The sequence below is a fragment of the Sulfitobacter sp. R18_1 genome, from assembly GCF_017743915.1.
GTDB lineage: Bacteria > Pseudomonadota > Alphaproteobacteria > Rhodobacterales > Rhodobacteraceae > Sulfitobacter > Sulfitobacter faviae.
Map to the genome: position 1 here is coordinate 1 of NZ_JAGHRG010000009.1, position 112,194 is coordinate 112,194.

Below are 112,194 nucleotides of genomic sequence, written 5' to 3' on the forward strand. Positions count from 1 at the left end.
GGCGTCGCTTCCGCTTTGGCGGCAGGCGGGGGCGGGGGTGCCTCCCGGCTCGCGCCGCCAAGGCTGGGCGCGTTGTCTGACCCGCCACGGCGGCTTGCAAAACCGGCGGCAGGGGCACTGCGCAAGGGCGGTGCGGAGAAATCAACCTTGCGCGACGGTTCGGGCTGCGGCGCGGCCTGCGTGCTTGCCGCCGCCGCAAGGGGGGCTGCGGATGCCGCAACGCTGCCCGTGGGGGCGGGCGGCGCGTCCGCCTCTTCCGGTTCCTCGCTTGGCGCGGCGGTCTCCAGCGCGGGCAGGTCTTCCGCCAGCGGCGGTGGGGTTTCCTCTGGAGTGGGGGGCAGTTCGGCCTCTGCCGGGTCATCCGTCGCCTCCGTTTCCGCCGCAGCGTCAAAGGCGGGCAGGTCTTCGTCCAAGGGCGGTGGCGTGTCTTTGGGGGTCGGCTCCAACGTGGGGGAGGCTTCCGAAGCGCCTTCGGTCGACCCCAAATCCGGCAGGTCTTCCTCTACCGGCGGCGGGGTCTCTTCCGGCGTTGGGGTAAGCTCAGGCTCAGCCACGGGGGTCGTCTCATCCGTGTCCACGACCGGCCCTTCGGGCGCGTTCATCACGCCGGAAATCACGATGGGAGCCGTCTCAGGCTCCACGGTTTCGCCGTGTTCCAGCAGGTCCGACGCGGCTTTCGTCATGCCGAAATGCGGCGCGCCATCGAAACTCTGACCGGCCGGGGCGGCGGCGAAGCTGACCGGGTGGAAACGATGCTCCACCGCGAAGGCCTCGGCTTCCTCCAAGGTCTCGCGGGCCACGGCGGCGACATGGCTCTGCCCGCCATCGGCATGCACATCGAACACCAGATCGGAAACCGGATAGGGCGTGGCCCCCTCCAGCGCCTCTGCCGCTGCGGCACGGCGGGCGGCGGGGTCCATATCCGGCGTGTCGAGGGCGAGGTATTTGATCTGCGCGTCGGGGATCAACAGCAGGCTGCGCAGCCCGCCGGGCTCCAACGCCGTGGCGGTTTTGCGCAAGACCGCCAGTTCCGCCGCCAGATCGGCACTGTCGAGCGCCACTTCACCAACAAGCTGCCATCCGCCCGATGTGCGGTGGAGCAAACGAATGCCGTCGAACGACAGGGAGAGGGTAAAATTCGGCTTCATCGCGGTCGACTTTAGCATGGGGTCGGGCGCACTTACAGACGCGCCGCAGTCATCGCGAAGGATAGAGCAGGAGTTCGCCCAAGGGAAGGGTGCGCACCGCGCAGGTGCTTGTCAGAACCGGCCCGCGATGGGCAAATGGCGGCGCATTGATGCACGGAAAGGAACGAACATGCGACTGATGAATTGGGTGGCGATGGCGTGGATGGCGGGGGCCGGATTGGTCTCGGCCCAGCAGGGACCGGAAGAGGGGATTATCGTCACCGGCCAAGGCAGCATCGCCGCCGCGCCTGACATGGCAACGATCACTCTGGGCGTGACCGAAGAGGCCGAAACCGCCAAGGCCGCGATGGACGGGGTGAATGCCGCCGTGAGCGCGATTCTGACCCAGCTCGATGCGCAGGGCGTCGCGGCGAAGGACCGTCAGACCAGCCGTTTCTACCTGCGCCCGGTGCATGACCGCCGCGCGAATGAAAGCGGCCAGCCGCCGCGCATCACCGGCTATCAGGCGGGCAACTCGGTGACGGTCAAGGTGCGGGATCTGGACCGTTTGGGCGCGATGATGGATGCGGTGATTGACGAGGGCGCGAATGATTTCAACGGCTTGGACTTTGGTCTTCAAGACCCGAAAGATGCGCTGGCTGAAGCACGCAAAGCCGCCGTTGCGGATGCCACCGAACGCGCGCGGCAGTTGGCCGAGGCGGCAGGGGTGAAGCTGGGCACGTTGATCCGCATGACCGAAAACTCCCACGCGCAGCCCAAAATGTTCGAATCCGCTCGCATGGGGATGGCGATGGACAGCGCCGTGGCCGAAGGCGAGGTCGAGGTGCAGGCGCAGGTCTCCATGACCTTTGCGATTGCGCCGGGGCAGTAAGCTGCCCCAGATGGAAAAACCCCCGCCGAGGTGATCGGCGGGGGAAGGTGGTTTAGCTGATCGCCTTGGCCAGTGCCTGATCCAGATCAGCGATCAGATCGTCAGCGTCCTCCGTCCCGATGGAGATGCGCACGACGCCCGGACCGGCCCCCGCCGCTTCTTGCTGCTCTTGCGTCAGCTGGCGGTGGGTGGTCGATGCTGAGTGAATGATCAGCGAGCGCGTATCGCCCAGGTTCGCCACATGGCTAAAGATCTCAAGGCTGTTGACCAGTTTCACACAGGCGTCATAGCCGCCCTTGACCGCAAAGGTGAACAGCCCGCCCGCGCCCTTGGGGCAGACCTTTTGCATCCGCTCGTGATAGGGCGAGGATTTCAGTCCCGCGTAGGTCACATACTCAACCCGGTCGTCCTGTTCGAGCCATTCGGCCACCTTCACCGCGTTCTGCACATGCCGCTCCATGCGCAGCGACAAGGTCTCGATCCCCATGAGCGTGTAATGCGCCGCCTGCGGGTTCATCGTCATGCCCAGATCGCGCAGCCCGATGGCGATGCCGTGGAAGGTAAAGGCCATGGGGCCGAAGGTCTTATGGAACTTCATGCCGTGATAGGCTTCCTCAGGCTGGCTGAGGGAGGGGAATTTGTCATTGGCAGACCAGTCGAACTTGCCCGAATCCACCACGCAGCCGCCCATGACGGTGCCGTTGCCGGTGAGGTATTTGGTGGTGGAATGCACCACCAGCGTCGCGCCATGCTCAATCGGGCGGCAGAGGTAGGGCGTGGCGCTGGTGTTGTCGATGATCAGCGGAATGCCCGCCGCATCGGCCACATCCGCAATGGCGCGCACATCCATGATATAGCCGCCGGGGTTTGCAATAGCCTCACCAAAGACCGCGCGGGTGTCGTCGTCAATGGCATCGGCCACGGCCTGCGGATCGTCGAAGTCGACGAATTTGCAGGACCAGCCGAAGCGTTTGATCGTATGGCTGAACTGGGTGACCGTGCCGCCGTAGAGGCGGGTAGAGGCGACGATATTCTTGCCCGGCCCCATCAGCGGGAACAGCGCCATGATCTGCGCCGCGTGGCCCGATGAGCAGCAGACCGCGCCGACACCGCCTTCAAGCGTGGCGATCCGCTCTTGCAGGACCGCGTTGGTGGGGTTGGTCAGGCGCGAATAGATATAGCCGACTTCCTCAAGGTTGAACAAAGCCGCCGCGTGATCGGCATCGCGAAAGACATAGGCCGTGGTCTGATAGATCGGCGTCTGCCGCGCGCCGGTGGCCGGGTCGGGGTTGGCGCCTGCGTGGATTTGCAGCGTGTCGAAATGTGGGGTGGGGCTGTCGGCCATTGGTCTGTCCTCTCAGAAAATGGTTCCCGCGCAGCCTAGGCGCAAAGACCCGTCCAGACAACGGGGCAGGCGGGGCTCAGCGCATCCAGAAACCGTTTGATTTGATCCGGTTGCGGATCGCCTGTTCGCGGCGGGGCAGGTTGTCGTGATCGAAAAGCGCGCGCACCTTGGCCCCGCGGCCCTGATAGACCATCCGCTTGATCGCATCGCGCTGCTTGAGCAGCTTTTTCATCCGGTGGGGGGCGGTGATGGCCTCTAGCACCTCGATCGCCTCATCGCTCTCCCGCGCGTAGAGCAGGGGTAGAAAGCGATAGTGGCAGGAGACCGTGCCATCCAGCAGGCCAGCGGGCAGGGTGCCCCGCCCGCCGCCAAGGGCGTGGATCACCAGCGGCAGCACGATTTGGTCGAGCCAAGGGTCAAAGCTCTGCGCGCAAAGCTCGACCGGAGGATCGTCGCGCACCGCAAGTGCGTAGCGCAGAAAGAGATCGCCGAATTCCCGCGGACAGCGGTAGTAGAAGAACCCGGCGTTAAAATAGAGATAACGCCGCCAATATTCATCCGGTTGGCTCAGGTCGAGGCTGCTGGCGAAGTCGAGGCCGAACTTGTCGTAAAGCGACTTCCACAACGCGCTATAGCCCGGCCCGTATAGCTGCGGCTTGGGCCATGTGCCCTCGCGTTTGAGAGAGGCCGAGGGGCGGTTGAAATCAAACGGCACCGCCGACAGATCGCCGGTGATCAGCGTATCGGTGTCAAAGAAAACAAAGGGTTCGCCCGCGGGCAGGGCGCTGAGCATCTCGATCTTATTACCATTGGGGTAGGCGCTGCCGAAATGCTGATTGTCAAAGGGGACGAACTCCGCCCCAAGCTCGCTCAGCGCCTCGCGCAGGGCGCTGTCGGTGATGCGCGGATCACGATCCCAAAGCGGGCCGGGCTGCGGTTCGGCGATAAGCAAACGACCTTGGAACTCTGGGCAGGAATGGCGCAGGGAGGCGGCGAAGAGCAGCGCCTCATAGGCCAGCCGCCCCTCTTGGCCCACGATGACGACGTTGAAAATTTGCGGGATACGCGAATTGCGTGTCATACTTAACTGCGGCCTTTGGTTTTCGGCCAGTATAGGGGCAGGGCTCTGTCGGCAAAAGCCAGCAATTTGAGCGGCCTGCGAAAGGGGTTCGAATGTTCGATTTTGTCTTTGCCGTGATCGCGATCAGCCTTGGCGGCCCCTCTACGCCTTCGGACGGGGTAGGCCGACCGGATGCGCCGATGACGGTGCAGGCTCCGGCACGCCCTGCGGCCCCCGCCAGCCCGGCAGCGCCCCCGGCGCCGGCTGCCCCGCCGCCTGCATTCTACATGGATGCCGTGCCCCCCGGCTTGGTCGCCGAAGACCAGACGCCCACGGGCCGTTTCACTACCGCCGCAGAAGTGCGTCCGATCCTGAACGCCACCCGCGGCAATTGGATCGCCGTGCGGGAGTATGATGGGCGAGACTTGCTCTATGTGACCCACCTGTGGAGCTGGCGCTGCGGGCTGGCCGCCATGGCAATCGCGGTGAACGACGCGCCGATGCGGAATCTGCCGATGCCGCCCTGTCACGATTCATCGCCGACGCCGAATGCGATTCTGGAGGGTGATCCGCAGCCTTACCTGACGTTTGATCTCGGGTCGGTTGAAAGGATTCGGGTTCAACTGGTTTACGACGATCTGGGAATGGCGCTTGAGGAGTTTTTGCGGAGCGATTTGTTGCTTCCTTGATAGCCATCGGGCGCGGCATCGATCGGTCGCCACGAGCGCGCCTTAACTGCGCATACGAACTATTGCGAGGGGGGAGAAAGTGGTGGGCGACCCTGGAATCGAACCAGGCGTGCGTCTCCGCGAGGGAGTTACAGTCCCCTGCCACACCTTGCGGCCTGTCGCCCACTTTGTCCCGGTGCATTGCACCTGACGTGGGGGCGTGATTACAAGCGAGCCAAAGAAGCGTCAAGGCGAATTCCTGAGAAATCTTGGGGAAATCGCACGAAAGGATAAAGAGATGAAGAAACCCAAATGGGTCGTGCAAAAAGAGCAGGACAAGAAGGCCGAAGCGGCGCAGACGGTCTGGCTGTTCGGCCTGCATGCGGTGCGCGATGCGCTGATGAACCCGCGGCGTGAAAAATTGCAGTTGATGGTCACGCCGAACGCGCAGGCGAAGCTGGAAGAGGCCATCGCCGAGGCTGGAATCACGCCGCAGGTCGTGGACCCGCGCAAGTTCCGCCCGCCGCTCGATCCGAACTCGGTCCACCAAGGCGCTGTTCTGGAGGTGAAGCCGCTGAACTGGGGCCGATTGGAGGATGTGGCCATCGGTGATTCTGCGCCGCGGCTCTTGCTGCTTGACCGGGTGACCGATCCGCATAACGTCGGCGCGATTCTACGTTCTGCCGAAGTGCTTGGCGCCTCAGCGGTCATCGGCACCAAACATCATTCCGCGCCCGAGACCGGCGCGCTGGCCAAAACCGCCAGCGGCGCGCTGGAGCGGCAGCCCTATCTGAGGGTCCGCAACCTTGCCGATGCGATCCGCGCCCTGCAGGAGATGGGCTATCTGGTGCTGGGGCTCGATGGCGAGGCCACACAGACCATCGAGGGCGCCGTAGAGGGCCGCCGTGACCGCCCTGTGGCGCTGGTTCTGGGGGCCGAGGGGCCGGGGCTGCGTGAGAAGACCCGCGAGACCGTAGACGCACTGGTGCGGATCGATGCGGCGGGCGGTTTCGGCTCGCTCAACGTCTCTAACGCGGCGGCCATTGCGCTTTATGCCAGCCGTGTTGGCGGCTGAGAATCGGCAAGAACTGGCTCAAATTCGAACAGGGGGCGGGGCGGCGGGGCCCGGCCCCTTTGAAAACGGCTAAGGCTTCATAAATTTAAAGGTGACCGCAGGCCCGGAACGCCTGCCGGCCACCTACTGTCCCTCGTTCCGTACCTTACGCCCCGTGTTCGTCATGGGGCGTTTTTTTATCTAAGGGCTAGATACACAAAAGCCGCCCCGAAGGGCGGCTTTGCGTTTCCTGCGGGGTGGTAGGATCAACCTGGAGCGGGCGAGGCGATTCGAACGCCCGACCCTAACCTTGGCAAGGTTATGCTCTACCCCTGAGCTACGCCCGCATCCGGTTGGTGAGGAGGGAATACCCATTCCCACAGGGGGCTGCAAGGGAGAAATGAAGCGATCTAAGCGTCGCGCGGCAATTTTTTTCGCGGTGGTTTTGGGGGCGGAAAACACAAAGGGCCGCATCCGAAGATGCGACCCTGTGAAGTCCAGATGGAGCGGGCGAGGCGATTCGAACGCCCGACCCTAACCTTGGCAAGGTTATGCTCTACCCCTGAGCTACGCCCGCTTACCGTCTGGTGAGGGCGAGATACCTATTGGGGCGGGGGGCTTCAAGAGGGAAATGTGGTTTTTGGTGGAAAAATTTGCGCAAGGCGGGGGCTCTGCCCCCGGACCCCCGAGGGTATTTGAGAAAGGATGAAGTTGGAGGGGGAGGGGGCGGCTGTCAGAGGAGTGGGGGCAAAAGAAAAGGCCCCGCGGGGGAGCGGGGCCTTTGTGGTTTGGGTCAGCTTAGTGGCTGTGCTGCTTGTCCCAGTCTTCCTGTTTCGGAAGCTGCTCGAAGGTGTGTTCGGGCGGCGGGCTGGGCAGGGTCCATTCCAGCGTATCCGCGAATTCGTTCCACGGGTTGTTTGCTGTGGAGCGTGCGCCGCGGGTCAGCGTGTAGGCCATCACCCCGAAGAAGAAGAGGAAGGAGGCAAAGCTGAGGAAGGCGCCGATCGAGGACCACTGGTTCCAGTAGGCGAATGCCTCAGGGTAGTCGATGTAGCGGCGCGGCATGCCCTGACGGCCCAGGAAGTGCTGCGGGAAGAAGGTCAGGTTTGCACCGATGAACATCGCCCAGAAGTGCAGCTTGCCGGCCCATTCGGGGTACATGCGGCCCGTCATCTTGGGCAGGTAGAAGTAGATGCCCGCGAAGATGGCGAAGACGGCGCCGAGCGACATCACGTAGTGGAAGTGCGCCACGACGTAGTAGGTGTCATGGTAGGCACGGTCCACGGCGGCCTGGCTCAGCACGATGCCGGTGACGCCACCGACGGTGAAGAGGAACAGGAAGCCGAAGGCCCAGAGCATCGGTGTTTTGAACTCGATCGAGCCGCCCCACATGGTGGCGATCCAGCTGAAGACCTTTACCCCCGTTGGCACCGCGATGACCATGGTGGCCAGCATGAAGTAGGCCTGCTGGTTCAGGGTCATGCCCACGGTGTACATGTGGTGCGCCCAGACGACGAAGCCCAATGCGCCGATCGCGATGATCGCCCAGACCATCGGCAAGTAGCCGAAGACCGGTTTGCGCGAGAAGGTCGCGATGACGTGGGAGATGATGCCGAAGCCCGGCAGGATGATGATGTACACTTCCGGGTGGCCGAAGAACCACAGGATGTGTTGGTAGAGGATCGGGTCACCACCGCCTGCGGGATCGAAGAAGGCGAAGCCGAAGTTGCGGTCCATCAAGAGCATGGTGATCGCGCCCGCCAAAACCGGCAGGGACAGGAGGATCAGCCAGCTTGTGACGAAGATCGACCACGCGAAGAGCGGCACTTTGAACAGGGTCATGCCGGGGGCACGCATGTTCAGGAAGGTGGTGATCATGTTGATCGCGCCGAGGATCGAGGAAGCGCCGGAGACGTGCACCGCGAAGATCGCGAAGTCCATCGACATGCCCGCTTCGCGCACCGAAAGCGGCGGGTAGAGCACCCAGCCCACGCCGGAGCCAAGCTGGCCGTTGCCACCGGGTGTCAGCAGCGAGCAGACCGCAAGGGTGGTGCCTGCGACATAGAGCCAGAAGCTGAGGTTGTTCATCCGCGGGAAGGCCATGTCCGGCGCGCCGATTTGCAGCGGCATGAAGTAGTTGCCGAAACCGCCGAAGAGCGCGGGAATCACGACGAAGAACATCATCAGGATGCCGTGGCCGGTGATCAGCACGTTCCACAGGTGGCCGTTTGGCGTACAGGCGGCAGAGCTATCCGCGATGAAACGCGCGCCTTCCATACACATGTATTGAACGCCTGGATCCATGAGCTCGAGGCGCATGTAGACGGTGAATGCCACCGAAATAAGACCGACCAAGGCCGAGACGATAAGGTACAGAATACCGATATCTTTGTGGTTGGTGGACATGAACCACCGGGTAAAGAACCCCCGGTCGTCGTGATGATCTTGGCCGTGAATGGCTGCGTCTGCCATGCGGTGCCTCCTGCAAATGAATTGGACACATGGCGCCATAGGCGGCACATGCGGTGTCGCGCCCGTTTTAGAGCGACCGTCTCGCGGGGGCAATGGGCGCGATGGTCGCAGGGTGGGTATTTTTTGCGCTGTGGCTGTCGCCGTAAAATCCGGCCTTTGGGCCGCTTGGCGCGTGCTTTGCCGCTGTTAGGGGGTGATGTCGCAACTGCCTGTGGGGTCGCTGGGAAAGACCTCATCAAAGGTGGCGCGCAGGGCGAGATCGACATCGTCCATCGTGACGGGCAGGCCCAGATCGACCAGTGAGGTCACGCCGTGGTTCGTGATGCCGCAGGGGACGATGCCGCCAAAATGGCTGAGGTCCGGCTCCACATTGATGCTGATGCCGTGGAAGCTGACCCATTTGCGCAGCCTGATTCCAATCGCGGCGATCTTGTCTTCGGCGGGGCTGCCATCGGGCTGTGTGGGTTTCTCGGGCCGCTGCACCCAAACGCCGACGCGACCGGGGCGGATCTCTCCGCGCAGGTTGAATTGATCCAAGGTGGCGATGACCCAGTTCTCAAGCTGGCGCACGAAACAGCGCACGTCGCGCCCCCGGGCGGCGACGTTGAGCATGACATAGGCGACGCGCTGGCCCGGCCCGTGGTAGGTATACTGCCCGCCGCGCCGGGTGGGGTAGACGGGAAAGCGGTCGGGCTCTGTCAGGTCTTCGGCCTGCGCCGAGGTTCCGGCGGTATAGAGCGGGGGATGTTCGACCAGCCAGATGCATTCCTCGGCCTCGCCGGCGGCGATGGCGGTGGCACGCGCCTCCATCCACGCCTCGGCGCTGCGGTAATCGGTCAAGCCGTCGGTGATGATCCATTCAACCATGGGGATGCCTTAGCAAGACCCGCGCCGCACCGCCAGAGGCGCAGTGTCATGCGGCGGCGTCGCGTTCCTCCAAGACCTTGCGCAGAAGTTGGGCATAGTTTTCTGCCCCCTGCGCCCCGGTGATGAGGTATTTGCCCTCGAAGATCATCGACGGCACGCCGGAGATGCCGCGCGAAGTCCAGAATTGCTGCGCTTCGCGCGTCTGTTCGGCAAAGCTGCCGCTGCGGAGCACCTTCAGCGCCTCATCCCGGTCCAACCCGACGGAGGCCGCCACATCGGCAAGCACATCGGTATCGTTCACATTGCGCCCTTGGGTGAAGTGCGCGTCGAAAAGGGCCATCTTCAGCCGGTGTTGCAGCCCTTGGACCTGCGCCCATGTCAGCAGTTGATGCGCGGCAAAGGTGTTTTGCATCCGCGTGTCGTCGGAAAAGTTAAAGGTAAAGCCGAGGTCTTGCCCCATCTGGGTCAGCCGTTTGCGATTCTCGCCCGATTGGGCGGGGGTGGAGCCGTATTTCTCGGCCAGATGTTCGGCCATGTTCTGACCTTCGGCTGGCATCTGCGGGTTCAACTCAAAGGGGTGCCAGCGCACGTAGGCGCCGACGCCAACCGCGCCGAGTGCTTGCTCAAGTTGTTTGTAGCCCACGATACACCAAGGGCACATCACATCCGATACGATGTCGATCTGTACGGTGGGGGTATCTGTGGGGGTGGCGGTATCTGCGGGCATGGCGTGTTCCTTCTTGCTTGCGTCACAGATGGCCCGCCGAACGCGCGCTTTCAACGGCTGAGCCGTCAGATTGCAGGGCGGTAAGGGGATTGTGATCGGGGGTGCGGCTGCGGAAAATCGGGGGCTGAACCCGCTTTCTGAAACGCATTGAAAAAATTTGCAGATTGCCTCTTCACAAGCCCTTGGTCTTTGGCTAAACCCCGCCCACCAACCATGGCGTGCGGTCGTGGCGGAATGGTAGACGCGCAGCGTTGAGGTCGCTGTGGGGTAACACCCGTGAGAGTTCGAGTCTCTCCGACCGCACCACCATGCTTTGCAATGCAAAGCGATGGTCGGACCCCCTGAAAGAAAAAACGTTTTTGCCCTCGTCTCGGGCCGTGGTCAGCCTACACTCTTGCTGCGCGGTATTTTGCCGATCCCGCGCGTGACACCTGCGCGGGGCGGGGCAGACCGTTCTCATCGCGCGATTCCCCCGGCAGAGTGTTTGCAGCCAAGGCGGCAATGCCGTTTAACAGTTGCTAAGAATAAGGTCCGTTTGGGCGGGCAAAGGAGAACCGGCGCGAAAACCGGGGTGACGAACGCAAGGAGGGTAGCGCGTGGCGCAACAAGGGCAGACTCAAGGGGCGGCGCTTTGTCTCGCTCTTGGACTACTTCTTGGCGGGGGGGCTGCGGCACAGGCCGCGGAACTGGCCATCACTGGCATCGCGGCGGATTCGGACCTCTATGCCACCCTGCGCGATGGGTCCTTGTTGGCCGAGCAAACCGATGAGGATGCCGAGCCTGCCACGCCGCAGGAATTGGTTGCCGCGGCGCAGGCCGATTATGGGCGGCTTTTGGCGCTTCTCTACGACAACGGGTATTTCGGGCCGACGCTCAAGATCACCTTGGATGGCGTCGATGCCGCCGCGATTCCCCCTGTGCAACCGCCGCGCCGCATCGACCGGGCCGTGATCACGGTAGACCCGGGGCCGAAGTTCCGCTTTGGCGCGACCCGCATCGCGCCCGTAGCCCCGGGCACCGAGTTGCCGGACGGATTTGCCGCGGGGGAGACCGCGAGCCTTGGCGTGCTGAAGGAAACTGTTTCGGCTGGCGTCAGTGGTTGGCGCGATGTGGGCCACGCGAAAGCGGCATTGGCGGATCAAGACCTTGTGGCCAAACACCGTGAGCGCCAGATCGACGCTGCCCTGCGGCTGGCTCCGGGGCCAAAGCTGCGTTTTGGCGCGCTGACTGTGACCGGCAACGAAGACGTACGCACTGCGCGGCTGATCGAAATCGCAGGGCTGCCACAGGGGGAGGTTTTCTCGCCCGAAGAGTTGGAACTGGCCACTGAACGGCTGCGCCGCACGGGTGCCTTTGACGCCGTGGCGCTCATCGAAGCGGATCGCATTGGCCCTAACGACACGCTGCCCATCACCGCGCAGGTGACCGAAGCGCCCAAGCGGCGCTTTGGCTTTGGCGCGGAACTGTCCTCGCTCGAAGGGCTGACGCTGAGCACTTTCTGGCTGCACCGCAATCTGCTGGGCGGTGCCGAACGTCTGCGCCTCTCGGCTGAGATCGAAGGCATCGGCGGCAATTCGGGCGGCGAAGACTATACGCTCTCCGCCCGGTTCGAACGTCCGGCGACCTTTAACGAAGACACCGATTTCTACGCGCTGGCCACGTTGGAGCAGCTTGACGAGGTGAACTATTTCTCGCGCCAGCTGGATTTGGAAGCGGGGATCGAGCGGATCGCCAATCAAAACCGCACCTATTCCGCGGGCCTCGGCCTGCGTGTGGCTGAGACCGAGGATGCCTTCGGCACCAACCAATACACCCTGCTGACCCTGCCGTTGGGGGCAGAGTTCGACTACCGCGACAATGAGTTGGACGCGACCGATGGCTATTACATCGACGCCAGCCTCACGCCCTTTGTCGCCCTGTCGGGGTCTGAAAGCGGGCTGCGCAGCTATCTTGATACGCGCTACTATCGCAGCTTCGGGACGGAGCGCCCAGTGACGCTGGCCTTCCGGGGGCAGCTTGGATCGGTTGCAGGGCCGGACCTGTCGGAAGCGCCGGCGGATTACCTCTTTTACTCCGGCGGGGGCGGCAGCGTGCGCGGGCAACCCTATCAAACGCTTGGCGTCGAGCTGCCGAGCGGCGACACCGTGGGCGGGCGCAGTTTTGTCGGGCTCTCGGCAGAGGCGCGCGTGGCCCTGACCGAAAAGATCGGCGTCGTGGGCTTTGCCGATGCGGGCTATATCGGGTCGGAAGAATTCTACGATGGATCAGGCACTTGGCACTCGGGCGCAGGTCTGGGTCTGCGCTATGCCACGGGCATCGGGCCGATCCGGCTGGACGTGGCCGTGCCCACATCGGGGCCGGAAGTGGATGAAGATTTCCAAGTCTATATCGGGATTGGACAGGCGTTTTAATGCGACAGTTTTTGCAGATCCTCACCGCCAGCCTTGTCTATCTGGCCTGCCTCACACCGGCTGCCGCACAGGATGACGACAAGGGCTTTCTCACCCGAACCATTCAAGACGCGCTGAGCGGCGCGGGCCGCACCGTCAGCATCGACGGATTCGCAGGGGCGCTGAGTTCAGCGGCCTCCTTTGACCGGATGACGATTGCGGATGACGATGGCATTTGGCTGACGCTTGACGATGTGGTGCTGGATTGGAACCGTTCGGCCCTGCTGCGCGGACGTCTGGAGGTCGAGCAACTCACCGCCGGGCGGCTTGATGTCGAGCGTCTACCGGTCAGCAATGAAGTCGATCTGCCCGATGCCGAGGCCAAACCCTTTGCCTTGCCCGATCTGCCCGTTTCCATTGAAATCGCTGACTTTTCCGTGGATGAGATCAATCTGGGCGAGCCCATTTTGGGCGAGGCTGCGCAGCTTTCGGTCCGCGCCAATGCGCGGCTGACCGATACGGTTGGTATTGTTGATTTTCAGGCCCGCCGCACCGATGGCAAAAAGGGTGAGTTCGACATTCAGGCAGATTTCGACCGCACGGAAAACGTGCTGGATCTGCTGCTGAACCTGACCGAAGACCCCGAAGGCATCGCCTCGAAACTGCTGAACCTGCCGGGGCAGCCTTCGGTGCAGATGACCGTCGAAGGCGCAGGGCCGCTGGATAATTTCGCAACCGACGTGACCATCGCCACCGATGGGCAAGAGCGTTTGGCCGGGCAGGTGACCCTTGGCACGCAGGCCCCGCGCCGCGCCAGCGATACACCGGACCGCCGCATTCAAGCCGATATCGGCGGCGACATCACTGCGCTGCTCGCCCCGCGCTACCGCGACTTCTTCGGCGAGGACGTGCGGCTGGCGTTGGATGCGCTGCTGGAAAGCAATGGCGCGGTTGAGGTCAGCAGCTTTGCCCTCGCCGCGAATTCCGTCGATCTGCAGGGGCAGGTCGCATTGAACCAAGAGAAATGGCCGACGCTGATCGACATCTCAGGCCGGATCGCAAACCCCGATGGCACCTCGACCCTTCTGCCGATCTCGGGTGAGGGCACGCGGGTCGAGGCTGTGACCCTGCGGGTGGATTACGATGCTGCCGATGGCGACCGTTTCGACAGTGCCTTCGACATCACCGGGCTGGACACGGGCGCGCTGCAAATCGCGCAGACCCAACTGGCGCTCGACGGTATTCTCGAAGGCAACCTTGGCAGTCTGGGGCAATTCCTTGGCGATGTAACCTTTGCCACCGAGGGGCTGACGCTGACCGATCCGGCAAGTGCCGCGGCCATCGGCGATGCGATCACCGGCAGCGCCGAGATCCGCTTTGTCGAAGGTGAACCGATTGAGATCAACGACCTGACCTTATCGGGCGAAGACTATGGCCTGACCGGCGAAGCCGCGATTGACGGGGTGGATACCGGGCTGCTCACCCAGTTGAAGATGACGCTCGAAGCCCAGGATATCAGTCGCTTTTCCGCGCTGGCGGGCCGCGATATCGCGGGTGCCACGGCGCTGGCGCTGAACGGCACGGTCACGCCTTTGGGCGGCATGTTCGATCTGGCGATTGCCGGGGGAACCGATGACCTTGAGATCGGGATCGAACAGGCCGATGCGGTTCTCGCGGGGCGGACCAGCCTCAGCATGGTGGCGAAACGCAACGAGACGGGGACTTTCCTGCGCGATCTTGAGTTAAAGAACGATGCGCTGGACCTGACCGGCGATGTCGAGCTGCGCAGCGAAGACAGCCGCGCGGCCTTGGACTTCACGCTCGCCGATGTCGGGCTGGTCCTGCCGCAATACGAAGGCCCCATCGCGGTCAAGGCGACAGCGGTGCAAGAGCCGCGCGGCTGGGTTGTCGACGCGGTCACCGATGGCCCCTATGACGCGGCGCTGACCGTCTCGGGCTTGGCCACGGGCGAGGACGCGCAAATCGACTTCACCGCCGATATCCCCCGGATCGAAGATTTCCTGCCCGAGGCGGATATCACCGGCCCGGTCACCGCCAAAGGCGCATTGCGCCAGACGCCGCAGGGGTGGGAGATCGACACCGAAGCCAGCGGCCCGTTGGAGGCGCAGGCCTCGGTCGAAGGGTTGGTCACACCGCGGGTCAATGTGGCCTTTGACCTGACTCTGCCCGATATCCAACCCCTCGTCCCGCAGATCAACGGCGGGGTCGCGGCCAGCGGCACGGTAGAGCAGACCGAACAGGGGTTTGTCGTCGATACCATCGCCAATGGCCCCTACGACAGCCGCGTCGCGGTCGAAGGCTTGGCGACGGGGCCTGACATGGCGCTGCGCTTTGACCTGAGTTTGCCGGATGTCAGCCCGCTGGCCCCCGGGGTGAACGGGCCGCTGGCGGCCCAAGGCACGGTGCGGCAGCAGGAGAGCGGCATTGCCGTGGATGTCGCCGCGCGTGGCCCCTATGGCAGCAGCGCCGTTGTCGAAGGGCTGGCCACCGGCCCGAATATGGCGCTGAGCTTTGACCTCTCAGTGCCCGACGTCAGCCCCCTCGCACCCGGTGTGAACGGCCCGCTTTCGGCCACGGGCGACATCCGTCAGACCGATGCCGGGATCGCCGTGGATGTCAGCGCCGATGGCCCCTATGGCAGCAGCGCCATGGTCGAAGGGCTGGTGACCGGAGAGGTCTCTCTTCGGTTCGACGTCTCGGTGCCCAATGTGAACCCGCTGGTGCCCAGTGTTTCGGGCTCTTTCGCGGCCAACGGCGTGGCGCGTCAGACCGAAAACGGCGTGGTCCTCGATGCCAGCGCCAGCGGCCCCTATGGGGCGCGGGCGACGGTCGAAGGCTTGGTCACCGGCCCCAATGCGGCGGTTGGTTTCCAGTTGAACATGCCTGACATCGGCGCCTTGGTGGAGCAGGTGAACGGCCCGCTCAGCGTCGCAGGCTCGGCCCGGCGCGAGGGGGAGGCATGGCGCATCGACACCAATGCCAATGGCCCCGCGGGCACGCAGGCGACCGTGGCAGGGCTGGTGAACCCCGATGGGACGCTGAACCTCGATATCGCAGGCAATGCGCCGCTTGGCCTGTCGCGCCCCTTCCTTGCCCCGCGCAATTTGCAGGGGCAGGCGCGCTTTGATTTGCAGATTAACGGCCCGGCGGCACTGTCGTCGGTCAGCGGTCAGATCACCACCAGCGGCGCGACCTTCACCGCGCCGAACCTGCGGGTGGCGCTGCGGGGGATCGACGCGGATGTTCAGCTTGGGGGCAATCGGGCGCAGCTCAATGTGACCGGTCAGGCCGTCGATGGCGGAGAGCTGCGCGTGGCGGGGGCGATCACCCTGACACCGGCCTTGCCTGCGGATATCAACGTGACCCTGCGCAACCTCGTCTATGCAGACCCGAGCCTTTACAGCACTACGCTGAACGGCGATCTGCGGCTTGCCGGTCCCTTGAGCGGGGGGGCGCAGATCACCGGGGTGATCAACGCGGGCGAGACAAATATTCAGGTGCCCGCAACCGGTCTGACCTCGATCGGCGACATCCCGCAGATCACCCATGTCAACGCGCCCGCCGATGTGCTGGCGACCCGCCGCAAGGCCGGGTTGGAGGGGACCGAGGCCGGGGATGATCCGGCGGCGGAGGCGTCCGGCCCGGGGTTCGGGCTGGACCTGCAACTCAACGCGCCGAACCGGATTTACGTCCGGGGCCGCGGGCTGGATGCGGAACTGGGCGGCGCGCTGAACCTCAGCGGCACCACCAACCGCATCATCTCGGCCGGGCGGTTCGAGTTGATCCGCGGGCGGCTTGATATCTTGGGCAAACGCTTCTTGCTCGACGAAGGGTCGATCCAGTTTCAGGGCGATTTCATCCCCTATATCCGGTTCGTCACCTCGACCGATACCGAAGCGGGGGAGGTGCGTGTCATCGTGAGCGGCCCGGCGAATGAGCCCGAAGTCACTTTCGAATCCACCCCCGCCGCACCGCAGGACGAGGTGTTGTCGCAACTCCTCTTTGGGCGCAATATCTCGGAAATCTCGGCCTTTCAGGCGCTGCAATTGGCCAGTGCGGTAGCGACCCTCGCAGGGCGCGGCGGGGACGGGGTGATCGGCAACCTGCGTGAGGGCTTTGGCCTCGACGATCTGGACGTGACCACCACGGAGGATGGCGAGACGGCGCTGCGGCTGGGGAAATATCTGACCGACAACATCTATACCGATGTGACGGCGGCCTCGGATGGCACGGGGGAGGTGTCGCTCAACCTCGATATCACCGAAAGCCTGACGGCCAAGGGCACACTTGGCTCGGACGGCGACAGCAGCATCGGCATCTTCTTCGAGCGGGACTATTGATTGAAAGGGGCGCCTTACGGGGCGCCCTTTTTCTTAGCTGTCGTCGCGGGGGGTGAAGTGGCCGTAACGGCCTTGGTCGAACATCAAGCCCGCCGCGCCATCCTCGCGCAAAGCGACCTGTTGCACATGGCCCAAGATCAGCGAATGATCGCCCGCCGGATGCACGGCATAGGTTGCGCAGTGAAACCGGGCGAGGCAGCCTGCGAAAGTGGGCACACCGGCGGCGTCCTCCGCCCAATCGAAACCAGAGAAATCATGGCCTTGGCTTGCGAAACGCTGGGCCAAACCCTCTTGATCCGCGCCCAAAACGTGAATGCAAAAGGATGCCGCCGAGGTAAAACTGTCGTGCCGTTTGGAAGAGATCGCAGGCGACCACAGCACCAAAGGCGGGTCGAGCGAGACCGAGGCGAAGGAATTCGCAGTCATCCCCAAGGGGCCTTGGGCGGTTTTCACGGTCACCACGGTCACGCCGGTGCCGAAACGCCCGAAGGCACGGCGCAGCGCCGGGGCATCGCCACTGTCGGGCGAGAAGGGGATCAGATCATCACTCATAGCGACAAGCGGTGCCATGTGGCGGCTGATTTGTCCAGCGGTGCCGGGGCGTTGCGCAGCGGCCCCCTTGCGCGGATTTTCGCGTCCGCGGTTGGGCCGAGGAACCGCCGCCAAGGTCCGGCGTTGGGCCAGCGATGAGAGGCATCATCGGCCCCAATTGGTGTCGATGCTGGCTGTCTGAAAGGGGCGGCGCAGGAGGTCTGCACCGTCTGTCCAAGGCACCCGAATGCCGTTCACAGCAGAAAAGGCGCGTCTCGTCGCGCCGGAAAGTGACAAAGATGATGTATGCAAGCAAACTCACCCTCGGCGCGGCCCTTCTGAGCGCCACCGCCTTCGGCTCCACCGCGATGGCCGATGACAATGAGACCGTCGACCACGTCGAGATCGGCTCCCTGTCCTGCGATGTGGGCGAGGGCACTGGCTTTGTTTTCGGCTCCACCCGTGAGCTGACCTGCACCTTCAATCCCATTCAAGAAGGTCTGGAAGATGAGACCTATGTGGGCGAGATCAACCGCTGGGGCGTCGATATCGGCAAGACCGAGAATGGCCAGATGTCATGGCTGGTGCTGGCGCCGACCGAGCAAGAATATTCCGAAGGCGGGCTGAACGGCAGCTACAAGGGCGTTTCCGCCGAGGCGACCGTTGGTGTCGGCGCGGGGGCCAACCTGATGACGGGTGGTTCCGAGAACACATTGGCACTTCAGCCGCTGAGCGTGAACACCCAGACCGGCGTAAACTTTGCCGTGGGCGTGGGTGAGATCAACCTTCAGCGCGTCGAAGGCTAACCCCGCGCAAAAACGTTTGAAATGATGATCTGGGCCGTCCCTTTGGGGCGGCCCATTTCTATGTGAGAGGCGTCAGAGCTTGGTCAGCCGGTCCCCACGCCTAACGGTGCCGTCCTGCACGATTTTGCACAGAACGCCGCGCAGCCGATGCGGGCGGTTTTCCTTTCGGTTGATCCACCGCAGGCTGTCTTGGCCATAGCGATCGCGCCATTTGATGCAGCCGGTGTTGAACTTATCGCTCACCTCCAGCACCGCAGACCCGGCTTGAAGGCGCGTGCCGACGGGCAGGTTCTCATGGCCAAGGTCCATGTCCACGATCATCGTATCGCCGGGGTGGGGCGTGTTCGCACGGTCGCGCCAGCAGAGGTCCATCACGCGTTTGGGCAGGATGGAGACCTGTATCCGCGGATCGGGGCTGCCGTCGGGCAGGGTCAGCCAAGGTTTCTCGGTCCAACGTTCGCCAAGGATGCCTTGGGCCACGGTCAGCTCTAGTTCATCACGGAAATCCCGCTGCCCGTAATCGGGGCGAAAGCAAAGCTCTTCGATCACGGCGCCATCCTTGGGCGCGGCGAGGATATCCGGCAGGGCGGCGTCACATTCCGCGGCGGAGGCGGGGGGCGGCACTTGGGGGGCGGTTTGGTCCATGTCTCTCTTTCTCATGCAACGCGGCGCGGGGGCAGGTAGCCGCCCGCGCCGCGCAGGGTGTCAGCGGTTCATGCGGTTGCCGATCAGATCGTCCACCACGCCGGGGTCCGCCAGCGTCGAGGTGTCGCCTAAAGCACCGTAATCATCCTCGGCGATCTTGCGCAGGATGCGGCGCATGATCTTGCCCGAACGTGTTTTCGGCAGGCCCGGTGCCCATTGGATCAGATCGGGCGAGGCGATGGGGCCGATCTCTTGCCGAACCCAATCGCGCAACTCGGCCCGCAACTCTTCGGAAGGCGCCTCACCGCTCATCAAGGTGACATAGCAATAGATGCCTTGGCCTTTGACGTCATGCGGGTAGCCGACCACGGCGGCTTCGGCCACTTTGTCATGCGCGACAAGGGCGCTTTCCACTTCGGCAGTGCCCATGCGGTGGCCCGAGACGTTGATCACATCGTCGACGCGGCCTGTGATCCAGTAGTCGCCATCGGCATCGCGTTTGCAGCCATCCCCGGTGAAGTAATAGCCCGGGTAATCGGCGAAATAGGTCTTTTCGAACCTTTCGTGATCGCCCCAGACGGTGCGCATCTGCCCCGGCCAGCTGTCTGCGATGCAAAGCACGCCCTCGGCGGGGTTGCCGTCGATCTCTTGACCCGATGTCGGGTCCAGCACCACCGGTTTGATGCCGAAGAAGGGTTTCATCGCGGCCCCCGGTTTCATGTCATGCGCGCCGGGCAGGGGGGTCATCAGATGGCCGCCGGTCTCGGTCTGCCACCACGTGTCGACAATGGGGCAGCGGTTCTGGCCGACGACCTCGTGATACCAGTTCCACGCCTCGGGGTTGATCGGCTCGCCCACGGTGCCAAGAATGCGCAGTGAGGACAGATCGCTTTTGGTCACATAGTCATTGCCTTGCCCCATCAGCGCGCGGATTGCGGTGGGGGCGGTGTAGAACTGCGTGACTTTATGCTTTTCGCAGACCTGCCAGAACCGGCCGGCATCGGGGTAGGTGGGCACGCCTTCGAACATCAGCGTGGTGGCGCCATTGGCCAGCGGGCCATAGACGATATAGCTATGCCCGGTGACCCAGCCCACATCCGCCGTGCACCAGTAGATGTCGCCGTCGTGGTAATCGAACGTCACCTCATGGGTCAGCGCCGCATAGGTGATATAGCCGCCGGTGGTATGAACCACGCCCTTGGGCTGACCGGTGGAGCCTGAGGTGTAGAGGATGAAGAGCGGGTCTTCGGCGCCCATCGCCTCCGCTTCGCAGGTGTCGTCGGCATCTTTGATCAGTGCGTTGTAATCGCGGTCGCGGGCATCATCCCATGCCACATCACCGCCCGTGCGGCGCACCACGAGGCATTGAACGCTGGCATCGCATTGCGCCAACGCCTTGTCGGCATTGGCCTTAAGCGGTGTGGCCTTGCCGCCGCGCGGCGCTTCATCCGCGGTGATCACCACCTTCGCCTCGCAGCCGTTCACTCGGGCGGCGAGGGCATCGGGGGAGAAGCCCGCGAAAACAATTGAGTGAATCGCCCCGATCCGCGCGCAGGCCAGCATGGCATAGGCGGCTTCGGGGATCATCGGCATATAGATGATCACGCGGTCGCCTTTGCCCACGCCGAGATCACGCAGCACATTGGCCATGCGGCAGGTGGCGCTGTGGAGCTCGCGATAGCTGATGTGTTTGGCCTCATCCTCGGGGCTGTCGGGCTCCCAGATGATCGCGGTCTGATCGCCGCGCGTCTCAAGATGGCGGTCGATGCAATTGGCGCTGACGTTCAATTCGCCATCCGCGAACCAATTGATGCTGACCGACCCGAGGTCGAAGTTCACATCGCGCACTTGAGTAAAGGGTTTGATCCAGTCGATCCGCTGCGCCTGTTCGCGCCAGAACCCATCGGTGTCGGTGACCGAGGCTTGGTACATCTTGTCATAGGCCTGCGCGTCCACATGGGCCCGGGCGGCCATGTCGGCGGATGGCGGATAGGTCTTGGCGGTGGCGTCGGACATGGTGGTTCCTCCCTTGATGTTCGCATCACCACGGGGCGCGGGTCTAACCCGGTGGCCGTGGCGTCCTCCTCAGCCGGATCATAGCGGCCCGTGAAAAGAAGGGAATAAGCAACTGGATTACAAGGGCTTGCCTGTAAAGGTTTTTCCCGATCGGGGCGATTTCTGTAAATTTTCCGCTCTTCCCCGGTGATTGGCACGGTTTTTCAAAGCCTTGCCAGTCAAACTTTGCGCAACTGTCTTGCAGCTGTCGTATTTGCGCGGCATGACGGGGTTGGCAGGCCAGCCCCCGCGGGGTAGCCTGTGCGCCAATCCGCCCATCCAAGGGCGGCAACTATGGGAGAGAGCCATCATGAAAAATCTGCTGAGCGGTGCCGCCGCCTGTGCGCTGAGTGTCGCTTTTGTAAGCGAAGCTGCCGCGACCGAATGGAACGCCTCGGTCTGGGGCAAGCGCCGCGCCTTCACCGAACATGTGGAAAAGATTGCCGAACTGGTTTCTGAGAAGACCGACGGCGAATTCACCATCAATGTCAGCTACGGCGGCCTGTCCAAGAACCGCGAAAACCTCGATGGTATCTCCATCGGCGCTTTCGAGATGGCCCAGTTCTGCGCCGGCTACCACGCCGATAAGAACCGCGCGATCACCGTGCTGGAACTGCCGTTTCTGGGGGTGAGCAACCTTGAAGAGGAAGTCGCGGTTTCCAAGGCGGTCTATGATCACCCCGCCGTCGCCAAAGAGATGGCGCAGTGGAACGCGAAAATGCTGATGACCTCGCCCATGCCGCAGTACAACCTTGTCGGCACCGGCGATCCGCGCACCACGCTGGAAGATTTCGACGGCATGCGTGTTCGCGCCACCGGCGGTCTGGGCAAAGCCTTTGAAGCTGTCGGCGCCGTGCCCACATCCGTGACCGCGACCGAAGCCTATAACGCGATGGAATCGGGTGTCGTCGACACCGTGGCCTTCGCCCAGCACGCGCATCTGTCCTTTGGCACCATCAACAAGGCCGACTGGTGGACCGCGAACCTCAACCCCGGCACCGTGAACTGCCCTGTCGTGGTGAACATCGACGCCTATGAGATGCTGAGCGACGAAGAGCGTGAAGCGCTCGACAGCTCGGTCGATGAGGCGCTGGATCACTACCTCGCCAACTATGCGGAACTGCTGGAGAAATGGGATTCCGTTCTCGAAGAAAAAGGCGTGGAGAAGATTGAGTATTCTCCCGAAGTCATCGCCGAGTTCAAAGAGAAAGCCGCCGATCCCGCGCGCGAAGCATGGATCGAAAACATGGAAGCGCAGGGCATCCCGGGTCAGGAACTTTATGACCTCGTGATGGAGACGCTAGAAAAAGAGCGCGCCTCGAACTAAGCCCAGCCGGGCATGACTGTGAGGGCCGTGCGGATTGACCGCGCGGCCCTTTCGACTTCCAAAACGCAACAAACAGACTTTCTGAAAAGGAGAGCCGATGGCCGGATCATCCGCCGTGCTGGAGGACAGCAGCCTCCTCAGCCGCCTCGACCGGGGCCTGCTGAAGCTGGAAACCTTCTTTGCCCTGATCTCGGGGCTTGCCGTTTTCTCACTGATGATACTGGCCGTCTGGTCCGTGGGGGGGCGCAAGTTCTTTTCCACGCCGCTGGCGGGCTATGTCGACTGGATCGAAGCGGCGATGCCTTTCATCGCCATCATGGGCATCGCCTATACCCAACGCATGGGCGGCCATGTGCGCATGGACATCCTGATCGGCCAGCTCAAGGGCCGCGCGCTTTGGGCGGCGGAACTGCTGTCGGTCGTGCTGATCCTTTTGCTGATGCTGGCGCTGACATGGGGCGCTTGGGCGCATTTCGACCGCAGCTTTGACATGAACGCCCCGATGTGGAGCCGCGACAGTTCGATCGACATCGGCCTGCCGATCTGGCCCAGCAAACTGGTGGTGCCGTTGGCTTTCGTCGTGATCTCTCTGCGGCTGTGCCTGCAAATTTGGGGCTATGGCCGGGCCTTGGTGCTGGGGCTGGAACGCCCCGTGGCCGTGCCGCTGGTGCAATCGGCGGCGGAACAAGCAATGGCCGAGGCCGAACAACTGGATGGACGTGACTGATGGATCCTATTGAAATCGGCCTTTGGGTCTCGGGCGGTATGCTCGTCATGGTGGTGCTTGGCATGCGGGTGGCCTTTGCCGCGGCCATGGCTGGGCTTGTCGGCCTGATCTGGATTTTCTGGGCCAAGAAGGGCATGGAGTGGGACCAGCTTGGTTGGGCGCTGACCGTCGCGATCAAGACCGCGGGCCAAGTGCCTCACTCTAAGGTATCGAGCCAGACCCTCTCGCTCATCCCGACCTTCATCCTGATCGGCTTTCTCGCCTATTACGCGGGTCTGACCAAAGCGATCTTTGAGGCGGCGAAACGCTGGTTCGCTTGGGTGCCGGGCGGTTTGGCGGTCTCGACCGTTTTCGCCACGGCGGGCTTCGCGGCAGTGTCAGGCGCGTCGGTCGCGACGGCGGCGGTCTTTGCCCGTATCGCCATCCCCGAAATGCTCAAGATCGGCTATAACAAGCAATTCGCAGCCGGTGTCGTGGCGGCAGGGGGCACGCTGGCCTCATTGATCCCGCCCTCGGCGATCCTTGTGATCTATGCCATCATCGTGGAGCAGGACGTGGGCAAGCTGCTGCTGGCGGGCTTCGTGCCCGGTGCCTTCTCTGCGGTGGTCTATGCCGTGCTGATCATCGGCATCGCGATGATCTGGAAAAGCGTCGGCCCGCCGGTGCGCGGCTTTACATGGGGCGAGCGTTTTGCCTCGCTCCCCGCTGCGATGCCGATTGTCGCCGTGGTCGTGATCATCATCTTCTTTGTCTACAACCCCTTCGGCGACGCTTGGGGCACCCCGACCGAGGGCGGGGCCGTGGGCGCCTTTATCGTCTTCTGCATGGCTGTCTTCCGCGGCATGCGGCTGGCCGAGTTGAAGGACGCGCTGCTGGAGACCGCGAAGCTGACGGTGATGATCTTTACCATCATCTGGGGCGTGCTGATCTATGTGCGCTTCCTTGGCTTCGCCGATCTGCCGGGCGCTTTTGCCGATTGGATTTCCTCGCTCGAAACCTCGCCGATGCTGATCCTGATCTGCATCCTCTTGGCCTACGCCGTGCTGGGCATGTTCATGGACGCCATCGGGATGCTGCTGCTGACGCTGCCGGTGGTCTATCCGGCGGTCATGGCGCTCAACGGGGGCGAGATGGTCTCGGCCGCCGACAGTGCCTTTGGCATGTCGGGCCCGATGTGCGCGATCTGGTTCGGCATTCTGGTGGTGAAGATGGCAGAGTTCTGTCTGATCACCCCGCCCATCGGCCTGAACTGCTTTGTCGTCGCGGGCGTGCGCCCAGACCTCAGCGTGCAGGACGTGTTCCGCGGCGTGATGCCCTTCTTCATCGCCGACGCGGTCACCATCGGCCTTTTGGTCGCTTTCCCGCAGATCGTGCTCTGGCTGCCGTCCCTCGCGGGATAAGCGGCCCTAGCCACCGGGCTTTTCCGCGGCGGGCTCATCCGCCGCGGTTGCCGCCACATCGGGGGCGGATTTATCCAGAAAATGCCCGATCATGTTGAGCGCGGTCACGTTCTCGCAGATCACCTTGAAAACGACGAGGAAGGGCACCGCCACAAGCGCCCCCGCAATCCCCCAGAGCCAGCCCCAGAAAACCACGGTGAGGAACACCGCGACGGTGTTCAATTCCAACCGCCGCCCCACGAGGTAGGGGGTGATGAATTGCCCCTCGATCCCGGTGAGGATCTGATAGCCAAGGGGGGCGAGGATGGCATAGCCGACACTGTCGAAGGTCGCGATGGCATAGGCCCCCACCAGCACCGCGCCGATCACCCCGCCGATATAGGGCAGGAAGTTCAGCAAGAACGCCGCCAAGCCCCAGACGTAAGGCACGGGCAGCCCAAGCGCGAAGAGGTAAAGCCCCACCGAAATGCCCAGGCCTGCGTTGATGATGGTGATGGTCAGCAGGTAGCGCGAGACGCGGCGCTCCACGTCATAGACTGCTTTCAGCGCGCGTTTCTTGCCGGTGAAGGTCTGAAAGGACTGCACGAGCTTGAGGTAGAACAGATCGCCCGAGGCGAGCAGGAACAGCGCCAGGACCAAGGCGACCGCCACGGTGCCCCCGATCCGCGCGCCGGTGTTCATGGCGTTGTCCAGCAAACCGGGCTGTTTGACCACCACCTCTTCGGGCTTCCCGCTGCCATTCTCGGTGCCGATCTGTTCAACCTGTTCGGTGGCCGAGCGGACATCCTCAACCGTCTGCGCCCAGCCCTGCAGCTTGCGCCGTATCTCGTTGCCCATGGTGGGGATTTCGTCAGACCAAGTCGCCACGGTGCCCGCAGACAGGCCAGCCAGCACAAAGATGATCAGTCCGACACAGCCAATCAGCAGCACGGCACCCAATGGGGCGGAAATGCCGAATTTCTCGAAAGAGCGGATCAGCGGGCTGAGCGTCAGCGCAAGGAGAAAGCCCAGCAGGATCGGCAGCAGCAAGTCCTTGGCGAAATAGGCCGTCACGAAGAGGGCGATCAGAACCAGCACCTCCAGCAGTCGTCTGATCGCGGCGATATCGTTCAATGTCTTCCCCCCAGATGCCCTGCGCATACGTCAGGAGGCTAACGCCGAACGGGGGGAAAAGTTCATTCGGCGCTAGGGGGCCACCGCTTGCAGCCGCAAAGCCTGCCCGCCAAGGGCGCGAAAGGCGCGTTGGCGGCAGGTCAGGACGATGATCTGCATATCCCCCGCCTGCCGGTGCAGCGCGTCGAACATCCGCTCGATCCGGTCGTCATCGGTAAAGACCAGCGCGTCGTCCAAGATCACCGGTGCGATACGCCCCGCCCGGGCGAGCATCCGCGCAAAGGCCAGCCGCACCAGCAGAGCCACCTGTTCCTGCGTGCCGCCCGAAAGCACCTCGATCGGCTCTTCCCGGCCCTCACGGATCAACGCATGGGGTAGGAGCGATTCCTCGCCCCATGTCAGTTCCGCATCGGGCCAAAGCAGTTGCAGCAGCGGTTTCAGTTCCTTGACGATGGGGGTGAAATAGCGCTCTCGCGCTTCGTTCCTTGCATCCTGCAAGGCCTCTTGCAGCCGGGTCAGCACCGCAACCTCATGGGCGATCCGGGCAAGGGCTGCTTCGGCGGCTTGCAATTGGTCTTCGGTCTCGGCCAGCCTTTCCTCCACCGCATCGCCCGAGGCGCGGGTGATGCGTTCGCTCAGCCGGGCCAGCAGGGGGTGCAGGCGGGCGACCTCTTCTCGGGCCTGCGTCTCGACCGATTCCGCGCGGGTGAGCGCGGCCTGAAGGCTGGCCGCATCCGGCGCGTCCTTGGCCTTCTCTGCATGGGCGAGGCGGGCGGCCTCCAGCGCGGCAGCGGTGGTGACGGTTTGGGCGGCGAGGTCTTTTTCGGTGACGTCGCCCAGCTTGGCCTGCTGCGCCTCGGCGCGCTGCAACCGGTCGGTGAGCGAGGCAAGCTGCGCTTCTTTGCCCGCGGCATCGGCCTTGGCATCGGCCAGCGCCTCGGCGGCAGTCTCACGCGCGATGCGGCAGCGTTCATGTGCGGCCTGCGCGGTTTGCAGCGCGTCTTCGGCCTGCGCAAGATCGGGTGCGCCCGAGACCTCTTCTGGCGCAGGAATGGCGGCGAGCGCTTGGTGCAGCGCGTCGATCCCATCGGGGGCGAGACTGGCCAGCACGGCTTTCGCCTCTCCCTGCCGCGCGGCGGCCTCGGCACGCGCAGCCCCGGCGGCGCGGGCCTGCGCCAGATCAGCCGCGCCGATCTCGTCAAGGGCGGTTTGCAACCGGGCCGCGGCGGCGTCGACCGAGCCGTCTTCACTGCCGCCCGCGCCCGGCTCGATCTCCAGATCGCCGATCCCGTCGATCCGCAGGGTGGTGCGGCGCGGCAGGGGCAGGGGGGCGCCATCGGCCAATGGGCCGTCATCGCCGTGGATGGTGCCCGATTGGCCGGGGGCGTAGCGGACCGTCACCTGCGGGGCCGCGGCGTCGCGGGCGGCGCGGCTGGCAGAGAGTTCGGCGGAAAGCCTTTCCAACCGTTGCAGCGCCGCGGCGTCCGGGCCGGATTTGGCGGCGGCAGCGGCGGTCTCCATCCGGCGGCGGGCGTCTTCGGCCTCTTTGATACGCGCTTCGAGCGCTTGGCGTCGGTCAGCACCATCGCGGGCCGCACGGGCGCGGAGGGCGTGGCGGTGGTCATCCTCGGCGGTCTTGAGCGCCGTTCGGGCATCGGCGGCGGCGGCCTCTGCGGCCTCCAATGTGGCGCGGCGGTCTGACAGGGCGGCGCGGGCCGCTTCCGCCGCTTCGCGTGCTGCGGCCTCGGCGCGGCCGGCGGCCTTTTGCTCGGCCTCTCCGGCGCGGTAGTTGTTGAGACGGGATGTGGCATTATCGGCGTTGAGACGGGCCAGTTCCACGGCCCGGCTCAACGCTTCCATCTCTTCCGCATGGCGGGTCGCGGCGGCATGGGCGGCGCGGGCGGCCTCCAGTTTTTCGCGCCGTTCGGCGACCACCTCGGGCGCTTCAAGCTCGGCCAAGGCGCGCCGCGCGCGCTGGCGTTCGGCCAAAGCGTCTTGCAACGCGCGTGCGGTCGCGGCCAGTTGATCGCGCGTGGCCGTCAGCGCCTCGACCTGATCCTGCGCCTCTTTCCACGGCCCACCGGTGCGTGGCCGTCCGGTGCTGGTGGCGTATTGGGCAAGCTCTTCGCGGCATTGCGCCAACGCCTTGTCCATGCGCCGCCCGCCGGTCATCGCCTCTACCTCGGCCCCGACCGAGGTCATCAGATCGCGCCGCGCCTCCAGCGCCAGTTTCTCTTCCTTGGTCGAGCCGCCGGTCAGCGCGGTCATCCCCTGCCGCACCCAGATCAGCCCCGAGGGGCCGCCCGCATCGCCGCCCAACAGCTGCCCGATCCATGCTTCGGCCTCATCCGCCTGCGCGATCAGCTTGCCTTCGCGGTGCACGGTGGCGAGGGGCTTTTGAAACCAGCGTTTGTGCAGGGCAAAACGGCCCGCCTCGGTCTCGACCTCGATGGTCACCTCGGGCGCGCCGCCCGCATGGGGGCGCAGGGCCGAGACCTCTTTGTCGCGCGAACCGAAGGGTTTGAAGAACAGCGCCTGTATCGCATCGAAGAGGGTGGATTTGCCGTGCTCGTTCGGCTCGCTCAACACGTTGATCCCATCGCCGATCCCGGTGACCTGTGCGGGGTCGGTGAAACGGCGGACGTTATTGAGGGTGATGGCGCGGATTTTCATGTTTTTGCCCCCTGCACATAGGCGTGAAGCCGGGCCAGCGCATCGGCGGCCACGTCACGGTCGGATTGGGGAAGGGTCTCGGACTGCGCCTCGCTCACCAAGGTTTCCGCCGCCATGCGGAGCGCGCCGCCGCGGTCGATCTCATCAAGGTCCGCGGCCTCATACTGCGTGCCCAATCCGTCCGTCAGCAATTCGAAATGGGCAAAATCGGGGGCGCAGGCTTGGGCCGCGTGGGCAAGAGCCGCGCGGTCGGGAAGGCTCGCCCAGCCCCCCGCCTTGACGCGCAGGAGGTGGTCCCTGCGGCGTGTCTCGGGCAAGAGCGCCTGCAAGGCCGCCGCGACATCTTGCCGGGGGTGCAGCGTAACCTCGGCCTCAGACCACAGGAAACTGCCGGTCTCGACCTCTTCGATCTTGGGGCGCGCGCCGGGGCCTGCGATTTCGACCGCAAGGCAGACGCCACGGCGCCCGTGTTTGAACCGGTCCTGCTCGGGCGTGCCGCAGTAGTGCACCCGGTCAGAGACGGCCATCCGCCCGTGCCAGTCGCCAAGGGCGAGGTAGTCGAGCCGCGCGCGCTGGTCCCGGTCCGGCGCGATGGCCTCTCCGCTGTCGGTGAAATCGGTGACCCCGCCATGGGCAAGGCCGATGCGCATATGGCCTTCGGGGCTGTGCATGCGGTCCAGCGGGGCGCTTGGGTCACTGGCGCCCGCGCGAAAGGCGACGGGGCAGGGCAGGAGGCTGACCCCCTCGGACATTTCGATCGGGGCGGCTTCGGTGAGGGCGCGCAGATTGGGCGGCGCATCCCGGGCGATGACCTCCCATAGGGGTTCGGCATCGCGCAGGTTGTCGTGATTGCCGGGCAGGAGCCACCATGTCACCTCCGCCGCCTCGCCCATGGCGGTGCGCGCCTGCCGCAGCACGCTGGCCGAGGGCGTGGCAGTGTCGAATGTATCGCCCGCCAAGAGCACATGCGCCGCGCCGTGATCCCGCGCGGCCTGGGCCAGTTTGGCAATGGCGCCATGCCGCGCTTCCATCAGACGCCCCCGGATATTGCCGTCGGGCGCTTGCGGAATATTCGCGAATTTGCGCCCGATATGCAGGTCGGACGCGTGGATGAAGCGGAATGTCATGCGGGAGTCCTGAATGGCTTTGGCGAAGGGCGGGGGTGAAATAGGCAAAGGGCAATGGTCGATCGGCTGCGCGGCCAACCGGGGCGGCCCATCGCTGCCACCCCATTCATCGCAAACTCAGCGCGGAGTGCAAGGCCATGCAAAATATGCGTGAATTTCTGGCACTCGGCAGATTGCGCGCTAACTATGCCCGAAACGCGTTTAAAACGCAGCGGCGCCATTGCCCAAACCCGACAGTTCCGAGATAGGATACCATGTAGACCCGCATTCGAAATCCGCCCCCGCGTGGCGGGCACCGCTTGTCAGCTGCGGGCGTCCTCGCGCCCCTCGGCCTGTCGATCAGCACTTTCCATTGGATAGAAGACCCCCAAGATGAACCACGACTTTGAAAGAATCCTCCAAGCAGCGCCGTCGCCTTTCGTATTGTTGGACAGTGAGCTTCGGGTGGTCTGGGCCAATGACGCCTATCTGCAGGTCACGGACCGCCAGTTGGAACGGCTTATCGGGAAAGTCCTGTTCGAAGAGTTTCCCTCCGACCCCGAAAGCGAGTCGGGGCGGATGTTGCGGGCGTCTTTCGAGCGGGTGTTTCGCGACGGCACCACCGATCACCTACCGGTCATTCCCTATCCGATCGACACCGCCGATGGCAAAACCGAGGACCGGTATTGGAGTGCGACCCATACGCCGATCCTGGGCCCGGAAGGGGAGGTGGAATTCCTTTTGCAACACACGCAGGATGTGACCGAAGCCTATATCGCAGAAACCCCCGGCGAAGAGCGAGCGGGCTCTGCCCATGCCGCCGTGATGCGCCGTGCACATGAGGTGACGCAGCAGAACCTAGAGCTTGATACCGGCATAAGCCTTTTCAAGATGATCTTCGAACAGGCGCCGAACTTCATGGTCACCCTCATGGGGCCGAACCACGTTTTCCGCACGGTCAACGCCGCCTATATGCAACTGGTTGGCCAACGGGACCTCATCGGCAAACCCGTCCGCGAGGCGCTGCCCGAGATCGCGGGCCAAGGTTTCTTCGAGATGCTCGACGAAGTTTACCGGACCGGAGAGGCCGTCAGCCAACATGGAGCCGAGGCATGGGTGCGGCGCAGCGCCGAGGGTCCGGCGGAACGTGTCGTGGTGGATTTCGTGTTCCAACCGCTCGACAACGTCCATGGCGAGACCATCGGCATCATGATCCAAGGCAATGACGTGACCGCCCATAAGCTTGCCGAAACCCGGCTGCGCGAGGCCGAGGAACGGTTCCGCACCATGGCCCATACCATGCCGGTTCATGTCTGGACCGCCACCGCCGATGGGCGGCTTGATTGGATCAGCGATCAGGTCTACGCCTTTTCGGGCGCGGAACCGGGCAGTCTGGTGGGCGACGCTTGGCCGACGATCATTCACCCCGATGACCGCGCAGAGGCGATTGCGGCTTGGGCCCATGCGGCTGAGACCGGAACGGTCTACGCGACCGAATTTCGCATAAGGCGCGCCGACGGGGCCTATTGTTGGCATCTGGTGCGCGCCGCGCCGATCCGGGACGACCAAGGCGCTTTGATGCGGTGGGTTGGCACGAATTCCGACATTCACGAACAAAAAGAACTGTCGCGCCAGTTGGCCGATCTGAACACGACGTTGGAAGAGCGTGTCGAGAAACGCAACCGCGAGCTGGAAGAACTGCATGACCGATTGGCGCAGAGCCAGCGGGTCGAGGCGGTGGGCAATCTTGCCGGGGGCATCGCCCATGACTTCAACAATCTGTTGCAGGTGATGACCGGCAGCCTGACCATGGCCGCGCGCGAGATCGCCGCGGATTCGCCTGCGCGGGTGCGGATTGATGCGGCGATGCGCGCGGTGGAACGCGGTGCCTCGCTCTCTTCGCAATTGCTCGCCTTCAGCCGCCGCCAGCCGTTGCAGCCCCGCTCGATCGACCTGCGCGATCTGCTGCGGGATATCGACGACATCATGCGCAGCGCCTTGGGCGAGGGGATGGAGGTCGAGATCGACACGCCCGAGGCTCTCTGGCCCGCCTATGCCGATGCCGCCAGCACCCAGAACGCGGTGCTGAACCTCGTGATCAATTCGCGCGACGCGATGGAGGGGCGCGGCAAGCTGAGGATTGCTGTCGAAAACCGGCACGTCGGCCCCGAAGAGCTTTTTGGTGAGCCTGACATGGTGGCGGGCGATTATGTTGAGGTCAAAATCATCGACCACGGGCCGGGCATCCCGGCCGAGACGCTGGCCAAGGTCTTCGACCCCTTCTTTACCACCAAACCCGTGGGCAAGGGCACGGGACTGGGCCTGTCCACCGTCTATGGCTTCGCGCGGCAATCGGGCGGGCGGGTGACCATCGCCAGTCGCCCCGGCGCGGGCACGACGGTGACGTTGCTGCTGCCGCGGGCCGAGACGGCGGCGGAGCCTTTGCAGTGGCATGACCCCTCCGAGATCGCAGGCGGGAGTGAGTCCGTGCTGCTGGTCGAAGACGACGCCGAGGTGCGCGACGCCACCGCCGCCTTGCTGACAGACTTGGGCTATAGCGTGCGCACCGCAGAAGACCCCACCGCGGCGCTCAAATCAGCACGGCAAGCGCCGGACTTCGACCTTGTGATATCGGATGTCGTCATGCCCGGCGAGTTCAGCAGCCGCGAGATGGCCGAAACCCTTCAGGCCGAGCGGCCCGATCTGCCGATCCTATTCATCTCGGGCTATTCGCGCGATGCGATCGTGCGCGATGGCCGAGTCGACGCCGGGGTGCAGTTCCTTGCCAAACCCTTCACCAAAGACGCTTTGGCGATCAAGGTGCGCGATGCGCTGTCTTCGGCCCCGGTCACCTCGACCAAGACCGAGACTCCGGCGCAGGAGCTGCCCGACCGGCCCCGTCATGTGCTGCTCTGCGAAGACGACGCGCTGATCCGGCTCGATCTGGCGGATATCCTCAGCGGGCTTGGCACCGAAGTCACGGAAACCGCCTCGGGACAGGAAACCTTGGACAGGCTGCAAGCTGGCGCGTACGACGCGCTGCTGATCGACGTGGGCCTGCCAGATATCTCAGGCGAAGAGGTGGCGACCCGGGTCCGGGCAACGCATCCCGATATGCCGATCATCTTTGCCACCGGCCAAGCGGAAGTCCCCGCCGCCGAAGCGCTGGGCCGTTGTGCCGTGGTGCAGAAACCTTTCGGTGACCGCGACCTTGAACGGGTTTTCACGCGTTTGGGCATTCTGGCACAGACGGAAACGGCGACGGCGGTGTGACGCGGCCAGCCGCGCCTCGCGACATTCTGCGCGGGGGCGGCTGCGGCATAAGAACAGCTTGCGCCACCGTTGCGAAGCCGTGCAGAAGGCCGTAACCCAAAGACGGAGCCCGCCACTTGCGCGACCAAAAACTCACTCACGCCGAGGTTTGTCGCGACGCGCGCTTGAGCGTGGCGCCGATGGTCGATCGGTAGGACATTCTTTTTATCGTTTTGATTTAGTAACGTGCAGACCGTTTCCGAGGTTTTTAGCGCTTTAGTAGCAGAGTTGGGCGCTCAACGGTTTGAGCTTAGTTTCCAAAATTGATCGCCGCACCGGATGGGGCTCGATGCCGTCGAGGGCAATGGCTGGGGGAGGCTCGTCTGAGGCTTAGAGCAGGAACTCGGCCGGGAAATCGCGATGCGCGCAACATTTTTCTGCGCCGGCGCGGCCTGTGCGGTTTTGCTCACCTACGCATCGGTGATACTCTGGTTGGAATAGTTGAGTGGAACCTTTCTGCCGTTCGCTGCAGGCGCTCAGTTTTCTCTGCGGATGTGAGAACTTGGGGATAGAGGGCAGAAATCCGTCATTCTCTGCGCGCTGCGTTAACGCCGGCTGACAGGACTGAGCGGACTTTCATTACTTCTGCAGCGAAACGTTGGATCAAACTCTTTCTACCAGTCGATTGACGCATGATCGTGTCGACGATATCTGCCGTCTTATGGAAAACACTAAGACCATCGCAATGATCTGGTGGCTGACCTCCTGACAGGGTGGCCGGATGACTAAACCTATTCCGAGGCCGCCGCACGGGCGGCCTTTTGTTTTCCAAGCTTCCCGACGCGCTGCCTCTCAATTCATGAGAACACGCAAAATGAACAGACCAACCATCCTGACAGGCGATCGGACGACGGGACCGCTTCACATTGGGCACTATGCAGGCTCACTTTCAAACCGGCTGCGCTATCAGGACAGCCATGAACAATTCCTTCTGCTGGCGGATTCCCAGGCCCTGACAGACAACGCGCATGATCCAGAGAAAGTGCGTCGTAACGTGATCGAGGTCGCGCTTGACTATCTGGCCGTTGGCATTGACCCCGGGCGCACCGCCATCTGCCTGCAATCGCAAATTCCAGCGCTGGCCGAACTGTCGATGCTTTACCTGAACTTTGTCACGGTCGCGCGGCTCGAACGCAACCCGACGATCAAGGATGAAATCCGCGCGCGTGGGTTCGGGCGCGATATTCCCGCAGGGTTTCTCTGTTATCCAGCGGCGCAGGCTGCGGATATTACCGCTTTCAAGGCAACTGTCGTTCCGGTCGGCGAAGACCAGGCCCCGCTCATCGAGCAGACGAACGAAATTGTGCGGCGCATCAATGCAGTCGCAGGTTGCCTCGTGCTGCCCGAAGCTCGGGCGATCATCCCCAAAGCGGGTCGGTTGCCCGGTATCGACGGCAAGGCCAAAATGTCGAAATCCAGTGGAAACGCCATTGCGCTGTCCGCATCGCCAGAAAAGATCCGAAGCGCTGTTCGGGCAATGTTCACCGATCCGAACCACCTGCGTGTCGAAGACCCGGGCTGCATCGAAGGCAATGTCGTCTTTGCCTATCTCGACGCCTTCGATCAGGACCAGCACGAGCTTGCCGAACTCAAGACACAGTATCAGCGTGGAGGACTTGGCGATGGCACGATCAAGGCGCGTCTGGAAGCTATTCTCCAAGACCTCATTGCCCCAATTCGTGAGCGCAGGGCACAACTCTCCGAGGACCGGGGATACGTTCTTGAGGTAATCAAAGAGGGCACGGAACGGGCGCTTGAGCGAACCGAGGCGACAAAACGCGAGGTGGTGAATGCCTTAGGTTTATTCCAACTGTAGGTGAGCCGCGTTGAACGATCGGGATCAAGGTCTGTTTCGTCTCTTTAGCGGTCTGACCATGTGTTCCGACCTTAACGGGAAGTCGATCAAATCAAGATCCCAGAAATGCCGCGCGTCGTTCCTGGAGCGCGCTGCAAAGGTAGTCGACGAAGAGCCGGACCCGGCGCACCCGGCGCAGATCGCTGTGCAAGAGAACCCAGGTCGAACGCCGCTGGTCGAGTTCGGTGCCGGGGACGCGCTGTAGCTCGGGGAAGACCGCCGTGACCCAGGTTGCAAGGAAGGTCATCCCCGCGCTGGCGCGGACCAAGTGCAGATGCATTTCCGGGTCGGGCACAGAGTGGCGGACGCGCGCCTCCGGGAAGGCGGATTCTGCGATCATGGTGGAAAGCTCGGGCACGTCCCCGTAACCGATCCAGCTCAGACCGCGCCCTTTGCTGCCTGCCGCAGGTAGCACCCGGTCGATGTAGTCCCGCGACGCCACCACGCCGATCGACAGTGGAAAGAGCTTGCGCCCCACCGCGTCGTCCTCGATCGCCGCGGCGTGGCGGATCGAGACGTCAGTCTCATTCCGAGCGATCGAGTCGAGCGTATAGGCAAGCCGCAGCTCGATTTCGATCTCAGGATAGAGCGCGGTAAATTCGGCCATCACCGGCGCCAGCAGGTGATGCGCTGTCATCGGATCGGCCGACAGCCGGATGCGCCCCGCAGCCTCGCGGTCGAGCCCCTGCACCGCGTTGAACCCCTTGAGCAATGCCGCCTCGGCTTCGAGCGCCTGCGGCAGCAGCCGCCGCCCGGCTGCCGTCAGAGACAGCCCTTCCGCGTCAAGAAAACCGGGCTCGATTAGGACGGCGCGGGAGACCACTTCGGGGCGATGGCCGAGGTAAGCCGTGGCCAGCATCGCGCCCCAAGAATGGCCGATCAGCAGAACGGGGCCGCCGCCCTGCGCGGTGATCAGCGCATCGACATCGGCAAGGTGATCCGCCATGCCCAGCCGCGCTTCTGTCACCCGCTCCGACAGGCCCGCGCCGCGCTGGTCGTAGAAAAGGACCCGGTAGGTGTCGCTTAGCGCGTCCAGCGCCAGCAGAGACCGATGGTCGCCGCCCGGACCGCCATGTAGCACAACGGCGAGCGGTGCGCCTTCCGCTTCGGCGAAGCGGCCATGCAGCAGGACGCCATCGCCAGAAAGCCGGGGCAGCGCGGGGTCGTCTACAACCGTGGCGGGAACTTGTGGCGGCACCCGCGTGATCCACATCAGCGATGTGAAGCCGATGGCAAAGAGACCAATGACGATGACGATCAGAGAAATCATGGGGCGCAGAATAAGGGTTGTCCTTAGATAATGTCTTCGGACATTCTGCAGCCGCCGGTTCGGCAACGGCATGACCGGGCGCATCAGGATCTTGACCCCAAAGGACAGACGCATGTCGGATCAGACCATGGCCGCCGGGTTCGCCTCGGCCTTTCTCGACTATGCCGTGGCCGAGGGTGCGCCGCGCGCGGGCCTGCTTGCGACCGCAGAACTCTCCGAAGACGCGCTCGGCGATCAGGACACGCGCATTCCCGTTTCCGCCTATCAGGCCCTCATTGCCGCGGGGATCGAGGCCGTGGGTGACACCTCGCTGCTTCTGCGCCACGTGCTGGAAACCCGGCTGGAAACCATGTCCATCGTCGGGCAGATCATGCATGCCTCCTCTTCCTTTCCGCACAGCCTCGGTCAGCTCAATCGTTACGCGCGGCTCATGGCGGATGTTCCGATCCCCGGCAGGCAGGACCGCTTCGGAATCGCGCGCGAAGGCGGCGCGGTCTGGCTGATCGATCACCGCCCCTGCGATGGAAGCTGGATGGCGACGGAGGCGAGCTTTGCGCGGTTCATCTCCGAATTCCGCCGCTCTGCCCCCGAACACCCCTTCGAGCAGGCGCTGGAGGTGACATACGCGCCGCCGCCCCATGCCAACCGCTACCCCGATCTGTTCCGAGTGCCGGTGACCTTCCGCGCCGCGCGCAATGCGCTTCGTATCAATCCGGTCTGGATCGACGAGGCCTTCGACGGCGGCAAGGAGTATGTCTTTGGCGTCTTCACGCGTCATGCCGACGGGCTGCTGGAGGAGCTTGCGACGCAGGACACCGTGCGCGCAGCCGTCGAGACGCGGATGCTGGCCGACTTGCACGAAGGCACGCTGTCGATGGACCACATCGCGCGCGATCTGGGCATGAGTCGACAGACCCTTTACCGACGTCTGAAGGACGAGGGGATCACCTTCGCGCAGGTCCATGACGACCTGCGCCACCGGATGGCGATGGATTACCTCAGCGCGCGGAAAGTCTCGGTGGGCGAGGCGGCCTACCTCTTGGGCTTCTCCGAGGCATCGGCTTTCGTGCGGGCCTTTCGGCGCTGGACCGGGACAAGCCCGACCGCCTGGCTTGCCGGTTGATACCAGCGGTCAATCGGTTGATCCCTGCGGTCATGCCGTCGACCGTCACGAACGCGTAGACCCTCCCTCGACACAACACACGGTCGAAGGAAACAAGATATGAAACCGATGATGATTGCCCCGCTTTGCCTGACAGGACTTTTGGGCGCCTGTGCCGACATGGGCACGAATGTGGATCCGCTCCTCGACGGCGCGCCGAACGCGCAGTTCCAGAGCGACCTGTCCGACTGCCGGAGTCTCGCACGCAATCAGAAGCAGCTCGATCACGAGACGATGGCCTCAGCCGCCATTGGCGCCGGGATCGGCGGTGCCCTAGGCGAAGTGGACGACGATGGCGATGCACTCGGCGGGGCTGTTGCCGGCGCACTGGCCGGCGCCGCGATGGGTGCGTCCGAGGCGAGTGAGGCGCGCGAAACAATCGTCTTGAACTGTCTGCGCGGCCGCGGCCACGCGGTTGTCAATTGAGGGAGGGGGCGATGCACGACATCCACACGCGCATGATCGGCCTGCACCACTTTCTGACGGGCGGGCCGCGACAGCCGTCATGGCGGTCCACCTATCCGCCGCGGCACCTCTGGGGCGATATCGGCCTGCCGGTGGATCAGCCGCCCGAAGAGCGGTGCTCCCGCCCGGCGCGTATCTTTCGGTGGCGGTGAGGGCAGGCCGATGACCCAGACCCTCGCCTTCGCCTACGCCGGCCTGACCGCGTTGCCGGTGCTAATACACTTGGCCAACGCGGCGGGCGCCCCTCTCGGACGGCTGACGGTCGGGGGCCGCTTTCCCGGCTGTCTGCCGCCCGCCTGGCGCGTGCTCGCGCTGGTACAGGCGGCGCTGCTTTGCACGATGGCCGGGGCGGTGCTCGCCCGGGCCGGTATTGGCCCATTGCCCGTGGCCGTCCTGTTCTGGCCCGCGGTCGTCCTGACGCTGCTGTCGCTGGCCGCCAATGCCGCAAGCCCCTCGCGCCCAGAGCGCCTGCTCTGGACGCCGGTTCTCTTCCTCATGGCCGCCGCCGCGCTTGGCGTCGGCTTCCTCTGACCCGGAGACGATCCATGAACGTTCTCATCGCTGGTGCGACTGGCTACCTCGGACGCTTTCTCTGCGCCGAATACGCGCGGCGCGGGCACCACGTCACGGCGCTGGTCCGCGATATTGCCCGGGCCGAAGGGCTTGCCGATGTGCTGGTCGAGGCCGAGGCCACCCGACCCGAAACGCTTACGGGCGTCATGGATGGCGTGGACCTCGTCGTATCGTCACTCGGGATCACACGGCAGGCCGACGGGCTGGGCTATCGCGAGGTCGACTTTCAGGCCAACCTGAATCTTCTGCAGGCGGCAAAGGCGGCGGGCGTGAAACGCTTTGCCTATGTCCATGTGCTGAATGCCGGCGCCTTGGCCGGCGTGCCGCTGGTCGATGCCAAGGCTGCGTTTGTCGAGGCGCTCAGTGCCTCTGACATGCCGGCGACGGTGATCGCGCCGACCGGGTATTTCTCGGACATGGGCGGGATCTTCGCGATGGCGGGGCAGGGCCGTGTCTGGTTGTTCGGCGATGGATCGCAGCGCCTCAACCCAATCGACGGCGCCGATTTGGCCGAGGCCATCGCAGACGCGACCGATGCCGGCCGGGGGTGGGCCGAGATCGGCGGCCCCGACGTGATGACGCAGAACGAAATTGCGCTTGCGGCCTTTGCCGCGCAGGGGACCGAGCCGCGCATCACCCATCTTCCGGACATCCTGCGCCGTGCCGCGCGTGCCGTTCTGCCGATCCTGCCGCGCCGCATGAGCGGCCCCGCGCGCTTCTTCCTGACCGCGCTCGGGATGGACATGGTCGCGCCCCGCTTCGGGACGCGGCACCTTTCCGACCATTTCGCAGGCCTCGCCGATGAGGTAGACTACCCGAAAGGACACCGTCCATGACCCTCCGCAAAGCCGGCGGCCTTGCCGCCCTGACCTGCGCCGCGACCTACCTTGTCGGCTTCGTCATGATTGTCACCGTGTTCGCCCCTCTGGGCTTCGGCTCGGGCGACGTCGACACCGCCGCCGTCGTCGCCTTCATCGCGGAACGCCCGGACGTGATGATCGCCTGGAATGCCGTGATCTACATCGTGAACGCGCTTGCGCTCGCGGTGCTCGTCGTCGCACTCCGCCAGCAGATCGCCGTCGCGCGGGCGGACGCCGCCGTCCTGACCGGAACACTCGGCATGATCTGGGCCACGCTCGTCCTCGGCGCCGGGATGATCGCCAATGTCGCCGTCGAACAGACCCATGCTCTGACCGACTACCCCGGAGCTGCAGCCTCCCTGTGGCAGACCCTGCACGCCGTCGAACTGGGCCTTGGCGGCGGCAACGAAATCGCCGGCGGCGCTTGGATTCTGGCGGTCAGTCTCTCGGCGCTGAAGGGTGGCACCTTCGGCCGCGTCACCGCCGGGATCGGCGTCCTAAGCGGTGCTGCAGGGCTCTTGACCATCCTGCCGCCGCTTGGCGATATTATTGGTGCCGTCTTTGGTCTTGGCGCCATCGCCTGGTTCGTGGCCGTCAGTGTAGCGCTCCTGCGGGTCCGCCGGGAAACGCTCGGCAAGCGGGTCGCCGCCTGACCCTTGGGGCACTGGCCCCGGAGTGCTTAACGGGTCGGGGCCGGATGGACCTCGATCACGAAACCCTCTTCCGGCCCTTGGACCGTGACCAAGCTCAGTCGCCAGCGTGGACTTGCCTGAGGCGATCCGGCCACAGAGCAGGTGCAGGGTCGGTTGATCGGCCATGTTGTCTTCCACTTCTGGACATGCGGGCTGGGCCTGGGGCAGCGCGGTCAGCCCGAAGAGCAGCAGCGCCAAGAGCGGCTCAGGGTAAAAGGCGATCCTTGCGGTAGCTCGCCGGCGTCGTCCCCATCCAGCGCTTGAAGGCGCGGGGGAAGGCGCTCTGCTCGGAAAAGCCCGTCAGAAAGGCGATCTTTGCCAGCGAATGGCGCTCGTCCCGTAGGAGCCCTTCGGCCAGCTCGCGGCACGTCTCCTCGGTCAGGGCGTAGTAGCTCATCCCGTGCTCGGAGAGGCGGCGCTGGAAGGAGCGCGCGGAAAAGCCAAGATCGCGCGCGATCTAGGCCATCTTCGGTGTGCCCTCGCTCAGCGCCTGGGCGATGGCATCTTTCGAGCGGCTCACCAGATCGCGCGCGTTCGAAATCCGGGATAACTCCACATCGAGATGCGAAATGAGATAGCGAGAGATCCCCTCGTCACCGAGGATGTTCGACCGATCCAGCGTTTCGTTTGCGTAGAGGATCGCGTCGAGATCCGCGCCGAACCGGACCGGGCAGCCGAACCAATTTTCGTGCGCGGCGACGGATCGCGGCGCGGCATGTCGCACCAGCACTATCTCGGGCAAGACCGGCTCCGGGCTGACCTGCCGGGCGATCGACACGGCGCTCGCAAGCGTTGCTTCGTTCGACAGCCGCATCCCAAGGTGTCTGTCGCCCGCCCGGTTCAGGATGAAGAGCGTACCGCCCTTCGCCTCGCGCTGTTCATACTCGACCACGCTGGTCCAGAGCCGGGCATAGCGCTCGATCCGCGCGTAGGATGCGCCGAGCGTTGTCGCCGCCTTGAAGGCGGGCCCCAGCGCGCCGTATTCGGCGAGCCGCATGGACGCGCCGGTGCGCACGGGCAGATCGGTGACATCGATCTGCGCGGCCATGCGCTCAAGCATGTCGTAGTAGCGTTCGGCCGGGATCATCTGCCCGCTGTCCCAGGCGCTCTTCGGGTCGATCCCGACCGAGGACAGAATCTCGCTGGCGTCGATGCCATCGCCTGCCGCGGCGACAATCTTGCGAGCAAAGAGCGACGTCACATATCCCATGCGCGGCAGTCTACGGCGCGGGTCGGGATCGGCCAAGCTCGACGCTATGCGGATGTCCGATGGGCTCGTTCGATCACGCCCGTCCCCGACCATCAGAAAGTGCTGCACCATAGACGAATGGCCGGTCTGGTGAAGCTGCAACACATCGCTTGACTAAATCGGCAAGGGCCGGTTTGGGCCATAAAGCGCCAATTTACCTGATGGCCAGACAGCAATCGTTCGCCGCGTCAAGCAAGAGCATTAGCATAGCGACCGGTCCTTCAGCCGGTCTCGCTCCAGCTACACAATTTTCAGGAAAACAAAGGCCAATTGAGTAGCGTCTTTTGACCTAACTCTAAAAGTCCCCCGGAGCGCATTGCAGACATATCAACCCTTCAGCGCGCCATGCCTCGACCACAGAGCTACGATCATCGATCACCAGCCAAGGCTTGAAGCCATCCGCCTGCATTTCTTTCAATGCGCGTCGTTTCACTTCGGGATCTGTGGCTTCATCCTGATCTTCGGCGCGCAGGTATATCCCGTCGAAAGGCAGATCGTGTTTGCGCAGCCATGCAATCGTATGTGCAGCCCAGCCCTTTGGCCGTCCGGAGCAAATTAGAATGGTTTCACCGCTTTCTTTTAATCGTCGCATCAACTTTGCGACCGGGCCAATCAGTGCGGCATCTGCCATTGCGAGGTGGAAGTCACCCCAGTGTTTTTCCACGCCATGCACAAGATGGCCCAGACGCTCTGCGTCGAACTCAGCAAGGGTGCCATCGACATCAAAAACCACACATGGGGTCGCTGCGGTTTGGGTCATAGGGTTTGCTCCAGTAGTTTATTCTCGGTGATTTCGAATAAGAGGGGTGTCGCATTGGGCGGACGCTGGCCAACATCACCCGTTGTCCAGAGCACGCGTGCGGCGCGAATGACACCGGAGTGACATACGAGGACCGGCAAGGCCGTCGGAGATGCTGCGCAAATCTCCCTTATCGCGATCTGTACCCGCTTAAGCATATCGGGCCAGCTTTCGCCTCGGTCCGGTGTGGCTTCCCTGAGGGGCTGATCGCTCAGCGGTCGCCCTTCGAAGACGCCCCAGTCTCGCTCACGCAACCCATCGTGCAACTCAATTCGCTGACCCGGAAAGGCGAGCCGCGCCGTATTCTGCGCCCGTGACATCGGACTGGCGTAGATCGCAATCGGTTCTGGCCAGATTCTTCGTGATAGCAAGCAGGCCTGATCGCGGCCCAGCTCGGTCAGCGGCACATCGGTTACCCCGGCGATGATCCCGTCTGCATTGGCGGTCGTCTCGCCGTGGCGGATCAGGCAAAAGCTGCGCGATGGCAAAGCTGCGGCGGTCATAGGCGCACCCGATCGTGAAAGAATACCTCGGCGTCGAGCCCTTCGACGAGGTAATCTTCGGGCTGTGTGCAAAACGCGGGCGCAAAGCGTTTTGCACCGAGACGTTCCAGCATCTTGCGCTGATCGCGCAGCGGTGGGTGGACGTTCCAACGCTGAAAATATCCACCCGGGACGCTGCAGATGCCCCGCGCATGTGCCGTCATATGGCCTGTGAACACGACATGCGCGTCGCGCCCCAGACGCCCGCTTTCATGCCAAGCCCGCACATAGCCCCAAGCAGCACCGCCGTCGGCGTTGGGTGTGTCGCAGATCAAGAACCGCGCCTGCTCCATCGGGCCGCGGTCCAACAGCGGGGCGATGAGGCGGGCCTCGGCACTCACACCACCGCTGCTAAGTGCAGCGCGCAGCGTATCTTGGCATTCAGGGTCCAACATCACGCTTTCGCAGCCGTAGCGCCGCGCCAGATGCAGCGCCATCTCGCCCGCGCGGCCAGAGGGGGGGACGGGCAAAAGCACTTGACCGTCGACCCTATCGAGCAAGGCATTCAACGCGTCGAACCGATCCGACTGTGGCACATCATCAAGGTGATAAGAGCAGTCCAAAATCGCGGTCGCCGCAGGGGGTGGCACATCAAAGGTGAACCAATCGGATTCCTCTGACCAATCGCCGGAATAGAACAGCCCTTCGCCCAGATCGAAGTGAAACCAGACGCCGCCCATCGCATGACCATTGCGCCCGGTGGTGAGGGTCACGCCGTTGACCGCCGTCTGACCCTGTTCGGGCAGCAGATGCACATTGGCCGCGGGCGGCAGGGCTTTGGCCGTTTGCGCTGTGGCATAGATGGGCAGACCCGCTTCAACCGCATGCGACGCGCCGCCGATATGGTCGATGTGATCATGGGTGATGAACACCGCCTCGGCCCCTTCGAGCCATGCAGGATCGAAATGCGCATTGGCTTCGGGGCCAAAACCGCAATCAAGCAGCCATATCCGATTATCCACGGTCAATTGCATGCACGCGGGGCCTTTGTCCCCGATGCCGGAAAGTAGTCGTATGCTTTGCATTTAATCCTCTGAAAAGGCCCAAGGGGTGGTGATTGTCAGGCCCAGCTGCGTGCCGACGTCAAAGCGGGCGCGGGTTTCTGCAAACAGGCGCGCGCCGCAATCGGTCACCGTTTCCAATAGGTATTTTCCGCCCATATAGGTGACCCGCGCGACCTTGCTGCGCAGATCGCCACTCTCCGAGATGGTCAGGTTTTCGGGGCGCAGGCAGACATGGCTGACCCGCGTCTCAGCCCTTGCGGACTGAACCGCAACTTCGGCCCCCAGTATCCGCGCCTGACGGGCATCTCCGGCCTGCGTGACCTCTTGCACCGGCACCACGGTGCCGCGCCCGACGAACTCAGCAACAAAGCGGTTTTTAGGCCGTTCATAGAGGGTTTGCGGCGTGTCGAACTGCTGAATGCGGCCCTGATCCATCACGGCGATCCGATCGGCCATCGCCATGGCTTCGGCCTGGTCATGAGTGACATAGACCATTGTGGCCCCGGTGCGCTTGTGAAAATCAGTAAAGACGCCCTGCATCGTGGCCCGCAACGCCACATCAAGGTTGGCCAAGGGCTCATCCAGCAGCACGGCACAGGGATCAGAGACAAGGCAGCGTGCCAAAGCCACCCGTTGCCGTTGTCCGCCCGAAAGGTCAGAGGGCATGCGATCAGCGTAATTCTCAAGTCCCGTCGAGGCGAGGGCCGCATCGGTGTGTTTTGCTACCTCGGACTTGGAGAACCTGCGGATTTCAAGCGGGTAGGACACATTGCGCCGCACCGACATATGCGGCCAAAGCGCGTAGGATTGAAACACAAACCCGATGTTGCGCTCTTCGGGCGGCAGGTTCACCCCTGTTTGAGCATTGGCCATTTCGCGGATGCCAATGCGGAGTTGACCGCTGCTGGGCGTCTCGAACCCCGCCAAGATGCGCAGAAGAGTGGTCTTGCCACAGCCCGACGGCCCCAAAAGTGCGATAAATTCGCCGTCGTCGAACCGGGTTGTGATGTCTTGTAGGGCAGGGGTGCCTGCGAATGTCTTGCTGACCGAAGACAGGTTTATGTCTGCCATGGGACAACTCCTTTTGGAAAGCGGCGGGAAAACAACTGGATTAGCGCCATGAGGACGATGACCACAAAGACGATGGTCATCGCCAAGGCGCTGGCCATGCCGGTTTCGCCACTGTCATCGAGGTTGAAAATCACCACGCCTAATGTCTCGGTGCCCGAGGACCACAAGAGCGCAGAAACCGTGAGTTCATTGAACGCGGTGAGAAACACAAGGATCGCCCCCGCCGCTGCCGCTGGGGCCGAAAGCGGAAAGATCACATCGCGTAGCCGCCTGTAGAGCGAGGCACCAACCGATTGCGCGGCCTCATCCATGGCAGGATCGAACTGTTTCAGGCTTGCCTGAACCGGGCGGAACATCACCGCGAAGAACCGCGCGAGATAGGCCAGAAAGATGATCCAAATGGTGCCATAAAGCGTGGCTTCGGTAAAAGGCAGCTTGATCAGCAGCAGGATCATCGCGATCGACAGGACAACACCCGGCAGGGCGTAGGGCAGATCGAGCAGGCTGTCGAACAGCCGCGCGAGCCGCGTTTTGCGTCGCTCCATCAGCCACGCAAGAGGCAGGCAGATTGCCGCCAAAACCGCTGAGGCGCCTGCGGCCAGTCCGAAGGAGTTGGCAAAGGCACGCGAAGTGACAGGTTGGCGGAACAATACCTCGTACCAAGATGCAAGCGTCACCGTGTCAAAGCGCAGGGTCACGCCATAGGCAGGCACGAGTGACGTCGCCAAGAGGCCGAACATCGGCAGGACGAGGATGGCAAAGACCACGGCCCAGAGCACGATCTCAACCGGCAAACGGGCCGCGCCCAAGGGCAGGGCCAGCGGCCGGGAGGTGCTGCCCACAAGGTGCAACTTCTGGCGCGATTGACATAGGCGCTGCAATAAGATGCCCGCCACGGCGACCGCCCCGATCAGCATGGCCAGAACTGAAACCTCGGCCAGAACGGTCGTGCCCATGCCAGCCAGCTTTTGATAGACCAGCGTCGGCAGCGTCACATAGCCTGCAGGAATGCCCAACATCGCGGGAATGCCAAAATTGCCAAGTGCGGTGACAAAAGTAATAGCCGTGCCCGCCGCGAGACTGGGCAAGGTCAGGGGCATGACAACCTGCCACCATGTGCGTAGCCCTCTGGCACCGCTGATGCGGGCGGCCTCTACCACATCTTGCGGGATGGATCGCAGGCCCGCGCGAAGGGTCAGGAAGATGATCGACATATGCTGGATGCCCAGCAACAGGATGATGCCCTCCGGCGAGTAAAGCGGCTGGGGCGCGCCAAGCGGGGGGGCAATGCCCAATGTCTTTAGCAAGACCGAAGATGGCCCCATGATCTGGGTCCATGATAGTGCGGTGATCTGCGGCGGGATCATCATCGGGATCATCAGGCAAAAGACCAAAGCCGCCTTGGCCCGCAGGTCTGTCAGCGCCACCAAAAAGGCAAAGGCCGCGCCAAGCACCAGCGACACTAAAGTGCCAAAACCCGCCGTGACCAGCGAATGCTTAAGCGCACTTAGGGTCGAGGGTTGCGTCAGTACATCGCGCATAAGGGTCAGACTGGGGCTGCCTTGATCCGTGACACCCTCGACAAACAGGCGCAGGACCGGCGCAAGCGTCAGACAGATGGCGACGATCAGAATGGCAGAGAGCAGCCGGGCCTCGGTCCGGCTGCCTCCAGTTTGTTGTGCGACACTCATCATTCAGCGCCGAAAAGCTCTGCGAATTTGGCCTTGTTGGTGTCGGCATTTGCGAGGGCCTCGGCAGGGTCAAAGGCCATCAGTTTGATGTCTTCGCGGGCGGGGAACCCTTCGGGTACGCCCATGCCGTTACGGGCAGGGATATAACCCATGTCCAGAACCAATTCTTGGCCTTCAGTGCTGAGCAGGAAGTCGACGAATTTCTCGGCACCTTCGACGTTCTTGGCAGAAGACATGATCGCCACCGGCTCGGTCACATAGGAGACGCCCTCTTCGGGAAAGACGAAATCAACCGGGGAGCCTTCAGCCTTGTTGCGGATTGCCAGAAAGTCGACGACCATGCCATAAGGCTTCTCACCCGAAGCCACGGCTTTGAAGGTGCCGCCGTTGCCACCCTGCGCGCGGGCCTCATTCGCGGCGAGGTTCTCGTAATACTCCCAGCCCAAAGTCTCATCGCCAGTCAGCGTGGCAAGGTGGATCAGCGCGGCACCGGAATAAAGCGGAGAGGGCATCGCGATTTGCCCTTTGATGGCTTCGTCCGAGAGGTCGGTCCACGAAGTCGGCGCGGTCTCGACACCTGTGTTGTAAACGATCCCGGTGGTGATCAATTTAGTCGAGTGGTAATAGCCTTCGGCAGAATGCAGCGCCGCGTCATAGTCACCGGCTTCGGGCGATTGATAGGCGGTCAACAGACCCTCCTGGGCCATGCCCTCCAGCGTCACAGTATCGGCGATCAGCAAGACATCGGGCTGCGGGTTGCCCGCTTCGATCTCGGCGCGCAGGCGGGCCATAAGTTTGGTTGTGCCGTCGCGGACCCAATCAACTTCGGTGCCGGGGTTGGCAGCCATAAATGCGTCCACGGTCCTCTGCGCATCCGCATTCGGCTGCGATGTGTAGAGGGTGATCGTATCGGCCATGGCCGTGCTGGCCAAAAGCGCGAAAGCGGTGGATGTAACGAAGGATTTCATGGAACTCTCCTGGGGTTTTTACTTTCGAACGAAAGCAGTTCACGAGAGCCTTATCCCTGAGTTTTCTGACAGTTTTGTAACGGTTCTTTGAAACTTTTATTTATATTGCGAGGCCTGAGCTCATTTCCTAACCTATCGAAAATTATGATTGTTTTTCGAAGGAAATGACCGTGCGACGGGATATTACCCAGAGAAGAGACGAGATTATTGCCCTACTCTCCGAGCGCGAAACGCTGTCGGCATCCGAGCTTTCGTCCGAGCTTTCGGTTTCGGTACAAACCATACGAGCCGACCTGCGCGATCTTGACGAAGCGGGACTTGTCCAGCGACGCAACGGCTATGCCCGCCTGCGCCAGCAGAGTGAGAATATCGGCTATCTGCCCCGCGAAGGCATCGCGCGACAGGAAAAGCAGCGCATCGCATTAGCAGTAAAGGGTCTTATCCCCGATGGCGCACGGGTGGCCTTGGGCACCGGCACAACGGTAGAAGCCTGCGCGCGGTTCTTGGCTTCGCATAAAGACCTTTTCGTCGCGTCCAACAGCATTCACGCTGTCTGCGCCCTGCAACAAGCCCCTGGCGTTGCTGTTGAACTGGCAGGCGGAACCGTAAGAATGCGCGATCTGGATATGATCGGCACGTCAACGCTCAATTTTTTCTCAAGGTATCGGGTTGATTATGCGGTGTTCAGCTGCGGAGGCCTTTCCGAAGAGGGCGAGGTACTGGATTACAACGCCGACGAAATGTCCGCCCGCAAGGCCATTGCCGGCTGTGGGAAGAAGAGCATTCTGGTGGTGGACAGCACGAAGAACGGATTGGACCTGCCTTTCCAGATGGGTCACGCTTGGGACTTTGATTTGATCGTGACAGGGGCACGTTTTTCAGCATCGGTACTTGATAGCTGCTCTCGACATGGATGTCAGATTGTCCAAGTTTGACACCCTCGTTCGCTGGCTAACCTGCAGGTCAGCCCGTCACATCCTCTGGAAGAGTATTGGCACGGATCAATGTCCGCTTGCAGGTGCTGCGATGCTGCGTCCGGCCTATTTTTGGAGGTCGGTTTACGGCCGTTTTCGACAGCGTGATACTGGGCGGAAAGCGGAAGTTCGCTGCAGGTGCGCAATGCGGTGTCAAAGGGCATGATCGGCCGGTGGAACCACAAAGTTGAAGCTGTGTCAGCCGCCAAAACCAGCAACCGAACCGGACGTCACCCATGCGCTGGAGCATTTGCCGTCATAGGCAACGTTCGGTGGCCAGTTAGCCTCGTTCAGGCCGCAGGCGACAAGACGTGCGTCGAAATCGAGCATGGACCACGGAAGGTCATCGCCGCGCTTGTCCCTATCGGGCCAGACAATGCCGCTGAAACCGTTTTCATTCCAGCATTCGAAGGCTCCCGTGGCGTCGTAGGGGCTGAGATAACCCATGATCGCGGCGTCCTCAAAGGCGGCGGTGTAAAGCGCAATTTGACCCGCGTCAGAGCCTTCCTTACTCTCGACCAGACCGACTTCGCGGCAAGCATAGCCGCCATAAGGCGTATCTCCAGGCAGTCGTTGGCGCGGGATGTAGAAGGGGCGGCTGTCTGCGGAAGGGCCCGTGCGCGCGCCGTTTGCCGCAATGCCGCGTGTCGTCAGCAGAGCGTCAATTTCAGCGCGCAAGGCGGGTACCATACAGGTTAAAGTGCGCTGCGGTTCGGCCCCGCGCCCGAACAGGTCGAGCGAGATTTCAACGTGACTGTTATCCACGGCATCAATCGCACGGCGCAGGTTGAGCACGGCGTGTCCGCCCTCGTCCAAGAAAGTCAGGCCATAACTGTCCCAAGGGTAGCCACCTGTCCCGAGTGTCATCGCAAAGGGAATATCCCGTGCCACCTCGCTGTGTGGTCCCTTAGAGATCGCCGGATCAACGTTAAGAGTCAAAATCTCCATCTCGGTCATCGGGTGGACCGTGCGGCAGAGTTTAATTTCTTCTGCCTCTTCGGTCACACAAAGCACATCGGTTTCCAGAATGCCTTCGTCGCAAAACGCAGCGGCTTGGCTCGCAGCCAGCACAGCTGTAATTGTCATAGTTTTCCGCATCTTCCCCCCACTGCGCTCAAAATTGAAAGTGCCATGTGTTTTGTCTGTGTCGTAGATTAAAGCTTCGGCGATCCGTTACTGGATCATCTGTAGATACTGCTGATCCACCCAGCCCGTGGCACAGGGGCCGTTGTAGGGATGCCCCATGTCTTCAGGGCGGACTACGCATTCACTAACGCCGATCGGGATCGCCACCGCGCGAAAAGCGCCTTGCACGGCCAGCACCTCAACTTCGTCACCGTCATATAGCTGCCACCACACGGGTGTTGCGGCATTGGGGCTGCTCCACTGGTAGACAGGTACCGTTGTATCGGTCTGCACGCGTGCGCGACCGACTGTCTCTGGGGTCGGCACGATTTCATCACCCGAGAAAAACAAGCCCACAGGCCCGCGATCCACAAACCCCGCGTCCATCGTGGCGAGGTCGGCGTAGACGGTTTGCGGCAGGCACAGTTCCTGTTCAATCGGCATCCGCCAATCAGCGGTTTGCAACCAGGCTTCGGAGGGCAAGTCCAGCCGCTGTTCGTCCTCCTCTTCGTTCCACGGCAGAGCGATGTGAAGAATGCGCGCCATAGCGTAGGGTTCATCCCAAAATCCCAGTTCGACCTTGATCGTTTCCTCGCCGAGCCAGCCAAAAGTGTAGTGGGTCAGCGCCCCATCGGCGGTCAGAGGAACGTCATAGCGGAGCTCACCGGAGGCCAAGTGGTGCCGCACCATTTCAAACCGCGCATCAGACTGACAAACAGTGATCTGCTCCCGCTCCGCCTCGGGCGCGTTGGTGGCGCATTGAAACACCACCTCGCCCGAACACACCCCCTGCGCCTGTGCAGCAGAGCCGAGGCCCCCCGCGATCACGGCCGCAGCCCAAGGTCTCACGGGGAGACCTGCGCATTGTCGATCATCATGATGAACTCACCAAGGCTTTGCTGAACAGACCCCGCATCGCAGGACAGATCGGCAATCTCGCTGCCGTCCTGATAAACGGTGAGGCCACCGCCGACCTCGGCGTCGCCCCGTTCGGCCCACCAGTATACCTCGTAGCCATAGCCGTCTTCGGTTTGGAAGGTGACCGACTCGCTCATCATCGTGCCCATGCCCGTGCCCTCGTTGTAAAGCAGGGAGGCTTTGTCGACGATGATTTCCTTCTCGAGTTCACCGCTGGTTTGGAAAAAGCCATAGGAGGCCATGTCGCCGTCCATCCAGAAGGCATCGCAAACCTCAACGGCCTTTGCGCCACCGTTAAAGGTGCAGCTGAACATCTCCGACCCGTCCAGTTCGCAGTAAGAGCCGGCCATTGCGGCAGAAGAGGTCATCATGGCCAAAGTCGTCAGAAGTGCTCGTTTCATGGAAATATCCTTTTGAGAAGTTAGAGTGATTGGGAATGTGTCTTTTGAACCTTGCGGCAGACCTGAAAAGCCCCATGAGCGCGAAGCCGATAAATGCCACCCCGAGCCCGACATCCTCGAGGGCCTTTTTTACGCGCGACCCAAGCTCGACATGGGTGGTTTGAGTAAGCTTATGGAGAATACGCTCCGAATTATACGTTTTGAACCGCTGCCGCGGTAAGGCCCGATCCACACATAGGCGGAGCCTAATGGTCTGAAAGTAGTCATTAAAAATCTGTTTTCGCTTTGCGCGAAATTGATAATTTCAACAACGCTACAATGCAAGTCGGCGCGTTCGCGAAAAAATTCTCCTTGGTTTGATTCCCGACTTCCCTGGTTCAGACAGAGAAGCAAGGGAGGCGGCGCGCGGGGTGAACACGGGCGGAGTAAGTGGCGGTGTTCTGGCAGTTCAGATGTGCTACACGGTAGCAATCCTGAATCGAAAACCCCGGAAAACCGGGGGAAACCCCCGGAAATCCACGCCAAGCGTGCTACATCAAGCTCATTCGGAGATGAGGTTAAGCTATTGAAAAGTAATGTTGAAAGAGCAGCGCGCCTAAGCGTGGCACCCATGATGGATTGGACCGACCGCCACTGCCGCTACCTCCACCGTCTGCTCAGCCGCGAGACCCTGCTTTACACCGAGATGGTGACCGCCCCCGCCTTGGTGCGTGGCGGCGCGTTGCATCTGCTGGACCACGACCCCGCGGAACATCCCGTTGCATTGCAACTGGGCGGGTCGGACCCGCAAGAACTGGCGCAGGCGGCGCGGTTGGGGGCCGCGGCGGGCTATGATGAGATCAACCTTAATTGCGGCTGCCCCTCTGACAGGGTGCAATCGGGCGCATTCGGGGCCGTTTTGATGCAGCAGCCGGGGCTGGTGGCCGATTGCGTCGACGCGATGCGCGCGGCCTGCGATGTCGAGGTGACGGTGAAATGCCGCATCGGTGTGGACGATCAGAACCCCGAAGAGATCCTGCCCGAGTTCCTGTCGCGGATCGTGGCGGCGGGCTGCACCCGTGTGACAATCCATGCGCGCAAGGCGTGGTTGCAGGGGCTAAGCCCCAAGGAAAACCGCGATATTCCGCCGCTGGATTATGACCTCGTCCACCGAATGAAAGGGCTGTTCCCGAACCTGCATATCTCGGTCAATGGCGGGATCACCTCGCTTGATCAGGCCGAAGCCTTTCTCGATGCGGGGCTCGATGGCGTCATGGTGGGGCGCAGCGCCTATCACGCGCCCGCGGATATCCTCGCCACGGCAGATCGGCGCATCTATGGGCAGGGCAGCGACAGCAGTGCTGAGGCGGCGGTGCAGGGGATGTTGCCCTATATCGAGGCGCATTTGTCAGACGGCGGGCGGCTCGGGCAGATCACCCGGCATATGCTGGGGCTTTTCGCCGGGCGGCCCGGTGCGCGGCAGTGGCGGCGTATCCTCTCCGAAGGGGCGCATAAGCCCGGCGCGGGCCCGGAACTGGTCGAAACGGCCTTGGCCGAAGTCGCCGCGGCGCAGGACATGGCCGCGGCGGGTTAAGGTCAGACGCTGGGCTCTGCCACAGGGCGGGGCCGCAGCAGCGCCAGCGTGAGCAGGGCCGCCACCAGACCGCAGGCCGCGATGGCCCCCAACATCGGCGTGACGCTGCCGTCGAAAAACGGCCCGGCCAGCGCGATGGAGAGGCCCCCGGCCACCATCTGTAAGGTCCCGCCTAAAGACGAGGCCAGCCCTGCGATATCGCCGTGGTCATCCAGCGCCACGACCATCACCGTCGGCACCACCACGCCAAGGCAGGCATTGGCGCAGAACAGACCCGCCATCACCAGATAGAGACCCGGCTCGGTAACCAACGCGGTGACAAAGATCGCGGCGGAGAAGAGCACGAAGCCCGCGACCCCGCGCCGCACGAGGCTGCGCATGCCCCAGCGTTCGCCCAGCCATCCCGCCAATTGCGAGGCCGAGAAGAAGCCCACCGCATTGACCGCGAAGGCCAGCGAGAACCCCGTCGGCCCCAGCCCGTATTGCCCGGTATAGACGAAGGGCGCGAAGGCGATGAAGACAAAGAAAGACCCCATGGCGAAGCCGCCGATAAAGGTCAGCCCCATGAAAATCGGATCGCTCAGCAGCACTTTCGCCCCGCGCCAAAGGCTGCGCGGGTTGATCCGAACGCGGCGCTCTGCGGGCAAGGTCTCGGGCTGGGCGGTAGCGGTGAGGGCCAGCGCGGCGACCGCCAGAACGCCAAGGGCGATGAATATTGCGCGCCAATCGGCCAAGGCCAGAACCGCGCTGCCCGCCAGCGGCGCCAGCATGGGCGAGATCGAGATCACCAGCATCAACATCGCCATCAAGCGCGTCGCCTGTGTCCCGGTATATTGGTCGCGGATGATGGCGCGCGGCACCACCATCAGCACCGCGCCGCCCAGCCCTTGTAGGGCGCGCCAACCGGTCAGCGCTGCCATCGACGGGGCGAAGGCCGCCCCGAAAGAGGCGACCAGAAACAGCGCGAGCCCGACCATGATCGGCAGTTTGCGCCCCGCCTGATCGGCCCAAGGGCCGTAGAAAAGCTGCCCCAGTCCGAAGGCGATGAAATAGGCGGTGATCGTCGCCTGAACCGCCGTCTCAGAGGCGCCATAGCTGGCGGCGATGGCAGGCATGGCGGGCAGATACATGTCGATGGCGAAGGGGCCGACCAGCCCCAGCAACCCGAGAATGAGCGCTGAACGTAGCACGAGATGTCCTTTCGGATGGGATGGCCGGGGCCATATGGGGCAGGCGGCAAACGGTCGGTGCGCTTGGGGCCCACAGTCGCGGGCAACCTAACTGGCCTTGGGCAAAGTGCAACCCCGGCGTTATCGCCTTGAACCCATCGCGCGAAACGGCTTGATAGAGCCAACGACAGCCGGGGAGGGGCTCATGCCAGAATTGAACGATCTATTGCCGATGCTGGTGCTGCTCGCTCTGATCGGCGGTTTTGCCGGGATTTTGGCCGGGCTCTTGGGCGTCGGCGGGGGCATCGTCTTGGTCCCGGCGTTCTTTTATGTGCTGCAGTCGCTGGGCTACGGCGGGCCGCAGTTGATGCAGATTTGCCTTGCGACCTCTCTGGCCACGATCATCGTCACTTCGGCGCGTTCGGTTCATGCGCACAACAAAAAGGGCGCGGTGGATTGGGAGATTCTGCGCACTTGGGCACCGGGGATCATGCTGGGGGCCATTCTGGGCGTGCTGCTGGTGTCGCAACTGCGAACCCAGACGCTACAGGTGATCTTTGGCGGGCTGGCGCTTTGCGTGGGTCTCTACCTCGGCTTTGGACGGAGCGAGTGGCGCTTGGGGGAGACCATGCCCCTCGGCCTCAAGCGCGCGCTCCTGTCGCCGATGGTGGGCTTTCTGTCGGTGCTCATGGGGATCGGCGGCGGCAGCTTTGGCGTGCCGCTGATGACATTGCACGGGCGGCCCATTCACAAGGCCGTGGCCACGGCGGCGGGCTTTGGCCTTTTGATCGCTGTGCCTTCGGTGATTGCCTTTCTGTTTGTCGATATTGGCCAGAACCGCCCGCCGCTGACGCTCGGCGCGGTCAACCTCGCAGCCTTTGGGATCGTCGTGACGATGACGCTGATCACCGCGCCCTGGGGCGTGCGGCTGGCCCATGCGATGGACCCCAAACCGCTGCGGCGGGTCTTTGCCGTCTTCCTTGTGCTGGTGGCGCTGAACATGCTTAGAAAGGCGCTTTGGGGCTGAGACGACCCGGTTTTGACCTTACTCCTGCCGGAATGCGGCTTTTTCTGCCCAATTTCGGACAATGTTCACTGAATTGCCGCAATCTCGACACAAACTGCGGGCTAAATGGCATAACAAACGCAGAATCATCCGAACCAAGGGACGTGACGAGATGCGCCGAAGCGGGACCAAAGCGATCATTCTAAAAGGGCAGGGCAGCGACCTTGCTTATTGGAAACCTGCGCGCCGGGGTCGTCGGGCGTTTCGTTTCGATGGGATGTTCACCCGTGAGACCAGCCTGACCTTCGCCCGCGCCGCTGTGCCTGCCGCCAACTACAACGCGGCCCCGATGGGGTATCAGGATGTCACCCACGGCGAAGCGGCCCTTATTTTCCTGAACCAGATCGTCCAGCGCCGCGGCGCCTGAGGCCGCCCTAGTCGCGCCGCCGGGCCAGTCGCGCCGCGCGGCCCCCGCGCCGCTTCGCATGGGCGCTTTCGCGTGAGGGCAGTTCCGCCATGATGGCGCGGCGTTCTTCGGCGCTCATCGCGGACCAGCGGCCAATCTCGTCGATCGAACGCAGACAGCCGGTGCAGAGACGGCTTTCGGGATGCACCACGCAGATGTTGATGCAGGGGCTTTCAACCTCATCACGTTGCCAAACCTTCTTAGTCACGGCGCATCACCTGCAAACGATCCAGAAGCCCTTGAAGGATATAGCCCGCCGCTACATGGTCGATGACCTCGGCGCGGCGTTTGCGGGTGGTGTCGGCCTCAAGAAGCGCGCGTTCGGCGGCCACGGTCGACAGGCGCTCATCCCAATAGGTGATCGGCAGCGGGCTGAGCCGGTCGAAGTTGCGCGCGAAGGCACGGGTCGACTGGCAGCGCGGCCCCTCGGTGCCATCCATATTGCGCGGCAGCCCCAGAACCAGCCCGCCGATGCGGCGTTCGGCGATGATCTCGGTCAGCCGGGCGGCATCGACGCCGAACTTCTTGCGCCGAACGGTTTCCAGCGGGGTGGCGACGGATTGGAAACTATCGCTCACCGCCACGCCGATGGTCTTTTCACCCAAGTCCAGCCCGATCAGCGCCTGCATCGGGGGCAGGGCGGCGATGAAATCTGCGGTTTCGTCGTAAATCATCCTGCTACCCCTGCGCGTTCCCCGGCGCTGCGGATCATGTCCAGCGCCGCATTGTCACCCGAGAAGACCTCAAGCGCGTTATCATAGACCGCCCGGGCCTGATCGGTATCGCCCAAGACCCCTAGCGACGTGATCAGCCGCGCCCAGTCCTGCGGCGGGCCGCCTTCGCTGGCGAGACGGTCCGACAGCCCCGCGACCATGCCGCCGATCATCTCCATCCGGTCATCCGCGCTCATCTCCGAGGCGGCTTCAATGTCTTCGGCCGAAGGGCCGCGCGCGGGGGCGCCAGTGCCAATCTGCGGCATTTCGTAATTCACCCCGGCAAGGGCGGCAACTTGGGCGATCTGCGCGCGGATCGGCTCGATCCAGGGGGCATCGGCAGGTCCGCGCCGCAGCAGCGCGTCCCAGATGCGAAAGCCCACGTCGGGCCGTCCGGTCTGCACCATCATCAGGCCGAGGTAATAGCGCGCCCGGCCATCCTGCTCATCGCGGTTCAACACCTCGCGCAGGGCGGTTTCCGCCTCGGGCGAGACATAGCCGCCTGCCGCTAGCACCAAGAGTTCGGCGTAATCCGCGATATCCTTGGCGCTGCGGTCGGCCCCTTTGAGACGCAACACATTGGCCTGCGCCTCGGCAGCGGCGGCGAAATTGCCGATCCGGGCTTCGTTCTGCGCCAGAAGGGTCTGCCCCTGCAGATCTTCGGGCCGGTCTTTGACCGTGGCACGCAGCTGCTGCATCAAAGCGAGGTAATCGGCGCTCAGCCCTTCGGTGGCAGGGCTGGGGGGCAGGCTCTCCACCGCGCTTTGCTGGCTGGGACGGTTGCGGCGCATATCCTCGGCAAAGGCGATGCGGTCGGCGAGGGCCAGATCGCCATAGCCGGGCTGCCCCAGATGCCAGTAGAGCGCCAAAGACCCGGCGCCCAAGGCCACGACCCCGGCGATCAGCACCAAGGGCGCGGGGCGCGCGGCGGTGTGCGGGCCACCGTCGCGGGCGGCATCGGCGGCTAGGATGCGGCGCGAAATCTCGGTTCGGATGCGGGCGGCGTCGGCCTCAGGGACAACCCCGCGCGCCACATCGCGCTCAACCTCCTCCAACTGGTCGCGGTAGACCTTGAGATCATAGTCCGCCTGAGCGGGCAGGGGCGTATCCGCGCCGCGCCAAGCGGCCCGCGCCAAAAGACCGCCCACGACAAGCGCCATCGCGCCAGAGAGAAACCAGAATATCATGGCCTCTACCTAACCTTTGACCGTCCCCGACAAAAGCCCGCAAATGCCGCGTGCCCTGCGGCATTTTTCACCAATCGCGCCGCATGTCGCAAAACCGCGTCCAAATGCCGTGGTGGTCATTTCGCATATCTGCTCCTAGGCTCAGAACTGAGCACAGCCGCCCGCGCGGCCCGAATCCTTGCCGGGAAGTGACGTGATGAAGAAATACTCCGTTTTCGCAGTGGCCCGAGAGGCGATGCGCCATCATACGGGCTGGACCCGCGCTTGGCGCGATGCGCAGCCGAAAAAGCGCTATGACGTGATCATCGTGGGCGCGGGCGGGCATGGGCTGGCGACGGCCTATTACCTTGGCAAGAATTTCGGCATCACCAATGTCGCGGTGCTGGAAAAGGGCTGGCTTGGCGGCGGCAACACCGGGCGCAACACGACGATCATCCGTTCGAACTACCTGCAAGACCCTTCGGCTGCGATCTACGAAAAGGCGCGCAGTCTTTATGAAACGATGAGCCAAGACCTGAACTACAACGTCATGTTCAGCCCGCGCGGCGTCATCATGCTGGCGCAGACCGAACATGAGGTGCGCGGCTACAAACGCACGGCCCATGCCAACGCCCTGCAAGGCGTACAGACCGAGTTCATCGGGCCGGACCGGGTCAAACAACTGGTGCCGATCATCAACATCGACGGGCCGCGCTACCCGGTGCTGGGCGGGCTTTGGCAGGCACGGGGCGGCACCGCGCGGCATGATGCGGTGGCTTGGGGCTATGCGCGGGCCTGCTCAGATATGGGCATGGACATCATCCAGAAATGCGAGGTCACCGGCGTGCGCCAGACGGGCGGCAAGGTGACCGGCGTCAGCACCACACGCGGCGATATCGATTGCGACAAGCTGGGGATCGTCGTGGCCGGGCATTCGGGGCAGCTGGCGAATATGGCGGGCTTTCGTCTGCCGATCGAAAGCGTGGCCTTGCAGGCGCTGGTCTCGGAGCCGGTCAAACCCTGTATGGATGTCGTCGTTATGGCCAATACGGTGCACGGCTACATGAGCCAGTCCGACAAGGGCGAGATGGTCATCGGCGGCGGCACGGACGGGCATAACAACTACACCCAACGCGGCAGCTTTCATCATATCGAAGAGACGGTGCGCGCGCTGGTCGAGACCTTCCCGATGATCTCACGGCTCAAGATGCTGCGGCAATGGGGCGGCATCGTGGATGTCACTGGCGACCGCTCTCCCATCCTCAGCAAGACCCCGGTGGAGGGGGTGTTTATCAATGGCGGCTGGGGCACGGGCGGCTTCAAAGCGATCCCCGGCTCGGGCTGGGGTTTAGCGGAGTTGATGGCCAAGGGGCATTCGCCCCTGACCGACGCCTTTGGGCTTGAGCGTTTCGCGGAAGGCCGCTTTATCGACGAATCCGTGGCTGCCGGGGTGGCGCATTGATGTTGTGGATCGGCCACAATTCGCCGCTGCTCCGCACGGGGGGGAACGCCTGTGCCCGGCCCGGGGTTACCCGTTCAGACATTGAATATAACGGAGCTGAACAATGGCAACCCCGGATCACAACCGCACGGATCACGTCGATCATACCAACACCACCACAACCACGACCACGACGGATCGTGGCGGCAACAGCGGCCTTGCTTTCATCGTGGGCGCAGTCGTCGTCGTGGTGGCTTTGCTGGCCTATTTCCTCTTCGCGGGCGGTGACCTCGATGGCGCGAATGACGTCAACGTTAATATTGAAGGTGCAGCCGAAAGCACTGGTGAGACTATTGAGGGCGCTGCCGAAGGCACGGCGGATGCCGTCGATGAGGCCGCAACCCCGACCGAGTGAAACCCCCTCGGCCACGCGCGCAGCGTCGCCTTTTCACGATTCACGCCGCTCCGCGCCGTCGCGCCGGGGCGGCGTTTTGCCGTTCTCTACCCGCGCAGGAGCCTGCCCATGCTGATCCTCACCTGTCCTTGCTGCCATGTCACCGCCGAAGAGACGGAGTTTCACGGCGGCGGGGAGGCGCATTTGAAACGTATCGGCCCCGGCGGCTCCGAAGAGGATTTCGAGCGCTACCTCTTCATGCGCGAAAACCCCAAGGGCGTGCATCTTGAGCGTTGGCGGCATGTCTATGGCTGTGGCAAGTGGTTCCACATGGCCCGCGATACCGCCACGCTCGAAGTCTTTGGCAGCTATCCCGCGCAGACCCTCGCCCCGCCCGATCACATCCTTGAGGCGATCCGCAAACGCCACCCCGATTGGCAGTGGCAGCGCGCCAGCTAACCCCCGACCTCGTTTCTCGACCCGGCATTCACCCCATCCTCAGCCCCCAAGGTTTTCCACGATGAGCACAAGACTGGCCACAGGCGGCCGCCTGCTGAACAAAAGCAAACCGCTGAGCTTTACCTTCAACGGCAAGCAGATGCGCGGCTATGAGGGGGACACGCTGGCCTCGGCGCTGTTGGCCAACGATCAGGTGCTGGTCGGGCGTTCGTTCAAATACCACCGCCCGCGCGGCATCGTGACCTCCGGCCCAGAAGAGCCCAACGGTTTGGTCGGTCTTGGCCAAGAGGGGCATTTCGAGCCCAATGCCCGCGTCACCACGACCGAACTTTACGAGGGGTTGGCCGCGGAAAGCCAGAACCACTGGCCGAGCCTTGAGTTCGACGTGGGCGCGATCAACAAACACCTCAGCCGCTTTCTGCCCGCGGGCTTCTACTACAAGATGTTCATGCATCCGCGTCCGCTGTGGAAGCATCTCTATGAGCCGATCATCCGCCATTCCGCCGGTCTGGGCAAAGCGCCGAAAGCGGCGGATGCCGACACCTATGAACACTTCCACGCCTTCTGCGATGTGCTGGTCATCGGCGGCGGTGTCGCGGGGCTTCAGGCCGCCTTGGCCGCGGGCCTAAGCGGTGCGCGTGTCATCGTGATGGAGCAGTCAGCCCATTGGGGGGGGCGGGCGCCGGTTGACGGCGGCACGGTCGACGACGCGCCGGTGGAGGACTGGATCGCGCAAACGCTCGACCGGCTGCGCGGTATGGAGAATGTGGACCTGCGCGACCGGACCATGGGGGCAGGGGTTTACGATCACGGCTATGTGCTGGGCTATGAACGGCTGCGGGATCATGCGCCCGATAGCGCAGGCCCACGTCATCGGCTTTGGCGCGTGCGGGCGGCCCATGTGATCACCGCCACCGGCGCGATCGAGCGGCCGCTGAGCTTTGCGGGCAATGACGTGCCGGGCGTGATGCTGGCCTCGGCCATGCGCGACTATGTGGCGAATTACGGGGTCTCACCCGGTGACCGCACCGTGGTGGTGACGAATAACGACAACGCCTATCTCACGGCGATTGCGCTGAAACAGGCGGGGCTTGATGTGCCCGCCGTGCTGGATGCCCGCGTCTTGCCTCAAGACAGCGAATTGGTCGCCCAGGCCCGCGCGCTTGGCATCCGTGTGGTCATGGGCCATGCGGTATCCTCGGTTCAGGGGGGCAAGCGGGTGACCGGTGTGGCCGTCTGTTCGCAGGCAGGCGAAGGGGCCGTGTTGGAAGAGATCGCCTGCGATGCCGTGGCCATGTCGGGCGGCTGGTCGCCGGTGGTGCACCTGTGGTCGCACTGCGGCGGCAAGTTGACGTGGGATGGGGCAAAAGCCTTTTTCCGCCCCGATCAGGACCACCCGCCCACCGGGGCGGATGGCCATGGTTTCGTGACGCCAGCGGGGGCGGCGGCGGGGGTCTTTGCCCTCGACGACGTGCTGCATGACGCCCATGCTGCCGCAGATGGGGTGGCGACGTCGCTCGGCTTCAAACTGCCGCGCGATCTGACCGCGCCCACGGCGGCGCGGCGCGAGGAAGCGCCGATGATGCCGGTCTGGCAAATGCCGCAGGGCGCCAGCGTCAAACTGCGCGAGAAGACCTTTCTGGACTATCAGAACGACGTGAAAGTTTCGGACGTGCGTCTGGCCGCGCAAGAGGGCTTCGTCTCGGTCGAACATGCCAAACGCTATACCACGCTCGGCATGGCCACGGATCAGGGGAAGCTTAGCAATATCAACGGGCTGGCCACGCTCGCCGGGGCGTTGGATGCAGAGATCCCCAGCGTCGGCACCACCACCTTCCGCCCGCCTTACCACCCGATTTCGATGGGGGCGATTGCGGGGGCGGCGCGGGGCGATACCTTCCAGCCGATCCGCCGCACCCCGCTACATGACTGGCACGAAGCCAATGGCGCGGTTTGGGAACCGGTCGGCCAGTGGCGGCGGCCCTATGCCTATGCGCGAGACGGCGAAAGCACCCATGACGCGGTGATGCGTGAGGTGACGAACACGCGCCAGAACCTCGGCCTGCTGGATGCCTCGACCCTTGGCAAGCTGATCGTGCGTGGCCCGGATGCGGCGCGGTTCCTCGACATGATGTACACCAATCTGATGTCGACGCTGAAACCCGGCAAATGCCGCTACGGGCTGATGTGCAACGAAAACGGTTTCCTTATCGACGATGGTGTTGTGGCGCGACTTGATGAGCAGACCTTCCTCTGCCACACGACCACCGGCGGGGCCGACAGCATCCATGCCCATATGGAGGAATGGCTCCAGACCGAGTGGTGGGATTGGAAAGTGCATGTGGTCAACGCCACCGAACATTACGCGCAGGTGGCTGTCGTCGGCCCCAACGCGCGGAAATGTCTGGAGAAACTTGGCGGGATGGACCTCAGCCGCGAAGCGCTTGGCTTCATGGAATGGACCGACGGTGAGCTTGGCGGCTTCAAGGTCCGCGTCTTCCGCATCTCTTTCTCAGGCGAGTTAAGCTATGAGATCGCGGTCGAGGCCGGGCAGGGGCAGGCCTTCTGGGACGCGCTGCTGATCGCCGGGCATGATTTGGGCGTGATGCCCTATGGCACGGAATGTCTCCACATCCTGCGCGGCGAAAAGGGCTTCATCATGATCGGGGATGAGACCGATGGCACGGTGATCCCCCAAGACCTTGGCCTGAACTGGGCGATCTCGAAAAAGAAGGACGACTACCTTGGCAAACGCGCGCAAGAGCGCAGCCATATGCAGGACCCGACCCGCTGGAAACTGGTGGGGCTTGAGACGACCGATGGCAGCACCCTGCCGGATGGGGCCTATGCGCTTGGCGAAGGTGAGAATGAGAACGGCCAGAAGGTGATGCAGGGGCGGGTGACCTCCTCCTATCACTCCCCAACGCTGAACCGGGGCATCGCCATGGGGCTGGTGCTGCATGGACCGGACCGGATGGGCGAGGTGCTGACCTTCCCCGGCACCGATGGCAAGACCTATGAGGCGCGGATCGTCGATCCGGTGTTTTATGATCCCAAGGGGGAGAAACAGAATGTCTGAACCCGTAAGCGCATTGAAGAACGCCCGCTATGACGCTGGTATCGCTGTGGTTTCCGAAGTGGCACCCATGGGCATGATTACGATCCGCGGCGATCTTGATGCGCCCTATCCGCGCAAGGTGACCAAGAAACTCACCGGGGTGGAGCGCCCCGAGCGGGGGCAATGCCGCTTCGCCGGGGACGCCGGGGTGGCTTGGATGTCGCCCGATGAATTGCTGCTCTTCTGCCCCCACGCGCAGGTGCCCGAGGTGTTGGCGCGGCTGCATGCGGCCTTCGAGGATACCCATACCACCGCCATAGATGTCTCCGGCGCGCGGGCGGCGTTTCGTGTCGAAGGCCCCCATGCGCGGGAGGTGCTGGCCAAGCTCGCCCCCGTCGACCTCGCCCCGGATCAATTCACCCCCGGCATGTTCCGCCGCACGCGGATGGGGCAGGTGCCCGCCGCCTTTTGGCTGCGCGACGATGGCGCCTTTGAGGTGATCTGCTTTCGCTCGGTGGCGCAGTATATGTTCGACCAGCTTTGCGTAGCGGCCCAGCCCGGCAGCGCGGTCGGCCATTTCCAAACGGCGTAAGTCGGGAGAAAAACTGACTATTTCTCTCGGAACGGATGTGATTTGCAGACGTTGACCTTGACGTTGCCGCTTGATCCCCATCAAGTGGCCACAGCGAAATTTCCAAATGAGGAGGCCCAGAAATGGCTTTTGAACTTCCCGATCTCCCCTATGCCCACGACGCGCTTGCATCCAAGGGCATGTCCAAGGAAACGCTGGAATACCACCACGACAAGCACCACAACGCCTATGTCACGAACGGCAACAAGGCGATTGAGGGCACCGAGTGGGAGGGCAAGACCCTCGAAGAGATCATCAAGGGCACTTACGACCCGAACGCCGTGGCCCAGTCCGGCATCTTCAACAACATCTCGCAGCTATGGAACCACAACCAGTTCTGGGAAATGATGAGCCCCGAAGACAACAAGATGCCCGGTGAGCTGGAAAAGGCGATCACCGAAAGCTTTGGTTCCGTCGACAAGTTCAAGGACGAGTTCAAGGCCGCGGGCGCAGGCCAGTTCGGCTCCGGCTGGGCATGGCTGGTGAAGGACAAAGACGGCAGCCTGAAGGTCACCAAGACCGAGAACGGCGTGAACCCGCTCTGCTTTGACCAGACTGCGCTCCTCGGCTGTGACGTGTGGGAGCACTCCTACTACATCGACTTCCGCAACGCGCGCCCCGACTACCTGTCGAACTTCCTCGACAACCTTGTGAACTGGGACAACGTCGCGTCGCGCCTGTGATCTAGCGGGGGCGCGTGCGAGAGCCACTCGCGCCTGATGCGTGTGGCGCTCTCCCAGTCACCGACACCCACGGCTACGCCGCAGGTTGGGTGAACTGGGACAACGTCGCCTAGCGTCTGTCATATGACGGCGCGGCCTTACGGCCAGCCCGAACAAGACAGAAACCCCGCAGCCTGCTGCGGGGTTTTTCGTTGGAACCCAAGCCCCTTCGCGGATGTTTTTCTCTTGAGACTTCACGTCAAAAAAGGAGGACAACATGGCCGAGCGGAAGCGATCCAACGACGGTAGCAAGGAGACGGAAAAATTCCTCTCCGATACCGAGACGCCAGACCAAGGTGGCCGCGCCGGGGGTGATCTGCAAAAGGACGTTGGCACCCAAGACGCCATGCGCCGCGCCGACAAGGGCGAAGACGGCGTGACCCGCGTCACCGGCGAAGACAAACGCAACCATGGAGAGCCTTCATGACCAAACTCAGCCAAGACACATGGGTGCTGATCGCGGATGGCGAAAAGGCCCTTTTCCTGCAAAACCACACGGACGGCGAAGACCCCTATCTTCAGGTCGTGCGCAAGGAAGAGCAGGAGAACCCACCGGCGCGGGAGCAAGCCGCCAACCGCCCCGGCCGGATGAGCGATGGTCCGAGCGGGCACCGCTCTGCCTTTGACGACACGGATTGGCATGAGCTGGAAAAAGAGCGCTTCGCCAAAGACTTGTCGGACATCCTTTACAAACTGGCTCACAAAGGCCGCTTCGATCGGATCGTTTTGGTGGCCCCTCCGGCAGTGCTGGGCGACCTGCGCGATGACCTCCACAAAGAGGTGCAGAGCAAGGTGGTAGGGGAAATCCCCAAGACCCTGACCAACCACCCAATCGACGAGATTGAAAAGATCGTGGCCGGGGAATTGGCCCAAGCCTGACTTTTCCCTTGGCGCGGGAATTGATTGCCTTCACAAGAAAGCAGTCTATCGCGCCAAGGATTTCCCATGACCGACACCACCAAGGGTTTCGCCGCCATGATCGCGGCCTGCTGTATCTGGGGGCTGTCGTCTATCTTCTACAAAATGCTGTCGCATGTGCCCGCCGCCGGGGTGCTGGCCCATCGCACCCTCTGGTCGCTGGTGTTCTTCGTCATCGTGCTGGCAGTGCAGCGGCGGCTGCGCGCGATCCTTGACGCGATGGCCGGGCCGCGGGCCTTTGGCCTGCTTGCTTTCGCAGCGCTGGTGATCGCGACGAACTGGTACCTCTTCATCTGGGCGGTTCAGAGCGGGCAGGCGACGGAGGCGGCCTTGGGCTATTACATCTTCCCGCTGGTCTCCGTCCTGTTGGGCCGTCTTGTCTTTGCCGAGCGGCTAAGCCCCGTACAGCTTTTCGCGGTGGGGCTGGTGACGGTCGCGGTCTCGCTGCTCACCTATGGCTTGGGCACTGCGCCTTGGCTCGCCATGGCGCTGGCGGCGTCTTTTGGGCTCTATGGGCTGGCGAAAAAGAGGTTGGCGGTGGGGCCGGTCGTCTCTGTCACCGCTGAGGTGCTGCTGTTGTCCCCCCTCGCGGTGCTCGTGCTGTGGCAAACGGGTGACAATGGGGCGGGGGCCTTCGGGGCCTCCTTCCGCGATACGGCGCTGCTGATACTCGCCGGGCCGATCACCGCAACGCCGCTGATCCTGTTCAGCTATGCGGCGCGGCGGCTGTCGATGGCGACGGCCGGATTGCTAAGCTACATCAACCCGACCTTGCAGTTTTTCTGCGCCGTGGTCCTGTTTCGCGAGCCCTTCACGGGCTGGCATGTGCAGGCCTTTGTGCTGATCTGGTGCGCGCTGGCGGTCTATTCCGTCAGCACCTTCCGTCAGGACAAGGCGCGGCGCAGAGCGCTGAGAGCAGCATCGGCATCCGGCACCACGGTGACGTAATCCAGCAGCGTCGCATCGGCAAAGCCATGGGCCACGACATGGTTCATCAGCGACATGAAGGGAGCCCAGTAACCGTTTGTGTTCAAAAGAAAAATGGGTTTCTCATGCAGGCCCAGCTGGCGCCATGTCAGCACCTCGAAAAGCTCGTCCAATGACCCTGCGCCTCCGGGCAGAACCGCCACGGCATCGCAGTTCATGAACATCACTTTTTTGCGCTCATGCATCGTTTCAGTCACGATATAGCGGGTCAGATCGGTCTTGCCGACTTCCCATGCCACGAGATGCGCGGGGATCACGCCGAAGGTGTCGCCCCCTGCCGTTTGAGCGGCGCGCGCAACGCTGCCCATCAGCCCAACATCGCCCGCGCCATAGACCAGCCGCAGCCCGGCCTCGGCCAGACCCCGGCCCAATGTTTCGGCGTCTTGGGTGAAGGCTTCGTCGTCGCCGGGGCGGGAGCCGCAATAGACACAGACAGAATGTTGCATGGTAAAGCGTCCTGTTGATTAGGAAAATTCGGCGCGGATCGTCTGCGCTTTTGACCCCTGTTAGCCTGCTTGCTAAAAAGGCTCAACCACAGGGGAAGTAGAGAATGTTCAAGGGATTTGGCCGGTTTGGCGGCATGGGGGCGATGGCGGCGGGCGCCTTTGCGGCGGCGGTGCTGGCGCTTGGCGCTTGGATCGGCAGCAAGCGCGGCGCGCCGGAGGAGGCAGCCCCCAAAACGGTGGCCGTGCTCCCCGAACGCGATGCCACCCCTGAGAATGCCACGCTGGTGCCAGATGCTGTGAAAGGTGTCTCGGTCGGCCCTGAGGGCGAGGCGGCAACCGAGCCCGAGGCGCCGCCGCAGGCTCCGGCCTTTGACGAAGTGCGCCGCGAAAGCGACGGCATGACGGTGATCGCGGGCCGCGCGGCGCCCGGCAGCACCGTGGCCGTGTTGAAGGATGGCGAAGAGGTGGCCCGCGCCACCGCCGATGGGGCCGGGAAATTCGCGACCCTTGCCATGATCCCGCCCGACGGCAAGGGCCATGTGCTGACGCTTTTGGGCCAGGACGGCGCGGCGGAGCTTGCCTCGGAAGAGGAGATCATTCTCACCCCTCGCGCAGCGCCCGTGCAGTTGGCGGAGGCCGATATCGCGCCGGAGGAAACCCCGGTTGCGTCGGTTGAGGAGGGGGCCACAGAGCCGGACGAGGCGGCAGAGCCTGAAATCTCTGAGACCACGATGGAAGAGCCGATTCCGGCAACTACAAACGACGCCGAAGAGCAGAGCGCGACAGCGACGGGTCAAAACCCAGCCGCTGCGCAGGCGGAGCAGGCGACCCCTCTGGCCGGCACGGCCACAGCCGAGGCGGAGCCCCCTGCGTCCGACAATGCGGACGTGCAAGACGTCGAGGCGGACCGAGGACAGTCGACGCAAGCCGAGGCTGACACGGACGAAGATACCGTATCGACAGAGCAAGACCCGGCTATCTCCGAAGAAGAGGTTGCCTCCGCCCCCGCTCAGGCCACCCCGCTTTCGGATACCGGGACCGCTGACTTGCAGAGCGCAACGTCGGAACAACCCTCTCAAGCGACGCCAATGGCTGGAACAAGCACCGCGGAAGACGTGAGCGCGGCGGCCTTGGATCAAGATGGTGATGCCGGGCAGGGCGCGGATAGCAACACCGCGCCGTCCCAAGCCACGCCGATGGCCGGAACGGGCAGCGCCGAAGACGTGAGTGCCGCGACGGTGGAGCAAGACGATGCCGCCGAGCAGAGCGAAGATACCAGCACCGCTCCGTCCCAAGCCACACCAATGGCGGGAACGGGTACGGCTGAAGACATGAACGCCGGGCCGTTGGACCAAGACGGAGCCGCCGATCAGGGGGCAGACATCAGCGCCACGCCTTCTCAAGCGACGCCGTTGGCGGAAACCGGCACCGACGAGAGCGACACCGCCGCGCCAAATGCTGACGGTGAGGCGCCATCTCAAGCCACCCCTCTGGCGGAGACAGGCACCGCCGAGAGCGATCCCCCCCCCGCGCAAACACCGCCCGCAGCCGTGACCGAGGCCCCGAACCTCGCGGACCGCAGCCCATCGGCGCCCGATACCACGACCCCCGCCCCTGCGGAGGAGCCCGACACCATCGCCGCACCGGCGAAGCCGCCCGCGCCCGCTCCGGTGTTGAAATCCACCGCCGAAGGGGTCGAACGGCTCGACACCGCACCGCCGCAGGTGATGACCAATGTGGCGCTCGACACCATCGGTTACTCCGATCAGGGCGATGTGCAACTGGCGGGCCGTGCCCAGCCGGACACCCGTGAAGTGCGCGTCTATCTGAACAACAACGCCGTGATCAGCCTGCCGGTCGATCAAGAGGGCCGCTGGAGGGGCGATCTGCCCAATGTCGATGAGGGCGTCTATACCCTGCGCGTAGATGAGCTTTCCCGCGCAGGCGATGTGACGAGCCGGGTAGAGACCCCCTTCAAACGCGAATCCCCCGAGGTGCTGGCCGCCGCCACCGAAGGGCTGACCGGCCCGCTCAGCGCGGTGACGGTCCAGAAGGGCGACACGCTCTGGGCAATCTCACGTGACCGCTACGGCGACCCGTTGCTTTACGTGAAGGTGTTCGAGGCCAATAGCGCCAACATCCGCGACCCCGATCTGATCTACCCCGGACAGGTCTTCGACCTGCCCGAAGACCCGGCATCGGAGTGATCTAGGCGGCCAAAACCGAGGCGGCATTCGCAGCGCGCAGAGCGGCTGTGCGCCGCCCGGTACTGGCAACCCAAGGCCATGGGGCCTATGTAGCCTGTAATCACTTCAGGAATTCCCATGCCAGCCGATACAGACCAATCTAACGCCGCGCGGCGGCGCGACCGCAAGACGCCCAAGCCCGAACGCATCCCCACAGAGGCCGAGATGATCGACGCCGCCGAGCGGCAGTCGGGCTTTCTGGTACTGCGCAAGGTCGCGCCCTACCTTTGGCCCAAGGATATGCCATGGGTGAAACGCCGGGTGGTTCTGGCCATGCTGGCGCTGCTGGTGTCGAAGCTGATCATCGTCGCCACGCCGTTCTTCTACCGCGACGCGGTGGATGCGCTGGCGGGCGAGGGGACGCCGATGCTGGCACTTGGGGCAATTGGTCTGACCGTGGCTTACGGCATGGCGCGGCTCATGGGGGGGGGCTTTCAACAGGTCCGCGATGCGGTGTTCGCCCGTGTCGGGCAGCGCGCCCTGCGGATGCTGGCGCTTGAGACCTTTCAGCACATCCACAAACTCTCGATGCGCTATCACATCACCCGCAAGACCGGGGGGCTCAGCCGGATCATCGAGCGGGGGGTCAAAGGTGTCGACTTTCTGCTGCGCTTCCTGCTTTTCTCCATCGGGCCGCTGATCCTTGAACTGATCCTCGTGGGCGTGATCCTCGCCGTGCTCTTTGACGTCTGGTATCTGGCGGTGGTGGCGGTGACCATTGCGCTCTACGTCTGGTTCACCTTTGCCGTCACCGAATGGCGCGTGCGCCTGCGGCGGCAGATGAACGACAGCGACACCGACGCGAACCAAAAGGCGATCGACAGTCTGCTGAACTATGAAACGGTAAAATACTTCGGCGCAGAGGGGCGCGAGGCCGCGCGCTATGACGCGGCGATGGCCGATTATGAGAACGCGGCGATCAAGACGAACTATTCGCTGGCCTTCCTGAACTTTGGCCAAGCTCTAATCATCACTGCGGGGCTGGTGGGGGTCATGGTCATGGCGGCGATGGGTGTGCAAAGCGGCGAGCTGAGCGTCGGCGACTTCGTCATGGTAAACTCCTACATGATCCAACTGACCGTGCCACTGAACTTCCTTGGCACCGTTTACCGTGAGATTCGTCAGGCGCTGGTGGATATGGGGCAGATGTTCGGCCTGCTCGAACAACCGGCTGAGATTGACGACAAGCCAAACGCGCCGGATCTCAAGGTGACGGGCGGCCATGTGACGCTGGAAAACGTGCGCTTTGCCTATGACACCGACCGCGAAATCCTCAAAGGCATCTCGCTTGAGGCGCGCCCCGGAGAGACGGTGGCGATCGTCGGCTCGACTGGCTCGGGCAAATCCACCATCGGGCGGCTGTTGTTCCGCTTCTACGATGTCGCGGGCGGGGCGCTCAAGATCGACGGGCAGGACGTGCGCGACGTGACCCAGCATTCGCTGCATATGGCGATTGGCGTGGTGCCGCAGGATACGGTGCTGTTCAACGACACCATCGGTTACAACATCGCCTATGGCCGCGATGGGGCGACCCAGGAAGAGGTCGAGGACGCCGCGCGCGCAGCACAGATCCATGATTTCATCATGGCGCTGCCGCAGGGCTATGAGACCATGGTCGGCGAGCGGGGGCTGAAGCTTTCAGGCGGTGAGAAACAGCGCGTCGGCATCGCGCGGACCCTGCTGAAAGACCCGCCGATCCTGCTGTTGGATGAGGCCACAAGCGCGCTCGACAGCGAGACGGAGCATGAGATCCAAGACGCGCTGCGCCGCGCGGGCCAAGGGCGCACGGTGCTGACCATCGCCCACCGCCTCTCGACCATCGCAGAGGCGGACCGCATCGTTGTGTTGGAGAAGGGCGAGATCATTGAACAGGGCAGCCATGAGGTGCTGCTCGCCCAAGGTGGGCGCTATGCCCAGCTTTGGCAGCGCCAGCAGGCGGAAGAAGAGTAGACGGAGAAGCTGGCCCCGCCTTCTGTTTCGGCAGGCAGGCGGGGCATTGCCGCCGAGGGGTGCATTTGCGGGCGATCTGCTCTTGCACTGTGCGGGGCGGCGCATGATATCTACCGCCATGACCGATCTTTCGACCCCCTCGCAGACCTCGCTGCGCGCCCGCGCCGCCCGGCTGGCCGACCGCCCTTCGTTCCAGAATTTCATTCTGGGCGTGATTCTCTTTAACGCCGTGATCTTGGGGCTTGAGACCTCGGACGAGGTGATGGCGCAGGCCGGGCCGCTGATCCTGCTGCTGGACCGTATCTGTCTCGCCATTTTCGTCATCGAAATTGCAATCAAGCTTTTCGGGCGCGGACTTAATTTCTTCAAACGCGGGTGGAGCATCTTTGACTTCGTCATCGTCGCGATCTCGCTGATCCCAGCGACCCAAGGGCTCAGCGTTCTGCGGGCCCTGCGCATCCTGCGGCTCTTGCGCGTCGTCTCGGTCGCGCCTTCGCTGCGACGTGTGGTGGAGGGGTTGGTCAACGCGCTGCCCGGCATGGGCTCGGTCTTTTTGCTGATGGGGGTGATCTTTTACATCGCCTCGGTCATGGCCACCAAACTCTTTGGCGCGGATTTTCCGCAGTGGTTCGGCACGCTGGGCCAGTCGGGCTATTCGCTGTTTCAGATCATGACGCTGGAGTCTTGGTCCATGGGCATCGTGCGCCCGGTGATGGAGGTCTATCCCTATGCTTGGATGTTCTTCGTGCCCTTTATCATGGTCACCACCTTCGCGGTGGTGAACCTGTTGGTCGGTCTGATCGTGAACTCGATGCAAGACGCGCATCATGAGGAAAGCAACGAGCAGACCAACACCTACCGCGATGAGGTCATGTCGCGGTTGACCGATCTGGAAAACCTGATCAAGGCGCAGAACACCCCGCCCAAACCCTAAATGGCCGGGGCGGGGAGGGGCGTTATTCCTCGCCGATCGCCTTGGCGGTGAGATTGTCCAGCGCCTTGGTCATCTTGGTGAGATATTCCGCCTCTTCGGGCAGGCCGTGGGCGGTGACCAGCGTTTCAGGCGCGGCATAGGTCACATGCACGGCCCCCTCGCCATCGGCGTAGACCAGCACCCGCATCGGCAGGTCCAGCCCGGCGGTCTGGGCATCCTGCATCGCGGGGGTGCCGAGCTTTGGGTTGCCAAAGATCAAAAGCTGCGTCGGGCGCAATTCCATCTCGACCTTTTCGGCCCCGGCGGCATGATCGACCCGCGCAAAGACCTCGGCCCCTGCCGCCTCGACCGCGCTTTCCAACCGGTCCATCGTCGTGGGCACATCATGGGGTGAGACTTTGGCCACCAAATCCTGCGCCAATGCGGGCATGGCCGCCATCACGACACCTGCCGCCAGTGCAATCGCTTTCATCGTCGTCTCCTTTCGCTGCATTCTGCCCCTGACCTAGCGTGACGCGCCCCCGGGCCAAGCGGTCGGCGAAAAGGCGCTGCGGTTCGCTGGGTCTTGGCTTGGCTGGCCACGCGCGGTAAGAGGGGCAAAATCAGGCCGGGGGCAGGGCGCGATGAGCGATACCGACAGTTTTATTGACGAAGTGAACGAAGAGGTCCGCCGCGACCGGCTATACGGCTACCTGCGCCGCTATGGTTGGATCGCCGTGCTGGCCGTGGTGGCCATCGTCGGCGGGGCCGCGTGGAACGAATACAGCAAAGCACAGGAGCGGGCCGAGGCCGAAGCTCTGGGGGATGCGATGCTTGCCGCGCTCGAAGCGGATGCCAGCAATGCCCGCGCCGAAGCGCTCGCCCCGATCGAGGCCGATGGCCCCGGTGCCCGCGCTGTGCTGAACTTCATGCGCGCCGATGCGCTGGCCGAAGCGGGTGAGACCGATGCCGCTGTGGAGCAGCTTGATGCCGTGGCGCTCGACGGTGACCTCGCGCCGATCTACCGGGCCTTGGCGCAGTTCAAGATCGTGACCCTTCAGGGCCAATCTGTGCCCGTGGCTGAGCGGCGTCAGGCGCTCGAAGCGCTGGCCCAGCCCGGTGCCCCGCTGCGCCTGTTGGCAGAAGAGCAATTGGCCCTGATCGACATCCAAGAGGGTGAGACCGACAAGGCCGTGGCGCGCTACCAGTCCATTCTCTCCGATGCGGAAACCACCCCGGACTTGCAACAACGCGCCCTTCAGGTGATTGTGGCCTTGGGTGAAGAACCGGGTGATGAGGGCGCCGCCGCAGAGGCCGCGCTGGAGATCCCCGAAACAACGGGTGACTGACACATATCCACCCGCCAAAAATGGCGGGGGCGTGAAGGTTGAGGAAAGACAGAAAGTGAGCAGGTCCATGACGAAGCATCGCGAAACCGAACCCGGGCAAGCGGGTCTGCGGGGTCTGGGCGTGGCGGGGGCCATCGGTGCCGCGCTGTTGCTGACGGCCTGCGCGGACGAGCAGACCTATCTGCCGGGTAAACGCGAAGACGTGCGCGCGGTGCTGCAAAATCCCGGCGTGCAAGGCCCTGCCTTTGACACCGCCACTGGCCCCGTGCCAGAGAATACCAGCCGCACCATCGCTCTGGGCGGCACGGTGAACAACGCCAATTGGACCCATAGCATCGGCACCGCCGCGACCCGCATCAGCCATCCCGCGCTGCGGACCGCGTTGCAGCCCGTCTGGAGCGCCGATATCGGCGCGGGCGACAGCCGCAAACAACGTATCACCGCCGATCCGGTGGTGGCGGGCGGGCGTGTCTTCACGCTCGACGCCGGGGCGCAGGTCACCGCGACCTCGACTTCGGGCCAAACGCTCTGGACCCGTGACCTCACTCCCGCATCCGACCGCGAGGGCCAAGCCACCGGTGGCGGCCTCGCCGTGGATGGGGAAACGCTCTATGTCTCCGTGGGTTTTGGCGTTCTGGCCGCGCTCGACGTGACGACGGGCGGCGTGCGCTGGACCCAAGACCTTGACGCCACCGGTTCGGGCACGCCGACCGTCTCGGGCGATCTGGTCTATCTTACGGCGGGCGACGATACCGGCTGGGCGCTCGACAAAACCAATGGCCGCATCCAGTGGCAGACCGGTGCGGTCACCAGCCTTAGCAACGTTTTGGGCGCGCCTGCGCCCGCCGTCACCAGCGATCTGGCGATCTTCGCCTTCGGCTCTGGCGAGGTGCAGGGGCTGTTCCGCCAAGGCGGGCTTGAGCGGTGGTCGACCTCTGTTCTGGGCAAGCGTCCGGGCCGCGCGCTGAGCTTTGTGGGCGATGTGACAAGTGCGCCTGTGGTCTCGAACGGGACCGTCTATGTGGGCAACCATTCGGGCCGTCTGGCCGCACTCGACGTCAACAGCGGCGACCGTAAGTGGGTCGCGCGCGACGGGGCGATCGGTCCGGTCTGGCCTGCGGGCGATTCTGTCTTTGCGGTGACGGACCTGAACGAACTGGTGCGGCTCGACGCCAGCACGGGCCGCCGCATCTGGGGTACGCCGCTGCCGAATTTCGTCAAGGACAAGCCCAAGAAGCAATCTGAAGTGGTGGCCCATTACGGCCCGATCATCGCCGGGGGGCGCGTGATCGTGGCTTCCAACGACGGGGTGCTGCGCAGCTTTGACCCCGTAAGCGGCGGGCTGACCGGCACCACCCAAATCCCCGGCGGGGCGACAACCGCCCCCGTCGTGGCGGGCGGCACGCTTTATGTCGTCTCCACCAAGGGGCAATTGCACGCTTTCCGTTAGGCCGCAAATAGGCTAAGGCGCGTGTCTGAACTGGCCCAACCGGGGCCCGGAGCCTGAATTATGTCCTTTACCCTTGCCATCGTGGGCCGTCCCAATGTCGGGAAATCCACGCTGTTCAACCGCCTTGTCGGCAAACGCCTTGCGCTGGTCGATGACCAGCCCGGGGTGACCCGCGACCTGCGCGAAGGCGCGGCCAAATTGGCCGACCTGCGCTTTACCGTGATCGACACCGCGGGGCTGGAAGAGGTCACCGACGACAGCCTGCAAGGCCGGATGCGCCGCCTGACCGAACGTGCGGTGGACATGGCGGATGTCTGTCTCTTCATGATCGACGCCCGCGTGGGCGTGACCCCCTCTGACATGGTCTTTGCCGAGATCCTGCGCAAGAAATCCGCCCATGTGATTCTTGCCGGCAACAAGGGGGAGGGTAAGGCCGCCGACGCCGGCATGATCGAGGCCTATTCGCTGGGTCTGGGTGAGCCCATTCGCATGTCCGCCGAACATGGTGAGGGGCTGACCGATCTTTACACGGCCCTTATGCCGCTGGCGGATGAATATGCCGAACGTGCCACCCAAGACGCGCCCGAGACGGATGTGGACCTGCCCGAGGATGACGCCGATCTCGAAGCCGAATCCCTGCCGATGCCGACCCGCGCCAAGCCCTTGCAGGTCGCCGTGGTGGGCCGCCCCAATGCGGGTAAATCGACGCTGATTAACCAGATTCTGGGTGAGGACCGCCTGCTGACCGGGCCAGAGGCTGGGATCACCCGCGATGCGATCTCGCTGACAACCGAATGGGCCGGGCCAGATGGTGAGCCGGTGCCGATGCGCATTTTCGACACCGCGGGGATGCGCAAGAAGGCGAAGGTTCAGGAGAAGCTGGAAAAACTCAGCGTTAGCGACGGTCTGCGCGCGGTGAAATTCGCCGAGGTTGTGGTGCTTTTGCTCGACGCCGAAATCCCCTTCGAGCAGCAAGACCTGCGCATCGCCGATCTGGCCGAGCGTGAGGGCCGTGCCGTGGTCGTCGCCGTGAACAAATGGGACATCGAAGAGAACCGGCAGGAGAAACTGCGCGATCTCAAGGAGAGCTTCGAGCGGCTTTTGCCACAGTTGCGCGGTGCGCCGCTGATCACCGTGTCGGCCAAGACGGGCAGGGGCCTCGACCGCCTGCAAGCCGCGATCATGCGCGCCTATGAGGTCTGGAACCGCCGAGTGACCACCGCGCAGCTCAACCGCTGGCTCTCGGGGATGATGGAGGCGCATCCGCCCCCCGCGCCGCAGGGCAAGCGCATCAAGCTGCGCTATATGACCCAAGCCAAGACCCGTCCGCCGGGCTTCGTGGTGATGTGCAGCCATCCCGACAAGGTGCCGGACAGCTACACGCGCTATCTGGTCAACGGGTTGCGGTTGGATTTCGACATGCCCGGCACGCCGATCCGTCTGTGGATGCGCGGCCAGTCGGATGCCAACCCCTATAAAAACCGCAAAAAGGCCGCGCCGTCGAAGCTGCGCAAGCACACTGACGGTCGCCGCAAGGACTAAGCGCGCTCAGCCGCGCCGAAACGCCCTGACGGTGGGCAGCGCCACGATGACGCTGCCCCCGAGCGCCAGATAGGCGACCAAGGGCGTCTCGCCCCAATTGGTCACGACCACGCCCACCAGCCCCCAGATCACCGCGATGCCATAGGTCGGTGTCCGCCCCAAAGCGGTCTGGACGATGGTGCCGATTGCGATCGCCAGCCCGACAAAGACCACCGCCGCCGTCTGCTCTTCCAAATAGCCGTATCCTGCGGCCAGCAGTGCCAGCGACACGCAGGAAGCGGCAGAGAGCCAGCCCGCGTAGAGCCCCACCGGGGCGGCGGCCCAGAGCGGGTCTTCGACCGGGGCGAGGAATAGGGCGATGAGGGCGGTGATCAGCATGATCCAGATCAGTATTGCGGCCCAGACCGGGCTCATGGTCGCCACGGCGAGCCATGTGGTCCCCACGGCGAGCGACAGGCAGAGCGGCACGCGCATGTCATGCCACTGCCCATCCCGCGGCGCGCGCAGCAGGCCATAGCCAAGGCCCGCGATCAGCCACAGGTAAATCATCCCCCAGATGGAAAAGGCATAGCCCGCAGGCTGCGCGGGCGGGTTGTCCTGCGGAATGGGGAATTGGTTCGGATCAAAGCCCGAGAAGCTGGGAACGAAAAAGGGTGAGATCGCGAAGGCGATGCTGAGCAGCAGGGCAAGCACGGCGATCAGAGTGCGGGAGGATTTGGGCAAGGTCGGCCTCGCGGGATTAGCTGTTGCGGTACAGCTAATCCTAGAGCGCCCGCGCGCCACGGCAACCAAGGGCCAGCGCCTATCCGGTCGCATTAAAGGTGCGCCCAACATAATCTGGCACGCCCCCGGCGTGACGGGGCGGGCAGGCGATGGCCCGAGCCCTGCGGCGCGGATCGGGCCTAGCGGCGGCTTACCCTTAAGCGAGCACACCTTCCGCCGTCACGGTCGTCTTGCCCCCCAGATAGGGCGCAAGCGCTTCGGGCAGTTTCACCGAGCCATCCGCCTGCTGGCCATTCTCCAACACCGCGATCAGGCAGCGGCCCACGGCGAGACCCGATCCATTCAGCGTATGCACGAACTGCGGCTTGCCGCCGCCCTCGGGTTTGAACCGCGCGTTCATGCGCCGCGCCTGAAAATCGCCGGTGGTCGAGACCGAGGAGATCTCGCGGTAGCAATCCTGCCCCGGCACCCAAGCCTCAATGTCATAAGTCCGCCGCGCGCCGAACCCCATGTCGCCGGTGCAGAGGATCACCGTCCGGTAGGGCACACCGAGTTTTTCGAGAATGCCCTCGGCGCAACCCACCATGCGCTGCTGTTCGGCGTCGCTCTCATCCGGGTGGGTGATCGAAACCATCTCAACCTTTTCGAACTGGTGCTGGCGCAGCATCCCGGCGGTGTCGCGGCCAGCACTCCCGGCTTCGGAGCGGAAGCAGAGGGTATGGGCGGCCAGCCGGATCGGCAGGGCGCTTTCCTCTAACGTGTCGCCGCCCACCGAATAGGTCAGCGGCACTTCGGAGGTCGGGACCAGCCACCAGCCGTTGGTGGTTTGATAGCTGTCTTCGCCGAATTTGGGCAGTTTGTCGGTGCCATACATCGCCTCGTCGCGCACCAGCACGGGGGAGTTCACCTCAGTCAGACCGTTCTCATCCACATGGGTGTCGATCATGAACTGCGCCAGCGCCCGGTGCACCCGCGCCACGGCACCTTTCAGCATGACGAAACGCGCGCCCGAAGTCTTGGCGGCGGTCTCGAAATCCATGCCGGGTTTGACGCCCTTGATCTCGTAATGCTCAACCGGTTTGAAATCGAAGGCGGGCTTTTCGCCCCAGCTTTTCACCTCGACATTGTCGTTCTCATCATCGCCTTGGGGCACGTCATCGGCGGGGTTGTTGGGGATGCGGGCGAGCATGTCGTTGAGCTTCGCGTCCAACTCCTGCGCCTCGGCGTTCATTGCGGCGACTTCGGCCTTCTTGTCGCTGACCAGCGCGCGCAGACGCTCGAACTCGGCCTCATCCCCACGGCCCTTAGCGGCACCGACTTCCTTGCTGGCCTTGTTCTGCTCGGCCTTGGCAGTCTCGGCGGCGGCGATCTTGGCGCGGCGCGCGGCATCGAGGGAAAGCACCGCCTGCGACATCGCCGCCTCTCCCCGGCGGGCAAGAGCGGCGTCGAAAGCCTCGGGATTGTCGCGGATGGCGCGGATGTCGTGCATGGGTTTGTCCTCAAGATCGGGTGAGTCGGTTTTGCTGCCTTATGCCTTAATGTGCGGTGCGGGGGTAGGGGCCGCAACCATGCGGCGATTGGCCCCGCGCGGGCGGGCAGGCGGCATCGGCTTTCCACCTTGCACCCCGCTGCCACCGCGCATAGGTTCTGGCCAAATTCTCAAGGCCCATTTTGCGGCCCAATACCCATCGAAAAGGACGACCCCCATGGAAGGCATCCAGCAATTCGTGCCGCTGATCCTGATCTTCGCGATCATGTATTTTCTGCTCATCCGCCCGCAGCAGAAGAAGGCGAAGGAACATCAGGCCATGGTGGCCGGTCTGCGCCGAGGCGATCAGGTCGTGACCCAAGGCGGCATCATCGGCAAGGTCTCCAAGGTCAAAGACGACGGTGAGCTTGAAGTGGAAATCGCCGAAGGCGTGAAAATTCGCGTGGTGCAGGCCACCATCGCCACCGTGGTCTCCAAGACCGAACCGGCGAAATAAACCCTACCCCGAGGCCGCAACCCAAAGGCGGAACTATGCTACAGATTGATCTGTGGAAGCGGATTGTCATTGTCCTGACCTGTTTGGCAGGGCTTTGGCTGGCGCTTCCCAATGCCTTTTACGCTCCTGTCGAAAAGCACAATGACGCCGTTGCGGCCATCGAGGTTCAGGGCAGTACGCCCGAACTGGAAGCGCAGCGCGCGCTTTGGCCCGAGTGGATGCCCTCGGGGCTGGTAAACCTTGGACTTGACCTGCGCGGCGGTGCGCATCTGCTGGCCGAAGTGCAACTGGCCGATGTCTATGCCTCGCGCATGGAAGCACAATGGCCCGAGGTCCGCGACGCTTTGCGCAGCCTGACACCGGTGCGCCGCCAAGAAGCGCCAGCGGGGGAGTTGCGGGTCCGTCTGAACGATCCGTCGAAAATGGCCGAGGCGCTGCAGATTACCCGTGATCTGGCCCGCCCCGTCACCACCGTGACCGGCGCAGGCGGCAGCGACATCGACGTGAGCGGGGCCGATGGCATCATCACCATCACCCTGTCGGATGCCGAAAAACAGGCGACCGACGAACGCACCATGCAGCAGAGCCTCGAAATCGTGCGCCGCCGCATTGACGAAGTCGGCACCCGTGAGCCGACGATCCAGCGTCAGGGGGCGGACCGCATCCTGATCCAAGTGCCGGGCATCGGCTCGGCGGCCGAGTTGAAAGCCATCATCGGCACCACGGCGCAGCTGACCTTCAACCCGGTGGTGAACCGCGGCTCGAATGAGAACGACAACCCCGGCATCGGCAACGCCATCCTGCCCGCGGCGGATGAAGAAGGCGTCTTCTACACGATCGAGACCGCCCCCGTCGTCACCGGTGAGCAATTGGTCGACGCGCAGCCAAGCTTTGACCAGAACGGCGCGCCTGCCGTGTCTTTCCGTTTTGACACCTCCGGCGCACGCAAGTTCGGCGATTACACGGCCGAGAACATTGGCTCGCCCTTCGCCATCGTGCTCGACGATGAAGTCATCAGCGCGCCGACGATCCAGAGCCATATTCCCGGCGGGTCGGGCATCATCACCGGGCGCTTCTCGGTCGAGGAGAGCACCAACCTTGCTGTGCTGCTGCGTGCAGGCGCCCTGCCTGCGGGGCTGAGCTTTGTCGAAGAACGCACCATCGGCCCGGAACTGGGCCAAGATAGCATCGACGCAGGCAAGATCGCGACCATGGTCGCCTTCGTCGCCGTGCTGTTCTTCATGTGGGCGTCCTATGGGCTGTTCGGCTTTTTTGCCAATATCGCGCTGATCATCAACGTCGGGCTGATCTTTGGCCTCTTGAGCCTGATCGGGGCCACGCTGACGCTGCCGGGCATCGCCGGGATCGTGCTGACCGTCGGCATGGCCGTTGACGCCAATGTGCTGATCTTTGAGCGTATCCGCGAGGAGCAACGCAATGCCAAAGGCGCTGCGCGGGCAATCTCGCTGGGGTATGAGCGCGCGCTCAGCGCCATTCTGGATGCCAATATCACCACTTTCATCGTGGCGGTCATCCTCTTCGCTCTCGGCTCTGGCCCGGTGCGCGGCTTTGCAGTCACGCTGGGGCTGGGCATCGTCACATCGGTTTTCACCGCCTTCTTCGTCACCCGTTTGCTGGTGGTGATCTGGTTTGAACGCCGCCGTCCCAAGACAATCGAGGTTTGACATGCGACTGAAGCTGGTACCCGACAATACGAACTTCGATTTCTTCGGCTATGCCAAGATCACCTTTGGCGCTTCGGTGGTGTTGATGGTCCTGTCCCTGATCGCTTGGAGCGTGATGGGGCTGAACTTCGGCATCGACTTCCGTGGCGGCACCACCCTGCGGACCGAAAGCTCCCAAGCCGTCGACGTGGGCGCTTACCGCGATGCGTTGGCCCCGCTGGAGCTGGGCGACGTGACCATCTCTGAGGTCTTTGACCCCGGTTTCGGCGCAGACCGCCATGTGGCGATGATCCGCGTGCAGGCCCAAGAAGGGCAGCAGGCGGCGACCACCGACACGATCGAAACCATCGAAGCGGCACTGCAAGGCGTCGCCCCCGATATCAAGTTCACCTCTGTCGAATCCGTGGGCCCCAAAGTCTCGGGCGAGCTGATCCAGACCGCTTTCCTTGCCGTGGGCGGGGCGCTGGCGGCGATCCTGATCTACATCTGGTTGCGGTTCGAATGGCAGTTCTCGGTCGGCGCGGTGGTGGCGCTGTTCCACGACGTGGTGCTGACCATCGGGCTTTTCTCGCTCCTCCAGATCCGTTTCGATCTGCCGGTCGTGGCGGCGATCCTGACCATCATCGGCTATTCAATCAACGACACCGTGGTGATCTTTGACCGTCTGCGGGAGAACCTGCGCAAATACAAAAAGCGGCCCCTGCGCGATGTCATGAACCTCAGCGTGAACGAGACGCTGAGCCGTACGCTGATGACCTCGGGCACCACGCTGCTGGCACTGATCGCGCTGCTGATCTTGGGCGGTGACGTGATCCGGGCCTTCGTCTTTGCCATCACATGGGGCGTGATCGTGGGCACCTATTCTTCGGTCTATGTGGCCAAGAACGTGGTGCTCTACCTTGGCGTGAAGCGCGACTGGTCCAAGCCCGACGCGGGCGCGGGCACGCAATTCGCCAATATTGATGCCTGACCTGCTGGCGCAGGCCATCGCCGCCCCCGGGGTGGCATGGCTTGCGCTGGCCGTGATCGTGGCGGGGCTGGTGCGCGGCTTTGCCGGTTTCGGCTCTGCCATGATCATCATGCCCGTCGCGGCCTCTGTCCTTTCCCCGGTCCAAGCGATTCTGTTTCTCACCGCTGCCGAATTGATCGGCCCCCTGCCAAATCTCCCCGATGCCCTGCGCGAAGGCGCGCCCCGCGAAGTGGGGCGGCTGCTGCTCGGCGTGCTGATCGGAATGCCGCTGGGGCTCTGGGGGCTGTCGCTGATCTCGCCCGAAGGGTTCGGCTGGATCGTGTCGGGCGTGGTGCTGGGGCTTCTGGCGCTGCTGCTCGCGGGCTGGCGCTATCACGGCCCACTTGGCGCGAAGCTGGTGACGGCCACCGGCGCTCTGGGTGGCTTTATGACCGGTTTCGCGGGCATCGCCGGGCCGCCGGTGATCCTGCTCTATATGGCAAGCCGCAGGCCCGCTGCGGTGATCCGGGCGAATTTCTTGCTCTATCTTCTGGGGCTCGACCTGATGCTTTTTGCCATGCTCAGCGTAACGGGGCAGGTGGTCTGGCCGGTGCTGTGGCTGGGCCTCTTGGCCGGGGTGCCCAATGTCATCGCCAATATCATCGGGGCGCGGCTATTTGACCCAAAGCGAGAGCGGCTTTTTCGCGCGGTGGCCTATATCGTCATCGCTGCATCGGCTATCCTCGGCCTGCCGCTGTGGAATATCTGAGCCTGTGAGGGACGCGACATGCGATTGAACGAGATCACCTATACCGACGCCAAACCGATCGACGGCTACGGCCCCGGCTTCTTCCGCATCGACGGAGAGGTCGTCGAGGGTGCGCAGGTGATCGGCCCGGAGGGCATCACCGGCTGGGGCGGTTTGGCCGATCCCGCGCCAGTGCTGGCGCTGGCGGGCAAAGTGGATGTGGTCTTTCTCGGCACCGGGTCGGAGGTGGCGCATATCCCCGATGACCTGCGTGAGACCTTGGAAGAGGCCGGGTTGGGGGTCGAGGTGATGTCCTCTCCCGCTGCTTGCCGCACCTACAACATCTTGCTGAGCGAGGGGCGGCGCATCGCGCTGGCTCTCTTGCCGGTCTAAGGGCGGAGCGGCGCGGCCAGTGCAAGTCAGCAACCTTAGCGTCGCACGCGGCGGAGTGCCCGTGCTCTCGGGCCTGTCCTTCGCGCTGGCGGCGGGGGAGGCCTTGGTGCTGCGCGGCCCTAATGGCGCGGGCAAGACGACATTGCTGCGCTGTATCGCCGGGCTGCAGGCGCCGCTTTCGGGGCAGATCGAAGGGGCGGAGGACCGTGTCGCCTATGCCGCTCATGCGGATGGGCTGAAATCCATGCTGACCGTGCGCGAGAACCTGAGCTTTTGGGCGCAGGTCTTTGGCAACACTGACATTTCCGCAGCACTTGATGGCTATGCGCTGCGCCCTTTGGCGGACCGTTTGGCCGCGACGCTCTCCGCCGGGCAAAAGCGCCGTTTGGGCTTGGCGCGGCTCTTGGTGACGGGGCGGCCGATCTGGGTCTTGGATGAGCCGACGGTCTCGCTTGACGCGGATGCGGTGGCGCTGTTCGGTTCTGTCCTGCGCGGGCATTTGGCGGCGGGTGGATCGGCCCTCATGGCCACGCATATCGATCTGGGGGTGGAGGCGTGCATGCTTGACATCAGCGCCTACCGTGCGGCCCCCGATGCCGATCTCGGCGCCAGCGATGCGGCCTTCCTATGAAGGCGTTGCTGCTGCGAGACCTGCGTTTAGCGCTGCGGGCGGGCGGGGGCTTTGGCCTTGGCTTGGCGTTCTTCCTGATCGTGACGATGCTGGTGCCCTTCAGCGTCGGGCCAGAGGCCACGCTGCTGCGCGCGATTGCGCCCGGTGTGCTTTGGCTCGGGGCGCTTCTGGCCTGTCTTCTGTCGCTCGACCGTCTGCTGGCGCTCGACCTCGAAGACGGCTCCTTGGAGCTGCTGTTGACCGCCCCGCTGCCGCTGGAAGGCGCGCTTGCGGTCAAGGCTTTGGCGCATTGGTTGACCACTGGGCTGCCGCTGGTTCTGGCGGCGCCCTTTCTGGGGGTGATGCTGCAACTCGCAGCGCCGGGGCATCTGTGGCTGCTGCTCTCGCTGGCGCTCGGCACGCCTGCGCTCTCGGTGATCGGCATGTTCGGCGCGGCGCTGACGGTGGGGATCAAACGCGGCGGGCTGCTGCTGTCGCTGCTGGTGCTGCCGCTCTATATTCCGACGCTGATTTTCGGGGCCGAAGTCGCCCGGCGCGGGGCGGCGGGCTTGGAGGCCACGACGCCGCTTTTGATGCTGGCGGGGCTGACGCTGGCCGTGGTGGCCTTGATGCCATTTGCCGCAGCCGCCGTGCTACGGATGGGGTTGCGATGACCTGGGTAAATCGTGCATTGAGCACCACCCAACCGCGCGATAGGTAGTCTGCATGTCCTTTTGGCAATACGCAAACCCGGTCAAATTCCTTGCGCTTTCGCAGCGCGTGCAGCCTGCGCTTTGGGTGCTGGCGGCGGCCTTCGTGAGCGCGGGCTTGCTTTGGGGCTTTTTCGGCACCCCCGATGACGCGCGCCAAGGCAGCACGGTCAAGATCATCTACCTGCATGTGCCCGCCGCCCTGATGGCGATCAATGCGTGGTTCATGATGCTGGTGGCCTCGCTCATCTGGTTGATCCGCCGGCATCACGTCAGCGCATTGGCGGCCAAGGCCGCGGCCCCCGTGGGGCTGGTGATGACGCTGATCGCGCTGGTGACGGGGGCGATCTGGGGCCAGCCGATGTGGGGGACATGGTGGGCCTGGGATCCGCGGCTCACGTCCTTCCTGATCCTCTTCCTTTTCTATCTGGGTTATATCGCGCTGTGGCAGGCGGTGGAGGATCCGGACACCGCTGCCGATCTCACTTCGGTTCTCTGCCTAGTCGGCTCAGTCTTTGCGGTGCTGTCGCGCTACGCCGTGCAATTCTGGAACCAAGGGTTGCATCAAGGCACCTCGATCCCCGTGGCCACGGGCAACCGCAGTGTGGCGGATGTTTTCTTTTACCCGCTGGTCCTGGCGATGCTGGGCTTTGGCCTGCTGTTTCTGGCGCTGGTGGTCTACCGCACAGGCACCGAAATTCGCTTGCGCCGTACGGCGGCGCTCAGGGCGCGGATGAACAGGGGGGCGTGATGCCGGATCTTGGAAAATACGCGGCCGAGGTGCTCTCGGCCTATGCCGTATCTCTGCTGCTGCTGGCGGCGCTGATCGGCTTGACCCTCTGGCGCGGTCGCGCAGCGCGCCGGGCTTTGGAAGAGACAGAGCAGGAGGCCGGACGCCGTGGCTAAACTCTCGCCCATGATGATCGCGCCGCCGGTGATTTTCGCCGCCTTCGTCGCACTGGCCGCCGTTGGCATGTACCGCGATGATCCCGAGGGGCTGCCCTCGACGCTGGTGGGGCAACAGGCGCCTGCCATGCCCGAAGCCACGCTGCCCGGCTATCCGCAGGCCACGGAGGACATGCTGCGCGCAGGGCAAGTGAGCTTGGTGAACTTCTGGGCCAGCTGGTGCCCGCCCTGCCGTGCCGAACACCCCAAACTGCTTGAGATGCAGGCAGAGGGGATGAACATCATCGGCGTCAATTTCAAGGATACCGAGAAGAACGCGACCGCCTATCTCGAAGACGAAGAGAGCCCCTTTGCCGGGGTCGGTTTCGACCCGCAGGGGCGTGTGGCAATCGACTGGGGCGTGACCGCCCCGCCGGAGACTTTCATCGTCGACGGGGACGGCACGGTGTTGTTCCGCTTTGCCGGGCCGCTGGTCGGCAGCGATTACGAACAGCGGTTCCTCCCGGCCCTGCGGGATGCGATCACCCGCTGATCTTGTCGGCGTATTCAACCAGACGTTTCGCCTGATAGGCGACGGATTTCTTGCCGGTGTCGCTCAGCGGGCCGGGTTCGCAGGAGTATCCGTAGGGGTTCCCGCCATCCTCGAATTTGATGCCATCGGCATAGCCCGGCGGCACGATGATCGCGCCCCAATGCATGGCGGTGACATAGATCGACTGAAGCGTCGTTTCCTGCCCGCCATGCGGGTTCTGCGCCGAAGTGGTCGCCGTAATCGCCTTATTGGCGAGCGCCCCTGACTGCCAGAGCGGCCCCAGCGTGTCGATGAAGGCGCGGAACTGGCTGGCGGCGACGCCAAAGCGGGTGGGGGCCGAGATGAAATAGCCATCGGCCCATTCCATGTCCTCGGGTTTGGCCTCGGGGATGTCTTGCATCTTGTCCAGCTGCGCGCGCCACGCGTCTTGGCCATCGACGACGGCCTGCGGGGCGGTTTCGGCGCAGCGGCGCAGGCGGACCTCGGCGCCTGCCTCTTCGGCAGCGCGGGCGGCTTGCTCTGCGATGGCGTGGTTGGTCCCATAGGTGGAGTAGAACAGAACGGTGATTTTCGGGCTCATGGTATCTCCTTTCACGAGGTGTTTCGGGATCAACGGGAATTCCCGGTCTTCTGTTCCTCGGGGTCAGAGCGAATAGGGCCGCGCCCATTCGCGCAGGCGGTCGATAAATTGGGCGTTGGTCAGTTGGTCCGAGCGGCCCTCGGGCGCGGTGAAACCGGGCAGCGGCTCAAGCGCGATGCGCAGGCGGCGCATCTGTTCGGGGTAGGGGGCGACCCGCTCGGCCAGTTCCACCATTCCTGCGGGCACCCGGCGGGCGGGGTGTTCGGCGCTGTAGTAAAGCGCGAACTGCATCGCATTGAGGTTCGACACCAGATCGGCGAGGGCGGGCATGATGACCGTGTTCATCTCATCGCTGTCCGCCGCGAACATCGACGCCTTGCTCAAAAGCCCCCGCGCTTGCGCGACCGTGGTGGTGGTCGACAGCACGAAGCTGACCGAGAGCGTGAGGATCACCATCCCATTGACCCCGACGAGCACCGACATCACCATCCAGAAGGGGCTTTGCGTTTGCAACGGCCCGCCGCCGAGGGTCGAAAGCAGATGACCCACAAAGGCGGAGTCGCGGACAAAACCCGCAGGCTCTGTACTGTCCGACATGACCACGGCATCGCGGCTCAGCTGAAACACCAAAGTCCAGCCGAGGGAGACGAGCACGATCCAAGTCACCGCGATGGCTGTCATCACCACCGGGCCGGAAAGCCGGTGCCGGGCATTTCCCTTTGGCATGAGTTTGGTGAAAAGGAAAAACGCCGCCCGTGCCACCCGTTCCGACAGGGGGGCCACAGGGGCCGCGCCAATCGCGGTATAGAGAAAATCCAGCAGCACGATAACAAGGATCACCGCGCCCAAAGCGCCAAGTGCGTAACTTGCTAACATTGCTGTGCCTTCCTCGAAAATAATCGTCTTACGAAGGCAACCCGTGATGAGGCGGCAGGTTCCCGCCTAGGGCGTTGGGGCAAAGAAAAGGAGCGGCCCATGGGGGCCGCTCCTTGGAATTGTTTGGCATTGGCGATGGGCGTTTAGGCCGATTTCGCCAGATTGCGCAGCACGTAGTGCAGCACGCCGCCGTGCTCAATGTATTCGATCTCGATCGCGGTATCGATGCGGCACTTGAGGGTGATTTCCTTGGTGCTGCCATCCGCCATGGTGATCTTGCAGGGCACTTCCTGCAACGGCTTGATTGTGTCCAGCCCTTCGATTGAGACGGTCTCATCCCCGGTCAGGCCCAGCGATTTGCGGGTGTCGCCGCCGGTGAACTCGAAGGGGATGACGCCCATGCCAACGAGGTTGGAGCGGTGGATACGCTCAAAGCTTTCGGCGATCACGGCCTTCACACCCAAAAGGGCGGTGCCCTTCGCGGCCCAGTCGCGCGAGGAGCCCGCGCCGTACTGTTCGCCACCGAAGATCACCAGCGGGGTGCCGTTCTCCTGATGCGCCATGGCGGCATCGAAGATCGACGTCTGCGCGCCATCGGGGCCCTTGGTGTAGCCACCTTCGACGCCATCCAGCATCTCGTTCTTGATGCGGATGTTGGCGAAGGTGCCGCGCATCATGACTTCGTGGTTACCGCGACGCGAACCATAGGAGTTGAACTCCCGCACCGGCACCTGACGTTCGGTCAGATACTGGCCCGCAGGCGTGGTTTCCTTGAACGACCCGGCGGGCGAGATGTGGTCGGTGGTGATCATGTCACCCAGCACGGCCAGCACTTTCGCGCCTTCGATGTTCGAAATCGTGCCCGGCTCAGGCGACATGCCTTGGAAGTAGGGCGGGTTCTGCACGTAGGTCGACTGCGGCGGCCAATCGTAGGTCTTGCTGTCGGTGGTCTCGACCGCCTGCCACTTCTCGTCGCCCTTGAAGACATCGGCGTATTTCTCTTGGAAGGCTTCGCGCGTCACGGTCTGTTCGACCAGTGCGGCGACTTCCTGCGTCGAGGGCCAGATGTCTTTGAGGTAAACGTCATTGCCGTTCTTGTCCTGACCCAGCGGGCTGTTTGTCAGGTCGTGGTTCATGTCACCCACCAGCGCATAGGCCACCACGAGGGGCGGGGAGGCGAGGTAGTTGGCACGCACGTCGGGGCTGATCCGGCCTTCGAAGTTACGGTTGCCCGAGAGCACCGAGGTGCCGATCAGATCGTAATCGTTGATCGCTTTGCTGATCGGCGCTTCCAGCGGGCCGGAGTTGCCGATGCAGGTGGTGCAGCCATAGCCCACGAGGTTGAAGCCGATCGCATCAAGGTCTTCTTGCAGGCCAGCGGCCTCAAGGTAGTGCGACACGACCTGCGAACCCGGCGCCAGCGATGTCTTGACCCAAGGCTTGCGGGTCAGGCCCAGCTCACGCGCTTTGCGTGCCACGAGGCCCGCGCCGATCATGACGTAGGGGTTCGAGGTGTTGGTGCAGGACGTGATCGAGGCGATCACGATGGAGCCGTCGTGCAGCTGGTAGTGGCCGTCGTCGGTCATCACATAGCCGCGGTTGTGGTGGCCCTCGTCACCGGGGATTTCCTGCGGCTCAGGCTGGCCGCCTTCGCCTTCCCAACGGATTTCAGAGTTCGCGGAGGTGTCTTTGCCTTCGCGGATGCCTTTGACGTATTCGGCGAAAGCGGTGTGCGCCTTGTCGAGTGCGATGTAATCCTGCGGACGCTTGGGGCCCGAGATCGCGGGCACGATGGTGCCCATGTCGAGAGACAGGGTGTCGGTGTAGACCGGTGCGTAATCCGCATCGCGCCACATGCCGTTTTCCTGCGCATAGGCTTTGACCAGCGCCACGCGATCCTTGTCGCGGCCGGTGTTGGTCAGATAGCGCAGCGTCTCGTCGTCGATCGGGAAGAAGCCACAGGTCGCGCCGTACTCAGGCGCCATGTTGGCGATGGTCGCGCGGTCCGCCAGCGGCAGGTGGTCAAGGCCGTCACCGTAGAATTCCACGAACTTGCCGACCACGCCTTTTTCGCGCAGCATCTCGACCACTTTCAGCACGAGGTCGGTGCCGGTGGTGCCTTCCATCATGCGGCCCGTCAGCTCGAAGCCCACGACCTCGGGGATCAGCATGGAGATCGGCTGGCCCAGCATCGCGGCCTCGGCCTCGATCCCGCCGACGCCCCAACCCAGAACGGCGGCGCCGTTGACCATGGTGGTGTGGCTGTCGGTGCCCACCAGCGTGTCGGGGTAGGCGACTTCCTCGCCGTTCTGGTCTTTGTCGGTCCAGACGGTCTGGCTGAGGTATTCGAGGTTCACCTGGTGGCAGATGCCGGTGCCGGGGGGCACAACGCGGAAGTTGTTAAACGCCTTCTGACCCCACTTGAGGAAGGTATAGCGCTCGATGTTGCGCTCATATTCGCGGTCCACGTTCATCTGGAAGGCGCGCGGGTTGCCGAATTCGTCGATCATGACGGAGTGGTCGATGACGAGGTCGACGGGGTTGAGCGGGTTGATCTTGTCGGCGTCGCCACCAAGCGCCACCAGACCGTCGCGCATCGCGGCAAGGTCGACCACCGCTGGCACGCCGGTGAAGTCCTGCATCAGCACGCGGGCCGGGCGGTAGGCGATCTCACGCGGGTTCTTGCCGCCCTTGGTCGCCCATTCGGCAAAAGCCTTGATGTCGTCTTGGGTGACGGTCTTGCCGTCTTCAAAACGCAGCATGTTTTCCAGAACGACTTTCAACGCCGCTGGCAGTTTGGAGAAGTCGCCCAGACCAGCCGCTTCGGCGGCGGGGATGGAGTAATAGGCGACGTTCTGGCTGCCAACGGAGAGGGTTTTCCGTGTCTTGGCACTGTCGTGACCGACTTGGATTGTCATGGCGGGCTCCCTTCGGGGTCTGATGGGTGGCTAGATTGCCGTCTCAATGCCACTACGGGCGCGGCGGTTCAACTGTTATCAGGCGGTTTCGCGTGAATTTGTATACCATTGTGTACCGACTTTAAAGGGGGCATCATGCGCAGCATGCGGCTGTGGGCGCTAACGGGCGTTTCAACAAAGGTTGATTGGTATTTTACCCTCCCAGCCGTTAGACCAAACCCATCACCGAGATATTGATCCGTCTGGAATTTTATGAAGCCCCTGATTTTTCCCGTCCTTGCCGCATTTTCGCTGCTGGCCGCGCCATTGCAGGCTCAGCAGGAGCAGCCTGTGGTGGTCGAACTCTTTACCTCTCAGGGCTGTTCCTCTTGCCCCGATGCCGATGCGATGCTCGCCGAATTAGCTGAGCGGGAGGATATCATCGCGCTCGCGCTGCATGTGGATTACTGGGATTACATTGGCTGGGAGGATCCCTTTGGCGATCCGGCCCATGCCGAGCGCCAGCGCGGCTATGCCGCTGTCGGCGGGCGGCGCAGCGTTTATACGCCTGAGCTGATCGTGCAGGGGCAGACCGATATCGTCGGCGCGAAACCGATGAAACTGATGGACGCGGTCGAACGTCATGCAGAGGCCGCGCCGCAGGTGGCGCTGACGGTCGCGCGGTCAGGTGCAGCGGTTGAGATCACGGCAGATCCTTTGGCCGAAGGCGTAGGACCGATGCAGATCCACATGCTGCGCTATTCCCCGATGGAGCGGACCAAGGTCACCCGGGGTGAAAACGCGGGCCATGTCATGGAGCACAGCAACGTGGTGCAGGGCTGGCAGGTCTTGGCGGACTGGGACGGGGCGGCGCCCCTGTCACTGCGTGCCGAGGCCGAGGGCGATCTGCCCGTCGTGGTCATCGTTCAGCGCAAAGAGCAGGGCGGCCCGGGGGCGATCCTCGCCGCTGCGCGAGCCAAGTAAGGCGCGACGTTAGGTTTCGTGGGGCCGCCAGCGGCGGTGCACCCAGAACCACTGCTCCGGCGTCTTGGTGACCTGCGCGGTCAGACTGTCGTTTAGCGCCTGCGTCATGGTCATCGGATCGCTATGCGGCACCGGCGCTTCGAGCACCACGTCAAAGCTGACGCCATCGTCCTGACGAATGCCGTAGAAAGGGATCAGCAGCGCATTATAGCGCAGCGCCAGTTCCGCCGCCGAGATGGCGGTGCGGGCAGGTTTGCCGATAAAGTCGAGGATCGGCGCGCGGATGACATGTTGGTCGAACAGCAGCACCAGCCGACCGCCCTGTTTCAGATGCCGCACGAAACCCGCCGTGCCACGCCGCCCTTGGGGAAACACCGGCCCGCCGAAGGCTTCGAGCGTCTTGACGTAATGCGCGTTGAAATAGGGGTTCTTCATCTTGCGGTAGAGGCCGCCGATGTCATAGCCCCGCGCCACGAGGGAGGCCCGCGCCGCTTCGTAATTGCCGTAATGCCCGGTCACGAGGATCACCGGCTGGCCCGTACGGTTGGCCTCTTCCAGCGCCGCCATGCCCGGCCCCTGCGGGGCGACGTCGGCCATGCGTTTGGGAAAGTCCTCGGCGGAATAATTTTCGATGAAGGACCGGCCAAGATTGTTCAGGCAGCGGGTCGCGATTTCCTCACGCCGGGCAAGCGGCATCTCGGGCCAGACATGCTCAAGATTGTCCAGCGCACGGCGGCGGTAGCCCGCGAGCGGGGCCAGAACATGCTGCACCAACCCGCCGACAAAGCCGACCCGCGTCTTATAGGGCAGGGCCAAAGCCGTGCGGATGATGCCGACGATCAGCAGGTTGCTAAGGTAATGCCGGGCCCGGCGACCGAAGGGATAGGGCTTTTTGGCTTTGGTGGCTGGGTCCGACATGGGCTCTGACAGGCTGTTAAACTTTTCCTGACATAGCCTGCGCCGACGCGCGCAACAAGCCATGCCGGGCGGCATAGGCCGGGGTCAGCCGTCAGAGGCCCGGGCAGGGGGCATTGTATTTTGCCGCCGGTGGAAAACTCAGGCGGTGGCGTCCGGCACGCAGGTGCCGCTGCTGATGTCGAGTTTCATACCCTCCGCGCAGGTCATGACCTGTTTGTCATGGACGCAGCCCGAGGCGAGGGCGAGGGAGGGGGCCGTGAGCGCCATAAGGGCGCCGAGTGTCAGTGCGAGTTTCATGTCGTTTGCTCCTTTGACAGGCGCGGATAGGGTACACCCACCCGCGCCAATCTCAAAGCAATAGGATGAACGCCTTACGCGCCGAAGACGCGTTTGAAGATCGTGTCGACATGTTTGGTGTGGTAGCCCATGTCGAATTTCTCGTTGATGCCGTCTTCGCCGAGGGCGGCGACGACCTCTTCATCGGCCAGCAGCAGCTCGCGGAAATCGAGCCGTTCTTCCCAGACCTTAAGCGCGTTGCGCTGCACCATGGAATAGGCATCTTCGCGGCTCACACCCGCTTGGGTCAGGGCCAGAAGCACCCGCTGGCTCATCACGAGGCCGGGGAACTTGTTCATGTTCTCCAGCATGTTGTCGGGGAAGATCAGCATCTTGTCGACGACGCCCGCCAGACGGTGCAGGGCGAAGTCCAGCGTCACGGTGGCATCGGGGCCAATGCCGCGCTCGACAGAGGAATGCGAGATGTCGCGCTCGTGCCAAAGCGCCACGTTTTCCATCGCCGGGATCACCGACATGCGCACGAGGCGGGCCAGACCGGTCAGGTTCTCGGTCAGCACCGGGTTCTTCTTATGCGGCATGGCCGAGGAGCCTTTTTGCCCCATGGAGAAGAATTCCGCCCCCTCCAGCACCTCGGTACGCTGCATGTGGCGAATCTCGATCGCGACGTTTTCGATGCTGCTGGCGATGACGCCGAGCGTGGCAAAGAACATCGCATGACGGTCGCGCGGGATGACTTGGGTCGAGATCGGCTCGGGGTTGAGGCCCAATTTCTCACAGACATGTTCTTCGACGCGCGGGTCGATATTGGCGAAAGTCCCGACAGCGCCCGAGATCGCACCGGTGGCAATCTCCTCACGCGCGGCGACGAGGCGGGCGCGGTTGCGGTCCATCTCGGCATAGAAACGGGCAAAGGTGAGGCCCATGGTGGTGGGTTCTGCGTGGATGCCGTGGCTGCGGCCCACGCGCACGGTGTCTTTATGCTCAAGCGCGCGTTTCTTCAGCGCGGCAAGCAGCTTGTCCATACCGTCGAGCAGCAGGTCGGCGGCACGGGTCAGTTGCACGTTGAAACAAGTGTCGAGCACGTCGGAGGAGGTCATCCCCTGATGTACGAAACGCGCCTCGTCGCTGCCGACATGTTCGGCCAGATGGGTGAGGAAGGCGATGACGTCATGTTTGGTCACGGCTTCGATCTCGTCGATGCGGGCCACGTCGAACTCGACGTCTTTGGCTTTCCACACGGCGTCGGCGTTTTCGCGCGGGATGGTGCCCAGATCGGCCATGGCGTCGCAGGCATGGGCCTCGATCTCGAACCAGATGCGGAATTTCGTTTCCGGCGACCAAACGGCAACCATATCGGGACGGGAGTAGCGGGGGATCATGCGCGCACCTTTTTAGGACAGGGGATGGGTCAAGGGCGGCATAGACTGACTTGGGGTTAAGGACAAGTCTGAGGGGGGAGGGTGACGATGGCCCGGCGCCTGCGGCTTGATTCCGGGCTGGGGTGGTCAAGTCACCGTACCTACAGCAGCTCCGTCACCACCGTCGAACTCCGCTCCAACGTCCGATGCACCGGACACTTGTCCGCAATCTCCAAAAGCCGCTGGCGCTGCTCCTCGGTCAAATCCCCCTCCAGCCGAATACGCCGCCGCCAAGTGTCGATCTTCTCTGCCGCGCCGGTGCATGCGTCCTGCGCGTGCACCTTGTCGTGGCAGACATCCACGCTCACGCCGTCGAGCGGCCAGCCCTTGCGCCGGGCATACATGCGGATGGTCATCGAGGTGCAAGCCCCCAATCCGGCGGACAAAAACCCATAGGGCGACATGCCGCGGTTGGTGCCGCCATAGGCCCGCGGCTCATCCGCCAGCGCGTGGTGATGCGGGCCTGCGTTCACGTCTTGCAAGAACCCATCGGCATCCGGTTCGGTTACGCGCACGATCCCTTCCGGCGCGCCGGGGGGCGGGGCGGGGGATTTCAACGACATGTAGCGATCCGCCCATGTGGCGATGATCTCTGCCGCATATTCGGCGTCGCGCGGGCGGGTGATCAGGTGGTCGGCATCGTCGAGGGTGACAAAGCTTTTGGGGTGTTTCGCGGCCATGAAAATCTGTCCGGCGTTGTCGATGCTGACGATCTCATCGCGCGGCGCATGCATCACCAGCAGGGCGGCTTTCAGCCCCGCGATATCGGGGGCGAGCGTTGCCCCCTGCAGATCGTCGATGAACCCCTGACTGATGGTGAAAGGCCGCCCGCCGAGATTGACCTCGGCACTGCCATTCTCCGAAATCTCGGGCAGGCTCTCGGCAAAGTTATGGGTCACATGGGCGGGATCGAATGGCGCGCCGAGCGTGGCGACAGCGCTGACATGAGGCAGTTGGGCTGCGGCTTTCAGAACCGCCGCGCCGCCCAATGAATGGCCGATCAAAAGCGCGGGGGCCATGTCACGGCCCGACAGATAGCGGCACGCGGCGAGCAGATCATCGACGTTGGACGAGAACGAAGTCTCTTCGAAATCACCCTCTGAATGGCCTAGCCCGGTGAAATCGAAGCGCAGCACCGCAATCCCCATCGCCGCCAAACGGCCCGCGATGCGCCGCGCGGCGGGGATGTCTTTGCCGCAGGTGAAACAATGCGCGAAAAGCGCGGTCGCCAGATGCGGCCCCTCCGGCATGTCCAGCCGTGCGGAGAGTTCCGTGCCGCCCGGGCCGGGAAAGGTGATGCGTTCGATGGCCATGAGGCTCTCCAATTTGCTTGGGCTAAAGGTGACATCTCCAGCGGGCGGATCAAGGGCCGGGGCCGCGCGCTCACCCAAGCGTGACGCGAAAGCACTGCGCGTGATCGCATTTGCCCCCGGTTGTTGCTTTGTATACGATTTGTGCAAAACCCCTGTCGGAGACATATCTTGGCCCAGCCCCCCAAACCGAACCTCCACCCTGCCACCATCGCGGCCCAAGCCGCGGGCGCTGTCGATCCCGCGTCAGGCGGGGTGGTGCCGCCGGTGCAATTCGCCACCACCTATCTGCGGGATGAGAATTACGATCTGGTCAATCCTGACAACGTCTATCTGCGCTCGCATAACGAAAACACCCGCGTGGCGGAGCGTCTGCTGAACGCGCTGGAACGGGCCGACGAGACGCTGATCTTCCCCTCGGGCATGGCGGCCATCGCGGCGGTCTTTCGCACCGTGCCCAATGGGGCGAGCGTGGTGGTGCAGAGCCAGATTTACTGGGGCACGACGAAATGGATCCGCGATTTCTGCGCCCGGCGGCAGATCGCGCTGCATGAGGTGGACGCAAGCGACCTTGATGCCTTTGCCGCCCTGTGCCGCGCCGAAAAACCCGACCTGTGCCTGATCGAGACGCCGTCGAACCCGTGGCTGCGGATCACCGATATCGCCGGGGCCGCCGCCGCCGCCCATGAGGTGGGCGCGACGCTTGTGGTCGACAGCACCGCGGCCTCGCCCGTGTTGAGCCACCCATTGGAGCATGGCGCGGATATCGTGATGCATTCGGCGACCAAGGGGATCAACGGCCACTCCGATGTTCTGGCCGGATCGCTCGCCACCAAAGACGCCGAGACACCGCGCTGGCAGATGATCCGCGACGACCGCAATGAGGCGGGCGCGGTGATCGGCCCGATGGAGGCGTGGCTGCTGGCGCGTGGGATGCGCACCCTGCCGCTTAGGATGCGCGAAATGTCTCGCAATGCCATGGCCTTGGCCGAGTTCCTGTCGGATCATCCGCAGGTGGAAAAGGTGATGTACCCCGGCCTGCCGGACCAGCCCGGCCATGCGCTGGCCGCGCAGCAGATGCGCGGGGGCTATGGCGGGCTGTTGTCCTTTGTCGTCAAAGGCGGGGCCGAGGCGGCGTTGAAAGCGGCGGGGCGGTTGCAGCTGTTCCACCGCGCGACCTCGCTCGGCGGGGTGGAAAGCCTTGTCGAACACCGCCACACGATCGAGCCGCATACCGGGATCCCCGAGGGGCTGTTGCGCCTATCGGTCGGGATCGAGGATGTCGAAGACCTTGGCGCCGATCTGGGTCAAGCGCTCGGGCAGTGAAACGAAATTGGCCGCGCACCCTCGCGGCCAATCTTGCCTCACCTTTCAGACCATTCCTGCAACTTGTCGATCACCCCATCGGTCAGCGATTGCAGATCCTCCTGCACTGCCAGCGCCGGGCAGGGCTGGTCCAGCCGCGCGGCCATATCGCCCATGTGGAAGCCATTCGCGCTGTCGAGCGTCTCTAATTCCTCCCAAGTCACCGGCACGGCGACCGGCGCACCGGGGCGCGCGCGAAGGGAGTAGGGCGCGATGGCCGTGGCACCGCGTTCATTGCGCAGCCAGTCGATGAAAATCCGGCCCCTGCGCTTGGCCTTGGACATGGTCGCGACATAGCGGTCGGGGTCTTGCGCGGCCATGACATGGGCAAAGGTCTTGGCGAAAAGCTTGACCGTCTCCCAACCGCGCGTGCGGCGCAGGGCCAGCCAGACATGCACGCCCTTGCCGCCGGTGACGATGGCCCCCGATTGCAGGCCGAGGGCCGCCAACGCATCGCGCAGCTCGAACGCTGCCGCGCGAACATCGGCCCAGTCCAACCCTTCATCGGGGTCGAGGTCAAAGACCAGCCGGTCGGGGCGGTCCAGCCGATCCACCCGCGCGCCCCAGATGTGATATTCCAAACTGCCCATCTGGGCCGCCGCGATCAGGCTTTCGGGGCGCGTGGCATAGAGGTAATCCGCCGCGTCGCCATCGCTTTCCTCGATCGAGACGCGTGACAGCGCGTCGGGCATCCCGCCGCTGTCATGTTTTTGAAAGAAACATTGCCCGTCGATCCCCGAAGGGCAGCGAAAAAGCGACAGCGGACGGTGGCCCATGAGGTCGATCATCCGCGCCCCGACACGTTCGTAATGCCGTGCCACATCGCCTTTGGTGCAGCCCGCATCGGGAAAAACCTTGCGGTCGGCATTGCTGATCTGCACGCCGCCGATCTTGTTGTCGCTGTCCATCTTAGGCTCCTCTTGCGGTTCCTCCACGGTCACGCTGCTTGCGTCTTTATCCTCGCGCAGGCCCAGAAAACTGCCGTGCCGGATCACGCCATCGGCGGTAAACTCGGCAAAATCGACCTCGGCCACCAGATCGGTGCGGACCCATTTGGCATCGCGCGCCACCTCCGTTGGCACATCGCTCGCGGGCGGGGTCTTGCGGGCGGTCATGGCGCGGGTGAGGTCGGCCATCACCTCCTCGGAAAACCCCGTGCCGACGCGGCCCTTATAGCGCAATTCGCCGCCCTCATGGCTGCCCAGCAGGAGCGAGGCAAAGGCGCGACCCTTTTTGTCGGAGGGGGAATAGCCGATGATGACGAATTCCTGCCGCCGGGTGCATTTCACCTTGAGCCAGCTTTTGCTGCGCCTGCCAGTATAGGGCGCGTCGATGCGTTTGGAGATGATCCCCTCGGCCCCGGCTTTGCAGGCGCGGTCGAAGACTTCGGGACCATGGCCGATGACATGCTCGCTCAGCCGCAGCGGCCCGCCTGCAGGCACGCCGGATAGCAACTGCGCCAGACGCGCGCGGCGGTCCGTCTGCGGCGCGTCGCGAAAATCCTCACTGTCGAGCGACAGCAGATCGAAGGCGTAAAAGACCAGCGGATGCCCCTCTTTCAGCGCCTTTTGCAGCGAAGAGAAGGCCGAGCCGTTGATCTTGGCCGCCATGACCTCTCCATCCAAGAGCGCCCGGTCGCAGGGCAGCGGGTCGAAGGCGGCCCCAAGCGCGCCGAACTTATCGGTCCAATCCTTGCCGGAGCGGGTGAAAAGCCGCGTGCCGTTCTTGCCCAGGGACACCAGACAGCGGTAGCCGTCGAACTTGGTCTCATGCATCCAACCGTCGCCCTCGGGCGCGTCGGCGACGAGGGTGGCAAGCTGGGGTTTGACGAAAGCGGGGTTCTTGCCTTTGCGCTTGGGGCGCGGGTCGGCGACCTTTTTGGCGGGGGCATCTTTGGCGATCTCGGCCATTGTGCGGCCCGTTGTGATCGACCGGGCGGTGCCTTTGGTCAGCCCATCGGGGAGATCGCGGGCATAGTCGTCACGCTCCTTGATCAGCAGCCAGTTTTCACGCTTTTCCCGGCCCCGCATCCGCACCAGCGTCCAACCGCCCTGCATCTGCTGGCCTTGCAGCGTGAATTTGAGCTTGCCGTCTTTTAGCCCCTTGGCCACATCGCCCTGCGGCATCCATGTGCCCCGGTCCCAGAGCATGACCGTACCGCCGCCATATTGCCCCTTGGGAATCGTCCCCTCAAAGCCGCCATAGTCGATCGGGTGGTCCTCGGTCCGTACGGCAAGGCGTTTTTCCGACGGGTCGGGGGAGGGGCCTTTGGTGACAGCCCAGCTTAGCAGCACCCCCTCCCATTCAAGGCGAAAATCATAGTGCAGGCGGGTGGCATCGTGTTTCTGAACGACAAAGCTTTGCCCCGCGCCGCTGCCGATCTGGCCACGGGGTTCGGCTGTCGTCTCGAAATCGCGCTTGGCGTTGTAGCTGGCAAGCCTGTCGGGGGATTTGGCCATCACGAGGCCTTCTTGCGTGGCGCCTTCTTCTTGGCGCTGGATTTACCGCCCGCTTCCTTCAGGCTCTCTTTCAACGCGCCCATCAGGTCGATGACATTCTCGCCCTCGGCAGGGCCGTCATCCCCGGTTTGCACGCGCGGGGTTTTCTTGTTCTTCACCTTCGCATCCAAAAGCTTTTGCATCGCCTCGGCATATTTGTCGGTATAGGCGGAGGCGTCGAAGGGCGCGGTTTTCTTATCGATGAGCGAGGTCGCGACATCGAGCAACTCCTTGTCGGTCTTGTCGTCCTCGATATCGGTGAAGATCTGATCCGCCTCGCGCAGCTCATCGGCATAGTGCAGCGTCTCCATCAACAGCCCATCGCCGCAGGGTTTGACGCAGGCCAGGTATTCCTTGCCGCGCATGGTGACCTGCCCCAAACCAACCTTGCCGGATTGGCGCAGCGCATCGCGCACCACGCGGTAGGCGTCTTGGGCCAGATCGTCGGAGGCGGTGATGTAATAGGGTTTGTCGAAATAGAGCGGAGAGATTTCGCAGGCATCGACGAACTGCACCAACTCGAAGGTCTTTTTCGTCTCTAGCTTGATCTCATCCACCTCATCGGGGTCGAGCAGGATATATTCGTCGCTGCCGACCTCGTAGCCTTTGACGATATCCTCAGCCTTGACCGGGCCGATGCCGGGCACGGATTTCTCATAGCGCACCCGCTTGCCCGAGGGCTTGTGAATTTGCCGGAACGAGACTTTGGAACTGGTCTTGGTGGCCGAGAATATCTCGACCGGGATCGACACCAGCGAGAGGCGAAGTTGACCTTTCCAAAGTGCGCGCGGTGCCATGAGAACTCTCCTATTTGCCCTTCGCGCGGCCCAGCTTATCGGCCTTGACCGCGTCGCGTTGGCCCATTGGCTCATCGGGGCCGGTGGTGCTGTCCTTGCGGGTCTGGGCCTCCATCTCGGAGTTAAACTCAGCCCCCAGAAGCACGATGAAGGCCGAGATCCAAAGCCACATCAGCAGGATGATCGCCCCGGCCATACTGCCGAAACTTTCGTTGTAGCTGCCGAAGTTGCTGACGTAGATCGAAAACCCGACGGAGGCGACGATCCACAGGATGCAGGCGATGATGGAGCCGGGGGTGAGCCATTTCCACTCCGCATCGTCACGGGCAGGGCCGTAGCGGTAGAGCACGGCCAGTGCGAGCGCGGTAAGTGCGGCCAGCAGCACCCAGCTGCCATAGGTGAGCAGCGTCTCGACCCAATCCGGCAGGGCGAGAAAGGCGACCACTGCCGGCACGGCCAACGTGGCCGCAAGGCCCAAGAGCAGCACGCCGATCAACATGAGGGTGAGGCCAAGCGTCCAGATCAGTTTGGAGACGAAACCGCGGGTCTCATCCTCGTCATAGGCGACGTTTAGACCCTCCATCAGACTGCCCACGCCTTTGGACGCGGAGTAGAGCGCGAGGGCCAGACCGATCAAGAAGGCCCAGCCCAGACCGGTTTCTTCCGACCCCGTCACAGCGACGGCTTGGTCGAGGATGATATTGGCGGCTTCTTCGGGAATGAGGTTGGTCAGGGATTCAAGCTGCGCGGTGACCTGAGCGGGCTCCATCACCAATCCGGCGAGAGCCATCAGGGCGGTCACGGCAGGGAAAATCGCCAGCAGCGCGTAAAAGGCGACACCAGCGGCGACAAGCGACACATGATCGGCGGCGATCTCATCCTTGACCCGCAACAGGATGTCTTTCCATCCGGGTGCCGGTATCTCCATCGGCGTTTCCGCTTTCCGTCCGCGCGCCATATCTGGTCCTTTGACTTTGAATTCGTAACGTAAAATATGCCCGCCCCCGAGGTCGGGAGCGGGCGTGGCTTGGCTTAGCTCTTCACGTCGCCGAGCTTTTGCTTATCGGCTTCGCTTTTAGCCGCATCTGCAACGCGCTGACCGCTTTCCTTAGCCTTTTTCACGGCGGCATCGGCGGCGGTCTCTTCGTCGGCGGCGGCATCGGCATTGTCTTTGGTCTCTTTCAAGACTTTGCCTGCCTCATCCGTCGCGGCCTTGGCGACCTTGCCCAGCTTGTCACGCTCTTCCGCGTAGATACGCTCGGCTTCGTTAAAGAGCGCATCGCTGTGCTCGCCCATATAGGCGTCTTCGGTGCGGCTGCGGGGCAGGGCGGCGCCGATTGCGGCACCCACTGCGAGGGCCAGGGCACCGGCAACCATCGGATGCTCTTCGAACATGTCCGACGCACGCTCACTGCCCTGACGGGCATAGCGCCCGCTGGCGTTCCACGCATCCACGGCGCGGGCACGGGCCATCACGATGCGTTCACGCGCTTCGGCGGTCATGTTTTCAGTGCCTTCCGACAAACGGTCCCGCATGGCATGTGCACGCTCATTGGCGGCATTGGCGCTGTCGCGCACGCTGTGGGCCGCGCCGCTGGCGGTGCTGCGGATGCTGTCCACGGCGGAACGTGTGCCATAGGACGCGCGGTCACGGGCATAGCGGGCACCGCTGGCAACCGAGGACCCGGCAGAGCGGGCACGACCAGCAGCCGAGCTTGCAGCGTCTTTGACGCTACCGGCGGCGGAGCCTGCGGCACCGGACACACCACTCGCGGCGGAGCCTGCGGCCCCCTTTACGCTACCAGCGGCAGAGCGGGCACGATCGCCGAAGCCGCGGCCATCATCGTCGTCGTGATGGACGTCACGGGCCCAAGCGGGCACATCATCGGCAGCGCCGCGTTCGGAGCCATAGCTTGTGGCATAGGCGCTCGCAGGGGCAGAGGAACGACGCGCGTCGCGCACGGCGGGGCGGTTTTCGGTATTGGTCACCGGCACCGGCACGGGATGTGCGCGGTCGCGGTCCAGACCTTCGTAGCCCCGGCGGTCACGGCTGTTGCCGCTGCCGAACATCATCCACGCAAGGCCCGCACCTGTCAGCGCCAATGCGACCGGGTTGCGCTTGGCCGCGTCAGAGATGGAGCGACCCCAGTCGCCTCCATGCTCGCGGAACTGGTCAGAGAACTGACGCGCGATGCCTTCGACCGAAAAGCGGTCTTGCAGATCGTCCAGCGTATCGGCCAGACCGGCACGCTCCCGCTCGATTTCGCGTTCAATTTCTTCGGGGTTTCTGGAGTCATTTGTCATCGTAGACCTCCTTCATGGTCTCTGCGTCACGCTTGACGTTTTTGGCGGTGCGGCTCGGTGCAAGGCTGCTGAGCTTCAGATCATTGGAGCCTTTCTGGATCATCACATAGGCGACGATGGCCAAAAGAACGCCCACGATCACGGCGGACCAACCAGCGGCGATGCCAGCTTCGGTCAGGGCAGCCACGAGGGCGGCGCTCAACACGTTCAGTGCAGTCAGGGCCACAACCACGGCGCCAACGATCAGACCAATGGCCACGCCCGCATGTTTCAGGTTCTCATTCACTTCGGCGCGGGCCAGATCGACCTCTTTGCGCATCAGCGAACTGACATGGGACAGTGCTTCGGTCAGCAGGCTCCCGGCGGATTTATTGCTTTCGGTGGTCATACTTTATCTCCTGTAACGACGTTGGGCGCGGCAGGCTGAGTTGTCGGCTGAGCGGCGGTGCGGCCGGGCACGGTGCTGGCAGCACCAGTGGGCGGCGTGCCGGTCATGGGGCGGTCGATGCGGTCGTCGTCGTCATATTCGACGCCGGTGCCGCCGTAGCCGCCCTGAGGCCGATCGCTGGAGGCTTTGGCGAAACGGGTCGCCACGAAGCCCAGAAGGGCGGCGCCACCGAGGAAGACCATCGGGTTGCGCTTGGCGAAACCGTTCAGGTCGCCCATCATCTCGCCCAGATCTTTGTCGCGCATTGTGTCTGAGACATCGGCAAGGCCATCGGCGAGTTGGCTAAAGCTGCGCTCCTGCGGGGAGCCGCTGCGCAGCTCATCGGCTGCGGTGCGCAGTGCGGATGCGACGCCTTTGACTTCGTCGGCGGCGGTGTCACGCGCTTGGTAGGCATAGTTGGTGGCTTCGGCGGACACGGTGTCGGCCACGTCGCGGGCCTGTGCTTTGGCGGATTCAGCGGCGTTGCTCGCGGCAGCGGCGGCTTTGTCTTTTGCAGCGGTCGCCTGCTCTTTGGCGGCGGCGCTTTGGGTCTGTGTGGTGTTGTTGTCGGGCATGGTGACCTCCTTTAAAATACGAGATTCAGGATCGCGAGAACGACCACGATCAGGCCGATGAGGTAGAAAATTCCGTGCATGGGTCCCTCCATTTGTCTGCAGCAATTATCTTATCTACAGTCCAACGACTGACGCCGCGGGGGGTTCCCCCCGGGGGGGCAAAAGATTGCAAGGAACCCTTTGGCAGGCCGAAATTAAATGGGCCGCGGGGGGTGCTGCGCGTCAAATGCAAACGACGCGCCCCGGGTGGGACGCGCCGCCGCTTAACTTAGGATAAATGGGCTGTTAGCCGTCGATGCGGCTGGCCATGATGGCGATGGCCTTTTGGTACACGCCCGCCGCGTTCCACGCTTGGATCACGCGGAAGTTCGGCTGTCCCTCTTGATAGCCCGCCCCCGGCTGCCAGCCTTTCTGGCGCAGGAAATTGGCGGTAGAGGCCAGTGCATCGACCTGATTGTAGAAATCGACCCGACCGTCGCCGTTGCCGTCAACGCCATAGCGCAGCGCGTTGCCGGGCAGGAATTGCGTGTGGCCCAATTCACCATGTTTGGCGCCTTGGGTGTTAGAGGTAATGGCCCCGCGGTCGACCAGTTTCAGCGCGCCAATGGCATGGGGCACGAAAAAGTCGGAGCGGCGGCAATCATAGGCCAGCGTGGTGATGGCCGAGACAACAGCGCTATTGCCCATGAAACCGCCAAAGCCCGTCTCCATCCCGTGGATCGCCAGCAGGACACCGGCAGGCACGCCATAGCGCTGCTCAAGCGCGTTATAGAGCCCGGCGTTGCGCGCTTTGCGTTTGCGGCCTTGGGCCACGATCGTATCCGCGCCGCGCACCTGCATGAACTTGGACAGGGAGTATTTGAAGGATTTCTGATTCCGGTCGGCGGCGATGGTGCCATTGGCGTAGCGCGCGCTTGCCAATGCGTCCAAGCCGCGCTGGCCAACGCCTGCGGCGCGGGCCTCTTGGGCGAAAGCGCCTTTCCATGCCTCAAAGCCATTGGCCGTATTGCCGCATTGCGCGGCCAAAGTCGGCGCGGCCATGAAGGTGCAGATGGCCGCGGTGGTGGTGAAAAGTGTTTTGAACATGAGATTGACCCTCTGCGTCTGTGTGCCGAGCAGAGGTTAGCCCATATGGGCAACGGTTCAACTCACTTGGCGACCGAAAGGGAAAATCTTTGGCCCTCAGCGGGGCAGTAGGGCGCGGATATATTCAAGGGCGGTGCCAGCCCAGAGATTGACCTGCGGCGCGCTGTCTTGGGCGAAGCTGGCCCCGCCAAAGAGCAGGCCGACGGTCACCAGAAAGCCCAGCCCTTTGCGGCTGTGCTTGGCGCGGCGCTGCTTGCCACGCGCCTGTTTTGCGCGCTGTTCGATGCGGTGCAGCCGCTCGTTAAAGGTCGTCGTGGAAATCGCCATCTATCCGCTTCCTTAGCCCGGTCTTGGTAAAGAGTGCTTAAGCGCTGTGGCTCTTTTATGGCGATGGTGGGGCGCGGGGGGGTCAGCCGCCCAGAAAATAGGACGCGCCTGCAAAAGCCGCGATCCCGGCGCCGATAAAGCCCAGCAGCATGAGCAGCCCGTCGCGATAGAGCAGCGCCAGCCCGAAGATGGAAATCACGATCATCGGCGCGGAGGTGGCGAAGGGCACAACTTCAAGCGGGGGGACGAAAAAGCACAGGCAAAGGATGACGACACAGGCAACCTTTTGACCAGTGGCGCCCGCGATGCGCGACAGCCGGGCCTGTAGCTTGTCGTCGATCCATTGTGAGACGGGCCGCAGCCATTCGACGGATTTCAGCACCTTGTCGGTATCCAATGTGCGCTTGCGCAGCCAGTTCGGGGCCCAGAAATGCTCATACCCCAGCAGCATCCGCAGGGCGAGCAGCCCCACCAGAAGGGCCAGCGCAGTGGGAAAGCCGGGAATACCGCCGAGGGGGGTAAGCTCCATCAGCGGCAGCACGGCAAGGGCGGGGCCATAGCCGCGCTGGTCGAGCGCGTCGATCAATTGGCCAACTTCAACGGTCTCTTTCCCCTCGGAGGCGTCCTTCAACTCATCGACAACATCCGTCAGCGCCGTTGAATCATCGGCCATGATGCGCACCCTTTTCTTGCTGCTCTGCCAAGCCAACGCGGCAAGGCAGGCTCTGTTCCGGGGGGTGCCACGCAAAAGGGCGCGGAATGAACCGCGCCCTTTCGAATTTCTCTCGCCGTCCCGTGGGGACGAACGTCGGATCAGCAGCTGTAGTACATGCCGAATTCAACGGGGTGCGGGGTCTGTTCGAATTTCAGAACTTCTTCCATCTTCAACCCGATATAGCCTTCGATCTGGTCGCGGGTGAACACGTCACCGGCCAGCAGATAGTCCATGTCGTTGGACAGCTCGTCCAGCGCTTCGCGCAGCGAACCGGCCACTGTCGGGATGTCCGCCAGCTCTTCCGCGGGCAGGTCATAGAGGTTCTTGTCCATCGCCTCGCCCGGGTCGATCTTGTTCTTGATGCCGTCAAGGCCGGCCATCAAGAGGGCCGAGAACGCCAGATAGGGGTTCGCCGCCGGATCGGGGAAACGGGCCTCAACGCGCTTGGCTTTGGGGCTTTCGGTCCACGGGATACGCACGCAGCCCGAACGGTTACGCGCGGAGTAGGCGCGCAGAACCGGCGCTTCGAAACCCGGGATCAGACGCTTGTAGCTGTTGGTCGTCGGGTTGGTGAAAGCGTTGAGCGATTTGGCGTGGGCCAGAATACCGCCGATGAACCACAGTGCCTCTTGGCTGAGGTCGGCGTATTTGTCGCCTGCAAACAGCGGCTTGCCGTCTTTCCAGATCGACATGTTCACGTGCATGCCCGACCCGTTGTCGCCAAAGACCGGCTTCGGCATGAAGGTCGCCGATTTGCCATAGGCGTGGGCCACGTTGTGGATCACGTATTTGTACTTCTGGATTTCATCCGCCTGTTTGGTCAGCTCACCAAAAATCAGACCCAGCTCGTGCTGGCAGGAGGCAACCTCGTGGTGGTGCTTGTCGACCTTCATGCCAAGGCGCTTCATGGTCGAGAGCATTTCGGCGCGCAGGTCTTGCGCTTCGTCCACCGGGTTCACCGGGAAGTAGCCGCCTTTGAGGCCCGGGCGGTGGCCCATGTTGCCCATCTCATAGTCGGTGTCGGTGTTCCACGAGCCGTCGGATGCGTCAACTTCGTAGGATACCTTATTGACTTCGTTCGAGAATTTGACGTTGTCAAAGAGGAAGAACTCAGCCTCGGGGCCAAAGTAGGCGTTGTCGCCAATGCCGGAGGAACGCAGATACGCTTCGGCCTTTTCCGCGGTGCCACGGGGGTCACGCTCATAGCTTTCGCCGGTGTCGGGCTCAACGATGGAGCAGTGCAGGCAGATGGTGGTTTCGGCATAGAAGGGGTCGACATAGGCGGTGCTGACGTCGGGCATCAGCTTCATGTCGGAGGCTTCGATGCTTTTCCAACCTGCGATGGAAGAGCCGTCGAACATGAAGCCTTCTTCGAGGAAGTCTTCGTCGACCAGATCGCTCACGATGGTAACGTGCTGCAAGGCGCCGCGGGTGTCGGTAAAGCGGATGTCGACATATTCGATGCCTTCATCTTTGATTTTGCTCAGGAATTCCTGGGTATCCATCGTGTAGGTCCTTTATGGTCTATTCGTAGTCTGGGCCCGAGGGCCGTTGTCAAAGCGCGTCTGAACCGGATTCACCGGTACGGATGCGAATTGTTTGTTCAACAGGGGAAACGAAGATTTTGCCGTCACCGATTTTCTCCGTCTTGGCGGCGTCGACGATGGCCTCGATAGCGGCATCGACCTGATCGTCATCCAATACCACTTCGACCTTCACTTTGGGAAGGAAATCTACAACATACTCCGCACCGCGATAGAGCTCGGTGTGGCCTTTCTGGCGGCCGAAGCCTTTCACTTCAATCACACTCAGACCTTGAACACCCACGTCTTGGAGGGCTTCTTTGACTTCGTCGAGTTTGAACGGCTTGATGATGGCTTCGATCTTTTTCATGGTAATCCCCTGACAATTCCCGCGCATTTATGCTCTGGTTTCGACAGAGCATCCCGCCCGCGTAACGTCCAGCGCCGGGCAGGGGGTAACATGGCGCGGCGGATGCATTTGCCAAGGGGCGCTGAGAATTTGCGCAACGCGCCTAAAAAATAAGCATTCGTGAATCGGCTCCGGGCTGTACCTTTGGGCGGCAGTTGCTAGATCCCTTCGCATGCGTATTTCCGAGATCACCCGCGAGAGCCTGAACGTCGATTTACTGCGCAAAGAGCCGGGGCATAAATATGACCACGGCCATGCGCTCGTCCTATCCGGCGGGCCGGGCCAGACCGGGGCCGCGCGTATGGCGGCGCGCGGGGCGCTGCGGATCGGGGCAGGGGCCGTGACCTTGGGCGTGCCGCCCGCCGCGCAGCTTGAAGCGGCGATGCAACTCACGGCGGTCATGCTGCAGCGGATACCGGATGGCGCGGCATTGTCCGAAACGCTCGAAGACAGCCGGATCAACGCGCTCTGCCTCGGGCCAGCCTTGGGATTGGGCGCGCGCGCAGCGGGGCTCGTCAAAGCAGCCCTCGCCGCGCCGCATGTCGTGTTGGACGCCGATGCAATCACCCTGCTGTCGCAAGATGCGGATCTGCGCGACGCCCTGCACGACGGCTGCGTTCTGACGCCTCATATGGGGGAGTTCGCCCGGCTCGCCCCAGATCTGGCCGAGGCAGCGAAGGCTGAGGGTGAGGGGGCCAAGGCGCAGGCCGCGCGCGAGGCTGCCGCGCGGTTCGGTTGCGTGGTCCTGTTGAAAGGCCCGGAGACGATCATCGCCACGCCCGAGGGGGAGGTGCGGCGCCACCATGCGACCCAAGACCGGGCAACCCCTTGGCTGGCCACCGCTGGGGCGGGCGATGTCTTGGCGGGGCTTATCACCGGGCTGCTCGCGCGGGGGATCGCCCCGGTCGAAGCAGCCTCCACCGCGGCATGGATACATGCCGAGGCAGCGCTGCTGCATGGGCCGGGGCTGATCGCCGAGGACCTGCCCGATCTGATGCCGCAGGTGCTGCGGGACTTGGGGGTTTAGGCCGCGTGCAAAACCGCGCCGCGTGCGCGGGCGGCATCGGCGGTGCCAAGCTCCAGCCCGTCGGCATAGATCACATGCGGGCCGTCGCAGAATATCTGGATCAGGGTCGTCTCTTCCTCCCCCAAATCGGTGATGAATTCATCGTCGACCAAAGCCCGCGCCGCGACCAAGGCGCGTTCGGAATTGAAAAGCGCCCGCGCGCGCCAATCCCGCACCAGCACCATCTGATCCCCGGCAAGCGCGACGTCCCGTTCGGGCCGTGTGTGGCCCAATGAGCCCGCCGCCAGCGCGATGCGCCGCACGCTACGGGTTGTGCGTTGAATATGAAGGATTTTTGCAAAGCCACTGTCGCGCGTAATGACACGATCCCCGACCGAGAGATACTCAACCGGGATTTCACCATCCAGCGTCAGAATAAGGGCGCCCTGCACAAGACCGGTGTCCAGCGCAGCGAATGGGGAAAACTGCCCCCCATGGCGATCTTTGCCGCCTACGCACCCGACCGTATTCGGTTTCATGGGCGTCTCTTTCTATTGTACCTGCCTCAGGTATCACCAACCATATGCAAACATCCGGTTAATGTCTTGTGCTTTTTTGCTCTCGCATTTGCCGCGCGGGTTTGCTAATCAGCGCGGGCACCGGTTGGTGCAGTGCGGGTGTGGCGGAATTGGTAGACGCACCAGATTTAGGTTCTGGCGCCTATGGCGTGGGGGTTCGAGTCCCTTCACCCGCACCACTTTCCCCTCTAAATGACGGATATTGCAGGCTTCTCGCGGATGCTTTCGTTCAGCCCAGAACCGTCAACCAAAGCCATACCGTCAAGATCGAACTGCCCGTCGCGATCAGCACCGAGCTTGCCGCGACACGGCGCGCGCGGCCGTACATATTGGCGAAAATATAGGCGTTGAACCCCGGTGCCATGGCCGCCGTTAGCACGCCGGACCGAAATCCCGCCTGCGGCAGGTCAAACATGGTGCCAAAGCTCCAGACCAGCGCGGGATGTACCAAGAGGGCGATGGCGCAGACCATGAGGATCGCTTTCATGTCGCCTTCGGGCTTGTATTGCAGCAGCACCCCGCCAAGCGCAAAGAGGGCGGCAGGCAGAGCGGCGCGGACAATGAGCGACAGCGCGTCATCCACCACACCGGGGATCGGCAAGCCGCTGAGGTTGACGGCAAATCCCCCAAGGATGGCGATCACCAGCGCGTTGCGAAACATCGCCCGGCTGACGTTGCGCAGCAGCGACAGGCCCGATTGCCCGCGGTTGCGCACGAATTCCATTACCGTGATGCCCAAACCATAGCAAAAGGGCGCGTGGAACGACAGGATCGCATAGTTCCCGGCCAGCGCCTCGGGCCCATAAGCGCGTTCGGTGATCGGCAGGCCCAGAAGGATCGAGTTCGAGAACAGGCAGCAAAATCCGATCGCCACGCTGTCCTCCCAATCGCGGCGAAAGAGCACCCGCGCGCCGAGGATGCCAAGTGCAAAGCACAGCGCCGCCCCGCCGTAGAAACTGCTCAGAAGACGTGGGTCATAGCTGCTGGAAAGGTCAATGCGGGCAATGGCTTGGAACAACAGGCAGGGGATGGCGAAGTTCTGGGTGAATTTCATCACCCCGTCGATGCCAGAGACGGGGAAGAGCCCGCGCCAGACCGCAACATAACCAAAGCCGATGACCAGAAAGACCGGCAGAATGACGTCTAAAAGAGTTTGCACTTGAAAGGGGCCTTATGGGGTGCGGCGGGGGCGCCGACCCTCAGGCCCGCGCCCGGCGCTGCCTAGTCTGAATGGGGAAGGGGGAAATGAAGGGTCAGCCCGTCATAGGCCGGTTGAATGTGATCCGGCGTCTCTGCGGCGACGGTGTGGTAATCAAGGTCGTTGTGCATATTGGTCAGGACCGCCGTCTGCGGCGCCACCCGGTCGATCCAGCCAAGGGTCTGCGCCAGATGGCTATGGGTCGGATGCGGCTCCCGCCGCAGGGCGTCGACGATCCAGCAGCGCAGGTTGTCCATCATCGGCCAGCAGTCCTCGGGGATGGCCGAGACATCGGGCAGATAGACGATATCGTCAAAGCGAAAACCGAGCGCGTCAATATTGCCATGGGTGACGGTGAAGGGGTTGAACTTCAGGGTGCCACCCGGGCCGTCGATGCTGACCTCGCCGGTGATCTCATGCATGTCGAGAATGGGCGGGTAGCTTGACCATTCGGGCTGCACGAAGGCATAGCCAAACCGTTCGATCAGCGCGTCCCGGGTGGGCGCATCGGCCCAGACCGGCAACCGCGCGCGCATATTCATCACCACCATGCGCAAATCGTCCAGCCCGTGAACGTGATCTGCGTGGGAATGGGTGTAGATCACCGCATCGAGCCGCCCGATGCCTGCGTCCAACAGTTGGCTGCGCATGTCGGGGGAGGTGTCGATCAAGACGGTGGTCGTGCCTGCCTCCGTCACCCGCTCCACAAGGATCGAGCAGCGGCGGCGGGCGTTCTTAGGCTCATTCGGGTCGCAAGCGCCCCAATGGCCGCCGATCCGCGGAACCCCGCCGGAGGAGCCGCAGCCCAATATGGTCACCCGCAGGTCAGCCATCAGCGCGCAGGCTCCCAAGCGGCGGCTTTCGCGAAGAGACGCTCGAAATTCTCCTGCGTGCGGGCCGCGAAATCGGCGTAGTCGAGGCCGAAGGTCTCTGCCGCGCTGCGGGCGGTATGGGCGGTAAAGGCAGGCTCATTCGGTTTGCCGCGATGCGGCGGCGGGGCGAGATAGGGCGCATCGGTTTCCACCAAGATACGGTCGAGCGGGGCGGCGGCGAAAATATCACGCAGGTCTTGCGATTTGGGGAAGGCGGTGATGCCGGACATCGACAGGTAGAACCCCAGATCAAGCGCGGCACGGGCCAGCGCAGCGGAGGAGGAGAAACAATGCATGACGCAGCTATAGGCGCCATTCGCATGTTCCTCGCGCAGGATGCGGGCCATGTCGTCATCCGCATCGCGGGCATGGATGATCAGCGGCAAGCCACTTTCCCGCGCCGCCGCGATATGGATGCGCAGAGAGGTCTTTTGCACCTCGGCACTCTCGGCGGTGTAGTGGTAGTCGAGGCCCGTCTCGCCAATGCCGACCATCTTGGGGTGCTGGGTCAGGGCGAGGAGTTCGTCGACCGAGGTGAGCGGCTCTTCGGCAGCGGACATCGGGTGGGTGCCTGCGGCGTAGAACACCGGCTCATGCGCCTCGGCAATGGCCCGCACGCTCGGCTCGTTCTTTAGCCGGGTGCAGATGGTGACCATGCGGGTAACGCCAGCCTCCGCCGCGCGGGCGATGACGCCGGGCAGGTCTTCTTGCAGGCTCTCGAAATCGAGGTGGCAGTGGCTGTCGGTGATCTGGGGCGTGTCGGTCATGCTGTCCTTTCGGCTATCTTGGCGCCGTCTGGCCTATCTGCCGCAGGGTATCTAGGACCAGCGCGGCAGGGTCAAGGTTCACCGCCAGCCCGTGACGGGCGCGGTCGGATATCTGCTGCGCCGCGTCGGCCCATGCGCGCCCCTGTGCGGGGCTGGGCGAAAGGCGTTGCAGCACGGCAATCTCATCGGCGCAGGCGGGCTGCGCGGGCGGCGCACCGGTGGCGCCGGTGCGGGCCAGACGCACCAGCAGCAGGTCCAGCAGAGTAAAGAGGAGGTCGAGTTTCGCCTCCCCCCCGCGCTGTGCTGCGGCTTCGGCCAGTTTGATGGCGCGGCCCCGGTCGAGTTGCGGCAGCGAAGAGAGCAGCCCGACGAGATCGGCATAGGTTTTCACCCCGCCCATCAGCGACAGGCGCAGCGCCCCGCCGACCGACCCGCCGGAAAGCTCGGCCAGGGCGGCGGGATCGTCCTCGACCTCCACACCCGAGCCGGCCAGCGCCTCGGCCATCTGACCCGCGTTGAGCGTGCCGAGCCGTAGGGTGCGGCAGCGCGAGCGGATGGTGGGCAACAGGCTGGAGGGTTGGTGGCTGAGCAGCAACAGGACGGCGCGCTCGGGCGGTTCCTCCAGCATCTTGAGCAGCGCGTTGGCGGCATTGGGGTTCATCTCATCCGCGTCGTCGATGATGACCACGCGGCGGCCCCCATCGGCGGCGGACATCTGGAAAAAACCGTTCAGCGCGCGGATGTCATCGACGACGATCTGCTTGCGCATTTTCTTGGTGTCGGGGTTCAGCGTGCGGGTGACGGATTTCAGCCCCGCCTCGGCCCCGGCGGCGACGCGGCGGGCGACCGGGTGGTCGGGGTCGATCTCAAGCGTCTCGGCCGGGGGCAGGTCGAACATCCCGCCATCGGGGTCGGGGGTCGCCAAAAGAAACCGCGCGATGCGCCATGCCAGCGTCGCCTTGCCCACACCGCGCGGGCCGGTCAGCATCCATGCGTGATGCAATTTGCCGCTGTTGAAAGCGTCGAGAAAGGCAGCCTCGGCGGCGCTTTGGCCGATCAGTTTCGGCGTGTCGCGCGGGTGGCGGGCACCTTCCACACGGTCTGGCTGGGGGGCGTCGTCTGTCATGGCCTCGGTCTAGCATGTTTCGCCGCAGAGGGAAGCGGGCAGGGCGCGTGGATCAGCCCAATCGCGCGGTGACGCAGGCGGTCACGTCACGGGTCACGCTGTCGATGTCGCGGCCCCCGTCGATCACATGGAAGCGGTCACTGAATTCCTTGGCAAGGCTCAAAAAACCCGCGCGCATCTTGGCTTGGAGTTCCACGCCGAAATCCTCGAACCGCTCCTCTGCCGTCTGGCGCGAGAGGGCGCGTTCAAGGCCATGGGCCGGATCCATGTCGATCAAGAGGGTCAGGTCAGGCTCTACCCCGATCATCAGCGCATGCAGGTCATCGACCATCTGCCGCAGATCGCCGCGCGAAAGGCCCTGATACATCCGCGTGCTATCGGCGAAACGGTCGCAGATCACGACCTTTCCGGCGTCGAGCGCGGGGCGAATGGTGCGTTCAAGATGATCGCGGCGGGCGGCGGTGAAGAGCAAGATTTCCGTCTGCGCCGACCAGCGGTCGGGATCACCCTGCAAGACAAGCGCACGGATTTCCTCGGCCCCCGGGCTGCCGCCCGGTTCGCGGGTCAGCACCACGTCATGGCCCTGTGCCGTCAGATGATCCGCCAAAAGCCGCGCTTGGGTGGACTTGCCAGAGCCATCAATGCCTTCGAAAGTGACGAAGAGGCCCGGCGCGCGGGCCTTCTCTGCGCTGGTCACGAAGCTTCCGCTTCCACGGTGGGGGCTGCCTGCGGGCCTGCGTTGAGGCGGTTCATCAGATGCAGCGCGGCGGCGGTCATCTTGACCATGAAACCGCCCGGCGCGATGGAAGTTGAGGCCACCAGCGGCACGCGCATGGCGGGCAAATCGCCCCGGTCGACCACCAGTTCGCCCAATTCGTCGCCCTTGGTGATCGGCGCTTGGAACGGGCCGGTGTAAATCACCTCGGCCTCGACCTCATCACCGCCGGTGACAGGCACCAGCATTGACAGATCGTCTTTCAGCTCAAGCCCGACCGATTGGGTCGTGCCAAGGGCCACGGGGGCTTCTGCGATGCGGGTGCCCGCTTCGCCCAGATCGCGCTGCGTGAACTGGCGGAAGGCCCAGTTGACCACCGATTCAGCCTCCTGCGCGCGGGCGGCGGCGCTGTCGAGACCCGAAAGGACAAAGATCACCCGGCGGTCGCCCTGTTTGGCCGAACCGACAAGCCCATAGCCCGCCTCATTGGTGTGCCCGGTTTTCAGGCC

105 protein-coding genes, 5 tRNA genes and 1 pseudogene (1 of these 111 only partly in view) are annotated in these 112,194 nt (G+C 63.4%); 51 read left to right on the forward strand and 60 right to left on the reverse strand.

Translation table 11 applies throughout. The features are described from left to right. A pseudogene (locus tag J7392_RS16840) lies at window positions 1-1,166 on the reverse strand (hypothetical protein); the annotation flags it as partial. 151 nt (window positions 1,167-1,317) lie between these two features. Between J7392_RS16840 and J7392_RS16845 the strand changes: the two are divergent. Then, window positions 1,318-2,019, forward strand: coding sequence for an SIMPL domain-containing protein (locus J7392_RS16845; protein WP_209218602.1), 702 nt, complete (start codon window positions 1,318-1,320; stop codon window positions 2,017-2,019). A 52-nt stretch (window positions 2,020-2,071) separates the two neighbouring features. On the opposite strand, the gene J7392_RS16850 is transcribed toward J7392_RS16845, so the two are convergent. Further along, window positions 2,072-3,364 (reverse strand): O-acetylhomoserine aminocarboxypropyltransferase/cysteine synthase family protein, encoded by a 1,293-nt coding sequence (locus J7392_RS16850; protein ID WP_209218603.1) that lies wholly within the window; start codon window positions 3,362-3,364, stop codon window positions 2,072-2,074. A 76-nt stretch (window positions 3,365-3,440) separates the two neighbouring features. Then, window positions 3,441-4,445 (reverse strand): hypothetical protein, encoded by a 1,005-nt coding sequence (locus J7392_RS16855; RefSeq protein WP_209218604.1) that lies wholly within the window; start codon window positions 4,443-4,445, stop codon window positions 3,441-3,443. A gap of 92 nt (window positions 4,446-4,537) precedes the next feature. Between J7392_RS16855 and J7392_RS16860 the strand changes: the two genes are divergently transcribed. After that, window positions 4,538-5,113, forward strand: coding sequence for a hypothetical protein (locus tag J7392_RS16860; RefSeq protein ID WP_209218605.1), 576 nt, complete (start codon window positions 4,538-4,540; stop codon window positions 5,111-5,113). An 80-nt stretch (window positions 5,114-5,193) separates the two neighbouring features. Here the strand turns inward: J7392_RS16860 and J7392_RS16865 are convergent. After that, window positions 5,194-5,277: transfer RNA gene (locus J7392_RS16865), tRNA-Tyr, on the reverse strand. Between the two features lie 113 nt (window positions 5,278-5,390). On the opposite strand from J7392_RS16865, the gene rlmB reads away from it, so the two are divergent. After that, window positions 5,391-6,167, forward strand: coding sequence for a 23S rRNA (guanosine(2251)-2'-O)-methyltransferase RlmB (gene rlmB, locus J7392_RS16870; protein ID WP_209218606.1), 777 nt, complete (start codon window positions 5,391-5,393; stop codon window positions 6,165-6,167). Window positions 6,168-6,418: 251 nt separating this feature from the next. Here the strand turns inward: rlmB and J7392_RS16875 are convergent. The 5 genes from J7392_RS16875 to J7392_RS16895 all read right to left on the reverse strand — a co-directional run bounded on the left by J7392_RS16875 (window position 6,419) and on the right by J7392_RS16895 (window position 10,212). Further along, a tRNA-Gly gene (locus J7392_RS16875) sits at window positions 6,419-6,493 on the reverse strand. A 155-nt stretch (window positions 6,494-6,648) separates the two neighbouring features. Continuing rightward, window positions 6,649-6,723: transfer RNA gene (locus J7392_RS16880), tRNA-Gly, on the reverse strand. Window positions 6,724-6,944: 221 nt separating this feature from the next. Next, a complete protein-coding gene (ctaD, locus tag J7392_RS16885) occupies window positions 6,945-8,618 on the reverse strand; it encodes a cytochrome c oxidase subunit I (protein ID WP_067261244.1) in 1,674 nt (557 codons plus the stop codon). A 186-nt stretch (window positions 8,619-8,804) separates the two neighbouring features. After that, on the reverse strand, window positions 8,805-9,485 hold the full coding sequence (gene lipB / locus J7392_RS16890; protein WP_209218607.1) for a lipoyl(octanoyl) transferase LipB: 681 nt from the start codon (window positions 9,483-9,485) through the stop codon (window positions 8,805-8,807). A 46-nt stretch (window positions 9,486-9,531) separates the two neighbouring features. Further along, window positions 9,532-10,212 carry a DsbA family oxidoreductase gene (locus tag J7392_RS16895; RefSeq protein WP_209218608.1) on the reverse strand — a complete coding sequence of 227 codons (681 nt, stop codon included), beginning with the start codon at window positions 10,210-10,212 and terminating at the stop codon, window positions 9,532-9,534. Window positions 10,213-10,432: 220 nt separating this feature from the next. Between J7392_RS16895 and J7392_RS16900 the strand changes: the two genes are divergently transcribed. The 3 genes from J7392_RS16900 to J7392_RS16910 all read left to right on the forward strand — a co-directional run bounded on the left by J7392_RS16900 (window position 10,433) and on the right by J7392_RS16910 (window position 16,963). After that, window positions 10,433-10,518 (forward strand) — tRNA-Leu (locus J7392_RS16900). Between the two features lie 290 nt (window positions 10,519-10,808). Further along, on the forward strand, window positions 10,809-12,623 hold the full coding sequence (locus J7392_RS16905; RefSeq protein ID WP_209218609.1) for an autotransporter assembly complex family protein: 1,815 nt from the start codon (window positions 10,809-10,811) through the stop codon (window positions 12,621-12,623). Then, window positions 12,623-16,963 (forward strand): translocation/assembly module TamB domain-containing protein, encoded by a 4,341-nt coding sequence (locus tag J7392_RS16910; protein ID WP_209218610.1) that lies wholly within the window; start codon window positions 12,623-12,625, stop codon window positions 16,961-16,963. The genes J7392_RS16905 and J7392_RS16910 overlap by 1 nt, the downstream gene beginning before the upstream one ends. Before the next feature lie 33 nt (window positions 16,964-16,996). Here J7392_RS16910 and J7392_RS16915 read toward each other — a convergent pair whose 3' ends face one another. Further along, a complete protein-coding gene (locus J7392_RS16915; protein ID WP_209218774.1) occupies window positions 16,997-17,515 on the reverse strand; it encodes a flavin reductase family protein in 519 nt (172 codons plus the stop codon). Between the two features lie 278 nt (window positions 17,516-17,793). Between J7392_RS16915 and J7392_RS16920 the strand changes: the two genes are divergently transcribed. Further along, window positions 17,794-18,300: a DUF992 domain-containing protein gene (locus tag J7392_RS16920; RefSeq protein ID WP_209218611.1), complete on the forward strand. Its 507-nt coding sequence runs from the start codon at window positions 17,794-17,796 to the stop codon at window positions 18,298-18,300. A gap of 72 nt (window positions 18,301-18,372) precedes the next feature. Here the strand turns inward: J7392_RS16920 and J7392_RS16925 are convergent, their stop codons facing one another. Together J7392_RS16925 and acs are read right to left on the reverse strand one after the other, a co-directional pair. Beyond that, complete coding sequence (locus tag J7392_RS16925) at window positions 18,373-18,945, reverse strand: hypothetical protein (RefSeq protein WP_209218612.1); 573 nt, start codon at window positions 18,943-18,945, stop codon at window positions 18,373-18,375. Between the two features lie 60 nt (window positions 18,946-19,005). After that, window positions 19,006-20,961, reverse strand: coding sequence for an acetate--CoA ligase (gene acs, locus J7392_RS16930; RefSeq protein ID WP_209218613.1), 1,956 nt, complete (start codon window positions 20,959-20,961; stop codon window positions 19,006-19,008). Window positions 20,962-21,310: 349 nt separating this feature from the next. Here acs and J7392_RS16935 point away from each other — a divergent pair, with 349 nt between their 5' ends. The 3 genes from J7392_RS16935 to J7392_RS16945 all read left to right on the forward strand — a co-directional run bounded on the left by J7392_RS16935 (window position 21,311) and on the right by J7392_RS16945 (window position 24,454). Then, on the forward strand, window positions 21,311-22,327 hold the full coding sequence (locus tag J7392_RS16935) for a C4-dicarboxylate TRAP transporter substrate-binding protein (protein WP_209218614.1): 1,017 nt from the start codon (window positions 21,311-21,313) through the stop codon (window positions 22,325-22,327). Between the two features lie 97 nt (window positions 22,328-22,424). Beyond that, the gene (locus J7392_RS16940; protein WP_067260512.1) at window positions 22,425-23,054 is read left to right on the forward strand and encodes a TRAP transporter small permease; all 630 of its coding nucleotides are present in this window, start codon (window positions 22,425-22,427) and stop codon (window positions 23,052-23,054) included. After that, window positions 23,054-24,454 carry a TRAP transporter large permease gene (locus J7392_RS16945; protein WP_209218615.1) on the forward strand — a complete coding sequence of 467 codons (1,401 nt, stop codon included), beginning with the start codon at window positions 23,054-23,056 and terminating at the stop codon, window positions 24,452-24,454. The genes J7392_RS16940 and J7392_RS16945 overlap by 1 nt, the downstream gene beginning before the upstream one ends. A gap of 6 nt (window positions 24,455-24,460) precedes the next feature. Here the strand turns inward: J7392_RS16945 and J7392_RS16950 are convergent, their stop codons facing one another. The 3 genes from J7392_RS16950 to J7392_RS16960 all read right to left on the reverse strand — a co-directional run bounded on the left by J7392_RS16950 (window position 24,461) and on the right by J7392_RS16960 (window position 29,367). Then, on the reverse strand, window positions 24,461-25,567 hold the full coding sequence (locus J7392_RS16950) for an AI-2E family transporter (RefSeq protein ID WP_247744621.1): 1,107 nt from the start codon (window positions 25,565-25,567) through the stop codon (window positions 24,461-24,463). A gap of 72 nt (window positions 25,568-25,639) precedes the next feature. Continuing rightward, window positions 25,640-28,240, reverse strand: coding sequence for a chromosome segregation protein SMC (locus tag J7392_RS16955; protein ID WP_209218617.1), 2,601 nt, complete (start codon window positions 28,238-28,240; stop codon window positions 25,640-25,642). Next, complete coding sequence (locus J7392_RS16960) at window positions 28,237-29,367, reverse strand: metallophosphoesterase (protein WP_209218618.1); 1,131 nt, start codon at window positions 29,365-29,367, stop codon at window positions 28,237-28,239. The genes J7392_RS16955 and J7392_RS16960 overlap by 4 nt, the downstream gene beginning before the upstream one ends. A 372-nt stretch (window positions 29,368-29,739) precedes the next feature. Between J7392_RS16960 and J7392_RS16965 the strand changes: the two genes are divergently transcribed. Beyond that, complete coding sequence (locus J7392_RS16965) at window positions 29,740-32,619, forward strand: response regulator (RefSeq protein WP_209218619.1); 2,880 nt, start codon at window positions 29,740-29,742, stop codon at window positions 32,617-32,619. Window positions 32,620-33,472: 853 nt separating this feature from the next. Beyond that, window positions 33,473-34,474: a tryptophan--tRNA ligase gene (trpS, locus tag J7392_RS16970; RefSeq protein ID WP_209218620.1), complete on the forward strand. Its 1,002-nt coding sequence runs from the start codon at window positions 33,473-33,475 to the stop codon at window positions 34,472-34,474. Between the two features lie 91 nt (window positions 34,475-34,565). Here the strand turns inward: trpS and J7392_RS16975 are convergent, their stop codons facing one another. After that, window positions 34,566-35,783 carry an alpha/beta fold hydrolase gene (locus tag J7392_RS16975; protein ID WP_247744622.1) on the reverse strand — a complete coding sequence of 406 codons (1,218 nt, stop codon included), beginning with the start codon at window positions 35,781-35,783 and terminating at the stop codon, window positions 34,566-34,568. A gap of 112 nt (window positions 35,784-35,895) precedes the next feature. Here J7392_RS16975 and J7392_RS16980 point away from each other — a divergent pair, with 112 nt between their 5' ends. The 6 genes from J7392_RS16980 to J7392_RS17005 all read left to right on the forward strand — a co-directional run bounded on the left by J7392_RS16980 (window position 35,896) and on the right by J7392_RS17005 (window position 39,496). Next, a complete protein-coding gene (locus tag J7392_RS16980; RefSeq protein WP_209218621.1) occupies window positions 35,896-36,906 on the forward strand; it encodes an AraC family transcriptional regulator in 1,011 nt (336 codons plus the stop codon). Between the two features lie 99 nt (window positions 36,907-37,005). Further along, on the forward strand, window positions 37,006-37,371 hold the full coding sequence (locus tag J7392_RS16985; RefSeq protein ID WP_209218622.1) for a glycine zipper family protein: 366 nt from the start codon (window positions 37,006-37,008) through the stop codon (window positions 37,369-37,371). 11 nt (window positions 37,372-37,382) lie between these two features. After that, window positions 37,383-37,562, forward strand: coding sequence for a hypothetical protein (locus J7392_RS16990; protein ID WP_209218623.1), 180 nt, complete (start codon window positions 37,383-37,385; stop codon window positions 37,560-37,562). Window positions 37,563-37,572: 10 nt separating this feature from the next. Next, window positions 37,573-37,941, forward strand: coding sequence for a hypothetical protein (locus J7392_RS16995; RefSeq protein WP_209218624.1), 369 nt, complete (start codon window positions 37,573-37,575; stop codon window positions 37,939-37,941). A gap of 14 nt (window positions 37,942-37,955) precedes the next feature. Next, window positions 37,956-38,819 carry an SDR family oxidoreductase gene (locus J7392_RS17000; protein WP_209218625.1) on the forward strand — a complete coding sequence of 288 codons (864 nt, stop codon included), beginning with the start codon at window positions 37,956-37,958 and terminating at the stop codon, window positions 38,817-38,819. After that, a complete protein-coding gene (locus tag J7392_RS17005; protein WP_209218626.1) occupies window positions 38,816-39,496 on the forward strand; it encodes a hypothetical protein in 681 nt (226 codons plus the stop codon). Before J7392_RS17000 ends, J7392_RS17005 begins: the two co-directional genes overlap by 4 nt. 244 nt (window positions 39,497-39,740) lie before the next feature. Here J7392_RS17005 and J7392_RS24250 read toward each other — a convergent pair whose 3' ends face one another. The 8 genes from J7392_RS24250 to J7392_RS17040 form a co-directional block, all read right to left on the reverse strand. Beyond that, a complete protein-coding gene (locus tag J7392_RS24250) occupies window positions 39,741-39,992 on the reverse strand; it encodes a helix-turn-helix transcriptional regulator (protein ID WP_348540710.1) in 252 nt (83 codons plus the stop codon). Further along, window positions 39,993-40,781, reverse strand: a complete 789-nt coding sequence (locus tag J7392_RS17010) for an AraC family transcriptional regulator (protein ID WP_247744624.1) — start codon at window positions 40,779-40,781, stop codon at window positions 39,993-39,995. A 298-nt stretch (window positions 40,782-41,079) separates the two neighbouring features. After that, window positions 41,080-41,544, reverse strand: a complete 465-nt coding sequence (locus tag J7392_RS17015) for an HAD family acid phosphatase (RefSeq protein WP_209218627.1) — start codon at window positions 41,542-41,544, stop codon at window positions 41,080-41,082. After that, window positions 41,541-42,086 carry a histidine phosphatase family protein gene (locus J7392_RS17020; RefSeq protein WP_209218628.1) on the reverse strand — a complete coding sequence of 182 codons (546 nt, stop codon included), beginning with the start codon at window positions 42,084-42,086 and terminating at the stop codon, window positions 41,541-41,543. Before J7392_RS17020 ends, J7392_RS17015 begins: the two co-directional genes overlap by 4 nt. Continuing rightward, on the reverse strand, window positions 42,083-43,099 hold the full coding sequence (locus J7392_RS17025; protein ID WP_247744625.1) for an MBL fold metallo-hydrolase: 1,017 nt from the start codon (window positions 43,097-43,099) through the stop codon (window positions 42,083-42,085). Before J7392_RS17025 ends, J7392_RS17020 begins: the two co-directional genes overlap by 4 nt. A gap of 51 nt (window positions 43,100-43,150) precedes the next feature. Then, window positions 43,151-44,200 carry an ABC transporter ATP-binding protein gene (locus J7392_RS17030; RefSeq protein ID WP_209218630.1) on the reverse strand — a complete coding sequence of 350 codons (1,050 nt, stop codon included), beginning with the start codon at window positions 44,198-44,200 and terminating at the stop codon, window positions 43,151-43,153. Further along, on the reverse strand, window positions 44,188-45,894 hold the full coding sequence (locus J7392_RS17035; protein WP_209218631.1) for an iron ABC transporter permease: 1,707 nt from the start codon (window positions 45,892-45,894) through the stop codon (window positions 44,188-44,190). Before J7392_RS17035 ends, J7392_RS17030 begins: the two co-directional genes overlap by 13 nt. Beyond that, on the reverse strand, window positions 45,891-46,859 hold the full coding sequence (locus J7392_RS17040; RefSeq protein ID WP_209218632.1) for an ABC transporter substrate-binding protein: 969 nt from the start codon (window positions 46,857-46,859) through the stop codon (window positions 45,891-45,893). Before J7392_RS17040 ends, J7392_RS17035 begins: the two co-directional genes overlap by 4 nt. A gap of 170 nt (window positions 46,860-47,029) precedes the next feature. On the opposite strand from J7392_RS17040, the gene J7392_RS17045 reads away from it, so the two are divergent. Continuing rightward, window positions 47,030-47,794: a DeoR/GlpR family DNA-binding transcription regulator gene (locus tag J7392_RS17045; protein ID WP_348540708.1), complete on the forward strand. Its 765-nt coding sequence runs from the start codon at window positions 47,030-47,032 to the stop codon at window positions 47,792-47,794. A gap of 237 nt (window positions 47,795-48,031) precedes the next feature. On the opposite strand, the gene J7392_RS17050 is transcribed toward J7392_RS17045, so the two are convergent. From J7392_RS17050 to J7392_RS17060, 3 genes are all read right to left on the reverse strand, one after another. After that, the gene (locus J7392_RS17050; RefSeq protein ID WP_247744626.1) at window positions 48,032-48,919 is read right to left on the reverse strand and encodes a hypothetical protein; all 888 of its coding nucleotides are present in this window, start codon (window positions 48,917-48,919) and stop codon (window positions 48,032-48,034) included. 87 nt (window positions 48,920-49,006) lie between these two features. After that, complete coding sequence (locus J7392_RS17055) at window positions 49,007-49,807, reverse strand: hypothetical protein (RefSeq protein ID WP_209218635.1); 801 nt, start codon at window positions 49,805-49,807, stop codon at window positions 49,007-49,009. After that, a complete protein-coding gene (locus J7392_RS17060; RefSeq protein ID WP_209218636.1) occupies window positions 49,804-50,277 on the reverse strand; it encodes a hypothetical protein in 474 nt (157 codons plus the stop codon). The genes J7392_RS17055 and J7392_RS17060 overlap by 4 nt, the downstream gene beginning before the upstream one ends. Window positions 50,278-50,842: 565 nt before the next feature. Here J7392_RS17060 and dusA point away from each other — a divergent pair. After that, window positions 50,843-51,850, forward strand: coding sequence for a tRNA dihydrouridine(20/20a) synthase DusA (gene dusA, locus J7392_RS17065; protein ID WP_209218637.1), 1,008 nt, complete (start codon window positions 50,843-50,845; stop codon window positions 51,848-51,850). Between the two features lie 2 nt (window positions 51,851-51,852). Here the strand turns inward: dusA and J7392_RS17070 are convergent, their stop codons facing one another. After that, window positions 51,853-53,040 (reverse strand): multidrug effflux MFS transporter, encoded by a 1,188-nt coding sequence (locus tag J7392_RS17070; protein WP_209218638.1) that lies wholly within the window; start codon window positions 53,038-53,040, stop codon window positions 51,853-51,855. A 184-nt stretch (window positions 53,041-53,224) separates the two neighbouring features. Between J7392_RS17070 and J7392_RS17075 the strand changes: the two genes are divergently transcribed. Next, on the forward strand, window positions 53,225-54,046 hold the full coding sequence (locus tag J7392_RS17075) for a sulfite exporter TauE/SafE family protein (RefSeq protein ID WP_209218639.1): 822 nt from the start codon (window positions 53,225-53,227) through the stop codon (window positions 54,044-54,046). 151 nt (window positions 54,047-54,197) lie between these two features. Beyond that, window positions 54,198-54,452, forward strand: coding sequence for a hypothetical protein (locus J7392_RS17080; protein WP_209218640.1), 255 nt, complete (start codon window positions 54,198-54,200; stop codon window positions 54,450-54,452). Between the two features lie 7 nt (window positions 54,453-54,459). Here the strand turns inward: J7392_RS17080 and J7392_RS17085 are convergent, their stop codons facing one another. The 3 genes from J7392_RS17085 to ccmI are packed head-to-tail and all read right to left on the reverse strand — an operon-like array spanning window position 54,460 to window position 56,391. Beyond that, window positions 54,460-54,699 (reverse strand): DUF1289 domain-containing protein, encoded by a 240-nt coding sequence (locus tag J7392_RS17085; protein ID WP_067264719.1) that lies wholly within the window; start codon window positions 54,697-54,699, stop codon window positions 54,460-54,462. After that, window positions 54,692-55,165, reverse strand: coding sequence for a Holliday junction resolvase RuvX (ruvX, locus tag J7392_RS17090; protein WP_067264722.1), 474 nt, complete (start codon window positions 55,163-55,165; stop codon window positions 54,692-54,694). Before ruvX ends, J7392_RS17085 begins: the two co-directional genes overlap by 8 nt. After that, window positions 55,162-56,391, reverse strand: coding sequence for a c-type cytochrome biogenesis protein CcmI (ccmI, locus tag J7392_RS17095; protein WP_209218641.1), 1,230 nt, complete (start codon window positions 56,389-56,391; stop codon window positions 55,162-55,164). The genes ruvX and ccmI overlap by 4 nt, the downstream gene beginning before the upstream one ends. A 196-nt stretch (window positions 56,392-56,587) precedes the next feature. Here ccmI and J7392_RS17100 point away from each other — a divergent pair, with 196 nt between their 5' ends. From J7392_RS17100 to rarD, 9 genes are all read left to right on the forward strand, one after another. Beyond that, window positions 56,588-57,832, forward strand: a complete 1,245-nt coding sequence (locus tag J7392_RS17100; RefSeq protein ID WP_209218642.1) for a sarcosine oxidase subunit beta family protein — start codon at window positions 56,588-56,590, stop codon at window positions 57,830-57,832. Between the two features lie 103 nt (window positions 57,833-57,935). Then, a complete protein-coding gene (locus J7392_RS17105; RefSeq protein ID WP_209218643.1) occupies window positions 57,936-58,226 on the forward strand; it encodes a hypothetical protein in 291 nt (96 codons plus the stop codon). A 108-nt stretch (window positions 58,227-58,334) separates the two neighbouring features. Further along, window positions 58,335-58,664 carry a sarcosine oxidase subunit delta gene (locus J7392_RS17110; protein ID WP_209218644.1) on the forward strand — a complete coding sequence of 110 codons (330 nt, stop codon included), beginning with the start codon at window positions 58,335-58,337 and terminating at the stop codon, window positions 58,662-58,664. A gap of 61 nt (window positions 58,665-58,725) precedes the next feature. Then, window positions 58,726-61,743: a sarcosine oxidase subunit alpha family protein gene (locus J7392_RS17115; RefSeq protein ID WP_209218645.1), complete on the forward strand. Its 3,018-nt coding sequence runs from the start codon at window positions 58,726-58,728 to the stop codon at window positions 61,741-61,743. Then, window positions 61,736-62,314: a sarcosine oxidase subunit gamma family protein gene (locus J7392_RS17120; RefSeq protein ID WP_209218646.1), complete on the forward strand. Its 579-nt coding sequence runs from the start codon at window positions 61,736-61,738 to the stop codon at window positions 62,312-62,314. The genes J7392_RS17115 and J7392_RS17120 overlap by 8 nt, the downstream gene beginning before the upstream one ends. A 122-nt stretch (window positions 62,315-62,436) precedes the next feature. Then, window positions 62,437-63,036 carry a superoxide dismutase gene (locus J7392_RS17125; RefSeq protein WP_067266441.1) on the forward strand — a complete coding sequence of 200 codons (600 nt, stop codon included), beginning with the start codon at window positions 62,437-62,439 and terminating at the stop codon, window positions 63,034-63,036. A gap of 256 nt (window positions 63,037-63,292) precedes the next feature. Then, complete coding sequence (locus J7392_RS17130; protein WP_209218647.1) at window positions 63,293-63,502, forward strand: hypothetical protein; 210 nt, start codon at window positions 63,293-63,295, stop codon at window positions 63,500-63,502. Next, on the forward strand, window positions 63,499-63,954 hold the full coding sequence (locus J7392_RS17135) for a host attachment family protein (RefSeq protein WP_209218648.1): 456 nt from the start codon (window positions 63,499-63,501) through the stop codon (window positions 63,952-63,954). Before J7392_RS17130 ends, J7392_RS17135 begins: the two co-directional genes overlap by 4 nt. A 66-nt stretch (window positions 63,955-64,020) precedes the next feature. Beyond that, entirely contained in the window at window positions 64,021-64,941 is a 921-nt protein-coding gene (rarD, locus tag J7392_RS17140) for an EamA family transporter RarD (RefSeq protein WP_209218649.1), read from the forward strand. Here rarD and J7392_RS17145 read toward each other — a convergent pair. Continuing rightward, window positions 64,878-65,426, reverse strand: a complete 549-nt coding sequence (locus tag J7392_RS17145; protein ID WP_209218650.1) for a TIGR00730 family Rossman fold protein — start codon at window positions 65,424-65,426, stop codon at window positions 64,878-64,880. The genes rarD and J7392_RS17145 overlap by 64 nt on opposite strands. A gap of 104 nt (window positions 65,427-65,530) precedes the next feature. Here J7392_RS17145 and J7392_RS24255 point away from each other — a divergent pair, with 104 nt between their 5' ends. The 3 genes from J7392_RS24255 (at window position 65,531) to J7392_RS17160 (ending at window position 70,556) form a co-directional block, all read left to right on the forward strand. Continuing rightward, window positions 65,531-67,633, forward strand: coding sequence for a LysM peptidoglycan-binding domain-containing protein (locus J7392_RS24255; RefSeq protein WP_247744628.1), 2,103 nt, complete (start codon window positions 65,531-65,533; stop codon window positions 67,631-67,633). Between the two features lie 204 nt (window positions 67,634-67,837). Next, complete coding sequence (locus J7392_RS17155; RefSeq protein WP_209218777.1) at window positions 67,838-69,622, forward strand: ABC transporter ATP-binding protein/permease; 1,785 nt, start codon at window positions 67,838-67,840, stop codon at window positions 69,620-69,622. A gap of 103 nt (window positions 69,623-69,725) precedes the next feature. Then, window positions 69,726-70,556, forward strand: a complete 831-nt coding sequence (locus J7392_RS17160; protein WP_247744629.1) for an ion transporter — start codon at window positions 69,726-69,728, stop codon at window positions 70,554-70,556. A 22-nt stretch (window positions 70,557-70,578) separates the two neighbouring features. On the opposite strand, the gene J7392_RS17165 is transcribed toward J7392_RS17160, so the two are convergent. After that, window positions 70,579-71,028, reverse strand: coding sequence for a DUF302 domain-containing protein (locus J7392_RS17165; RefSeq protein ID WP_231886381.1), 450 nt, complete (start codon window positions 71,026-71,028; stop codon window positions 70,579-70,581). A gap of 151 nt (window positions 71,029-71,179) precedes the next feature. Between J7392_RS17165 and J7392_RS17170 the strand changes: the two genes are divergently transcribed. The 3 genes from J7392_RS17170 (at window position 71,180) to der (ending at window position 74,876) form a co-directional block, all read left to right on the forward strand. Then, window positions 71,180-71,884, forward strand: coding sequence for a tetratricopeptide repeat protein (locus J7392_RS17170; protein ID WP_209218651.1), 705 nt, complete (start codon window positions 71,180-71,182; stop codon window positions 71,882-71,884). 67 nt (window positions 71,885-71,951) lie between these two features. Beyond that, the gene (locus J7392_RS17175; protein ID WP_209218652.1) at window positions 71,952-73,334 is read left to right on the forward strand and encodes a PQQ-like beta-propeller repeat protein; all 1,383 of its coding nucleotides are present in this window, start codon (window positions 71,952-71,954) and stop codon (window positions 73,332-73,334) included. 60 nt (window positions 73,335-73,394) lie between these two features. After that, complete coding sequence (gene der, locus J7392_RS17180; RefSeq protein ID WP_067266411.1) at window positions 73,395-74,876, forward strand: ribosome biogenesis GTPase Der; 1,482 nt, start codon at window positions 73,395-73,397, stop codon at window positions 74,874-74,876. 6 nt (window positions 74,877-74,882) lie between these two features. Here the strand turns inward: der and J7392_RS17185 are convergent, their stop codons facing one another. Both J7392_RS17185 and serS read right to left on the reverse strand, forming a co-directional pair. After that, window positions 74,883-75,599: a hypothetical protein gene (locus J7392_RS17185; protein WP_209218653.1), complete on the reverse strand. Its 717-nt coding sequence runs from the start codon at window positions 75,597-75,599 to the stop codon at window positions 74,883-74,885. A gap of 196 nt (window positions 75,600-75,795) precedes the next feature. After that, window positions 75,796-77,088, reverse strand: coding sequence for a serine--tRNA ligase (serS, locus tag J7392_RS17190; RefSeq protein ID WP_209218654.1), 1,293 nt, complete (start codon window positions 77,086-77,088; stop codon window positions 75,796-75,798). 217 nt (window positions 77,089-77,305) lie between these two features. On the opposite strand from serS, the gene yajC reads away from it, so the two are divergent. The 10 genes from yajC to J7392_RS17240 are packed head-to-tail and all read left to right on the forward strand — an operon-like array spanning window position 77,306 to window position 84,117. Further along, the gene (gene yajC / locus J7392_RS17195) at window positions 77,306-77,584 is read left to right on the forward strand and encodes a preprotein translocase subunit YajC (RefSeq protein ID WP_067627241.1); all 279 of its coding nucleotides are present in this window, start codon (window positions 77,306-77,308) and stop codon (window positions 77,582-77,584) included. A gap of 35 nt (window positions 77,585-77,619) precedes the next feature. Continuing rightward, on the forward strand, window positions 77,620-79,269 hold the full coding sequence (gene secD / locus J7392_RS17200; RefSeq protein WP_209218655.1) for a protein translocase subunit SecD: 1,650 nt from the start codon (window positions 77,620-77,622) through the stop codon (window positions 79,267-79,269). Between the two features lies 1 nt (window position 79,270). Then, a complete protein-coding gene (gene secF / locus J7392_RS17205; protein ID WP_209218656.1) occupies window positions 79,271-80,239 on the forward strand; it encodes a protein translocase subunit SecF in 969 nt (322 codons plus the stop codon). Further along, a complete protein-coding gene (locus J7392_RS17210) occupies window positions 80,232-80,987 on the forward strand; it encodes a sulfite exporter TauE/SafE family protein (RefSeq protein WP_209218657.1) in 756 nt (251 codons plus the stop codon). The genes secF and J7392_RS17210 overlap by 8 nt, the downstream gene beginning before the upstream one ends. 18 nt (window positions 80,988-81,005) lie before the next feature. Further along, window positions 81,006-81,359 (forward strand): Mth938-like domain-containing protein, encoded by a 354-nt coding sequence (locus J7392_RS17215; RefSeq protein ID WP_067266397.1) that lies wholly within the window; start codon window positions 81,006-81,008, stop codon window positions 81,357-81,359. Window positions 81,360-81,378: 19 nt separating this feature from the next. After that, on the forward strand, window positions 81,379-81,990 hold the full coding sequence (gene ccmA / locus J7392_RS17220; protein WP_209218658.1) for a heme ABC exporter ATP-binding protein CcmA: 612 nt from the start codon (window positions 81,379-81,381) through the stop codon (window positions 81,988-81,990). Further along, window positions 81,987-82,643: a heme exporter protein CcmB gene (gene ccmB / locus J7392_RS17225; protein ID WP_209218659.1), complete on the forward strand. Its 657-nt coding sequence runs from the start codon at window positions 81,987-81,989 to the stop codon at window positions 82,641-82,643. Before ccmA ends, ccmB begins: the two co-directional genes overlap by 4 nt. Before the next feature lie 52 nt (window positions 82,644-82,695). Continuing rightward, complete coding sequence (gene ccmC / locus J7392_RS17230; RefSeq protein WP_209218660.1) at window positions 82,696-83,430, forward strand: heme ABC transporter permease CcmC; 735 nt, start codon at window positions 82,696-82,698, stop codon at window positions 83,428-83,430. After that, entirely contained in the window at window positions 83,427-83,585 is a 159-nt protein-coding gene (gene ccmD, locus J7392_RS17235) for a heme exporter protein CcmD (RefSeq protein ID WP_082852106.1), read from the forward strand. Before ccmC ends, ccmD begins: the two co-directional genes overlap by 4 nt. A 13-nt stretch (window positions 83,586-83,598) precedes the next feature. Further along, window positions 83,599-84,117: a DsbE family thiol:disulfide interchange protein gene (locus tag J7392_RS17240; RefSeq protein ID WP_209218779.1), complete on the forward strand. Its 519-nt coding sequence runs from the start codon at window positions 83,599-83,601 to the stop codon at window positions 84,115-84,117. Here J7392_RS17240 and J7392_RS17245 read toward each other — a convergent pair. The 3 genes from J7392_RS17245 to acnA form a co-directional block, all read right to left on the reverse strand. Continuing rightward, entirely contained in the window at window positions 84,107-84,697 is a 591-nt protein-coding gene (locus J7392_RS17245; RefSeq protein ID WP_209218661.1) for an NAD(P)H-dependent oxidoreductase, read from the reverse strand. The two genes, J7392_RS17240 and J7392_RS17245, sit on opposite strands and share 11 nt — an antisense overlap. Before the next feature lie 63 nt (window positions 84,698-84,760). Continuing rightward, window positions 84,761-85,573: a hypothetical protein gene (locus J7392_RS17250; protein ID WP_209218662.1), complete on the reverse strand. Its 813-nt coding sequence runs from the start codon at window positions 85,571-85,573 to the stop codon at window positions 84,761-84,763. 143 nt (window positions 85,574-85,716) lie between these two features. Continuing rightward, entirely contained in the window at window positions 85,717-88,491 is a 2,775-nt protein-coding gene (gene acnA / locus J7392_RS17255) for an aconitate hydratase AcnA (protein ID WP_209218663.1), read from the reverse strand. Between the two features lie 252 nt (window positions 88,492-88,743). Here acnA and J7392_RS17260 point away from each other — a divergent pair, with 252 nt between their 5' ends. After that, on the forward strand, window positions 88,744-89,454 hold the full coding sequence (locus J7392_RS17260) for a DUF1223 domain-containing protein (RefSeq protein WP_209218664.1): 711 nt from the start codon (window positions 88,744-88,746) through the stop codon (window positions 89,452-89,454). A gap of 9 nt (window positions 89,455-89,463) precedes the next feature. Here J7392_RS17260 and J7392_RS17265 read toward each other — a convergent pair whose 3' ends face one another. The 4 genes from J7392_RS17265 to J7392_RS17280 form a co-directional block, all read right to left on the reverse strand. Continuing rightward, window positions 89,464-90,372, reverse strand: a complete 909-nt coding sequence (locus tag J7392_RS17265; RefSeq protein ID WP_209218665.1) for a lysophospholipid acyltransferase family protein — start codon at window positions 90,370-90,372, stop codon at window positions 89,464-89,466. A 138-nt stretch (window positions 90,373-90,510) separates the two neighbouring features. After that, window positions 90,511-90,669 carry a hypothetical protein gene (locus J7392_RS17270; protein WP_162931827.1) on the reverse strand — a complete coding sequence of 53 codons (159 nt, stop codon included), beginning with the start codon at window positions 90,667-90,669 and terminating at the stop codon, window positions 90,511-90,513. Between the two features lie 74 nt (window positions 90,670-90,743). Beyond that, a complete protein-coding gene (gene purB, locus J7392_RS17275) occupies window positions 90,744-92,048 on the reverse strand; it encodes an adenylosuccinate lyase (RefSeq protein WP_067266366.1) in 1,305 nt (434 codons plus the stop codon). Window positions 92,049-92,188: 140 nt separating this feature from the next. Further along, window positions 92,189-93,400: a bifunctional alpha/beta hydrolase/OsmC family protein gene (locus J7392_RS17280; protein ID WP_209218666.1), complete on the reverse strand. Its 1,212-nt coding sequence runs from the start codon at window positions 93,398-93,400 to the stop codon at window positions 92,189-92,191. 168 nt (window positions 93,401-93,568) lie between these two features. On the opposite strand from J7392_RS17280, the gene J7392_RS17285 reads away from it, so the two are divergent. Next, a complete protein-coding gene (locus J7392_RS17285) occupies window positions 93,569-94,723 on the forward strand; it encodes an aminotransferase class I/II-fold pyridoxal phosphate-dependent enzyme (protein WP_209218667.1) in 1,155 nt (384 codons plus the stop codon). Between the two features lie 38 nt (window positions 94,724-94,761). On the opposite strand, the gene ligD is transcribed toward J7392_RS17285, so the two are convergent. The 11 genes from ligD to J7392_RS17340 form a co-directional block, all read right to left on the reverse strand. Next, window positions 94,762-97,221, reverse strand: coding sequence for a DNA ligase D (gene ligD / locus J7392_RS17290; protein ID WP_209218668.1), 2,460 nt, complete (start codon window positions 97,219-97,221; stop codon window positions 94,762-94,764). After that, on the reverse strand, window positions 97,221-98,057 hold the full coding sequence (locus J7392_RS17295; RefSeq protein WP_209218669.1) for a Ku protein: 837 nt from the start codon (window positions 98,055-98,057) through the stop codon (window positions 97,221-97,223). Before J7392_RS17295 ends, ligD begins: the two co-directional genes overlap by 1 nt. A gap of 10 nt (window positions 98,058-98,067) precedes the next feature. Continuing rightward, complete coding sequence (locus J7392_RS17300) at window positions 98,068-99,015, reverse strand: YihY/virulence factor BrkB family protein (protein WP_209218670.1); 948 nt, start codon at window positions 99,013-99,015, stop codon at window positions 98,068-98,070. Between the two features lie 74 nt (window positions 99,016-99,089). Next, window positions 99,090-100,361 carry a DUF3618 domain-containing protein gene (locus J7392_RS17305; RefSeq protein WP_209218671.1) on the reverse strand — a complete coding sequence of 424 codons (1,272 nt, stop codon included), beginning with the start codon at window positions 100,359-100,361 and terminating at the stop codon, window positions 99,090-99,092. Continuing rightward, entirely contained in the window at window positions 100,351-100,749 is a 399-nt protein-coding gene (locus J7392_RS17310; protein ID WP_209218672.1) for a phage holin family protein, read from the reverse strand. The genes J7392_RS17305 and J7392_RS17310 overlap by 11 nt, the downstream gene beginning before the upstream one ends. Then, a complete protein-coding gene (locus tag J7392_RS17315) occupies window positions 100,746-101,363 on the reverse strand; it encodes a hypothetical protein (protein ID WP_209218673.1) in 618 nt (205 codons plus the stop codon). The genes J7392_RS17310 and J7392_RS17315 overlap by 4 nt, the downstream gene beginning before the upstream one ends. Window positions 101,364-101,648: 285 nt before the next feature. After that, window positions 101,649-102,404 (reverse strand): lytic murein transglycosylase, encoded by a 756-nt coding sequence (locus tag J7392_RS17320; protein ID WP_209218780.1) that lies wholly within the window; start codon window positions 102,402-102,404, stop codon window positions 101,649-101,651. 141 nt (window positions 102,405-102,545) lie between these two features. After that, entirely contained in the window at window positions 102,546-102,776 is a 231-nt protein-coding gene (locus tag J7392_RS17325; RefSeq protein WP_209218674.1) for a hypothetical protein, read from the reverse strand. Window positions 102,777-102,858: 82 nt separating this feature from the next. Then, entirely contained in the window at window positions 102,859-103,449 is a 591-nt protein-coding gene (locus J7392_RS17330) for an exopolysaccharide biosynthesis protein (protein WP_209218675.1), read from the reverse strand. 140 nt (window positions 103,450-103,589) lie between these two features. Beyond that, window positions 103,590-104,996, reverse strand: a complete 1,407-nt coding sequence (gene glnA / locus J7392_RS17335; protein WP_168613076.1) for a type I glutamate--ammonia ligase — start codon at window positions 104,994-104,996, stop codon at window positions 103,590-103,592. A gap of 49 nt (window positions 104,997-105,045) precedes the next feature. Next, window positions 105,046-105,384: a P-II family nitrogen regulator gene (locus J7392_RS17340; RefSeq protein WP_067266338.1), complete on the reverse strand. Its 339-nt coding sequence runs from the start codon at window positions 105,382-105,384 to the stop codon at window positions 105,046-105,048. A 211-nt stretch (window positions 105,385-105,595) separates the two neighbouring features. Between J7392_RS17340 and J7392_RS17345 the strand changes: the two genes are divergently transcribed. Continuing rightward, on the forward strand, window positions 105,596-106,450 hold the full coding sequence (locus tag J7392_RS17345; RefSeq protein ID WP_209218676.1) for an NAD(P)H-hydrate dehydratase: 855 nt from the start codon (window positions 105,596-105,598) through the stop codon (window positions 106,448-106,450). Here J7392_RS17345 and J7392_RS17350 read toward each other — a convergent pair. Continuing rightward, the gene (locus J7392_RS17350) at window positions 106,447-106,968 is read right to left on the reverse strand and encodes a Hint domain-containing protein (RefSeq protein WP_067266333.1); all 522 of its coding nucleotides are present in this window, start codon (window positions 106,966-106,968) and stop codon (window positions 106,447-106,449) included. The genes J7392_RS17345 and J7392_RS17350 overlap by 4 nt on opposite strands. A 134-nt stretch (window positions 106,969-107,102) precedes the next feature. Between J7392_RS17350 and J7392_RS17355 the strand changes: the two genes are divergently transcribed. Next, window positions 107,103-107,186, forward strand: a tRNA-Leu gene (locus J7392_RS17355). A 50-nt stretch (window positions 107,187-107,236) separates the two neighbouring features. On the opposite strand, the gene J7392_RS17360 is transcribed toward J7392_RS17355, so the two are convergent. From J7392_RS17360 to J7392_RS17385, 6 genes are all read right to left on the reverse strand, one after another. Beyond that, on the reverse strand, window positions 107,237-108,166 hold the full coding sequence (locus J7392_RS17360) for an AEC family transporter (RefSeq protein WP_067939491.1): 930 nt from the start codon (window positions 108,164-108,166) through the stop codon (window positions 107,237-107,239). Between the two features lie 62 nt (window positions 108,167-108,228). Then, on the reverse strand, window positions 108,229-109,038 hold the full coding sequence (locus J7392_RS17365; RefSeq protein ID WP_209218677.1) for an MBL fold metallo-hydrolase: 810 nt from the start codon (window positions 109,036-109,038) through the stop codon (window positions 108,229-108,231). After that, a complete protein-coding gene (locus J7392_RS17370; protein ID WP_209218678.1) occupies window positions 109,038-109,844 on the reverse strand; it encodes a TatD family hydrolase in 807 nt (268 codons plus the stop codon). The genes J7392_RS17365 and J7392_RS17370 overlap by 1 nt, the downstream gene beginning before the upstream one ends. A gap of 13 nt (window positions 109,845-109,857) precedes the next feature. Beyond that, window positions 109,858-110,970, reverse strand: a complete 1,113-nt coding sequence (locus J7392_RS17375) for a DNA polymerase III subunit delta' (RefSeq protein WP_209218679.1) — start codon at window positions 110,968-110,970, stop codon at window positions 109,858-109,860. A gap of 52 nt (window positions 110,971-111,022) precedes the next feature. Beyond that, window positions 111,023-111,667 (reverse strand): dTMP kinase, encoded by a 645-nt coding sequence (tmk, locus tag J7392_RS17380; RefSeq protein ID WP_209218680.1) that lies wholly within the window; start codon window positions 111,665-111,667, stop codon window positions 111,023-111,025. Further along, a protein-coding gene (locus J7392_RS17385; protein ID WP_209218681.1) for a D-alanyl-D-alanine carboxypeptidase family protein crosses the window boundary here: on the reverse strand, window positions 111,664-112,194 show its 3' portion. 660 nt of this gene lie beyond the right edge of the window; 531 of the gene's 1,191 nt are visible here — the last part of the coding sequence; the start codon falls outside the window, past its right edge; its stop codon occupies window positions 111,664-111,666. The genes tmk and J7392_RS17385 overlap by 4 nt, the downstream gene beginning before the upstream one ends.

What these genes read in the sequence shown, in the direction of transcription:
- J7392_RS16845 (WP_209218602.1), top strand. Translation starts at nt 1,318, where the DNA reads ATGCGACTGATGAATTGGGTGGCGATGGCGTGGATGGCGGGGGCCGGA.
- J7392_RS16850 (WP_209218603.1), bottom strand. Translation starts at nt 3,364, where the DNA reads ATGGCCGACAGCCCCACCCCACATTTCGACACGCTGCAAATCCACGCA.
- J7392_RS16855 (WP_209218604.1), bottom strand. Translation starts at nt 4,445, where the DNA reads ATGACACGCAATTCGCGTATCCCGCAAATTTTCAACGTCGTCATCGTG.
- J7392_RS16860 (WP_209218605.1), top strand. Translation starts at nt 4,538, where the DNA reads ATGTTCGATTTTGTCTTTGCCGTGATCGCGATCAGCCTTGGCGGCCCC.
- rlmB (WP_209218606.1), top strand. Translation starts at nt 5,391, where the DNA reads ATGAAGAAACCCAAATGGGTCGTGCAAAAAGAGCAGGACAAGAAGGCC.
- ctaD (WP_067261244.1), bottom strand. Translation starts at nt 8,618, where the DNA reads ATGGCAGACGCAGCCATTCACGGCCAAGATCATCACGACGACCGGGGG.
- lipB (WP_209218607.1), bottom strand. Translation starts at nt 9,485, where the DNA reads ATGGTTGAATGGATCATCACCGACGGCTTGACCGATTACCGCAGCGCC.
- J7392_RS16895 (WP_209218608.1), bottom strand. Translation starts at nt 10,212, where the DNA reads ATGCCCGCAGATACCGCCACCCCCACAGATACCCCCACCGTACAGATC.
- J7392_RS16910 (WP_209218610.1), top strand. Translation starts at nt 12,623, where the DNA reads ATGCGACAGTTTTTGCAGATCCTCACCGCCAGCCTTGTCTATCTGGCC.
- J7392_RS16915 (WP_209218774.1), bottom strand. Translation starts at nt 17,515, where the DNA reads ATGAGTGATGATCTGATCCCCTTCTCGCCCGACAGTGGCGATGCCCCG.
- J7392_RS16920 (WP_209218611.1), top strand. Translation starts at nt 17,794, where the DNA reads ATGATGTATGCAAGCAAACTCACCCTCGGCGCGGCCCTTCTGAGCGCC.
- J7392_RS16925 (WP_209218612.1), bottom strand. Translation starts at nt 18,945, where the DNA reads ATGGACCAAACCGCCCCCCAAGTGCCGCCCCCCGCCTCCGCCGCGGAA.
- acs (WP_209218613.1), bottom strand. Translation starts at nt 20,961, where the DNA reads ATGTCCGACGCCACCGCCAAGACCTATCCGCCATCCGCCGACATGGCC.
- J7392_RS16935 (WP_209218614.1), top strand. Translation starts at nt 21,311, where the DNA reads ATGAAAAATCTGCTGAGCGGTGCCGCCGCCTGTGCGCTGAGTGTCGCT.
- J7392_RS16940 (WP_067260512.1), top strand. Translation starts at nt 22,425, where the DNA reads ATGGCCGGATCATCCGCCGTGCTGGAGGACAGCAGCCTCCTCAGCCGC.
- J7392_RS16945 (WP_209218615.1), top strand. Translation starts at nt 23,054, where the DNA reads ATGGATCCTATTGAAATCGGCCTTTGGGTCTCGGGCGGTATGCTCGTC.
- J7392_RS16955 (WP_209218617.1), bottom strand. Translation starts at nt 28,240, where the DNA reads ATGAAAATCCGCGCCATCACCCTCAATAACGTCCGCCGTTTCACCGAC.
- J7392_RS16960 (WP_209218618.1), bottom strand. Translation starts at nt 29,367, where the DNA reads ATGACATTCCGCTTCATCCACGCGTCCGACCTGCATATCGGGCGCAAA.
- J7392_RS16965 (WP_209218619.1), top strand. Translation starts at nt 29,740, where the DNA reads ATGAACCACGACTTTGAAAGAATCCTCCAAGCAGCGCCGTCGCCTTTC.
- trpS (WP_209218620.1), top strand. Translation starts at nt 33,473, where the DNA reads ATGAACAGACCAACCATCCTGACAGGCGATCGGACGACGGGACCGCTT.
- J7392_RS16975 (WP_247744622.1), bottom strand. Translation starts at nt 35,783, where the DNA reads ATGATTTCTCTGATCGTCATCGTCATTGGTCTCTTTGCCATCGGCTTC.
- J7392_RS16980 (WP_209218621.1), top strand. Translation starts at nt 35,896, where the DNA reads ATGTCGGATCAGACCATGGCCGCCGGGTTCGCCTCGGCCTTTCTCGAC.
- J7392_RS16985 (WP_209218622.1), top strand. Translation starts at nt 37,006, where the DNA reads ATGAAACCGATGATGATTGCCCCGCTTTGCCTGACAGGACTTTTGGGC.
- J7392_RS16990 (WP_209218623.1), top strand. Translation starts at nt 37,383, where the DNA reads ATGCACGACATCCACACGCGCATGATCGGCCTGCACCACTTTCTGACG.
- J7392_RS16995 (WP_209218624.1), top strand. Translation starts at nt 37,573, where the DNA reads ATGACCCAGACCCTCGCCTTCGCCTACGCCGGCCTGACCGCGTTGCCG.
- J7392_RS17000 (WP_209218625.1), top strand. Translation starts at nt 37,956, where the DNA reads ATGAACGTTCTCATCGCTGGTGCGACTGGCTACCTCGGACGCTTTCTC.
- J7392_RS17005 (WP_209218626.1), top strand. Translation starts at nt 38,816, where the DNA reads ATGACCCTCCGCAAAGCCGGCGGCCTTGCCGCCCTGACCTGCGCCGCG.
- J7392_RS17015 (WP_209218627.1), bottom strand. Translation starts at nt 41,544, where the DNA reads ATGACCCAAACCGCAGCGACCCCATGTGTGGTTTTTGATGTCGATGGC.
- J7392_RS17020 (WP_209218628.1), bottom strand. Translation starts at nt 42,086, where the DNA reads ATGACCGCCGCAGCTTTGCCATCGCGCAGCTTTTGCCTGATCCGCCAC.
- J7392_RS17025 (WP_247744625.1), bottom strand. Translation starts at nt 43,099, where the DNA reads ATGCAATTGACCGTGGATAATCGGATATGGCTGCTTGATTGCGGTTTT.
- J7392_RS17030 (WP_209218630.1), bottom strand. Translation starts at nt 44,200, where the DNA reads ATGGCAGACATAAACCTGTCTTCGGTCAGCAAGACATTCGCAGGCACC.
- J7392_RS17035 (WP_209218631.1), bottom strand. Translation starts at nt 45,894, where the DNA reads ATGATGAGTGTCGCACAACAAACTGGAGGCAGCCGGACCGAGGCCCGG.
- J7392_RS17040 (WP_209218632.1), bottom strand. Translation starts at nt 46,859, where the DNA reads ATGAAATCCTTCGTTACATCCACCGCTTTCGCGCTTTTGGCCAGCACG.
- J7392_RS17050 (WP_247744626.1), bottom strand. Translation starts at nt 48,919, where the DNA reads ATGACAATTACAGCTGTGCTGGCTGCGAGCCAAGCCGCTGCGTTTTGC.
- J7392_RS17060 (WP_209218636.1), bottom strand. Translation starts at nt 50,277, where the DNA reads ATGAAACGAGCACTTCTGACGACTTTGGCCATGATGACCTCTTCTGCC.
- J7392_RS17075 (WP_209218639.1), top strand. Translation starts at nt 53,225, where the DNA reads ATGCCAGAATTGAACGATCTATTGCCGATGCTGGTGCTGCTCGCTCTG.
- J7392_RS17080 (WP_209218640.1), top strand. Translation starts at nt 54,198, where the DNA reads ATGCGCCGAAGCGGGACCAAAGCGATCATTCTAAAAGGGCAGGGCAGC.
- ruvX (WP_067264722.1), bottom strand. Translation starts at nt 55,165, where the DNA reads ATGATTTACGACGAAACCGCAGATTTCATCGCCGCCCTGCCCCCGATG.
- ccmI (WP_209218641.1), bottom strand. Translation starts at nt 56,391, where the DNA reads ATGATATTCTGGTTTCTCTCTGGCGCGATGGCGCTTGTCGTGGGCGGT.
- J7392_RS17100 (WP_209218642.1), top strand. Translation starts at nt 56,588, where the DNA reads ATGAAGAAATACTCCGTTTTCGCAGTGGCCCGAGAGGCGATGCGCCAT.
- J7392_RS17105 (WP_209218643.1), top strand. Translation starts at nt 57,936, where the DNA reads ATGGCAACCCCGGATCACAACCGCACGGATCACGTCGATCATACCAAC.
- J7392_RS17110 (WP_209218644.1), top strand. Translation starts at nt 58,335, where the DNA reads ATGCTGATCCTCACCTGTCCTTGCTGCCATGTCACCGCCGAAGAGACG.
- J7392_RS17115 (WP_209218645.1), top strand. Translation starts at nt 58,726, where the DNA reads ATGAGCACAAGACTGGCCACAGGCGGCCGCCTGCTGAACAAAAGCAAA.
- J7392_RS17120 (WP_209218646.1), top strand. Translation starts at nt 61,736, where the DNA reads ATGTCTGAACCCGTAAGCGCATTGAAGAACGCCCGCTATGACGCTGGT.
- J7392_RS17125 (WP_067266441.1), top strand. Translation starts at nt 62,437, where the DNA reads ATGGCTTTTGAACTTCCCGATCTCCCCTATGCCCACGACGCGCTTGCA.
- J7392_RS17130 (WP_209218647.1), top strand. Translation starts at nt 63,293, where the DNA reads ATGGCCGAGCGGAAGCGATCCAACGACGGTAGCAAGGAGACGGAAAAA.
- J7392_RS17135 (WP_209218648.1), top strand. Translation starts at nt 63,499, where the DNA reads ATGACCAAACTCAGCCAAGACACATGGGTGCTGATCGCGGATGGCGAA.
- rarD (WP_209218649.1), top strand. Translation starts at nt 64,021, where the DNA reads ATGACCGACACCACCAAGGGTTTCGCCGCCATGATCGCGGCCTGCTGT.
- J7392_RS17145 (WP_209218650.1), bottom strand. Translation starts at nt 65,426, where the DNA reads ATGCAACATTCTGTCTGTGTCTATTGCGGCTCCCGCCCCGGCGACGAC.
- J7392_RS24255 (WP_247744628.1), top strand. Translation starts at nt 65,531, where the DNA reads ATGTTCAAGGGATTTGGCCGGTTTGGCGGCATGGGGGCGATGGCGGCG.
- J7392_RS17155 (WP_209218777.1), top strand. Translation starts at nt 67,838, where the DNA reads ATGATCGACGCCGCCGAGCGGCAGTCGGGCTTTCTGGTACTGCGCAAG.
- J7392_RS17160 (WP_247744629.1), top strand. Translation starts at nt 69,726, where the DNA reads ATGATATCTACCGCCATGACCGATCTTTCGACCCCCTCGCAGACCTCG.
- J7392_RS17165 (WP_231886381.1), bottom strand. Translation starts at nt 71,028, where the DNA reads ATGAAAGCGATTGCACTGGCGGCAGGTGTCGTGATGGCGGCCATGCCC.
- J7392_RS17170 (WP_209218651.1), top strand. Translation starts at nt 71,180, where the DNA reads ATGAGCGATACCGACAGTTTTATTGACGAAGTGAACGAAGAGGTCCGC.
- J7392_RS17175 (WP_209218652.1), top strand. Translation starts at nt 71,952, where the DNA reads ATGACGAAGCATCGCGAAACCGAACCCGGGCAAGCGGGTCTGCGGGGT.
- der (WP_067266411.1), top strand. Translation starts at nt 73,395, where the DNA reads ATGTCCTTTACCCTTGCCATCGTGGGCCGTCCCAATGTCGGGAAATCC.
- serS (WP_209218654.1), bottom strand. Translation starts at nt 77,088, where the DNA reads ATGCACGACATCCGCGCCATCCGCGACAATCCCGAGGCTTTCGACGCC.
- yajC (WP_067627241.1), top strand. Translation starts at nt 77,306, where the DNA reads ATGGAAGGCATCCAGCAATTCGTGCCGCTGATCCTGATCTTCGCGATC.
- secD (WP_209218655.1), top strand. Translation starts at nt 77,620, where the DNA reads ATGCTACAGATTGATCTGTGGAAGCGGATTGTCATTGTCCTGACCTGT.
- secF (WP_209218656.1), top strand. Translation starts at nt 79,271, where the DNA reads ATGCGACTGAAGCTGGTACCCGACAATACGAACTTCGATTTCTTCGGC.
- J7392_RS17210 (WP_209218657.1), top strand. Translation starts at nt 80,232, where the DNA reads ATGCCTGACCTGCTGGCGCAGGCCATCGCCGCCCCCGGGGTGGCATGG.
- J7392_RS17215 (WP_067266397.1), top strand. Translation starts at nt 81,006, where the DNA reads ATGCGATTGAACGAGATCACCTATACCGACGCCAAACCGATCGACGGC.
- ccmB (WP_209218659.1), top strand. Translation starts at nt 81,987, where the DNA reads ATGAAGGCGTTGCTGCTGCGAGACCTGCGTTTAGCGCTGCGGGCGGGC.
- ccmC (WP_209218660.1), top strand. Translation starts at nt 82,696, where the DNA reads ATGTCCTTTTGGCAATACGCAAACCCGGTCAAATTCCTTGCGCTTTCG.
- J7392_RS17240 (WP_209218779.1), top strand. Translation starts at nt 83,599, where the DNA reads ATGATCGCGCCGCCGGTGATTTTCGCCGCCTTCGTCGCACTGGCCGCC.
- J7392_RS17245 (WP_209218661.1), bottom strand. Translation starts at nt 84,697, where the DNA reads ATGAGCCCGAAAATCACCGTTCTGTTCTACTCCACCTATGGGACCAAC.
- J7392_RS17250 (WP_209218662.1), bottom strand. Translation starts at nt 85,573, where the DNA reads ATGTTAGCAAGTTACGCACTTGGCGCTTTGGGCGCGGTGATCCTTGTT.
- acnA (WP_209218663.1), bottom strand. Translation starts at nt 88,491, where the DNA reads ATGACAATCCAAGTCGGTCACGACAGTGCCAAGACACGGAAAACCCTC.
- J7392_RS17260 (WP_209218664.1), top strand. Translation starts at nt 88,744, where the DNA reads ATGAAGCCCCTGATTTTTCCCGTCCTTGCCGCATTTTCGCTGCTGGCC.
- J7392_RS17265 (WP_209218665.1), bottom strand. Translation starts at nt 90,372, where the DNA reads ATGTCGGACCCAGCCACCAAAGCCAAAAAGCCCTATCCCTTCGGTCGC.
- J7392_RS17270 (WP_162931827.1), bottom strand. Translation starts at nt 90,669, where the DNA reads ATGAAACTCGCACTGACACTCGGCGCCCTTATGGCGCTCACGGCCCCC.
- purB (WP_067266366.1), bottom strand. Translation starts at nt 92,048, where the DNA reads ATGATCCCCCGCTACTCCCGTCCCGATATGGTTGCCGTTTGGTCGCCG.
- J7392_RS17280 (WP_209218666.1), bottom strand. Translation starts at nt 93,400, where the DNA reads ATGGCCATCGAACGCATCACCTTTCCCGGCCCGGGCGGCACGGAACTC.
- ligD (WP_209218668.1), bottom strand. Translation starts at nt 97,221, where the DNA reads ATGGCCAAATCCCCCGACAGGCTTGCCAGCTACAACGCCAAGCGCGAT.
- J7392_RS17295 (WP_209218669.1), bottom strand. Translation starts at nt 98,057, where the DNA reads ATGGCACCGCGCGCACTTTGGAAAGGTCAACTTCGCCTCTCGCTGGTG.
- J7392_RS17300 (WP_209218670.1), bottom strand. Translation starts at nt 99,015, where the DNA reads ATGGCGCGCGGACGGAAAGCGGAAACGCCGATGGAGATACCGGCACCC.
- J7392_RS17305 (WP_209218671.1), bottom strand. Translation starts at nt 100,361, where the DNA reads ATGACAAATGACTCCAGAAACCCCGAAGAAATTGAACGCGAAATCGAG.
- J7392_RS17310 (WP_209218672.1), bottom strand. Translation starts at nt 100,749, where the DNA reads ATGACCACCGAAAGCAATAAATCCGCCGGGAGCCTGCTGACCGAAGCA.
- J7392_RS17315 (WP_209218673.1), bottom strand. Translation starts at nt 101,363, where the DNA reads ATGCCCGACAACAACACCACACAGACCCAAAGCGCCGCCGCCAAAGAG.
- J7392_RS17320 (WP_209218780.1), bottom strand. Translation starts at nt 102,404, where the DNA reads ATGGCCGCGCCGACTTTGGCCGCGCAATGCGGCAATACGGCCAATGGC.
- J7392_RS17325 (WP_209218674.1), bottom strand. Translation starts at nt 102,776, where the DNA reads ATGGCGATTTCCACGACGACCTTTAACGAGCGGCTGCACCGCATCGAA.
- J7392_RS17330 (WP_209218675.1), bottom strand. Translation starts at nt 103,449, where the DNA reads ATGGCCGATGATTCAACGGCGCTGACGGATGTTGTCGATGAGTTGAAG.
- glnA (WP_168613076.1), bottom strand. Translation starts at nt 104,996, where the DNA reads ATGGATACCCAGGAATTCCTGAGCAAAATCAAAGATGAAGGCATCGAA.
- J7392_RS17340 (WP_067266338.1), bottom strand. Translation starts at nt 105,384, where the DNA reads ATGAAAAAGATCGAAGCCATCATCAAGCCGTTCAAACTCGACGAAGTC.
- J7392_RS17345 (WP_209218676.1), top strand. Translation starts at nt 105,596, where the DNA reads ATGCGTATTTCCGAGATCACCCGCGAGAGCCTGAACGTCGATTTACTG.
- J7392_RS17350 (WP_067266333.1), bottom strand. Translation starts at nt 106,968, where the DNA reads ATGAAACCGAATACGGTCGGGTGCGTAGGCGGCAAAGATCGCCATGGG.
- J7392_RS17365 (WP_209218677.1), bottom strand. Translation starts at nt 109,038, where the DNA reads ATGGCTGACCTGCGGGTGACCATATTGGGCTGCGGCTCCTCCGGCGGG.
- J7392_RS17370 (WP_209218678.1), bottom strand. Translation starts at nt 109,844, where the DNA reads ATGACCGACACGCCCCAGATCACCGACAGCCACTGCCACCTCGATTTC.
- J7392_RS17375 (WP_209218679.1), bottom strand. Translation starts at nt 110,970, where the DNA reads ATGACAGACGACGCCCCCCAGCCAGACCGTGTGGAAGGTGCCCGCCAC.